At 34.6% G+C, this 115,343-nt stretch carries 108 protein-coding genes and 1 other RNA gene (1 of these 109 cut by a window edge); 53 read left to right on the top strand and 56 right to left on the bottom strand.

Features of this window, described 5'->3' with window-relative positions; genetic code table 11:
- Positions 1–40 precede the first annotated feature (40 nt).
- Both RBH94_RS15115 and RBH94_RS15110 read right to left on the bottom strand, forming a co-directional pair.
- Positions 41–253 carry a hypothetical protein gene (locus RBH94_RS15115; RefSeq protein WP_307881647.1) on the bottom strand — a complete coding sequence of 71 codons (213 nt, stop codon included), beginning with the start codon at positions 251–253 and terminating at the stop codon, positions 41–43.
- A gap of 78 nt (positions 254–331) precedes the next feature.
- Complete coding sequence (locus tag RBH94_RS15110; protein WP_307881646.1) at positions 332–1,105, bottom strand: hypothetical protein; 774 nt, start codon at positions 1,103–1,105, stop codon at positions 332–334.
- Positions 1,106–1,983: 878 nt separating this feature from the next.
- Here RBH94_RS15110 and RBH94_RS15105 point away from each other — a divergent pair.
- The 7 genes from RBH94_RS15105 to RBH94_RS15075 all read left to right on the top strand — a co-directional run bounded on the left by RBH94_RS15105 (position 1,984) and on the right by RBH94_RS15075 (position 6,104).
- The gene (locus RBH94_RS15105) at positions 1,984–2,193 is read left to right on the top strand and encodes a hypothetical protein (protein ID WP_307881645.1); all 210 of its coding nucleotides are present in this window, start codon (positions 1,984–1,986) and stop codon (positions 2,191–2,193) included.
- Entirely contained in the window at positions 2,193–2,540 is a 348-nt protein-coding gene (locus tag RBH94_RS15100) for a sigma factor (RefSeq protein ID WP_307881644.1), read from the top strand. Before RBH94_RS15105 ends, RBH94_RS15100 begins: the two co-directional genes overlap by 1 nt.
- Positions 2,541–2,645: 105 nt before the next feature.
- The gene (locus tag RBH94_RS15095) at positions 2,646–3,608 is read left to right on the top strand and encodes a hypothetical protein (protein ID WP_307881643.1); all 963 of its coding nucleotides are present in this window, start codon (positions 2,646–2,648) and stop codon (positions 3,606–3,608) included.
- Between the two features lie 175 nt (positions 3,609–3,783).
- Positions 3,784–4,062 carry a hypothetical protein gene (locus RBH94_RS15090; protein WP_307881642.1) on the top strand — a complete coding sequence of 93 codons (279 nt, stop codon included), beginning with the start codon at positions 3,784–3,786 and terminating at the stop codon, positions 4,060–4,062.
- Positions 4,063–4,794: an SOS response-associated peptidase gene (locus RBH94_RS15085; RefSeq protein WP_307881641.1), complete on the top strand. Its 732-nt coding sequence runs from the start codon at positions 4,063–4,065 to the stop codon at positions 4,792–4,794.
- A gap of 17 nt (positions 4,795–4,811) precedes the next feature.
- Positions 4,812–5,327, top strand: coding sequence for a hypothetical protein (locus RBH94_RS15080; RefSeq protein ID WP_307881640.1), 516 nt, complete (start codon positions 4,812–4,814; stop codon positions 5,325–5,327).
- Positions 5,328–5,360: 33 nt separating this feature from the next.
- A complete protein-coding gene (locus tag RBH94_RS15075; protein WP_307883174.1) occupies positions 5,361–6,104 on the top strand; it encodes a YifB family Mg chelatase-like AAA ATPase in 744 nt (247 codons plus the stop codon).
- Between the two features lie 41 nt (positions 6,105–6,145).
- Here the strand turns inward: RBH94_RS15075 and RBH94_RS15070 are convergent, their stop codons facing one another.
- On the bottom strand, positions 6,146–6,670 hold the full coding sequence (locus tag RBH94_RS15070; RefSeq protein WP_307881639.1) for a DUF5004 domain-containing protein: 525 nt from the start codon (positions 6,668–6,670) through the stop codon (positions 6,146–6,148).
- A gap of 257 nt (positions 6,671–6,927) precedes the next feature.
- Here RBH94_RS15070 and pxpA point away from each other — a divergent pair, with 257 nt between their 5' ends.
- The 3 genes from pxpA to RBH94_RS15055 are packed head-to-tail and all read left to right on the top strand — an operon-like array spanning position 6,928 to position 9,248.
- Entirely contained in the window at positions 6,928–7,668 is a 741-nt protein-coding gene (gene pxpA, locus RBH94_RS15065; RefSeq protein WP_307881638.1) for a 5-oxoprolinase subunit PxpA, read from the top strand.
- A gap of 4 nt (positions 7,669–7,672) precedes the next feature.
- Positions 7,673–8,404 carry a 5-oxoprolinase subunit PxpB gene (pxpB, locus tag RBH94_RS15060; protein ID WP_307881637.1) on the top strand — a complete coding sequence of 244 codons (732 nt, stop codon included), beginning with the start codon at positions 7,673–7,675 and terminating at the stop codon, positions 8,402–8,404.
- Complete coding sequence (locus RBH94_RS15055) at positions 8,397–9,248, top strand: biotin-dependent carboxyltransferase family protein (protein ID WP_307881636.1); 852 nt, start codon at positions 8,397–8,399, stop codon at positions 9,246–9,248. The genes pxpB and RBH94_RS15055 overlap by 8 nt, the downstream gene beginning before the upstream one ends.
- A gap of 1 nt (position 9,249) precedes the next feature.
- Here RBH94_RS15055 and deoC (RBH94_RS15050) read toward each other — a convergent pair whose 3' ends face one another.
- The 3 genes from deoC (RBH94_RS15050) to clpB all read right to left on the bottom strand — a co-directional run bounded on the left by deoC (RBH94_RS15050) (position 9,250) and on the right by clpB (position 13,656).
- A complete protein-coding gene (gene deoC / locus RBH94_RS15050; RefSeq protein WP_307881635.1) occupies positions 9,250–9,897 on the bottom strand; it encodes a deoxyribose-phosphate aldolase in 648 nt (215 codons plus the stop codon).
- A 139-nt stretch (positions 9,898–10,036) separates the two neighbouring features.
- Entirely contained in the window at positions 10,037–10,696 is a 660-nt protein-coding gene (gene deoC, locus RBH94_RS15045) for a deoxyribose-phosphate aldolase (protein WP_307881634.1), read from the bottom strand.
- Positions 10,697–11,049: 353 nt separating this feature from the next.
- Positions 11,050–13,656 (bottom strand): ATP-dependent chaperone ClpB, encoded by a 2,607-nt coding sequence (gene clpB / locus RBH94_RS15040; protein WP_307881633.1) that lies wholly within the window; start codon positions 13,654–13,656, stop codon positions 11,050–11,052.
- A 193-nt stretch (positions 13,657–13,849) separates the two neighbouring features.
- On the opposite strand from clpB, the gene ytxJ reads away from it, so the two are divergent.
- The 3 genes from ytxJ to RBH94_RS15025 all read left to right on the top strand — a co-directional run bounded on the left by ytxJ (position 13,850) and on the right by RBH94_RS15025 (position 16,559).
- Positions 13,850–14,239 (top strand): bacillithiol system redox-active protein YtxJ, encoded by a 390-nt coding sequence (gene ytxJ, locus RBH94_RS15035; RefSeq protein ID WP_307881632.1) that lies wholly within the window; start codon positions 13,850–13,852, stop codon positions 14,237–14,239.
- Positions 14,240–14,379: 140 nt separating this feature from the next.
- On the top strand, positions 14,380–14,787 hold the full coding sequence (locus RBH94_RS15030; RefSeq protein ID WP_307881631.1) for a gamma-glutamylcyclotransferase: 408 nt from the start codon (positions 14,380–14,382) through the stop codon (positions 14,785–14,787).
- A gap of 86 nt (positions 14,788–14,873) precedes the next feature.
- Entirely contained in the window at positions 14,874–16,559 is a 1,686-nt protein-coding gene (locus RBH94_RS15025) for an RluA family pseudouridine synthase (protein WP_307881630.1), read from the top strand.
- Positions 16,560–16,561: 2 nt separating this feature from the next.
- On the opposite strand, the gene RBH94_RS15020 is transcribed toward RBH94_RS15025, so the two are convergent.
- From RBH94_RS15020 to fahA, 4 genes are all read right to left on the bottom strand, one after another.
- Positions 16,562–17,512, bottom strand: coding sequence for an NmrA/HSCARG family protein (locus tag RBH94_RS15020; RefSeq protein WP_307881629.1), 951 nt, complete (start codon positions 17,510–17,512; stop codon positions 16,562–16,564).
- Positions 17,513–17,632: 120 nt separating this feature from the next.
- Complete coding sequence (locus RBH94_RS15015) at positions 17,633–18,922, bottom strand: serine hydrolase (RefSeq protein WP_307881628.1); 1,290 nt, start codon at positions 18,920–18,922, stop codon at positions 17,633–17,635.
- Between the two features lie 222 nt (positions 18,923–19,144).
- Positions 19,145–20,323: a hypothetical protein gene (locus tag RBH94_RS15010; RefSeq protein ID WP_307881627.1), complete on the bottom strand. Its 1,179-nt coding sequence runs from the start codon at positions 20,321–20,323 to the stop codon at positions 19,145–19,147.
- 110 nt (positions 20,324–20,433) lie between these two features.
- On the bottom strand, positions 20,434–21,720 hold the full coding sequence (fahA, locus tag RBH94_RS15005) for a fumarylacetoacetase (protein WP_307881626.1): 1,287 nt from the start codon (positions 21,718–21,720) through the stop codon (positions 20,434–20,436).
- 202 nt (positions 21,721–21,922) lie between these two features.
- Between fahA and glyA the strand changes: the two genes are divergently transcribed.
- Both glyA and RBH94_RS14995 read left to right on the top strand, forming a co-directional pair.
- Complete coding sequence (gene glyA, locus RBH94_RS15000) at positions 21,923–23,197, top strand: serine hydroxymethyltransferase (RefSeq protein WP_307881625.1); 1,275 nt, start codon at positions 21,923–21,925, stop codon at positions 23,195–23,197.
- A 324-nt stretch (positions 23,198–23,521) separates the two neighbouring features.
- A complete protein-coding gene (locus tag RBH94_RS14995) occupies positions 23,522–24,691 on the top strand; it encodes a MalY/PatB family protein (protein WP_307881624.1) in 1,170 nt (389 codons plus the stop codon).
- 67 nt (positions 24,692–24,758) lie between these two features.
- Here RBH94_RS14995 and RBH94_RS14990 read toward each other — a convergent pair whose 3' ends face one another.
- The 10 genes from RBH94_RS14990 to RBH94_RS14945 all read right to left on the bottom strand — a co-directional run bounded on the left by RBH94_RS14990 (position 24,759) and on the right by RBH94_RS14945 (position 38,813).
- Positions 24,759–25,961 (bottom strand): tRNA modification GTPase, encoded by a 1,203-nt coding sequence (locus tag RBH94_RS14990; RefSeq protein ID WP_307881623.1) that lies wholly within the window; start codon positions 25,959–25,961, stop codon positions 24,759–24,761.
- Between the two features lie 81 nt (positions 25,962–26,042).
- Positions 26,043–27,605 (bottom strand): hypothetical protein, encoded by a 1,563-nt coding sequence (locus RBH94_RS14985; RefSeq protein ID WP_307881622.1) that lies wholly within the window; start codon positions 27,603–27,605, stop codon positions 26,043–26,045.
- A 126-nt stretch (positions 27,606–27,731) separates the two neighbouring features.
- Complete coding sequence (locus RBH94_RS14980; protein ID WP_307881621.1) at positions 27,732–28,751, bottom strand: UDP-glucose--hexose-1-phosphate uridylyltransferase; 1,020 nt, start codon at positions 28,749–28,751, stop codon at positions 27,732–27,734.
- Between the two features lie 10 nt (positions 28,752–28,761).
- Positions 28,762–29,913, bottom strand: a complete 1,152-nt coding sequence (galK, locus tag RBH94_RS14975) for a galactokinase (RefSeq protein WP_307881620.1) — start codon at positions 29,911–29,913, stop codon at positions 28,762–28,764.
- A 6-nt stretch (positions 29,914–29,919) separates the two neighbouring features.
- Positions 29,920–30,816, bottom strand: coding sequence for an aldose 1-epimerase (locus RBH94_RS14970; protein WP_307881619.1), 897 nt, complete (start codon positions 30,814–30,816; stop codon positions 29,920–29,922).
- A 190-nt stretch (positions 30,817–31,006) separates the two neighbouring features.
- The gene (locus RBH94_RS14965) at positions 31,007–32,416 is read right to left on the bottom strand and encodes a cytosine permease (RefSeq protein ID WP_307881618.1); all 1,410 of its coding nucleotides are present in this window, start codon (positions 32,414–32,416) and stop codon (positions 31,007–31,009) included.
- Positions 32,417–32,440: 24 nt separating this feature from the next.
- Complete coding sequence (locus RBH94_RS14960; RefSeq protein WP_307881617.1) at positions 32,441–33,730, bottom strand: class II aldolase/adducin family protein; 1,290 nt, start codon at positions 33,728–33,730, stop codon at positions 32,441–32,443.
- Positions 33,731–33,786: 56 nt separating this feature from the next.
- Complete coding sequence (locus RBH94_RS14955) at positions 33,787–35,157, bottom strand: FGGY-family carbohydrate kinase (protein WP_307881616.1); 1,371 nt, start codon at positions 35,155–35,157, stop codon at positions 33,787–33,789.
- Positions 35,158–35,160: 3 nt separating this feature from the next.
- On the bottom strand, positions 35,161–36,441 hold the full coding sequence (locus RBH94_RS14950; RefSeq protein ID WP_307881615.1) for a sugar isomerase: 1,281 nt from the start codon (positions 36,439–36,441) through the stop codon (positions 35,161–35,163).
- Positions 36,442–36,707: 266 nt separating this feature from the next.
- Positions 36,708–38,813, bottom strand: a complete 2,106-nt coding sequence (locus RBH94_RS14945) for a bifunctional aldolase/short-chain dehydrogenase (protein ID WP_307881614.1) — start codon at positions 38,811–38,813, stop codon at positions 36,708–36,710.
- A 321-nt stretch (positions 38,814–39,134) separates the two neighbouring features.
- On the opposite strand from RBH94_RS14945, the gene RBH94_RS14940 reads away from it, so the two are divergent.
- The 9 genes from RBH94_RS14940 to RBH94_RS14900 all read left to right on the top strand — a co-directional run bounded on the left by RBH94_RS14940 (position 39,135) and on the right by RBH94_RS14900 (position 51,988).
- Complete coding sequence (locus tag RBH94_RS14940; RefSeq protein ID WP_307881613.1) at positions 39,135–39,947, top strand: SDR family oxidoreductase; 813 nt, start codon at positions 39,135–39,137, stop codon at positions 39,945–39,947.
- 22 nt (positions 39,948–39,969) lie between these two features.
- The gene (gene uxuA / locus RBH94_RS14935; protein WP_307881612.1) at positions 39,970–41,130 is read left to right on the top strand and encodes a mannonate dehydratase; all 1,161 of its coding nucleotides are present in this window, start codon (positions 39,970–39,972) and stop codon (positions 41,128–41,130) included.
- A 22-nt stretch (positions 41,131–41,152) separates the two neighbouring features.
- Positions 41,153–41,890, top strand: a complete 738-nt coding sequence (locus RBH94_RS14930; protein WP_307881611.1) for a (Fe-S)-binding protein — start codon at positions 41,153–41,155, stop codon at positions 41,888–41,890.
- Positions 41,891–41,892: 2 nt separating this feature from the next.
- Positions 41,893–43,260 (top strand): lactate utilization protein B, encoded by a 1,368-nt coding sequence (locus tag RBH94_RS14925; RefSeq protein WP_307881610.1) that lies wholly within the window; start codon positions 41,893–41,895, stop codon positions 43,258–43,260.
- On the top strand, positions 43,253–43,834 hold the full coding sequence (locus RBH94_RS14920) for an LUD domain-containing protein (RefSeq protein WP_307881609.1): 582 nt from the start codon (positions 43,253–43,255) through the stop codon (positions 43,832–43,834). Before RBH94_RS14925 ends, RBH94_RS14920 begins: the two co-directional genes overlap by 8 nt.
- Before the next feature lie 90 nt (positions 43,835–43,924).
- A complete protein-coding gene (gene kduI, locus RBH94_RS14915; RefSeq protein ID WP_307881608.1) occupies positions 43,925–44,767 on the top strand; it encodes a 5-dehydro-4-deoxy-D-glucuronate isomerase in 843 nt (280 codons plus the stop codon).
- A 245-nt stretch (positions 44,768–45,012) separates the two neighbouring features.
- A complete protein-coding gene (locus tag RBH94_RS14910; protein WP_307881607.1) occupies positions 45,013–46,110 on the top strand; it encodes a hypothetical protein in 1,098 nt (365 codons plus the stop codon).
- A gap of 103 nt (positions 46,111–46,213) precedes the next feature.
- Positions 46,214–48,472: a tetratricopeptide repeat protein gene (locus tag RBH94_RS14905; RefSeq protein ID WP_307881606.1), complete on the top strand. Its 2,259-nt coding sequence runs from the start codon at positions 46,214–46,216 to the stop codon at positions 48,470–48,472.
- 162 nt (positions 48,473–48,634) lie between these two features.
- Positions 48,635–51,988, top strand: coding sequence for a glycoside hydrolase family 2 TIM barrel-domain containing protein (locus RBH94_RS14900; RefSeq protein ID WP_307881605.1), 3,354 nt, complete (start codon positions 48,635–48,637; stop codon positions 51,986–51,988).
- Positions 51,989–52,066: 78 nt separating this feature from the next.
- On the opposite strand, the gene RBH94_RS14895 is transcribed toward RBH94_RS14900, so the two are convergent.
- The gene (locus tag RBH94_RS14895; RefSeq protein WP_258226960.1) at positions 52,067–53,263 is read right to left on the bottom strand and encodes an IS256 family transposase; all 1,197 of its coding nucleotides are present in this window, start codon (positions 53,261–53,263) and stop codon (positions 52,067–52,069) included.
- 194 nt (positions 53,264–53,457) lie between these two features.
- On the opposite strand from RBH94_RS14895, the gene RBH94_RS14890 reads away from it, so the two are divergent.
- The 5 genes from RBH94_RS14890 to RBH94_RS14870 all read left to right on the top strand — a co-directional run bounded on the left by RBH94_RS14890 (position 53,458) and on the right by RBH94_RS14870 (position 60,835).
- Positions 53,458–53,796, top strand: a complete 339-nt coding sequence (locus RBH94_RS14890) for a DUF4870 domain-containing protein (protein ID WP_307881604.1) — start codon at positions 53,458–53,460, stop codon at positions 53,794–53,796.
- 226 nt (positions 53,797–54,022) lie between these two features.
- A complete protein-coding gene (locus RBH94_RS14885; protein ID WP_307881603.1) occupies positions 54,023–56,833 on the top strand; it encodes a histidine kinase in 2,811 nt (936 codons plus the stop codon).
- Positions 56,834–56,838: 5 nt separating this feature from the next.
- Positions 56,839–57,591 (top strand): LytTR family DNA-binding domain-containing protein, encoded by a 753-nt coding sequence (locus RBH94_RS14880; RefSeq protein WP_307881602.1) that lies wholly within the window; start codon positions 56,839–56,841, stop codon positions 57,589–57,591.
- Positions 57,592–57,694: 103 nt separating this feature from the next.
- Entirely contained in the window at positions 57,695–60,232 is a 2,538-nt protein-coding gene (locus RBH94_RS14875) for a T9SS type A sorting domain-containing protein (protein WP_307881601.1), read from the top strand.
- 57 nt (positions 60,233–60,289) lie between these two features.
- The gene (locus RBH94_RS14870; RefSeq protein WP_307881600.1) at positions 60,290–60,835 is read left to right on the top strand and encodes a hypothetical protein; all 546 of its coding nucleotides are present in this window, start codon (positions 60,290–60,292) and stop codon (positions 60,833–60,835) included.
- Between the two features lie 109 nt (positions 60,836–60,944).
- On the opposite strand, the gene dnaN is transcribed toward RBH94_RS14870, so the two are convergent.
- The 5 genes from dnaN to RBH94_RS14845 form a co-directional block, all read right to left on the bottom strand.
- A complete protein-coding gene (gene dnaN, locus RBH94_RS14865; RefSeq protein WP_188222241.1) occupies positions 60,945–62,063 on the bottom strand; it encodes a DNA polymerase III subunit beta in 1,119 nt (372 codons plus the stop codon).
- 180 nt (positions 62,064–62,243) lie between these two features.
- Positions 62,244–63,911 carry a gliding motility-associated ABC transporter substrate-binding protein GldG gene (gene gldG / locus RBH94_RS14860; RefSeq protein WP_307881599.1) on the bottom strand — a complete coding sequence of 556 codons (1,668 nt, stop codon included), beginning with the start codon at positions 63,909–63,911 and terminating at the stop codon, positions 62,244–62,246.
- Positions 63,904–64,389, bottom strand: coding sequence for a hypothetical protein (locus tag RBH94_RS14855; RefSeq protein ID WP_307881598.1), 486 nt, complete (start codon positions 64,387–64,389; stop codon positions 63,904–63,906). Before RBH94_RS14855 ends, gldG begins: the two co-directional genes overlap by 8 nt.
- Positions 64,386–65,105 (bottom strand): gliding motility-associated ABC transporter permease subunit GldF, encoded by a 720-nt coding sequence (gene gldF, locus RBH94_RS14850; protein ID WP_307881597.1) that lies wholly within the window; start codon positions 65,103–65,105, stop codon positions 64,386–64,388. The genes RBH94_RS14855 and gldF overlap by 4 nt, the downstream gene beginning before the upstream one ends.
- A 107-nt stretch (positions 65,106–65,212) precedes the next feature.
- Positions 65,213–66,070, bottom strand: a complete 858-nt coding sequence (locus RBH94_RS14845; protein ID WP_307881596.1) for an S-adenosyl-l-methionine hydroxide adenosyltransferase family protein — start codon at positions 66,068–66,070, stop codon at positions 65,213–65,215.
- A gap of 154 nt (positions 66,071–66,224) precedes the next feature.
- Between RBH94_RS14845 and RBH94_RS14840 the strand changes: the two genes are divergently transcribed.
- On the top strand, positions 66,225–67,178 hold the full coding sequence (locus RBH94_RS14840) for a PhoH family protein (RefSeq protein WP_188222236.1): 954 nt from the start codon (positions 66,225–66,227) through the stop codon (positions 67,176–67,178).
- 185 nt (positions 67,179–67,363) lie between these two features.
- Positions 67,364–68,320, top strand: a complete 957-nt coding sequence (locus RBH94_RS14835; RefSeq protein WP_307881595.1) for a phosphoribosylaminoimidazolesuccinocarboxamide synthase — start codon at positions 67,364–67,366, stop codon at positions 68,318–68,320.
- A 55-nt stretch (positions 68,321–68,375) separates the two neighbouring features.
- Here RBH94_RS14835 and RBH94_RS14830 read toward each other — a convergent pair whose 3' ends face one another.
- Both RBH94_RS14830 and RBH94_RS14825 read right to left on the bottom strand, forming a co-directional pair.
- A complete protein-coding gene (locus RBH94_RS14830) occupies positions 68,376–68,951 on the bottom strand; it encodes a Crp/Fnr family transcriptional regulator (RefSeq protein WP_307881594.1) in 576 nt (191 codons plus the stop codon).
- A 123-nt stretch (positions 68,952–69,074) separates the two neighbouring features.
- Positions 69,075–70,166, bottom strand: coding sequence for a heparan-alpha-glucosaminide N-acetyltransferase domain-containing protein (locus RBH94_RS14825; protein ID WP_307881593.1), 1,092 nt, complete (start codon positions 70,164–70,166; stop codon positions 69,075–69,077).
- A 342-nt stretch (positions 70,167–70,508) separates the two neighbouring features.
- On the opposite strand from RBH94_RS14825, the gene RBH94_RS14820 reads away from it, so the two are divergent.
- The 3 genes from RBH94_RS14820 to acs all read left to right on the top strand — a co-directional run bounded on the left by RBH94_RS14820 (position 70,509) and on the right by acs (position 74,522).
- Positions 70,509–70,766, top strand: a complete 258-nt coding sequence (locus RBH94_RS14820) for a DUF4212 domain-containing protein (protein ID WP_307881592.1) — start codon at positions 70,509–70,511, stop codon at positions 70,764–70,766.
- A 19-nt stretch (positions 70,767–70,785) separates the two neighbouring features.
- Positions 70,786–72,480, top strand: coding sequence for a sodium:solute symporter family protein (locus RBH94_RS14815; protein ID WP_307883173.1), 1,695 nt, complete (start codon positions 70,786–70,788; stop codon positions 72,478–72,480).
- 134 nt (positions 72,481–72,614) lie between these two features.
- Positions 72,615–74,522, top strand: coding sequence for an acetate--CoA ligase (acs, locus tag RBH94_RS14810; RefSeq protein WP_307881591.1), 1,908 nt, complete (start codon positions 72,615–72,617; stop codon positions 74,520–74,522).
- A gap of 76 nt (positions 74,523–74,598) precedes the next feature.
- Here acs and RBH94_RS14805 read toward each other — a convergent pair whose 3' ends face one another.
- From RBH94_RS14805 to RBH94_RS14795, 3 genes are read right to left on the bottom strand one after another with little or no spacing between them, the layout of a single operon-like run.
- Entirely contained in the window at positions 74,599–75,261 is a 663-nt protein-coding gene (locus RBH94_RS14805) for a 3'-5' exonuclease (protein ID WP_307881590.1), read from the bottom strand.
- Positions 75,261–77,180, bottom strand: coding sequence for a DUF294 nucleotidyltransferase-like domain-containing protein (locus RBH94_RS14800; RefSeq protein WP_307881589.1), 1,920 nt, complete (start codon positions 77,178–77,180; stop codon positions 75,261–75,263). Before RBH94_RS14800 ends, RBH94_RS14805 begins: the two co-directional genes overlap by 1 nt.
- 45 nt (positions 77,181–77,225) lie before the next feature.
- Positions 77,226–77,840: a fumarylacetoacetate hydrolase family protein gene (locus RBH94_RS14795; protein ID WP_307881588.1), complete on the bottom strand. Its 615-nt coding sequence runs from the start codon at positions 77,838–77,840 to the stop codon at positions 77,226–77,228.
- 191 nt (positions 77,841–78,031) lie between these two features.
- On the opposite strand from RBH94_RS14795, the gene RBH94_RS14790 reads away from it, so the two are divergent.
- Positions 78,032–78,553 carry a DinB family protein gene (locus RBH94_RS14790; RefSeq protein ID WP_307881587.1) on the top strand — a complete coding sequence of 174 codons (522 nt, stop codon included), beginning with the start codon at positions 78,032–78,034 and terminating at the stop codon, positions 78,551–78,553.
- Here RBH94_RS14790 and RBH94_RS14785 read toward each other — a convergent pair whose 3' ends face one another.
- Positions 78,554–79,759, bottom strand: a complete 1,206-nt coding sequence (locus RBH94_RS14785; protein WP_307881586.1) for a multidrug effflux MFS transporter — start codon at positions 79,757–79,759, stop codon at positions 78,554–78,556.
- 100 nt (positions 79,760–79,859) lie between these two features.
- Here RBH94_RS14785 and RBH94_RS14780 point away from each other — a divergent pair, with 100 nt between their 5' ends.
- The 4 genes from RBH94_RS14780 (at position 79,860) to RBH94_RS14765 (ending at position 82,302) form a co-directional block, all read left to right on the top strand.
- Positions 79,860–80,444, top strand: coding sequence for a Crp/Fnr family transcriptional regulator (locus tag RBH94_RS14780; protein WP_307881585.1), 585 nt, complete (start codon positions 79,860–79,862; stop codon positions 80,442–80,444).
- A 133-nt stretch (positions 80,445–80,577) separates the two neighbouring features.
- A complete protein-coding gene (locus RBH94_RS14775; protein WP_188222224.1) occupies positions 80,578–80,937 on the top strand; it encodes a nuclear transport factor 2 family protein in 360 nt (119 codons plus the stop codon).
- A gap of 28 nt (positions 80,938–80,965) precedes the next feature.
- Positions 80,966–81,544, top strand: coding sequence for a YceI family protein (locus RBH94_RS14770; RefSeq protein WP_307881584.1), 579 nt, complete (start codon positions 80,966–80,968; stop codon positions 81,542–81,544).
- Between the two features lie 143 nt (positions 81,545–81,687).
- A complete protein-coding gene (locus RBH94_RS14765; RefSeq protein ID WP_307881583.1) occupies positions 81,688–82,302 on the top strand; it encodes a DEAD/DEAH box helicase in 615 nt (204 codons plus the stop codon).
- 167 nt (positions 82,303–82,469) lie between these two features.
- Here RBH94_RS14765 and RBH94_RS14760 read toward each other — a convergent pair whose 3' ends face one another.
- The 4 genes from RBH94_RS14760 to RBH94_RS14745 all read right to left on the bottom strand — a co-directional run bounded on the left by RBH94_RS14760 (position 82,470) and on the right by RBH94_RS14745 (position 85,769).
- Positions 82,470–83,270 carry a hypothetical protein gene (locus RBH94_RS14760; RefSeq protein WP_307881582.1) on the bottom strand — a complete coding sequence of 267 codons (801 nt, stop codon included), beginning with the start codon at positions 83,268–83,270 and terminating at the stop codon, positions 82,470–82,472.
- Between the two features lie 121 nt (positions 83,271–83,391).
- Positions 83,392–84,066: a PrsW family intramembrane metalloprotease gene (locus tag RBH94_RS14755; RefSeq protein WP_307881581.1), complete on the bottom strand. Its 675-nt coding sequence runs from the start codon at positions 84,064–84,066 to the stop codon at positions 83,392–83,394.
- A 23-nt stretch (positions 84,067–84,089) separates the two neighbouring features.
- Positions 84,090–84,641, bottom strand: coding sequence for an NUDIX domain-containing protein (locus RBH94_RS14750; RefSeq protein WP_307881580.1), 552 nt, complete (start codon positions 84,639–84,641; stop codon positions 84,090–84,092).
- 39 nt (positions 84,642–84,680) lie between these two features.
- Positions 84,681–85,769: a M42 family metallopeptidase gene (locus RBH94_RS14745; RefSeq protein WP_188222218.1), complete on the bottom strand. Its 1,089-nt coding sequence runs from the start codon at positions 85,767–85,769 to the stop codon at positions 84,681–84,683.
- A gap of 192 nt (positions 85,770–85,961) precedes the next feature.
- Between RBH94_RS14745 and RBH94_RS14740 the strand changes: the two genes are divergently transcribed.
- From RBH94_RS14740 to RBH94_RS14730, 3 genes are read left to right on the top strand one after another with little or no spacing between them, the layout of a single operon-like run.
- Positions 85,962–86,642 carry a DUF4294 domain-containing protein gene (locus RBH94_RS14740; RefSeq protein WP_307881579.1) on the top strand — a complete coding sequence of 227 codons (681 nt, stop codon included), beginning with the start codon at positions 85,962–85,964 and terminating at the stop codon, positions 86,640–86,642.
- A 1-nt stretch (position 86,643) separates the two neighbouring features.
- Positions 86,644–87,270: a hemolysin III family protein gene (locus tag RBH94_RS14735; protein WP_307881578.1), complete on the top strand. Its 627-nt coding sequence runs from the start codon at positions 86,644–86,646 to the stop codon at positions 87,268–87,270.
- A 1-nt stretch (position 87,271) separates the two neighbouring features.
- Positions 87,272–87,766 (top strand): GNAT family N-acetyltransferase, encoded by a 495-nt coding sequence (locus RBH94_RS14730; RefSeq protein ID WP_307881577.1) that lies wholly within the window; start codon positions 87,272–87,274, stop codon positions 87,764–87,766.
- Here RBH94_RS14730 and RBH94_RS14725 read toward each other — a convergent pair.
- Genes RBH94_RS14725 through RBH94_RS14715 form a run of 3 tightly spaced genes read right to left on the bottom strand, consistent with a single transcriptional unit; the run spans position 87,763 to position 89,642 of the window.
- Complete coding sequence (locus tag RBH94_RS14725) at positions 87,763–88,191, bottom strand: DUF4268 domain-containing protein (RefSeq protein WP_307881576.1); 429 nt, start codon at positions 88,189–88,191, stop codon at positions 87,763–87,765. The genes RBH94_RS14730 and RBH94_RS14725 overlap by 4 nt on opposite strands.
- A gap of 19 nt (positions 88,192–88,210) precedes the next feature.
- Positions 88,211–88,885: a ZIP family metal transporter gene (locus tag RBH94_RS14720; protein WP_307881575.1), complete on the bottom strand. Its 675-nt coding sequence runs from the start codon at positions 88,883–88,885 to the stop codon at positions 88,211–88,213.
- A gap of 25 nt (positions 88,886–88,910) precedes the next feature.
- Entirely contained in the window at positions 88,911–89,642 is a 732-nt protein-coding gene (locus tag RBH94_RS14715; protein ID WP_307881574.1) for a class I SAM-dependent methyltransferase, read from the bottom strand.
- A gap of 199 nt (positions 89,643–89,841) precedes the next feature.
- On the opposite strand from RBH94_RS14715, the gene RBH94_RS14710 reads away from it, so the two are divergent.
- Positions 89,842–90,999, top strand: a complete 1,158-nt coding sequence (locus RBH94_RS14710) for a class I SAM-dependent RNA methyltransferase (protein ID WP_307881573.1) — start codon at positions 89,842–89,844, stop codon at positions 90,997–90,999.
- Between the two features lie 8 nt (positions 91,000–91,007).
- Here RBH94_RS14710 and RBH94_RS14705 read toward each other — a convergent pair whose 3' ends face one another.
- From RBH94_RS14705 to rlmD, 9 genes are all read right to left on the bottom strand, one after another.
- Positions 91,008–91,202, bottom strand: a complete 195-nt coding sequence (locus RBH94_RS14705; RefSeq protein WP_307881572.1) for a hypothetical protein — start codon at positions 91,200–91,202, stop codon at positions 91,008–91,010.
- 53 nt (positions 91,203–91,255) lie between these two features.
- Positions 91,256–91,552, bottom strand: a complete 297-nt coding sequence (locus RBH94_RS14700) for a Bor family protein (protein WP_307881571.1) — start codon at positions 91,550–91,552, stop codon at positions 91,256–91,258.
- 183 nt (positions 91,553–91,735) lie between these two features.
- Positions 91,736–93,046, bottom strand: a complete 1,311-nt coding sequence (locus tag RBH94_RS14695; protein ID WP_307881570.1) for a type II toxin-antitoxin system HipA family toxin — start codon at positions 93,044–93,046, stop codon at positions 91,736–91,738.
- A complete protein-coding gene (locus RBH94_RS14690; protein WP_307881569.1) occupies positions 93,040–93,384 on the bottom strand; it encodes a helix-turn-helix domain-containing protein in 345 nt (114 codons plus the stop codon). The genes RBH94_RS14695 and RBH94_RS14690 overlap by 7 nt, the downstream gene beginning before the upstream one ends.
- Before the next feature lie 181 nt (positions 93,385–93,565).
- A complete protein-coding gene (locus RBH94_RS14685) occupies positions 93,566–94,606 on the bottom strand; it encodes an agmatine/peptidylarginine deiminase (protein ID WP_307881568.1) in 1,041 nt (346 codons plus the stop codon).
- Complete coding sequence (locus tag RBH94_RS14680) at positions 94,606–95,493, bottom strand: carbon-nitrogen hydrolase (RefSeq protein ID WP_307881567.1); 888 nt, start codon at positions 95,491–95,493, stop codon at positions 94,606–94,608. Before RBH94_RS14680 ends, RBH94_RS14685 begins: the two co-directional genes overlap by 1 nt.
- Positions 95,494–95,685: 192 nt before the next feature.
- Positions 95,686–96,414 carry a DUF6048 family protein gene (locus tag RBH94_RS14675; protein ID WP_307881566.1) on the bottom strand — a complete coding sequence of 243 codons (729 nt, stop codon included), beginning with the start codon at positions 96,412–96,414 and terminating at the stop codon, positions 95,686–95,688.
- On the bottom strand, positions 96,380–96,934 hold the full coding sequence (locus RBH94_RS14670; RefSeq protein WP_307881565.1) for a DUF6452 family protein: 555 nt from the start codon (positions 96,932–96,934) through the stop codon (positions 96,380–96,382). The genes RBH94_RS14675 and RBH94_RS14670 overlap by 35 nt, the downstream gene beginning before the upstream one ends.
- 63 nt (positions 96,935–96,997) lie before the next feature.
- Positions 96,998–98,407, bottom strand: a complete 1,410-nt coding sequence (gene rlmD, locus RBH94_RS14665; RefSeq protein ID WP_307881564.1) for a 23S rRNA (uracil(1939)-C(5))-methyltransferase RlmD — start codon at positions 98,405–98,407, stop codon at positions 96,998–97,000.
- A 237-nt stretch (positions 98,408–98,644) separates the two neighbouring features.
- Here rlmD and rocD point away from each other — a divergent pair, with 237 nt between their 5' ends.
- Positions 98,645–99,889, top strand: coding sequence for an ornithine--oxo-acid transaminase (gene rocD, locus RBH94_RS14660; RefSeq protein ID WP_307881563.1), 1,245 nt, complete (start codon positions 98,645–98,647; stop codon positions 99,887–99,889).
- Positions 99,890–99,948: 59 nt separating this feature from the next.
- Here the strand turns inward: rocD and RBH94_RS14655 are convergent, their stop codons facing one another.
- The 3 genes from RBH94_RS14655 to RBH94_RS14645 are packed head-to-tail and all read right to left on the bottom strand — an operon-like array spanning position 99,949 to position 102,400.
- A complete protein-coding gene (locus RBH94_RS14655) occupies positions 99,949–100,281 on the bottom strand; it encodes a CCC motif membrane protein (protein ID WP_307881562.1) in 333 nt (110 codons plus the stop codon).
- Between the two features lie 11 nt (positions 100,282–100,292).
- Complete coding sequence (locus RBH94_RS14650; protein ID WP_307881561.1) at positions 100,293–100,580, bottom strand: DUF2752 domain-containing protein; 288 nt, start codon at positions 100,578–100,580, stop codon at positions 100,293–100,295.
- Positions 100,581–100,630: 50 nt separating this feature from the next.
- Entirely contained in the window at positions 100,631–102,400 is a 1,770-nt protein-coding gene (locus tag RBH94_RS14645) for a T9SS type A sorting domain-containing protein (protein ID WP_307881560.1), read from the bottom strand.
- 219 nt (positions 102,401–102,619) lie between these two features.
- On the opposite strand from RBH94_RS14645, the gene RBH94_RS14640 reads away from it, so the two are divergent.
- Both RBH94_RS14640 and RBH94_RS14635 read left to right on the top strand, forming a co-directional pair.
- A complete protein-coding gene (locus RBH94_RS14640; protein ID WP_188222200.1) occupies positions 102,620–102,811 on the top strand; it encodes a hypothetical protein in 192 nt (63 codons plus the stop codon).
- A 5-nt stretch (positions 102,812–102,816) separates the two neighbouring features.
- Positions 102,817–103,380, top strand: coding sequence for a Smr/MutS family protein (locus RBH94_RS14635; protein ID WP_307881559.1), 564 nt, complete (start codon positions 102,817–102,819; stop codon positions 103,378–103,380).
- Here the strand turns inward: RBH94_RS14635 and RBH94_RS14630 are convergent.
- Positions 103,377–104,309 carry a hypothetical protein gene (locus tag RBH94_RS14630; RefSeq protein WP_307881558.1) on the bottom strand — a complete coding sequence of 311 codons (933 nt, stop codon included), beginning with the start codon at positions 104,307–104,309 and terminating at the stop codon, positions 103,377–103,379. The genes RBH94_RS14635 and RBH94_RS14630 overlap by 4 nt on opposite strands.
- A 101-nt stretch (positions 104,310–104,410) precedes the next feature.
- Between RBH94_RS14630 and RBH94_RS14625 the strand changes: the two genes are divergently transcribed.
- Together RBH94_RS14625 and RBH94_RS14620 are read left to right on the top strand one after the other, a co-directional pair.
- Positions 104,411–105,547, top strand: coding sequence for a cysteine desulfurase family protein (locus RBH94_RS14625; RefSeq protein WP_307881557.1), 1,137 nt, complete (start codon positions 104,411–104,413; stop codon positions 105,545–105,547).
- A gap of 114 nt (positions 105,548–105,661) precedes the next feature.
- Complete coding sequence (locus RBH94_RS14620; protein ID WP_307881556.1) at positions 105,662–106,405, top strand: hypothetical protein; 744 nt, start codon at positions 105,662–105,664, stop codon at positions 106,403–106,405.
- A 21-nt stretch (positions 106,406–106,426) separates the two neighbouring features.
- Here the strand turns inward: RBH94_RS14620 and RBH94_RS14615 are convergent, their stop codons facing one another.
- Positions 106,427–108,886, bottom strand: coding sequence for a carboxypeptidase-like regulatory domain-containing protein (locus RBH94_RS14615; protein WP_307881555.1), 2,460 nt, complete (start codon positions 108,884–108,886; stop codon positions 106,427–106,429).
- A gap of 7 nt (positions 108,887–108,893) precedes the next feature.
- A complete protein-coding gene (locus RBH94_RS14610; RefSeq protein ID WP_307881554.1) occupies positions 108,894–110,579 on the bottom strand; it encodes a M23 family metallopeptidase in 1,686 nt (561 codons plus the stop codon).
- Positions 110,580–110,754: 175 nt separating this feature from the next.
- Here RBH94_RS14610 and RBH94_RS14605 point away from each other — a divergent pair, with 175 nt between their 5' ends.
- From RBH94_RS14605 to rny, 4 genes are all read left to right on the top strand, one after another.
- Positions 110,755–111,045: a hypothetical protein gene (locus RBH94_RS14605; protein WP_188222196.1), complete on the top strand. Its 291-nt coding sequence runs from the start codon at positions 110,755–110,757 to the stop codon at positions 111,043–111,045.
- A gap of 15 nt (positions 111,046–111,060) precedes the next feature.
- Complete coding sequence (locus RBH94_RS14600; RefSeq protein ID WP_188222195.1) at positions 111,061–111,354, top strand: cell division protein ZapA; 294 nt, start codon at positions 111,061–111,063, stop codon at positions 111,352–111,354.
- Positions 111,355–111,409: 55 nt separating this feature from the next.
- A non-coding RNA gene (gene ssrS, locus RBH94_RS14595) (6S RNA) lies at positions 111,410–111,516 on the top strand.
- A gap of 59 nt (positions 111,517–111,575) precedes the next feature.
- Entirely contained in the window at positions 111,576–113,150 is a 1,575-nt protein-coding gene (rny, locus tag RBH94_RS14590; RefSeq protein WP_188222194.1) for a ribonuclease Y, read from the top strand.
- A gap of 48 nt (positions 113,151–113,198) precedes the next feature.
- On the opposite strand, the gene xerD is transcribed toward rny, so the two are convergent.
- Together xerD and RBH94_RS14580 are read right to left on the bottom strand one after the other, a co-directional pair.
- Positions 113,199–114,095, bottom strand: a complete 897-nt coding sequence (gene xerD / locus RBH94_RS14585) for a site-specific tyrosine recombinase XerD (RefSeq protein ID WP_307881553.1) — start codon at positions 114,093–114,095, stop codon at positions 113,199–113,201.
- A gap of 188 nt (positions 114,096–114,283) precedes the next feature.
- Complete coding sequence (locus tag RBH94_RS14580; RefSeq protein ID WP_188222192.1) at positions 114,284–114,604, bottom strand: TM2 domain-containing protein; 321 nt, start codon at positions 114,602–114,604, stop codon at positions 114,284–114,286.
- A 49-nt stretch (positions 114,605–114,653) separates the two neighbouring features.
- Between RBH94_RS14580 and RBH94_RS14575 the strand changes: the two genes are divergently transcribed.
- Positions 114,654–115,343, top strand: partial view of a hypothetical protein gene (locus tag RBH94_RS14575; RefSeq protein ID WP_307881552.1) — the 5' portion only. It continues 189 nt past the right edge of the window; the window shows 690 of its 879 coding nt (coding positions 1–690); the start codon lies at positions 114,654–114,656; the stop codon falls past the right edge of the window.

Raw genomic sequence — 115,343 nt, 5'->3', positions numbered from 1 at the left:
TGGTACAGGATGATTCAACCTTGGTTTTATTCTAATTCCATTATACCGTTTTATTCCATATTGCCAATTCAAATTGACCTTGTGTTATTCCGTTTATTATTTCCATCGATACAGCGTTACTATATTCGACATTCGGTATTGAATGTTCTTCATAATACCCAATTAGCCAACCTATTTTAAAAGCATTTTCAAATCTTACAGGTTCCTTTAATGTTCCATCTTCATTGAAGAAATCTTTTGTTTCAATATTCATTTAATTTTCTTTTTTAGTTCATCATTATTACTTCTGTTCCTATATCTATAACTATCTGAAAATTTTGAAAAGTTCAAATTATTTTGTTAACGAATAGTTAAACTTTTCATTGATGTAATCATTGGCTGTATTCAGCATAATGTTTATCATCGTATCATTCATTGCACCATCGGTTATTTGTGGGTAATAGCTTTTATATTTAACCAATAGTTTTAATATCATATTACTTGGTAATTCTATTTCATTTGGGTTATTGGCTTGGTTAAATGTTTGAAACTGGTTATTGTGTTTTAAGCTTTTAATAAACCATTTATGAATTGCATCAGCATATTCACCACCACCCAATGAAAAGGTTAATACATCCTTCAAGTTGAAGGTTTCATCACTTGTTTTAGATGCACCAGATTCGATTGAAATTACTTTTGGTTCCTTAGTCACTTTTGGTTTAATATAGGATGGTAAATCAGCTTTAATTGGTTCTTGTTTGCTTGGTATATCTTCAACAGGTATGGAATCCAATTCACCATTGATTACTTTATATACATTTTCATTGATGGTGATGATTCGTGTTTTGCCACCATAACCTTTTGATTGGTTGCTAGTTGTTTTACGTTTTATATAACCTTTTTCAGTACATTTTTTAATAATGTTTTGGATAGTTCTTACGTTAAACAATCCATTGGTAAAGTTTGAAAGTTCTTTATCACTTATGAATATATGTTTATCATTCAAAGCGAATGACAACAGGATATTCATTATCACCAATTCGTTTGCGGTAATTCCAGTTAGGTTGAAGATTCCATTAAATTGTTTGGAATAGTTACCAGCTACTTTGTTATTTAAGTTTTCCATAATTTTTAATTTTTAACAATAGTTATTTATTGCAGAGGGTATTATTAACCGACTACATAAATAAATATGTGAGTTTTCGTAAATGTTTGTTTATACCTAAAAAAGTTTAGGTAATCACACAGCGGAAGTGATTTGAATAATTGAATTTGATATTGCAAATATACTTCACAATTCAAGTTTTGACAAGGTTAAAACACTGGTATTCGTTGAATTACAAAGGATTTTCGTTAAAGCTGCAAATATAAAATAGGATTTGCAAAATGTAGGATAATAAACACAAAATCAATTAAAAATATTTTATAGGTAACCGATAGATTTTACGTATAGGTTGAAAATATTTAATATGGTTGAAGTAATTTATTTTTACCTACAGGAAGAATTTATCGTATAGGTACAAGTAAAAACTATCGTATAGGTACACGTAAATTTTATCGTATAGGTATACGTAAAATCTATCGGTTGTATATAATATAATACTTATAATATAATTATAATAATATAAATATTAATAAGATAATTATATAAATAAAGTATATATAAATAATTAATAATAAGTGATTTATAATTAGTTATAATATTTATTTAGAATAACATTTTTAGGTAAAATTGAAAGAATAATTACTTCAACTTCAACTTCAACTAATGCGCAAAGCGCATACAATAACCTTCAATTAATCATTTTAAGGGATATTTCTTCAATTATTTTATTTGAATAAGGTATTTGGGTTAATTCAAAAAGAAAGTTCTTTAAATCATTTTATTTTAATTAAATTGCTTACACGTTAAGTTGAAATTACCTTCAATTTAACTTTAACATTATTTAACATAGTTCAAGTGAATTTTAAAAATTTTTCAAATACTTATTAATAAAGAAAAGAATGAAAAATTTAAAAGAATACTTCAACGAAATTAATAATTACATCACCAAAAGGTTAAGTTGTGAATTATCCAATGCTGATAGATTCAGCATTGCACAATTCAAGGTAAAACACCAATTATTTCAATTTGGTAAAACTGATAAAAAATCAATTGAAGATTTAGTTCAATTATCAGAATTAATAACGAAAAAAACTAATTCAAATGATTAATGAACTACCAACAGTATTACCCATTAATACATTCAATAATTAATAAATACCCTTCAAAGTATAGAGAAGATTTATTCAACGAATGTATTATTCAATTAGCATCTATTTTTAATCGATTTGATAAAGAAAAAGGAACCATTCAAGGGTTTGCATACAAACGGTTGAATGGGCACTGTAAAGACTTTATATCAACTCAAAATGAATACCAATTAACACTGGATAACTTCACCATTGATGATGGTGAAGAATCCAGATTCAGTGATTTAATTCAAGATGAAAATGATGTTGAAGAAATCAATTCAGTTGCACATCGAGTACAAGTAAACGAACAACAAAGTGTTTTTTAAAATGCTTATTTTAAAGGTTTTAAATATTGTTTTGTAAGTTAATGTTTTAGAATTTTGTTATATTTAGTTACAAATAAATAATTTAATCCTAAAACATTTATAAATATGAAGAAGTTATCACTAACTATTACGGTTTTATTTTCTGGTTTATGCTTTTCACAAGGTCATTATATTATGTCACAATATTATTACGGGGATTTTCCTGGTGAAAATGTAAATATATTATTGAACAAGACAGTAACACCCTTGGAAACAAGGCGTAACTCTGATGGAGAATTACAGGGATATTTTAATTTTTATAAAAGATTTGATAGTAAAACTAAGAAAATCGATTCGTATGAAAATGATATTCGTTATTCAAATCCATATGAATTATTTGGAAAAAAATTTAAAGTTGTAAAAATATATAACGATATAACAATAAATCCCTTTTCACATAATTATTTTGTTTTGGAACTTGAAAATCCTGAATTAGGAACCGTTTTTTATGGTTATAATAAGGAACGCTTTGCGTTTTATGAATTAGAAGTTGTTGGAGGTTTGAAAAAACCAGTTACACCTGATGTTGATGAAGGTTTAAAAGAATCAGTTGCCTCTGATGTTGATGAAAGTTTGAAAAAAACAGTTACCCTTGAGGTTGATGAAAATTTAAAGGAATTAAAAAAATTTAATTGTGAGGATATTGAAACAAGCTTTTGGGATGATGGTTTGGAGTATAAACACTCTAATGAGGAAGATGGTATAATGTTTTTTAAAAAATCTGATGATAATTTTTCAAAACTTTATTTAAAGATTATTATGGAGGGTTTAACAAGGCTTGATGGAAAAAAAGAGGTGACTTTAAATTTAAGCAATAATAATTTTATAGAAAAAAATAATGCAGAAATTCAGTCATTAAGAGATAAAAAAAAGCATCGTTATATTTATACTATCATTTTAGAATTGAAAGAAAAGGATGTTGATTTAATAATTAATAATCCTATTAAAGGTACAACTGTTGATATGTTTTGGCGTGAAAATAATAAAGGAAAAAGATTAAATGAATATTTAAAATGTTTATCTCAATAAATTAAACACAAATCATTAACCAATAATGTGGATGGGTTTTTATACCTTGTGTTTATGTTTGATGATTATAAGAAAAACGACCCCAGATTTTGGTGGTTGTATACCAAATACACCAAACCAATATTAATAGTATTTTTTATTATACTTGCAATCGTAATTATATATGAAAAGATAAATGGCAGTATTGGTTAATATAACTACTAAAGCTGCTGATGTTCTTGAATGGGGTGAAGAATATTCGCCAGAACAAGAAGAATACATTCAACATATCATTGGTACATTTGAAAATAAACTTGAAGATTATTTAAAATATAAAGTATCTGGATATTATCAAATTAATGCAGAATTCGAGTATAACCCAATAACCAATAAGTTTAAATTATTGGAATGTGATTCACTAATGGTACATCATATTCATAACGCATTAAGAACTGAATTAAAACAATTTACATAAATGTGTTTTCATACTGCATTAACCAAACCAATTAAAGAAATCAAAAAGCGTTTTGATGTGGGTACAGATTCAGCAATGGATGTGTACCAACCATATTACCATCACAATGGGTTTAGTGATGAATACATCTATATCATCAAAGGAGAAGAACCATATACAATGGTACCATCGTATTGGGGGATAATGCCAGAAGATTATAATATCTATTCCAGAACAGGGTTCTTAAAGAAAACCAATACACTGAATGCCAGAAGTGAAAACCTGTTCACATCACCATTGTTCAGTAAACATATTAGAACACAACGTTGTATGATACTTTGTGATGGATTTTATGAACCCCATCACAGAAACAATGTTTCATATCCACATTTGATACAGATGAAGGATAAACAGTTATTTGTATTCGCTGGTATATATTCTGAATTGGATGATGGATTATACACAGCATCAATCATTACCACATTGGCAAATGACCAGATGAAAGAAATACACAACAAGCCATCAAAACAGGGTGATTTTAGAATGCCATTAATATTGGATGAAAAGAATGAATTCGATTGGCTGGATTTAAACTTGAATGATAATCAGATTAAAGAACTACTGTTTACATTCACTTCACAAGACTTAATATCTCACCCTGTATCACGTGATTTATTTAATGCAAGGGTAAACACCAATGCGCCAGAGATAATGCAACCAGTGTATTATGATGCTCTTAATACATTATTTTAAAATTTAAATTTGATGAAATGAAAAAAGTATTAAAAATTTTGTTGTCAACATTGTTATTATTTTCGATTAATTGCGTTGCTCAAATTGATTCAAAAGATTTGTTGTTAGTTTATTCTAAAGAATATAATTATATGGAATTAGTAGATGGTTTTATATTTAAAATTCAAGATATAAATAAAGCTTCTAATAAATTAGAAGTTAGTTATTTGGTTTTGGTTCGAGAAAAAACTAAAAATGAATATTATTTAACCTCACTTCAATGGCAGGAAAAATTAGAAGCTTTTAAAGGGGTATTGGAAAGTAAATTTAAAGTTTTAGATTTTAGTGTTAATACTTTTTCAGCTAATAAACTAAAATGTACCTTCAATAAGAAACTTCCAATAGACCCACCAATTATGTACTTTAATTTTAGTAATGATAAAGTTGTAGTTGAAGCAGATGGTAAAAAACAAGAAATAAAGGGTAAATTAAAATCTTTAAATGATGTAAAGTTTGAGAAGGCTAAATACGGTGTGAGTTTATTAGATAATTAGCCAATACTTTAACATTTCGTGTAAACCCTTGTAATTACTGATAAAAATAACACCCACACAAAAAAGATATTCACAAATGTTGCTTTAGTTGGTGGAGGGAGCTATCCTCAGCCTGGTGAAATATCCTTGTCTCATAACGGTGTATTGTTTCTGGATGAATTACCTGAATTTAAAAGAGAAGTATTAGAGGTAATGAGGCAGCCATTGGAAGATCGGGAAGTTACGATTTCAAGAGCGAAGTTCACGGTAACGTACCCGTCGTCGTTTATGTTGGTAGCGAGTATGAACCCGAGCCCCGGTGGTTATTTTAACGATCCGGATGCGCCCGTAACGTCGAGTCCGGCAGAGATGCAACGGTATTTAAGTAAGATTTCCGGGCCGCTGTTGGATCGTATTGATATTCATATAGAAGTCACTCCGGTACCTTTTGAAAAGCTTTCTGAAGATAGAAAGAGTGAATCTTCGGTAGAGATTAGAAAACGAGTAACCGAGGCTAGAGTTATTCAAACAAAACGATTTTCAGAATCTGATTCAGTTCATTATAACGCACAAATGAATACCAAGCAAATACGGAAATATTGTGTGTTGGATGACGCATCAAAAACATTGTTAAAAACAGCTATGGAGCGATTAAATTTATCAGCTAGAGCTTACGATAGAATTTTGAAAGTATCCAGAACCATTGCGGATTTGGAAGGTTCGGAAGATGTAAACGGATCGCATATTAGTGAAGCAATTCAGTATCGGAGTTTAGATAGAGAAGGGTGGTTGGGGTAAAAAAGAGTAAAGCCTAAACTTTACTCTTTAATCAATTGTTTTTAATTTGTTTCCTTCTCGTAAGTCGATGTTGTTACCGAAGTTACGCTTATGTCATTAACATCAACAAAATTGTATGTCGTTTCGATAGTAAACTCGGTATTGGTTTCGTTTACTTCTATAATGCTTGATTGTTTAGCGCAGCTTACTACAAGAGATAGAACAGAAGCTTCATTTAATTCCCAGGTTCCAGAAATGGTTTGTTTGTTTTCGCAATCTGTTGCAATTGTACCGGCTAAATAACTATAGCTGCGATCGTTATTGAAGTTGTAAGCAACATCCTGTTGGCATTCTGTAAACTGACTAAATAAATCGGTTGTAGGGTTATCGATGTCATCATCTGTTAAGTCAATTTCTTCCTCGGTAACAATACTTTTTAGTTTCCAAAGCCCTGTAAAGTTAGTTTCGGTTTCTGTTAATTCGCCTGTAAAAGCTTCCGGGCATTTATAGTCGTTGTCATCGTTACAACTTACAGCTAAAATTCCAGTTAACATCAAGCTTTTTACAAGTAAAATGGTCTTTTTCATAGTTTATTAAATGTTTTAATTTAACTAGTAGATGAGAAGAATTAAAAAACGTTGCGTTGACTTAAAAGGATTTTTTTAATAAAAATGTAATGGCTTGTTTATGAGTTGTATAGTGTTTTGGATTAAGTTAAGGCTAAGGTTTTGTTGGTTTGGCGTTTGCCTAAATCCTACTTGTTTTGTTTTTGAATTGAGATATAGCTACCTTCGTTTACCTTAAAATTTTTGTTTAATAGATTAGCTGTGTAAATTTAAAGAATATGGAATTGTTTCATGTAGATATTAATGCAGATGTGGGTGAGGGTATAGATAATGAGGAGCAATTAATGCCGTTTTTGTCTTCATGTAATATTGCATGTGGCGGACATGCTGGTGATGAAGGTACGATGCGGAAGGTTGTGAAATTAGCCAAAGTGCATCAGGTAAAAGTTGGAGCACACCCGTCGTTTCCTGATAAAGAAAATTTTGGACGCCAGGCTATGGAAATGCCTTATGCTGCTTTGTTTGAATCTTTAAAACATCAGGTAGATGGTTTATTGAAGATTTTAAGAGAAGAGCAGGTAAGTTTGCATCATATAAAACCCCATGGCGCTTTATATAATATGGCTGCGGCCGATAAAAAACTCGCCGGAGTTGTTATTGAGGTTTTAAAAACATATGCTACGCCTGTTCAGTTGTATGTGCCTTATGGGTCGGTAATAGCCGATTTGGCGGTTCAGCATAATATCCCGATTGTTTATGAAGTGTTTGCTGATAGAAATTATAATGACGACTTGTCTTTAGTTTCAAGACTAAAAAAGGACGCTTTAATTCATGATGTTGATGATATGTTTGAACATGTGTACAGAATGATTTCAATGCGGGAAGTTAAAAGTATTGACGGTACAAATGTGCCTATTCGAGTTGATACGGTTTGTGTACATGGCGACAATTCAGAGGCTATTAAATTGGTTGAAAATTTATGGAAAAGGCTTGAGGAAAAAGGGGTGAAAATTTATTAGGTCTATGACATATAATTTAGCATATAAACCCTATGGAGAACGGGCTATTTTAATTGAATGGCCGCAGGAAATTAATGAAAATATCTTAAGAGATGTTCTTGAATTTAAATTTAAAATAGAAAAATATGGTATTAAACAAATACTTGAAATAAGACAATCATATTCCTCATTGTTAGTTATTTATGGTTTTGTTTTAGAAAATTATTCTTTAGAAATATCAACTATAAGGAAAATCTATAATACAGAAATAGAGGCGATAGACCAGAGTTTCCGACAATGGGTAATTCCTGTTTGTTATGATGATGCTTTTGGAATAGATTTAAACGAGTTGTCTTTAGAAAAAAACATGTCAAAATCTGAAATTATCGATTTGCATTCTTCAGTTGTTTATACTACTTACTTCATTGGTTTTTTACCAGGCTTTTTATATCTCGGAGGTCTGGATGGTAAACTTCATACACCTCGAAAATCGACACCACGTTTACGGATTGAAAAAGGTGCTGTGGCTATTGGAGGTAATCAAACAGGAATTTACCCAATGGCTAGTCCCGGTGGTTGGAATATTATTGGAAATACACCTGTTTCTTTATTTGATGTGAATAAAAAATCACCATGTTTTGTTGCGCCAGGAGACAGGGTAAAATTTAAATCAGTATCAATCGATGTGTATCATGATATAAAAGTCTTAATTGATGCAGGGGTATATCAGATGGAAAGCGAGGTGATTAGTGATTAAAGTTTTAAAACAGGGGTTTTACACCAGTATTCAGGATTTTGGGCGATTCAATTGTCAGCAATATGGTGTGCCATATTCTGGTGTTATGGATCGCTATTCGGCAGGATTAGCTAATGCAATTTTAGGTAATGCTCCAGATTTAGCTGTTATTGAAATGACGGTTTTAGGTCCTGCTTTACAATTTGAGTGTAATACGTTTATTTGTGTTACAGGAGCTGATATTTCTCCGAAAATTAATAACGAAAACATTCAGAAAAATAAGCCTGTTGAAATAAATAAAGGAGATGTGCTTTCGTTTGGAAGATTAAAAAAAGGAGTTAGAGGTTATCTGGCTGTGTTAGGAGGGATTCTTTCTGAAGAGGTCTTGGGGAGTAGAAGCATGTATAAAGGTGTTACGGAACAAGGTGTTTTGTTGAAAAATGATTATATTGAAATAGGCGTAAATAACTTATTTAAAGCAAATAAGAACTCGTCAGTTAAAGTTAAGGTTGATGATTTTAAAGGCGGTGTATTGGAAGTGTTTAAAGGTCCTGAATTTGATTTGTTGACCCCTGAGCAGCAGTCTATTTTAACGTCTTCTAAATTCACTATATCTAAAAACAATAGCCGTATGGCTTATCAGTTTGAGGAGAGCTTTGAGAACAATTTAGAGCCAATTATAACCTCTCCGGTGCTTCCGGGCACAGTGCAATTAACGCCTTCTGGTCAGTTAATTGTTTTAATGAGAGATTGTCAAACTACGGGAGGGTACCCAAGAGTATTACAGCTTAAAGAATCTTCAATTAATTGTTTGTCTCAAAAATTTACAGGAGATAAGATGCAGTTTAAAATGTTGGAGTATTAGTTTACTTTCCTGTAACGATTGTGATGCCGGCAGATGTGCCTATGCGATCTACGCCTATTTTAATGTATTCAATGGCTGTTTTAAAATCCTTTATGCCTCCTGAGGCTTTAATTTTTGCACGACCATTAGCGGTAGTCTTCATTAATTTCACATGCTCAAGGGTTGCACCGTGTGGTCCAAAACCTGTAGAGGTTTTTATGAAGTCTGCACCAGCCTGAATGCTGAGCTCGCAGGCTTTTATAATTTCGCCATCCGTTAAATAGCAGGTTTCAATGATAACTTTTAACACATTGTTAGGTAGTCTGTTTTTTACTGATGCAATATCTCTAACAACGCCGGTATAATCTTCAGCTTTCAGTAAACCTAAATTTATAACCATATCTATTTCATCGGTGCCATCCTTCATAGCTTGTATGGTTTCATAAATTTTAGCTTCGGTACTCATGGCGCCTAAAGGAAAGCCGACCACCGTGCAAACTTTTACGTTGCTGTTTTTTGTATGCTCTTTGGCCAGTGCCGTAAAATAACTGTTGGTACACACTGAAAAAAAACGGAATTTCTTAGCTTCTTCACATAGTTTTATAACCTCAGCTTCTGTAGCTGTAGGTTTTAAAAGGGTGTGATCGATATAACTGCTAAGGTGTGTCATAATATGTTGCGGTTATACTAAAATGAAGTGTATATAAATAGTTCAGTAAATATAATACAAATTACGTGTAAAAAAAATAACGCAAGAAGGTATTGTGTTTACTGAACTATAGTAAGGTGTTTTTAAAAGCGTTGCCTTATTAAGAGATATGTCTAGCTTTTTTTGTTTTCTTATTTAAAAGGGCATTGAAGCCAATACGATGCACGCCAACTTCTAGATATTTCATGCTGGTTTCAAGGTCTTCAATATCACCTGAAGCTGTTATTTTAGCAGCGTCTTTTATGGTTTTTTTTATGATTTTTGTAGCGGTTAGCGTAGCACCTCCCTTTGAGAAACCACTTGAGGTTTTAATGAAATCGACATTAGCATCTAAGCAAATTTCACAAGCTTTTATTATTTCGTTTTTATTTAATTCTGAAATTTCTAAAATAACTTTTAAAGTGGTGTTTCCGATTGCCATTTTAACATCGCTAATATCTTTTAAAACAGACACGTAATTTTTGCTTTTAAGGAATCCTAGGTTTATTACCATTTCAATTTCTTCAGCACCATCTTCGATAGCCTTTTTGGCTTCAAATACTTTAGCATCGGTAGACATTGCTCCAAATGGAAATCCAACAACTGAACAGACTTTCGTAGGGGAGTTTTCCAGAAGCTGATGAGCTAAAGCTACATACGAGCTGTTTATGCAGACACCGTAGTAATCGTTTTGAATAGCTTCGTAACAAAGGTCGATAATTTCACGCTCTGTTGTTGTAGGTTTTAACAGAGTATATTCTATATGCTTAGATATATTCATAGGGATGAGTAGGTTTAATGCTATTAATATTCTCGTTTTATATACGAGCCTGATAGTTTTGGGGACTACTTAAGGGGCAAATTTAACTAATTTTAACGTACTTTTTTTTAATGTTATAGGTTCATTTTATTAACAATTTAATTTTTAATTTATTGTAAACACTTGTTTGTTAAGATACAATAATCATTTTTAATTTGAAAGAAAAAACAACTTATTAATCGGGTTTTAATCGGTTTTTGTATGTTAAATTATTGGTAGTCTTTTGTTTATGACGGGCTGTTGAGGTTGGTTGGTTATAAAATAAATAAAGGTTACCTGCAGGTAACCTTTATTTTAATTAATTAACTATGAAATTAAACTTCCTTTGAAACCAGATCATTTTGGTTTCTAAATACAAGCTTGTCATCAAAGGCATCAAGAAGTATGATGCTATCTGTAGTGACTGTTCCGGCAAGTATTTCTTTACTTAATGCGTTTAATACTTCTTTTTGAATAACGCGTTTTACCGGTCTAGCTCCGTATTCAGGGTTGTATCCTTTTTCGGCTAAATAGGTTATAGCTTCTTCAGTAGCATCAAAAGTGATGCCCTGTTTGTTAATCATTTTAGTGATGTTTTTAAGTTGTAAACCAACAATATCTCTGATGTTTTCTTTTGATAAAGGAGTGAACATTATAGTATCGTCGATACGGTTTAAAAATTCAGGTCGCACACTTTGTTTTAATAAAGCCAGTACATCAATCTTAGCGGATTCAATAGCAGAATTCAAATCTTTGGTAGCTTCAAAGCGTTCCTGTATAATCTGACTACCAATATTGGAAGTCATGATAATGATGGTGTTTTTAAAGTCTGCCACACGTCCTTTATTGTCCGTTAAATGACCTTCGTCTAATACTTGCAATAAAATATTGAAGGTGTCCGGGTGTGCTTTTTCAATTTCATCTAATAACACCACCGAATACGGTTTACGTCTTACAGCTTCAGTTAACTGACCACCTTCATCGTAACCCACGTATCCCGGAGGAGCACCAACTAAACGACTCACGGCATGGCGTTCTTGATATTCACTCATGTCGATACGGGTCATGGCGTTTTCATCGTCAAACAGGTATTCAGCCAAAGCTTTAGCTAGCTCAGTTTTACCAACTCCCGTTGTTCCTAAGAACAAGAATGTACCGATTGGCTTTTGTGGGTTTTGTAAACCTGCACGACTTCTTCGCACAGCATCACTAACAGCTTCAATAGCTTCTTCCTGTCCAACGACACGCTTGTGTAATTCATCTTCAAGCTTCAATAGCTTTTCGCGCTCACTTTGAAGCATTTTTGTAACAGGGATGCCGGTCCATTTTGCAACCACTTCAGCAATATCATCATAAGTAACTTCCTCTTTTATCAGAGAGTTTTCAGATTGCTCTTGTAATTGTTTTTGGTAGCTTTCAAGTTGTTCCTGAGCTTCTTTTATTTTACCATATCGTAACTCGGCTACTTTACCATAGTCGCCGTCGCGTTCGGCGCGTTCAGCTTCAAGCTTGTAGTTTTCAATATCTTGTTTTGTGTTTTGAATATTATCTACTACTTCTTTCTCGCTTTTCCACTTGGCATTAATTTCGTTGCGCTGTTCTTTAATGTTTGCTAAATCTGCTTTTAATGCTTTTAACTTAGCTTCATCTTTTTCGCGCTTAATGGCTTCAATCTCAATTTCCAACTGCATGATCTTTCTGTCTAGAACATCAAGTTCTTCGGGTTTTGAGTTGATTTCCATACGTAATTTCGAAGCAGCCTCATCCATTAAGTCAATCGCCTTATCTGGTAAGAAACGATTGGTGATATAGCGTTGCGATAACTCTACAGCGCCAATAATGGCTTCGTCTTTAATGCGTACTTTATGGTGTGTTTCGTACTTTTCTTTAATACCTCGCAAAATAGATATAGCACTTTCTGTATCTGGCTCATCGACCATGACTTTTTGGAAACGACGCTCTAAGGCTTTGTCCTTTTCAAAGTATTTTTGGTACTCATCTAAAGTCGTTGCTCCAATAGCGCGCAGTTCGCCACGTGCTAAAGCTGGTTTCAAGATGTTTGCTGCATCCATAGCGCCTTGTCCGCCACCAGCACCAACAAGAGTGTGAATCTCATCGATGAATAATACGATATCACCTTCACTGGTTGTTACTTCTTTAACAACAGCTTTTAAACGTTCTTCAAATTCGCCTTTGTATTTGGCACCTGCAATTAATGCGCCCATATCTAAAGCAAAAATTTGCTTGTCTTTTAAGTTTTCAGGAATATCGCCATCAACGATTCTGTGCGCTAAACCTTCGGCAATAGCAGTTTTACCAGTACCGGGTTCACCAACGAGTATAGGGTTGTTTTTAGTACGACGTGATAGAATCTGCAATATTCTTCGAATTTCTTCATCACGACCAATTACAGGATCTAATTTCCCGTCCTTTACTAATTGGTTTAAGTTTTTAGCGTATTTGTTTAAAGCATTATAAGTTTCTTCTTGACTTTGAGACGTTACATTTTCGCCTTTACGTAATTCTTGGATGCTAGCAGTTAATGATTTTTCTGTTACGCCTTGGTCTTTAAGCATCTGTGCTATTTTGCTATTCGATTTAAAAATGGCGATGATTAAATGTTCGATTGAAACATATTCATCTTTCATTTTTTTAGCAATAATAGAAGCTTCATTAAGTGTTTTTCCTGCTTCTCGGGAAAGCATGAGCTCACTACCGGTAACTTTAGAAAAGCTTTCAATCTGTTTGTCTAATGCTTGTTCTAAAATACCAATATTAACATTCAGTTTTTTTAAAATGAATGGGAGTACATTTTCATCAACTTCAAGAATACCTTTAAAAAGGTGTTCGTTTTCAATTTGTTGATGACCGAAGCCTTGCGCTATTTGTTGCGCTTGCTGTATGGCTTCTTGTGATTTAATGGTATAATTATTTAAGTTCATAAGTGTTCTTTTATTAGTGTTTCGCCGAAGCGATTCGTTTAATTTTAGTTTCTTTACACCATGAATAAGTCAATAACCTTACCATCACAATAAGCGAGACAAAATGTCTTGTTTGTTTGATTTTTAAATGACGATTAGTCAGTTGTAAGGAATTGCAAGAGTTACGACTTATGCTAATGAATAGAATACATTTATGGGAATATTTAATAAATTTTTAAAACATTCAACGGATAAGAAAGAGGAGAAAACCTTACCGTGGATTGACTTAGAGAGTATAGAGCAACTTCAAGGTATTGCGGAAAAATCTTCAGAAAAACCTCAGATTATTTTTAAACACTCTACGCGTTGTGGAATTAGTCGTATGGTAAAAAATCAGTTTGAGTCTGATTATCAGATTTCAGAAGATCAAGCCGATTTGTATTATCTGGATTTGCTAAACTACAGAGAGATATCAAATGAAATCGCTCAAAAGTTTGGTGTTTATCATGAATCTCCACAGTTGTTAGTTATAAAAAATGGAGTAGTTTCAGTGCATGATAGCCACGGAGGTATAAATGATTTAGAATTAGAGAAATACCTTTAAACACGCGGTTGTTGACCTGAAATTACTATTTTTTTATTTTTCGTTTTTCAATTTTTAAGTATATTTAAAAAGAAGGGAACTCGCTGTTTTTAGTGAATTCTTGACTATTTGAAGGCTATTTTTGAAAAAGAAAATTATTGATGAAACAATTGAAATCTAAGTATTTATTTGTCTATGGTACGTTATTGCAGGATTGTAATAACGAAATGTCTCAGTTTTTAGAACAGCATGCAGAATTTGTTGGAAAAGGCTTTTTTTGTGGAAGGCTGTATGATGTTAATGAATTTCCTGGTGCTGTTTCCAGCAGCGATATGTCGAAAAAAGTATATGGTAGTATTTATAAAATTACCAATCAGGAATTGGTGTTTAAGGTTTTGGATGAATATGAAGGTATAGCAGCAGAACAAACCGATTTAGATCTATTTAAACGTATTATTGTTGAAGCTTACATGGAGGCTGGATATACAGTAAAGACCTGGGTGTATGAATATAATTTACCAACAATAAACTTAAGGTTAATTCCGTCAGGACGGTATTTAGAATCTTAAAATGTAGTCAAACCTACAGAAGAAACACACTATTAGTTGTTTTCGAGTAAAATTTCATTTCTTTGCAGCGCTTTTTAAATCCCGATATGACTCATTTTTGCGATTCTCGATTTCATCCTTTACAACATAGTGAAAAGGTAGCGTTACCTGAAAAGTTTACCTTTCCGTTTTACTATGAACCTCATGAGCTATGTGTAGAGGCAGCAAAAGATTTGCAAACGTATTTGAAATCTCAAACAGATTTTATTCATAATTTCGGACTTGATCAAACCATGGAAGGTTTGATTATTGGAAAGATGTTTGGTGTGATGGTGGTGAAAAATGATGAAGGGAGAATAGGATATCTTGCTGCATTTTCAGGGAAATTATCAGATAATAATTATCTCGAAGGTTTTGTGCCGCCTATTTATAATACGTTGAATGTTGATGGTTTTTATAAAAAAGGTGAAGCAGAATTAAATGTATTAAACCGGCAAATTGAAAATTTAGAATCTGCGACCGAACTTCAAAAAGCAAAAGATGCTTTAAAAAAATCAAAAGCTCTTGCGGAAACTGAAATCAAAGCGTTAAAAGCTTTGATGAAAGCTGAAAAAAAGAAACGCAATAAAAAGCGCGATGAGGCTAAACCGGTATTAAGCGATGAAGCATTTCAGAAACTTTTTAATGAGTTGAAGGAGCAGAGTATAGGTTATCAATTACGATTAAAGTATTTGAAATACGAGTGGGAGCAAAAAATTAAGCAAGCCGAAATTGAATTAAATAACTATTTGCAGCCTATAGCAGATTTAAAAGATAAACGTGCTAAGCAATCGTCAGGGTTACAAAAACGTATTCATCAGCAATATCAATTTTTAAATGCGGAAGGAGAGGTTAAAGACCTTTTAGGCATTTTTAAAGACACCAAATCGCCAATTCCTCCGGCTGGCTCCGGGGAGTGTGCTGCGCCAAAGTTATTTCAATATGCTTACGAAAATGGATTTAAGCCAATCGCTATGGCCGAATTCTGGTGGGGGGCTTCACCAAAGTCTGAAGTGCGTAAACACAAGCAGTTTTATCCGTCTTGCAGGAGTAAGTGTGAGCCTATTTTAGGACATATGATGCAAGGGCTTCAGGTAGATGCAAATCCCATTGAGCAAGTTATAAGTTATGAGGCTGATTTAGAAATCGTTTACGAAGATGAGTATTTGTTATTAGTAAATAAACCTCATGAGTTTTTATCGGTACCGGGGAAAACCTATAGTGAATCTGTATTAACAAAAATGAGAGCTTACTTGCCTAAAGCAAAAGGCCCTTTGTTGGTGCATCGGTTAGATATGTCTACCTCTGGATTGTTATTGGTGTCTAAAAGTGAACGTATTCATAAGCATTTGCAAAAACAATTTATAGAACGTACAGTTAAAAAGCGTTATGTTGCGTTATTAGATGGTGAACTTAAAACAAAAACAGGGCAGGTAGATTTGCCTTTGCGGGTCGATTTAGATAACCGCCCCCAACAATTGGTGTGTTATGAACATGGTAAACCTGCTGTAACTAATTTTGAGGTTCAAGCTATAGAAAACGGTAAAACCAGAATTCATTTTTATCCGGTTACAGGACGTACGCATCAGCTACGTGTACATGCCGCACACAGTAAAGGATTGCAAATCCCTATAATTGGCGATGATTTGTATGGTGTAAAAGCAAACCGATTGCATTTACATGCTGAACAGCTGACTTTTGTTCATCCAATAAAAAAAGAAGTGTTAACGATTGTTTGTGAAGCACCCTTTTAATTTTAATCAATAGGAATTCGAGAACCGTTAAGTGACAACCATTTGTCGAAGTTTTGCATTTCAGGATTGAGTTCTAATGAGAAGGCTTCGTTGCGAACTTTGTTGAAGTCTTCGTTAAAATCTCTTTTAAACTGAAACATGTTTCCTAAATCATCGGCTCCAGGAAAACCAAAGCTTCGATAGGTGTCAGGACTTACATTGTTGTAAATGACATTAATATTTAAGGCTTTAGAAAGCTTGTCTGCCATGTCTGTTCCGCTTAACTTTTCACCTACCACACCAACGGTTTTATTAAGTAAAGACTGGCCTTTTTTGAAAATGCCATAAGCACATTTTCCAATATCTTCGGCTGCCATACCTGCTAAGGGTTTATCGTTCATAGGAAATGCGATGTAATAATTACCATCTTCTCCTTTTTGTGGTCCCATGCCGAAATAGATGAAATTATCCCAATAGAATGATGTTCTTAAAAAGGTTACCGGCAAGCCTGCTTCAGTAAAAAGTTTATCAGCCGCACCTTTGCCATCAAAGTGAGGTACTTTGTATTTCCTTTGTAGCGTAGGTAAGCGGTCATCATCTAATGGTACCCAGTTTCTTGTGTCTTCTAAGGTAGACCAAATAATGTGCTTTAAATTGCTGGCTTTTGCCGCATTAATAAAATTCTCAACTTCTTGATATTCTTTTTCAGCAGAAAAATGTTCCCAGAAAAACGTAACAAAATAAGCACCATAAGCACCATCAATAGCTTTTTTTATGCTTTCTGTATCATCAATGTCGGCTTCAATAATTTCGGCGCCTAAATCTGCTAAGGCTTTTGCTTTTTCTGAATTGGCATTTCTAGTTACAGCTCGTGCTGTGAATTCAGAACTAGGATCTGCGAGTATAGCTCTTACGAGCCCGCCTCCCTGAGCTCCTGTGGCTCCAAATACAGTTATAATCTTTTTGGTTTCCATGATTTACTGATTTAATAATTAAAATTTAAAAAAGTAGATGAATGGAAAATGGTTCTTTAGAGCAAGTACTCTAAAGATAAGAAAAATGAGCGTAACAAAATTAGTTCTGAGAAAGGAAGCTTATAAACTTGCTAAATCTTTAGAATGATCGGTTTGGTGCTCGTTGTAAACCTGTTTTACAATTTCTTTAAGTTCAGGAATAACGTTGGAGGCGATTCTGGAGTGACTGTTTAGAAGTACACAAATTCCTAAGTCGTCTTCTGGGAACAGAGCAATTTCATTTCTAAAATCATTCACGCTACCACCATGATGAAGAATGGTTTTTTCTTCTTGTGAGTCCTCTTCAGCATATTTGTGAATGCGCCATCCAAATCCATAATACGATTTTAAATGTCCGGGCCACCTTTGGTAGTATTTGCTATGTCCTCCGATTTCTATAAATGGTTTAAAGGCATCAAACAAAGCCGATTTATCCATGATTTCAGGATTGTGCCCCAAAAGGAAACGCATCCATTTAGCCATATCTAATGCGCTGGCATTAATGCCACCCGCAGCAATGGCGTTATAATACTTGTTAGTAAGTTTTATAGGTTTCCAGCCGTGCGTTCTCTTAATATGAGGGGAAGCTACATTTTCGGCATGCGTTAAGGTTTCGTGGTCCATACAGGTAGAATGCATATCTAACGGCTTGAAAAAACGATTAATTAATGCTGAAGATAAATCTTGTCCGGTTTCTTTGCGAATAACTTCTCCACATAGTGCAAACATCGCATTTTGGTAACTGTACATAGAACCCGGTGTGCTAACCGGGGCAACCTCTTTAAAGCGTTCGGCAATATCTGCTAAAGGTAATCCTGCTTCAACTAGATTAGTGAAACTATGATATGGTGTTCCTGAAGTGTGTGATAGGAGGTTCGCTAATGTAATTTTATCGGTATTGGTTTGATCTCCCAATTGAAACCCAGGAATAAAATCACTTACCTTGTCTTCCCAGTTAAGTAAACCTTCATTTTCAAAACTTGCCGCTAATATTCCTGCGAAGCCTTTAGAAATAGATCCTAAACGAAATATAGTTTCATTATTAACGTGATCTTTTAGTTTAGCATTACGTTTACCAAAGCCTTCAGAAACGACAATAGAATCACCTTTTACAATACTTACTCCAGCGCCTATAATATATCCTTTATTAATGGCGTTTTCGAAATAGGTTTCCACTGCCGCTTTTAAGTTAGCTTGCTGGTCTTTATAACGTTTTAAAACCTGAGGGTCTATGGTTGGTTTTTTAGGTAATTCCGGTGTAGCAACTACCTTTTCTTCAGGTGTTGAAGAGTATTTAAAAACACTAATAGTTAAGGCTGAAATAGCCAGAATAATAAACACAGACTTGACTAAGACTTTTGATCTTTGCATCGGGTTAAGTTATGGGTTACTAACTGTTGGTTTTCGCAAATATAGGATAAAATGTATTGATAATCCGACTAAAAGCACAAAATTATTGATTTTTTAACTATTTAAGGTGTTGGTTTTTAGTTTGTTGAATCTTTGTTTTTTGAAGTTTTACACATGAAAACGTGAATTGTATTAGACTGACCCTAATAAAAAAACGCCCAACTTAGTCGGGCGTTTTTTTCTTTATCTAATAGAATAGGAATTTATAATCTGTTTGAGTTGTGCTTTGAGATCTTCACCGGTATCGTAAATCATTTGCGATTCACTAGGGAAGGGCACACGCTGATTATTTAAATATTGCAATAAGTCCGTTTCCAAAGCACGACGATCTCCTCTTGAAGTAGCAAAAATATGTTGAAACACAAATTCACTGGTAATAGGGAATGCGTCTTCTAATTGTTTTGTGTTTAGATTTACATATTCTACATTTCCTGTAACCTGAACAGATTTAAATTGTGTCGATTCGTAGTACTCGCAACGTACTGTCTTTAAATTGTCAATTTTTATAACGTTACCCAGACTGTCTTTTACTTGATAGCCATTGTCGTCTAATAAATCTTTTTTACCGTCAATAATTTGTTTTTCCTTTATAATTTGACGCTCTTTAATTTGTTCAGGCGAAATATTAATGCCTCTTAAATTTACGCGCATGTTGTAGTCGTAATTTACTTCATTAACCGGAGTATTGTGGTACACCGTCCATAAATTGTTTAATCCGTAGGTGCTGAAATTAAGTAAATCGTCTTCTAAACGTTGCGGGATTACTTTTTCAGTATCGTTAACCATGTCCACTAAAACAAAATCGGTGCCTTTGCTATGGGCTACATCCATAAGCTGACGCACATCTTTAAAATTTGGATTGATTGTTTCAATTTCTTTGAAGTCATTATAAGCCTGACGAAAATCTAATTTATTTTTTGAATCTAACAGGTTTAATGCTGTTTTATACATTTGTTGTGAAGCATCATTTTTAAATGAAATGATATGGCTTGAGTAGTCGTTAAAATCAAATTTTACTTCTCTACCATTCACATAAAGTGGTAAAACTGGTTTTATACGTTCCTGACGATTATCTAAATTCACATAAGTATCGTAAATGCGAATATAGTTTTCTGGGTTGTTATCCTGCTTTAAAAAATCAACAGTACCTAAATCGCGTTCAGTAGCTTTATTGTAGGCTTCATGCAGCATTACAATATATTCGGCTTTTCCTTTTTTATCTTTATTGGTACGTAATTTGTTTAACGCATCATAAATCGCCTGATCATAATTACCGGTACTTAAAGATTTTTCTATTTGCTTGCTACTGCTGCAAGCGCAAAGTATAAATAAAGATAGAATTGAGAGTAGTTGTTTTTTCATACTTTAAATTTTAGAGTTTTGATTAGGGGTAAACAATAGTAATGCCATTTTATAATAAATAACCCTCAAATGTAATATTTGAGGGCTAATATTATAGAGTATAAATAAATTTATTTCTTTTTAAATACAGGTAGTAATTTAGTAGAAACTTCGCCAAAACCGATGCGGGTGCCATCTTTTTCGCAATGGCCACGCATAATAACAGTGTCGTTATCATTAATGAATTTACGCTCGGTGCCGTCTTTTAATTTGATAGGTTTTTCACCTTTCCAGGTTAATTCCAGCATCGATCCGTAAGATTCAGGCGTAGGTCCTGAAATAGTTCCGCTACCCATTAAATCACCAGAATTCACAGGACATCCATTAATAGTATGGTGTGCCAGTTGTTGTGCAACATTCCAGTACATGTATTTAAAGTTAGACTTCGATACAATGTTTTCTTTAGCACCTTCAGGCTGAATAGACACTTCTAGTTGAATATCGAAACTTTTCTTTTTACCAGAATATTTAAGGTAGTCTAACTGTGGTTTTACAGGTTTCGGACTCTCAACACGATAAGGTTCTAAAGCATCTAAGGTTACAATCCACGGTGAAATAGATGTTGCAAAGTTTTTTGCTAAGAACGGTCCTAACGGCACATATTCCCATTTTTGAATATCACGTGCGCTCCAGTCGTTTAATAAGACTAATCCAAAAATATATTCTTCGGCTTCATCAACCGGAATAGGTTCTCCTAAGTCGTTAGCATCGGTGGTAATAAACGCCATTTCTAATTCGAAATCAACCAGTTTACTCGGTCCGAAAACAGGCTCGGTAGCGCCTTCCGGTAAGGTTTGACCTTGTGGTCTATGTACCGGGATACCGGATGGAATAACCGAAGAACTTCTTCCGTGGTAACCCACCGGAATATGCAGCCAATTCGGTAATAAGGCATTATCTGGATCTCTAAACATGGTGCCTACGTTCGTAGCGTGTTCCATGCTAGAGTAAAAATCGGTGTAATCGCCAACTTCCACAGGCAGTTGCATTTCAATTTCGTCTAAACGAAATAGAACAATTTCTTTATGGCTTTTATTGTTTTTTAACGTGGGGTTTTTGCTGTCGAAAACTTCAGCAATACGGTCTCTAACTGCACGCCATGTTTTTCTTCCATCAGCAATAAAATCATTTAACGAATCCTGAAGAAAAATATCGTCGGTTAAAGGAATACCATCAAAATATCCTAATTGATGTAAAGCCCCTAAATCTATAGCGGTATCACCAATACGGGTTCCGATAGTAATAATGTCATCACGCGTTAAAAAAACACCAAATGGAATGTTCTGAATTGGGAAATCTGAATTTTTATCGACGTGTAACCACGATGTTCTATCTGGATTGTTAGCTGCTAATCGCATAACTTTTACTTTTATTTAATAGTTGATAATATTCAAACCTACATAAAATTTTCATTTTTCGGGAAAAAAATAAATAAAAATTGGGTTTAAATACAGGGTTAATAAAAAGGTGAAAAACTTATTAGTAAATATATGTTTTTTGATGTTTTTAACTAATCTATTTGTTACTTTTGCACAATATTTAACTAGAATTTAATTTTATATGCAACGCGACGAACAAATTTTTGAATTAATTCAAGCTGAAAAAGAGCGCCAATTACATGGTTTAGAGCTTATTGCGTCTGAAAACTTTGTAAGCAATCAAGTTATGGAGGCTGCCGGATCAGTACTAACAAATAAATACGCTGAAGGATATCCAGGAAAACGTTATTACGGTGGGTGTGAAGTAGTTGATGAAGTAGAGCAAATAGCTATTGATAGAGCGAAAGCTTTGTTTGGAGCCGAGTATGTAAACGTACAACCGCATTCAGGAAGTCAGGCAAATACAGCTGTTTACCACGCGTGTTTAACACCTGGTGATAAAATTTTAGGATTCGATTTATCGCACGGAGGTCACTTAACACACGGATCGCCAGTAAACTTTTCAGGTAAATTATATAACCCTGTATTTTACGGTGTAGAAGAAGAAACAGGTGTATTAAATTACGATAAAATTCAAGAGATAGCGACTAAAGAGCAACCAAAATTAATCATTGCTGGAGCATCTGCTTACTCTCGCGATATTGATTTCGAACGTTTCAGAGTGATTGCTGATAGCGTTGGTGCTATTTTAATGGCAGATATCTCTCACCCGGCAGGTATGATTGCAAAGGGTATCTTAAACGATCCAATGCCGCACTGTCACATTGTAACAACAACAACTCACAAAACGTTAAGAGGTCCAAGAGGAGGTCTTATTATGATGGGTAAAGATTTCGAGAATCCATTCGGAATCAAATTAAAAGATGGTAGTTTACGTAAAATGTCTTCTTTATTAGATTCTGCAGTATTCCCAGGAAACCAGGGAGGACCATTAGAACACATCATCGCAGCTAAAGCAATTGCTTTTGGAGAAGCGTTAACTGATGAGTTTTTACACTACCAATTGCAAGTAAAAGCTAATGCTGCTGCTTTAGCTAAAGCGTTAGTAGCAAAAGGATATAACATTATTTCAGGAGGAACAGATAACCATTGTATGTTAATCGATTTACGTAACAAAGATATTTCTGGTAAAGATGCTGAGCAGGCTTTAGTAAAGGCAGATATCACGGTTAACAAAAACATGGTGCCGTTCGATACACGTTCTCCTTTTGTAACTTCAGGTATCCGTATTGGAGCTGCAGCCGTTACAACCAGAGGTTTAAAAGAAGCTGAAATGGAGCAAATCGTTGAGCTAATTGATGAAGTAATCATGAATTACCAAGATGAAGCTGTTTTAGAAGCTGTAGGAGAAAAAGTAAATGCGTTAATGGCAAACAGACCATTATTCGTAGCTTAATTACTTGCTGTTATATTGAACTTGTTTCAATATCTATTCAGTATCCATAATATTTATAAAGAATCCCGCTTAACTAGTGGGATTTTTTGTGTTTTGGCGTCACACTTCTTTGTTACTTCGGGGCGGGCTTTATTCGTGCTTGGTCTATTTAAAATTAGGGAACTCATAAATATAAATTTTTTAGTAGTTGCTCTTTTCAAGGAGCTCCAACAATATTTCAATTCCTAACGCAAAAGATTCAGGAATCTTAAATTCAACATAAAATTTAGATAAACTAAATCAATATTGGTAGTTTTGAGTAACGACTATAAAATAAATCATAGCATGAGCATATTCGATCTAGAACATAACGTTGAAAATTATTTTGTAAAGAATAATCCTAAATACTTAAAAATGGTTTTAGGGGCAGACGATGTAATGCCCTTGTGGATTGCCGATATGGATTTTAAAGTAGCTCCACCAATAACCGAAGCTTTACAAGACATCGTAGCACGAGGAGTATATGCCTATGAAGATATTAGTCCGCAGGTTAAACAAGCGATAGCCGATTGGAATTTAGAGCGCCATGAATTAAATATGAACCCTACTAATTTTATACAAGTTAATGGGGTACTAACAGCTATAGCGGTTATATTAAGAGCGTTGACCGAAGACGGCGATGGTGTTATGGTTCAAACGCCAGTCTATCATCAATTTTTTCAGGTAATTAAAACTGCAAATCGAACCATAATAGAAAGTCCGTTAAAAATTGAAAATGGTCATTACGCCTTTGATTTTGACGATATGGAGCGTCAGTTAAAATCTGGAAAAACAAAGGTTATTTTACTCTGTAATCCACATAACCCTGTGGGGCGTGTCTGGAATCGTGAGGAATTACAAAAACTAATACATTTAGCAAATCAATATAATGTGATTATAGTTAGTGACGAAGTGCATTCTGAAATAGTTTTTTCAAAATCTAAATTTCACAGCATTTTATCTTTTGAGGATACTAATAATCATATCGCAATATTAGGGTCGCCGGCAAAAACTTTCGGAATGCAAAGTATTGCCAATGGCTATATTTATATTAATGATACAACCCAGTTTGAGCAGATTAATAGTTTAGCAACATCTATGTATTTGCACCAAGGAGGGGCATTATCGGCGTATGCGATTTTAGCAGCGTATACCAAAGGTCATACTTGGGTAGATGATTTAGTTGTTTATTTAGAGCAAACGGTAAATTGGATTGAAGAGTTTTTAAATACGGAATTGCCTCAGGTAAAAATGATTCGACCAGAAGGCACGTATCAAATCTGGTTAGATTTTTCAGCATTGAATATTTCCGAAAATGAATTAAAAGATTTAGTATTCCATAAAGCAAAAGTAGGTTTGGCTCTTGGTTCAACATTTGGATCCGATTACCAGTTATTTATGCGAATGAATATTGCATCTCCATTTGTGAAAATTCAACGTGCCTTTCGTCAATTAAAAGCAGCGATGGATTTATAAATCATGTTGATTTTGGTTTAGGAATAAACAAAATACTATCCTGTAACAAAATCCGGAAAAGTTTAGTTTATAATAAGGTATAACCTAACGAAAATGCTAACGATTGAAATTCAGAATTCCAAAACATATAATTACTTAAAATATCTCTTGGTGTTTGATATCTTAATTCACAGCTATACCTATCATTTAATTTAAACCCTAATCCAAAGGCAATATTATTTCTTGATTTGATTTTCAAATTAGGTGAAGAAGAAGTGTTGAAATCAATAGTAGATTTTAGGCTCGCATCAAAAACAAAGGAACCATTAATAAATATTTTTGATTTTTTATTTAGAAAAAAATAGTGTCTTATTCCAACGGGAACTTCAATGGATTTATAATCAACATCTATTATGTAAGAAGAAGATTTTGCTTGAGATTTAAAATATTGATATGTTGGTTCTATAGTTAGAGCCCATTTGTTTTTGAAGAACGGCATCAGGACTTCAGCTTCAACACCAAGTTTGAAAGTTACCTTTTCATTATATCTTATTTTACTATAGTATGAAGCACTGGTGTTTTCCATGAAGAGATTTGAATTGTTTAAGCCAAGTCTTAAATTCAAATTAAATAAGTCTCTTTTTTGTTTTTCTTCATAATTTATGAAAGCTCCGTTTTTACACGTGTTGTATTCAACAAAGAAATTAGTTAATTGCTTTTGGTAGTAACCCAATTTTTCAACGTTATTAATTTCAATATCAGCACATTTTAAATCATTCCATAATTGATTTCTAAATCTGTTGTTTTTTGCAATTCTGTTATTGTTAGTTTTGTAAGGTTTGTAAACTAATTGTTCAATTTTAGAGTTTTCAACATTATAGAAAAACCTAATTAAATTACCATCTTCATATTTATAAAGGTTTGCAGATCCTTCGATCAAAAATTTCAAGAAAATGGTTTCTTCAATGAAGTTTGGTGTTTTTTCTTGACTGATTTTATCAAATTGATTACTTGATCTGTCAATTTGAACTTTGGATCTTAGGTATTTTGAAGTGTTGTTAATCCCAAACTCTTTAATTGAATTAATACCAATTTCCTGTATTTTATGGTTTTCAGATAGTTTGTAGTAAAATACACTTGGGTTGTTTTTCCAGTCTTCATTTTTTATAAAACAATTAGTTCTTTTATTTTCATTATTTATAAAATAACCTTTTTCAAATAATATTTGTGAATAGCATTTAAATTGAAGTGGGAATAAAATTAATAAGATAAGTATAAGTTTAATTTTCATAAAAGGTATAATATGGGGATTTTTAATAAATAAGAATATAGATATAAATTTTAGTATAGTTAAAATCAAATTCAGAAATTCTTAATTCTCTTCTTCCGGAAATGTAATGTGCTGATAGGCGCCTAAATCCGGCGCTTCGGTTCGGTTTACGTTTAATAAATCGGTTGGAACTTGTGATGAAAAGGTTACCAGACCTTGATTTATAGCAGCCGATTCCTCCCCAATTACTAGCATGTTTTCTTCGGGTTTAAAGAAATCCGGGTTTTGATTAAATATATTACCTTGGTAATGTGCGGTGTCTTCAAAATCGTAATTAGGACCAGAAAAGAAATTGGTATTATCCTGAAAACGAATCAAACAATTGTTGAATTTAAAATTAAAACTTACAGTTTCCTCTTCAATTTCATCTAACAATAGCTCGGGGTTATCATTTCCATAAATGATACAGTTGTTAAAGTTAGCTTCGGTTAAATCTGTGACAATGGTATTTTCATCTGCGTCAATAATAAAATTATTTAATAGCAGGGCAGGGAACTGTCTGGCGTTACTCCAGTAATTGGCAATGGTGCAATGGGTAAAATTATATCGCCCACCAAAGGTGCCTGCAAAAGCAGATTGTCCGGCATTATTTATAACAACATTATCCCCAGAAATAGAGGTGTTTCGTCCCAAAATACCAAAACCAGTGTTGTTATAGATTTGTGAATTGGTGATTCTTAAAACATCTTCGGAAGCTTCAGCGCCACCGTCGCATAAAATTGCAATAGAGCCATTTTTAATGGTCGCGTAGTTGATAATGTTGTCCGTACTACCTTCAAACAACCAAATGCTTTCCCATTGCCCTGGGATGTTTTCAAAGTCGGGCTCTAAGCGATCGCCTTCAAAAATGACTTCGTTTTCCAGTACATCTTGATCGGTACTAAATGCGCCATTGACATGAAGTGAAGCACCTTCAGAAACCAGTAGCCCTGAGCTTTCGTGAAAATGAATACGCGCACCGGCATCGATGGTTAGGGTGTATCCATTAGGTACGGCTGCATAGCCGTAAATAACATAGGGTTTTTCATTTGTGAAATGGAGTTCGTTAGGTTGTAACGTGCGCCCTTGTATATCGGTTTCGTATTCCTCTCCACCAATATTTAAGTTTAAAGTTTCAATAACTTTAGTGTCATAATCACGATTCGGATAAATAAATACAGCATCCTGAACTAAAGTAACCAGCTCTACATTTTGTTGGTTGCTACCAGCATCGAATTGAATTTGATCGGTGTACAAAAAGGTGCCGTCGTTAGCAAAATCGTTAATATTGATAGTTGATTCTACAAAAATATAAATACTGTCTTTCGCCTGAATTTGTACATTACTAAATACTTTTCCTGCCATACCGTCTATATTCAAGCGGTAGTTTGAACTGTTACCTTCACCTAATTGCACCGATGGAACATTGATATCGGTATTACTGCGATTGTATACTTTTACTGTGTAAGTACTAGAACCAATATTTGTAAATGTGGTATCTAAATACACGGTATCTTTTGAGAATTCTAAATTTCCGGCGCTTGGCGAAAATTCGAAATCTTTACGGCAAGAACTCCAAAACATTAAAAATGAAAAAGTAAGTAAAAAGTATATGTAGCGTTTCATTAAAGGCATTTATTTCGTAGGCTAAAAATATAACTTTTGAAGTTATGATTTAGTGTATTGTTTTAAAAATTAAAAACCTGATGCATTGCATCAGGTTTTATTATGTGTTTTTTATGTTTTTAGCAATTACAATAAATTGCGAAGCATTTTTACAGCGCTTTCAGCGGTAATATCGCGCTGTGGAGAACCAAACATTTCATAACCCACCATAAATTTTTTAACCGTTGCGCTACGTAATAACGGAGGATAGAAACTCATATGCCAGTGCCAGTGACTATTGTCTTCTCCATTAGTTGGAGCCTGATGTATACCACTTGAATACGGGAACGAGGTGTTGAATAGTTTATCGTAAGCCTTGGTGATTACCGAAATAGCTTCAGCAAACAACAAGGTTTCGTTGTCTGTCATTTCTGAAATATTTGTCTGGTGTTTTTTAGGCACAATCATCGTTTCAAATGGCCATACTGCCCAGAATGGAATTAACACAACGAATGAATCGTTTTCAAAAATAATGCGTTCTTGTTTGTCTAATTCTTGTTCCAGATAAGTTCCTAGAATACTTTTTTTATTTTCGTTGAAATAATTGCGTTGTTGTGCATCTTTCTTTTCAACTTCGTTAGGCAACGTGGTTTGACTCCAGATTTGTCCGTGTGGGTGCGGATTACTACAACCCATAACAGCACCTTTATTTTCAAAAATCTGAACGTAGTTGATTAAATCGTTATCGCCAAGCTCTTTGTATTGCTTTTGCCATTCTAAAACCACCTGTTCAATTTCGTTAGGTGCCATATCGGCTAAACTTTTTGAGTGGTCGGGGCTAAAGCAAATCACTTTACATATTCCTTGTTCACTTTGTGCTTTCAATAAACCATCGTCAACTGAGAAAGTTTTAGAATCGGTTTGCAGTGCAGCAAAATCGTTAGTAAACACAAATACATTTTCGTATTTCGGGTTTACTTCGCCGTTAATTCGCGTGTTGCCAGCACACAGGTAGCAGCTTTCGTCGTAAGATGGTCTAACTTCATTTGAAACCGCTTCGTTTTGTCCTTGCCAAGGGCGTTTCGCTCGGTGCGGTGAAACTAAAACCCATTCACCAGTAAGTATATTGAATCGTTTGTGTGAGTAATCTTGTAAATCGGTATTCATTGTTTTTGCTTTAGTCAGTTACTAATCCGGTTCCATCAGCCAGTTCTACAGAGTAAATAGAACAGTCTTTACCAAATTTGTTTTTATAAAGTTCTGATATTTTTGTTTTAAAATCGTTAACAGCAGATTTAGAAATTAAGTTAATGGTGCAACCACCAAAACCACCACCCATCATACGGGCACCAAGAATCTGGTCGTTTTCTTTAGCTTGATCAACTAAATAATCAAGCTCTTCACAACTTACTTTGTATTGGTGTTGTAAGCCTTGGTGCGAACCGTAAATGAGTTCGCCTAAAGTTTTTAAATCACCATCGGTCATTGCTTTTGATGCTAATTCGGCACGTTTGTTTTCCTGAATAACGAACAACGCTTTCTGATAGTTTTCTTCAGTAACTTTATCTTTTACAGTTTCTAAATCGGTTTCAGTCGCGTCTCTTAAGGCTTTGATGTTAAGCATTTCTGAAATGGATTCACAAACCGAACGACGATCGTTATAAGCACTATCAGATAGGCTGTGCTTTACATTGGTGTTTATAAGCATTAATTCGTAACCTTCAAAATCAATATGAAACGGTTGTGCTTCAATCGATCTGCAATCTAACAATAAGGCGTGATCTTTAATACCGAACATGCTCGCATATTGGTCCATAATTCCGCAGTTAACACCTACATAGTTATGTTCTGCTTTTTGTGAGATGAAAATCATTTCTTCACGGGTTAAACCTAATTCGAATAGTTCATTCAATCCGAAAACCACAGAGTTTTCAAGTGCGGCAGAAGATGACATACCTGAGCCCGCCGGGATATTTCCACTAAACACCACATTGAAATTCCCAACGCTAAGTTCTTTTTTCTGAATTTCAGCAATAACCCCTAAAACATAATTTCCCCAGCTTTCTTTAGCTAAAGGTTGAATGTTGTGGACTGAAAATTCTAAAGTATCATCGACATCAATAGCGTAGGCTAAAGAGGTGTCGGAGTCATTTTTTTGAAAGGCCGCAACGATTCCTTTGTTTACGGCAGCCGGAAATACAAAACCATCATTGTAATCGGTATGCTCTCCAATGATATTGATGCGCCCTGGTGAAAATACCACGAGCGGTTGTGTGTTAAATTTATCTACAAAGGTTTCTTTTACCTTGTTCACTAATGCTTTATTCATAATTAACTATTGTAGTTTAATATTCCAGTTTAGTTGGTAGGTTTCGTTTGGTTTTAAGGTTTGTAAGCCCATGTTATTGTTAAAACTATTAGAAACACCTGTGGTTGGTTCAATGGCCACATGTGTCTTTTTTGGTGGCGTATAGATTTGTAAAAAGCTTTCTTTTGAAGAACTACTCATTAAAAAGCTATATTCCGGGGTATTGAATGTAATATCGTTATGGTTTAACAGAAAACAATCGTCAAGATATTTATCTTTAATTTCAAAATGATTAGTACCTGAAACTTCTTTTGTTCCTGTGGTAATGCAACGGTCATTTAAAACCAATTGTTTGTCACTACTAAAACTTAAAGTGCTACCGAAAAGGTTCGCTGATTCAAAATATGGATGCCATCCTAATGTAAAAGGAAACGTTTTGCTATCTGTATTTTTTATAGTCACATTCAAATCTAAAGACGTCGCCGTTAACACATATTCTAGTTGAATGGTGTATGTGTAAGGAAAACCTGCTGATTCATTTTTCTCAATGTATTCCAATGTTACTGAAGCTTGATTTTCATTAGTAAATTGATTAACCACTTTAAAAGTTTTATTGAATACTAAACCGTGCAACGCATTATTGTTTCCCTTTTCGTTTATTGGGAACTCGAAATTTTTGTCTTCAAAAGTATAGCTCCCGTTATCTATTCTGTTTGCAAAAGGAAATAAAATAGATGATGCGTAAGTATCAGAATAGGGCAGTGGGTCTAATGAGGTTATTAATGGTTTTCCATTTAGGGTTAATTCTTGTAAGCTCGCACCAAGGCTTGTGTAGATTTTTGCGGATGTTAGAAATGAAGCATTCTCAATTTCAATATATTCTAAACCCTTAGAATTATCCGTTTTAAGATTTATATTGTACAATTTTGATTAATTATCAGATTAAGAGTTACAAATATACTAACTAAAAATGTATTTTTATATAGAATTAAACGTATTTATTACGTTTAATTTTAATTTGATTTTTTAAACTATCCAGTATGCATTGAAAACTAGTAAAAAAAAGCCTGTAAATGAGTTTTACAGGCTTTTAGATTATAATAGAATTACTGTTTTATTGCTTTTGAAACATCTTGCTAAATACCAAGAATAATACACCACACATTAACCAGGTTGGTAAGGTTACAAACGATAAAAAGACATCGAATTGAATGGAAATAAAGTAGAATAGTCCGAAACTGATGGCCCATGCAAACAGTACCGATTTATTAAACTTAATTCCTGCATACTCGGCATAGTTTTTAATGATGCCGTATTTTTTAGCAAAGAAATGTTCGAATACAATAACAGCCCCAATAGGTGCTAAAATGAATCCGTAGAACGCAACGAAATCTAATAATTTCATGGCGAATGCAGGGAATAACCCAGCAAGAGTCGCTACAGTACCTGCAATAATGGTTACCCAGAATGTTGAAACTTTAGGGATGATAGCCTGAAACGCTAAACCAGCTCTGTAAATGGTTGGGTTAGCTGTTGTCCATCCCGCTAAAATCACAGCAATAATACCGAAAACACCAATAGCATTATATGCTAAAGGTCCTGGTGCTACCGATGGGGCTTGCCCAGTACTTAATAGGGCTTGTGCTTCTGGAGATTGTAAATACACTGCATATAATAAACAAGCTGCAATCCACGCCATATAGTGACCTACATACATACCAGCCGCAGTTGTCCATCCTGAACTTGCCTTTTTAGCAAAACGGAATACTGATAAATCGGACATACCAATATGCATTGCTGCATTTGCAAACCAAGACCAGATAACTACATGCCAGAATGTGTATTTTATTTGTCCTGGGAATGGGTCTGAACCTTCACCCCAGATGTCCCAGAATTCTGAAAAGCTACCAACACCTAACTGATTTAAAGCCACAATACCACAAGCCACAAAAGCCAAGACAATAATAGGAGACATATAGTTTGCTGCTTTCGAAACCGTGTCGTAACCACGCGCTGCAATAATAGAAATCACAGCTCCAATGGCTAATACAATTACAATCCATGTTACTCCATTAGGCATGGTATCGGTTAGTTTAGGCATAGGCATATCAAAAGGGATACCTACAGCAGTAGCAGAAACGGTTATCATGGAACCTGCCAGAAAACAGAACAAAATACCGTTAGCTAAATTGTAAATGGTAACCAGATTTTTACCGCTGATTTTTTCTAATTGAAAGTATAAAGTCAAACGGTTTTTAACCGCAACTTCGGCGGTAAGAAAACGCCAGCTTAAAACAGCTAACAGGTTTCCTAAAAGTAAGCCTATAATTAAATCGAAAGCACTAACTCCGGCAGTTAAAAATAAAGGTCCGATTACGAATTCGGTACCTGCGGCATGCTCACCGGCATACATACCTAAAAAGCTTTTCCAGCCCTTTAATTTAGATTGCGGGACAGGCGTTCTTTCAAACTCACCTCCAGCAATGTCCTCTATCATATCTTCTTCTTGATGATATTGTGTCATATATAATCTAGTTTAGTATTAGTTTTATGTTAAAAATTTCTGTCTTAATTCTTCTACCTGATCGTCGTTAATAGGCACCATATTACCCAATGAATTTCCTAAGACAATAGATTTTGCACTAAATTCGGCAACTTCAAGGTAGTCGAAGGTTTGTAATAATTTATCACCAGTAACAATAACAGAATCGTTTTCAATAATTAAAGCCGTAGTACAGTCGTCAATAATTTGAGAGTTGTTATTGGCTTTAAAATGTGTTCCGTATTCTACCATTGGAATATCTTGTAAAAAGATCCAGCTTTCCGGAATGGTACGCACGTTTAAATACGATTTTGTTACCGAGAACGCCATTAAGTATGGCGATTGCGTCATGATGATTGAATTGACCTTCGGATTACGTTTGTAAATCTCCTGATGAATCCAGGTGGCTCTACTAGGGTTTTTACCAGCTTCTCTTTGTCCGTCTTTAATTTGAACGATATCTTCAATCGCCATATCCCAACGATTAACGTGGGTAGGGGTAATCAAGAAATCGTCTCCTTTCCAACGCATAGAAACGGTTCCGTACGAGCTTATCATTAAACCTTGTTCGCAGGAACGCTTCACGATGTTACAAATCTCCAAACGTTTTTCAACTTCATCTGATGGATACTCGGTTGCAGCCATTTCAGGAAGTGTCGATTGGGTTTGTGATTCAAACTGTTCTATTTGATCATCGGTTAAATAATTAGGTGTTCCTATTTGAGAACCGTAAAGAATAGTGCGTGCACACAGCTCTAAAGCTTCAAAGCGCTCGAAAGCATCATTTAAATCACTACCACCTAATACGGTTCCATGGTTTTCCATGATAACCGCTTTAAACCCTTTTTTAAATTCTTCAGCAATAACATCTCCTAGTTTATGACTTCCAGGTAATTCGTAAGGCGCATAACCAATCGGCCCGCAAACGTGTTTGGCTTGTGAAATAATATTTGTATTTGGTATCTGACGAACAATACTGAAAGATACTAATGCTGGCGGATGTGCGTGTATTACCGATTTAATATCCGGCCTAATATCATATATGGCTTTATGAAAAGGAAACTCCGACGATGGTTTGTGTTTACCAATCACGGTACCATCCTTCCTGACGCAAATAATATCGGATGACTTCAACGATCCTTTATCGATTGCTGAAGGTGTTACCCAAATATCACCGTTGTCATCGATGATAGAAATATTACCACCCGAGGTGGTCGTCATGCCCCTTTTGTAGATTCGACTAATAATTTTTGTAATCTGATCTCTGGGGTGCTCCAAATTTAATTTTGAGGCCATATTGAATTAATTTAATGTTAGGCAAATATTAAAACATAACAAGCTATAAGTTTAGGTTAACTGATGATAAACGGTACGTGTTTTTTTAACGAATAGTTCTTTTTCAGGAATTTAGAATTCAGTTTGCTATCTGAAATTGAAATGGCAGCCCCTAAAGCCGATCCTAGAGAAGAATCGGTGGTTCTTAATTTCATATTTCTGAAGTTATGCGATAACAGTTTAATGAATAAATCGTTGTCGCTAAAACCACCGTCTACATATAAACGTTTGATATGCTCTTCGCCAATAACATCTTTTATGCTCTTAATTTGAAGTTCTACTAATTCCATCATCAGTTGATGGTATGCTTCTTCAAATTCGCTGTATGGAAGTTTTGTTTCGGAAGGCATATCGTTTGAAGACAGACTTTCCCATTTAAACATATGCTCAAAGTCATTCGCGATTTCTGTGTAGATCTCGTAATTGAATTTAATATGGCGATGGGTGTCTTCAGGAACGTTGTAATGCTTATGGAGTTTACTCACCTGAATTTTATATTCGTTACCTAAAAATAAACGCGTTGCTTTTACAGGTTTTCCGTTAATACGCATGTAATTGATAGAATCTTTATCATGTGTATCTTCAATAATTGGATGGTCTGCAAACGGATTTAAGGTAATGCTCCATGTACCTGTAGATACCAAAACAAATTTCTTTTTAATGCTTCGTACGTAAGGTAAAAGAGCTGATGAACTATCGTGAATACCAACGCCTATTTTAATGCGTCGGCCATTATAGTTCATATTAATGCTTGTTTCGGTAGAAACAATAGTTGGAAGAATATGGTGTAATTCTTCTTTATATACCCACTCGTGGTAATCTTTTTTTGTGTAATCCCAAAGCGCGGTATGACAACCAATACTGGTGTATTCGCTTAATGGAATTCCGGTAAACACATAGCTAAGGTATTGTGGAAGATGTAACGAGTATTTAATTTTTTTGAAAATTTCAGGTTTACTGTACTTTAACCAGTACAATTGTAAACCTGAATTTAATAAGCTTAAATCGAAACACCCGGTAGTTTTTAAAAACTCCTCTTTAGGGCCGTATTTGTCCAAAAATGAATCAACGATCTCTTGGTCTAAAGGTTTTGTGTAGTTGTAAAGCGGCGTTAGTACCTCGCCGTTTTCATCAATATGTACAAAACTTGCTCCATAAGTTGAAAAGTTAATCGCTTTAACATTAAACTCCTGAGCATCTAAAATATTTTGAAACACACTTTTTAGCCATGTTTGAAGCGCTTCTAAATTTTCGGTAGGATGACCATCTTCATCTTCAATTTCCTCGAAACTTGTATACTCTTTATAAACTTCTTTGTAGTCTTTATCGAATAGGAAGAATTTTTTATTGGTTTTTCCTATATCAAATACAGCAGTTACATCTATCATTTCTTATAATCCAGTTGCTACGGTGTGTTTTCCTCTTTCTTCAATTAATGTGTCTCTAACGCCTAATGTGCGGTATGCGTTAATCGGACTTAAAGCACCACCTGCTAAACGTCTAGCTTCAGCTAAAAGCGGACGAACATCGGTTCTGTAAGCGTCTTGTAAAATTTCCTGACACTTCACAACGTCATGATTTAATTGCGCTGCTTTTAATTCAGCCTGATCAACTAATAATGCCTTAGCGTAAGCTTCCTGGATAGCTTCTAAAGATTGAATTAAATCTTCTAAAGGATCTTTTACGTTGTGGCTTGCGTCAATCATCCAAGCTAAATCCGGATTTTGTGGATTATTTTGCATACCGTAAACTAATTCGTTGAAAATTAAGAATAAGGCATAAGGCTTGATGCTTCCAACAGTTAAATCGTCGTCACCGTATTTACTATCGTTAAAGTGGAATCCTCCTAATTTACCTTTTAACATTAATACAGAAACAATCTGCTCAATATTACTGTTTGGTAAATGGTGACCTAAATCGACTAACGAGTACGCTTTTTCTCCACAAGCATTGGCCAACATGAATGATGTTCCCCAATCCTGAATAACCGTACTGTAGAAGTTAGGTTCGTAAGGTTTGTATTCGATTAACATACTCCAGTCGTCAGGAAGACCTTTGTAGATATCTTTTAGACTGCTTTCTGTTTGCTGTAATGCTGTTTGAAAATTAGTTTGCCCAGGGAAACAAGAACCATCGGCTAACCAAACGGTTAAACTTTTTGATCCTAATTTGTTACCAATGTTAATCACATCTAAGTTATGCTGAATTGCTTGTTGTCTTGCTGCTTCACTGGTACTACTTAAAGAACCGTATTTGTACGTTTCTTTAGCATCTTTTTGATCTTGAAAGGTATTCGAGTTAACTGCATCAAACTTAATGTTTAATCCGTTTGCTAAATCTTTAACTGCAGCGTAATCTTGTGGGATGTCCCAAGGAATGTGTAATGACACCGCTCCAGCCGTTTGTGTTAAAGAGTGGATTAACCCGATATCCTGAATTTTTTGTTCTAAACTTGAAGGCTCTCCGTAGAAAGAAAAACGTCCGAAACGTGTTCCTCCAGCACCTAAAGCCCAGCTTGGTATTGCTACTTGAAAGTCTTTTAATTTACTTACAATAGCCTCTACATTAGCCCCTTTTTTAGAAAGGTTATTTGCTAAGAAATCGAAATTTTCTTTGTGTGATTGTAAACCAGATTTATTCGTATCCTGAATGTGGTTTTGTTCTATTTTCATCTGTTTTAAATTTTTTGTTTTCTGAATGTTCAAAAAATTTGAATACATTCAGGAACTTATATAAATTTTATCATTTCTGGTTGAAGAATTTACAAATAATAAAATTTATACTTGTTTCATGTCTTTAATTGTAATTGGTTACTACAAGATACAATCATTTTCTTAATTGTGTAGTTATAGAAAATGCGTATCTGAAATTAAAAAAAAACTCCCATAGATATTTAACTATGCTATGGAAGTTTTTACAAACTAAAACTAACTATCGTTTATCTTACAAATGCATTGGCCATACCACCATCTACATTTATAATGTTTCCTGTTGATTTATCTAAGATGCCCACGAAAGTAAAGACACCGTTAGCAATATCATCAGGAGTAATGATTTCGTTTAATAAATTTCTTTTTGCATAAAATGCAGGAAGTTCTTCAACGGTAATGCCGTTTGCTTTTGCACGACCTTCGGCCCAAGCACCTTCCCATATTTTACTTCCAACAATAACACCATCAGGGTTTACGGTGTTTACACGTACTTTATCTTTAGCTAACTCAGCGGCTAATAAACGTACCATATGTTGTTGCGCCGCTTTAGCAGTACCGTAAGCTACGTTATTAGGTCCTGCAACTAAACCATTTTTACTTGCGATAGCGATATAATCACCACCTAAGTTTTGTTGGCGTGCGATGGCTGCGAATTGTTTTGCTAAGTCAAACTGACCTTTTACTAAGATACTTTGTAAAATGTTCCAGTCTTTGTCTGTTGTGTCTTCTAAAGATTTAGAAATCGCTAAACCAGCACTATGTACCACGATATCAACCCCACCAAACTCTAAACAAGCTTTTTTGTAAGCCTTAGCGATAGAATCGGTATCGGTAACATCACAAACAGCATATGTAGACACATCACGTTTGTATGTTGCATGAGCTTCTTTTAAGCTTTCTTCGTTAATATCGGTTAATACTACGTTAGCACCTTCAGTAGCTAATTTATCAGCAATAGCTTTACCAATTCCACCACCTGCACCAGTAACAAACGCTACTTTACGAGATAATGGTTGTTCTTTTGGCATACGTTGTAATTTCGCTTCTTCTAATAACCAGTACTCGATATCGAATGCTTCTTGTCTTGGTAAAGAAGTATATTCAGTAATCGCTTCAGCACCACGCATTACGTTGATTGCATTGATGTAGAACTCACTTGCTACACGTGTGGTTTGCTTGTTTTTAGCAAAACTGAACATACCAACTCCAGGGTAAATAATAATTACCGGGTTCGGGTCACGCATTGCAGGACTATTATCTCTTTTACAAGTATTGTAATAATCTGCGTATTCCTGTCTGTATTGTTCGAAAGCAGGCTCTAATTTAGCAAGTACAGCTTCAGCATCTGATAAATCTTCTTTTGGATCTAACGTTAATACTAAAGGTTGAATTTTTGTACGTAAGAAGTGATCTGGACAAGAGGTTCCCATTGGCGCTAAACGCTCTAGGTCGTTACTATTAATATACTCCATTACCACATCGCTATCTGCGAAGTGACCAATCATTCTGTTTTCAGAAGAACACAAACCTCTTAATAACGGCATTAATTGCGCAGCTTTTTCTAAACGCTCTTCCTGTGGTAAGCTTTCTACTATTTGTCCGCCAAAAACAGAACCTTTTTCTTCAATCTTTTTAGTGATGTATTCAGAAGCCATTTCAATAACTTCTAAACTGTTCATATAACATTCGTAAGAGGTGTCTCCCCAAGTAAATAAACCGTGGCTACCTAAAACGATACCTCTAATGCCTGGGTTTTCAGCTAAACATTTTTCTAATTGTAAACCTAAATCGAAACCAGGACGTTGCCAAGGCACCCATCCCATAGTGTCTCCCCAAATTTCTTTGGTTACTTTTTCGCTGTCTTTTGCAGCAGCAACCGCGATAAGAGCATCTGGGTGTAAGTGGTCGATATGTTTAAAAGGTAATAAACCGTGAAGTGGCGTATCGATTGATGGCGCTTTACTATCTAAGTCATAAATACAGTGGTTAAATAACCCAACCATACGGTCTTCATCTTCTAAACCTCCATATACATTTTTTAAATCGCGTAATCTTTCGGTGTACAATCCAGCAATACCAGAACGTGTTAAGGTACCAATATCTCCTCCAGAACCTTTAACCCACATTACTTCAACTTCTTCATTAGTTAATGGGTCTTTTTCTATGGTTTTACAACTTGTGTTACCACCACCATAATTAGTGATTCTTAGGTCTGCACCTAATATATTTGAACGGTATAAAAATAAAGCTACTTGGTCGTCACCTAAGCTATCAGCTTTTTTATCATCCCAAAGATAATCTACGTATTTAAATTGTTTTTCAAGTGTATTCATGAGAATTTTTAAAATATTTGTTCTCAAAATTAAACGAAGTGATTTTTGTTTCTATCCTGTACTGTACTGTAAAATGAATAAAATATTGATAATTTGATATTTATTTATTGTTAAAACAACGATATTGATATTATTTTAAACATTTTTTTATAGCAAATTATCAGTTCTTTGTTTTTTGATTGTCAATTATTTAAAGAATTAATAAAAGTGATAGTTATTTTTAAAAAAGGAAATAAACAGTACAGTGCAGTATAGTAATTATTATGTATATCATTAAATTTGCTACAATCATCAAGATTTTTAAACTTTTCAAAATAATAAATGAATCTATTTAATTTAGACGATAAAGTAGTTCTCGTTACCGGAGGCGGTGGTGTATTAGGAGGCAGCATGGCCGAATATTTACTTTTACAAGGCGCTACGGTAATCATATTACATTATAAACAAGACACGGTTGATGCAACCGTAAAACACATGAAAACCATCAGTAATAAAGTTGATGGGTATTTGTGTAATGTTGTAGAGGAAGAAAGCTTACAAGAAGTGTCGGATGCCATTATCGCAAAATATGGAAAAATCGATGTGCTGATTAACGCGGCAGGCGGTAATATGCCTGGAGCGACTGTAGGACCAACACAATCGTTTTTCGATATCAATATGGATGACTTTAAAAAGGTTGTCGATTTAAATTTATTCGGAAGTATCATCCCTTCTGTCGTTTTTGGTAAAGAAATGGTAAAGAATAAATCGGGCGTTATCATTAATATTTCTTCTATGGCTGCCGACAGAGCTATTACACGCGTTGCGGGGTATTCAGCTTCAAAAGCGGCAATTGATAATTATACCAAATGGTTATCTGTTGAATTAGCCACGAAATACGGAGATGGCTTACGTGTTAATGCCATTGCTCCAGGATTTTTCATTGGGAATCAAAATCGTGCGTTGTTGTTAAATGAAGACGGAAGCTATACCGACAGAGGTAAAACCATTATAAACAACACACCAATGAAACGCTTTGGCGAAGCCGATGAGTTGCATGGCGCTTTACATTATTTGTGTTCTGATGCCTCAAAATTTGTAACGGGGATTGTTATTCCAGTTGATGGCGGATTTAGTGCGTTTAGTGGGGTTTAATTTTATTCAGATTTAAAAGAAAATGCAAGAAACATTTAGATGGTTTGGAGTTTCAGACTCTGTAAAATTATCAGATATAAAACAAGCAGGGGCAACAGGTGTTGTAACCGCTTTACACCATGTGTCTAATGGAGACGTTTGGGAAGTTGAGGAAATACAAAAAGTAAAAAATCTAATTGAAGCCGAAGGTTTAGTGTGGAGCTTTATCGAGAGTATTCCTATTCACGAAAACATAAAATTACGTCAAGGCGATTATTTACAACGTATTGAAAACTACAAGCAAAGTCTACGAAATGTAGCGGCTTGTGGTATTAAAAACGTATGCTATAATTTTATGCCGGTGTTAGACTGGACTCGTACGCAACTGTTCTGGAAATTAGAAGATGGCAGCACAGCGTTGCGTTTCGATAAGGTGGAGATGGCGGTTTTCGAAAAATATATCATGGAGCGTGAAGGGGTAGAGGAAGCCTATACTTCTGAAATTTTAGCTTTAGCTGAAAAGCGTTTTGCTAAAATGTCTGCTGAAGAAAAGCAAGCCCTTGAAGACAATGTGTTAAAAGGTTTACCTGGAACAGTTGACGATTTAACGATTCCGGTATTTAAAGACATGATTGCGCAGTACGATAACTTATCACATGCCGATTTAAAAGCGAATTTATCATTCTTTTTAAACGAAGTCATTCCGGTATGTGAAGAAAATGGCATTGTGATGGCTATTCACCCAGACGATCCGCCAATGGATATTATGGGCTTACCACGTATCATTAAATCGGAAGCAGATTTAACCGATTTAGTAAACTTTATCGATAGCCCGTCAAACGGCATCACATTTTGTACAGGGTCGTTAGGTGCCAATCCGGATAACGATTTACCAAGTATGATTAGAAAGTTTGCCGATCGCATTCACTTTTTACACCTAAGAAATGTAAAACGCGAAGATGATGGGAGTTTCTATGAAGACAATCATTTAGATGGTTCTTCAGATATGTACGAAGTAGTAAAAGCTGTTTTAGAAGTAGAAAAACAAAGAAATATACAATTACCAATGCGTCCGGATCACGGACATCAAATGTTAAGCGATTTAGAAAACAATAAAGCATATGCTGGGTATACGGCGATTGGTCGTTTACGTGGTTTAGCAGAATTACGTGGCTTAGCACTTGGTATTTCAAAAAGTATATAAATAGTAATTTAAAAGCATTAATATGAAAGTCGGTTTATTTATACCGTGTTATATAAATCAACTCTATCCGCAGGTCGGAATAGCATCATTAGAACTTCTGGAAAAATTAGGAGTCGATGTTGAATATCCGTTAGGACAAACCTGTTGCGGACAACCACTTGGGAATTCAGGGTACGAAGACGACTCTAAAGGCACCTGTCAGTTGTTCGTTGAAAATTTCAAAAACTACGATTATATCGTAGGGCCTTCGGGAAGTTGTGTGTATCATGTAAAGAAGCATTTTGATATCTTAGAACAAACTGAAGAAGTGAAACGCGTTCGTGAAAACACCTATGAGTTGTGTCAGTTTATATATCAGGTGCTTGGTAAAACCGATTTAGGAGCGTCCTTTCCGCATAAAGTAGGTATTCATAAAAGTTGTCACGGATTACGTGGATTACGATTAGGCTCATGTTCAGAGCGTATGGATCCTCATTTTTCAACTGAAGAAAATTTACTGAAAGAAGTAAAAGGTTTAGAGTTAAAAACTTTGAATCGTGCTGATGAATGTTGCGGATTTGGTGGAACATTCTCGGTGTTTGAAGAAGCTATTTCAGTAAAAATGGGAAAAGATAGAGTCCAGGATCATATTGATAGTGATGTAGAAGTGATTACTGGAGCCGACCATTCGTGTTTAATGCATTTGGAAGGTTTAATCAATAGAAACAAGCAGCCACTTAAGGTGATGCACATAGCAGAAATTTTAAACAGTACTATCTAATTATGGCACACGCAGAAGCAGCAGCAAAATTTAATGAAAACGAGGCTAAGGTAAATTGGCACGATAAAGCCTTATGGTTTGTAAGGCAGAAACGTGATAAACAGGCTCATAAAATACAAGGTTGGGAACAACTTCGTGACTATGCATCGGCACTAAAGGCTAATGTGTTATCGAATTTAGATAATTATTTGGTGCAATTTGAAGAAAACGCAAAAAAGAATGGTGTTACAGTACACTGGGCAGCTAATGCTGAAGAACATAATAAAATAGTTCACAGCATTCTTCAAAAACACAATGCTAAGAAGATAGTGAAGAGTAAATCGATGTTAACTGAAGAATGTCATTTAAATCCGTTTCTAGAAGCTAATGATATTGAAGTTATCGACACGGATTTAGGGGAGCGCATTGTTCAATTGGCAAAGGAGCCACCGAGTCATATTGTATTACCTGCTATTCATAAAACTAAAGAAGAAGTAGACGAGTTATTTCAGGAGCATTTAGGCACCAAGCCAAGTGGAGGAAATCCTGAATATCTTACTCGTGAGGCAAGAAAGCATTTAAGAAATAAGTTTTTGCAAGCCGATGCGACGATAACTGGTGTTAATTTTGCCGTTGCCGATACTGGTGGTTTTGTAGTATGTACCAATGAAGGTAACGCCGATATGGGAGCACACTTAGCTAAAGTACATATTGCCTGTATGGGTATGGAAAAGTTAATTCCACAAGAAAAACACTTAGGTATATTTTTACGTTTATTAGCAAGAAGTGCAACAGGTCAGCCTATAACGACCTATTCTTCGTATTTCAATAAGCCGGAAGAAGGTAAAGAAATGCATATCGTTATCGTTGATAATGGAAGAACGGAGCAGTTAAGTCGAGAGGATTTCAGACGATCGCTGCACTGTATTCGTTGTGGGGCATGTATGAACACTTGCCCGATTTACAGACGTAGTGGCGGACATAGTTACGATGCAACCATTCCAGGGCCTATCGGTTCTATTTTATCACCAGGAAAAGACTTAACTAAACACAGTTCGTTACCATTTGCATCTACACTTTGTGGGTCTTGTAGTGATGTGTGTCCGGTAAAAATTAATATTCATGAGCAGTTGTATAAATGGCGTCAAATTATCGTAAAAGACGTACCACAACCAACTGTAAAGAAAAGTATAATGAAAGCTGCCGGAAGTATTTTGGCAAAACCAAAGACGTATGATTTTGTAGGGAAGTCCACGCGTTTTATATTAAAACATACGCCAAAATCTTTAATAAATTCAAAAATTAACACCTGGGGTCATGCTAGAGATTTACCGGAAGTAAAAGGTGACAATTTCGAAGAGTGGTACAAAAAAAGACAAAAAAATGAGTAGAGAATCTATATTAAAAGCGGTGAGGGCAAATAAACCTGAAACCCTGCCATTACCGGATATCGATTTAAGTGTTTTTGATGAGGATATTAATTTAATAGAACGCTTTAAAGAAAATATTGAATTTGTTGGTGGACGTCTTCTTGAGTTAGATGGATTAGCTACCCTTGATGAAGAGATTAAGACGTTATATCCAGAAGCTAAAAAAATTGTGTCTTGCATGAAGGAATCCGCCTTAGGTACAGTTCCTGTTTCAAAAGAGACCGACCCACATACGCTTGAGGACATCGATTTAACCATTATAAAAGGTAATTTTGCAGTAGCCGAAAATGGTGCTGTTTGGGTTTCGGAAGACGATATGGTTGTACGTGCTTTACCATTTATTACCAACGATTTAATTTTGGTAGTCCCTAAAAATGCTGTTAATTTGCATATGCACCAGATTTTTGATGCTATTTCAGAGCGTGAAAGAACCTTTGGAACCTTCATTTCAGGACCATCAAAAACAGCAGATATAGAACAATGTCTGGTAGTTGGTGCCCACGGAGCCATTAGCTTAACCGTCGTTCTTTTTTAGAAAATGGTATTTGGATAAATTTTATTTTATCCGTGTAAATAGCTTAAACGTTTAAGCATTAAAAAAATTAAGAAACTAAAACTATAAATTATGTCAGTTAGTTATGAATCGCGTTACGCATCAAGCCCTCAAGGCGTAAAAGGGTACGATACAACGCAACTAAGAAACGAATTTTTAATTGAAAATCTTTTTGAAGCCGATAAATTGAACTTAGTGTATTCACACTACGATCGTTTTATTACAGGAGGTGTGTTACCGGTTTCTAAATCAGTGTCATTAGATGCAATTGACCCGCTTAAAGCAGAATTCTTTTTACAAAGAAGAGAGCTTGGTATTATTAATATCGGTCAAGCCGGAACAGTAACTGTAGACGGTACTGTATATGAGTTAAACCACAAAGAAGCTTTATATGTAGGGCAAGGTAATAAAGAAGTTGTATTTGCAAGTACATCTGCAGATAGCCCGGCAATGTTCTATTTAAATTCAACACCTGCTCATAAAGCGTATCCAACAAAGAAAATTGGAACTGATGATGTAGAAGTTATTGAATTAGGATCTCCTGAAACTGCCAATGCACGTACTTTAAGAAAGTATATTGTAAACAGCGTCGTTGATGTATGTCAGTTACAAATGGGAATGACATCTATTAAAGTAGGAAGTAGCTGGAATACAATGCCGGCTCACGTTCACGATCGTAGAATGGAAGTGTATTTCTACTTTGAAGTACCAGAAGGGCAATCGGTTTGTCACTTTATGGGAGAAACTAACGAAACAAGACACATCTGGATGCAAAATAACCAGGCAGTAATTTCTCCACCATGGTCTATTCACTCAGGTTCAGGTACAAGTAATTACTCGTTCATCTGGGGTATGGCTGGTGAGAATTTAGATTACGGCGATATGGATGTTTGTGCTATTCCGGAATTGAGATAGTATGTTATTACAGATTTTAAAAAAGGCGCTAAAAATTAGTTTTAGCGCCTTTTTGTATTTGTAGTATTTTATGTGGTTAAAAATGAGTAAATTAAGATGTTTAAATTTATTCGTATGAAATATGTTACTATCGCATTATTAGTACTCAACAGCTTAAGTGCGTTTGCACAAGATCCGTTTTTAACCATTACATCAAAGATTCCATAAATCATCAACCTCGTATTAAGTCTAGTTTAGGTGTTAATATGAAACTAAATGGCTATATGGATATTTTTGGAGGCTTGAATGATAATGAAACCTTTAATGTAGGGCTTATTAATGTATTTGGAACGGATGATGATAAAAGTCTTAAAGCAGATTTATATCAAACTCAATTGCGATTAACGACACATATGGTTCAGGAAAACGGAAAAGTAATTAAAGCTGTAGTTGAATCTGATTTTTGGGGAGGAAATGGAAGAATGCGTCTTAGAAAAGCATATGTAGAAACCGAACATTGGCAAATAGGGCAGATGTGGAATAATTTTGGAGACGAAGACATCTGGCCGGATATTATGGAGTTGGAAGGTCCGCCTTCAGGAGTGTGGATTCGCACGCCCCACGTGAAATATAAAAATACATTTTCCAACCCTAACTGGATTTATGAAGCCAGTATTGAAGCGCCTATAGCAACTAGTTTTACTTACGATGAATTCCAGCCATTAGTAGAGGAGGTCGATCAGTTTATGCCGGATTTCACTTTTGCGGTAAAATATAAAAAGGATTGGGGGCATTTAAGATTATCTTCCATATTGAGAAGTGTACGTTATAAATTGGATGATGAGATAGATAATTTTTTAGGTTATGGAGTAAGCTTTAGTGGAAATTATAAACCCAATTTAAACAACTTTCAATTTCAATTGGTTGGGGGTAAAGGTATTTCAGCATATTTAACTACGGTTTCTGGAGGAGGTTATGATGGATATCCTTCCGGAAATAATAATATCAGTGCAACTCCTGCTTTTGGAGGTTGGGCATCTTATGGGTACTTTATAACTACTAAATTGCATACCAATATAGTTTTTGGAGCGACACAATTTAAGTTAGATGACTCCGAAAGGCTTATTGTTTATGAATCATTAGATGATACAACGGTGTTTGTAGAGGGCGATTTTCTGCATAAGCATTATTATGGTATTTTTAACCTTATGTATGATGCTTATAAACGTATGACCGTTGGTCTCGAGCTCGACTACGGTATAAAATCAATAGATGTTAAAGGGGAAGTAAATGGTGTAGCTCAGGCTTTAGATAAAAGTCGTGATGCCATGAGAATTAGTTTCGGTTTTATGTATAATTTTTAAGCAGATATTTACAGATTTTACTTCTTATTTATAGCTGTTCTAAGTCAAAATTAAGTTACATTTATAGTACAATTTATTCTGTAATTTTTTAAAGATAAAGATTTTGGCTAACCCTACTATTACTCGTGCTTTATCAAGCTTAACCTGTTTATTTGTTTCAATTGTTTTATTGAATTCTTGTAAGAAAGAAAAGAAATATGAAGCGATAACTAAAGATGATATTTTTACATCAACCGCTTTAATTCCGGATAAGCATTTTTTAGGAGACGAAACCTGTAAAAGTTGCCATGAAGCAGAGTTTAAAGATTGGCAAGGTTCTCACCACGATAAGGCCATGCAAATAGCTGATAGCACATCAATTCTGGCTGATTTTAAAGGAGAAACATTCACTAATCAAGAGGTGACCTCTAGATTCTACCAAAAGGATGGTAATTATTACGTAAATACCGAAGGACCGGATGGCAGCTACCAAGATTACAAAATTGTTTATACTTACGGAATTACACCACTACAACAGTATATTGTGGAATTTCCAAATGGAGCTTACCAGTGTTTAAGTACAGCTTGGGATTCAGTTGAGAACAAGTGGTTCAATTTATTTCCTGATTTTAGGGTGGTCCATGAAGAGTGGCTGCACTGGACAAATAAAGGTTTGAACTGGAATACCATGTGTTCCGATTGCCACTCTATAAACGTTAGGAAAAACTACGATTTTAAAACAGATAGTTACGATACTAAGTTTGCTTTAATCAATGTTAGTTGTGAAGCTTGTCATGGACCAGGAAAACAACACGTTGAAGATGTTAAGCGATTAGGTGAAGAATATATGCCCACGGGAACTATGAAAATGACAAGCAGAATAGCCCCAAAACAATTGGTGGACGAATGTGCAAGATGCCACGCTAGACGCGAACAATTCACTGAAAATTACAATTATGAAGGCACGTTTTTAGATCATTATTTTCCGCATTTAATTGTAGAACCACAATACTATCCCGACGGACAAATTTTAGATGAAGACTATGTGTATACTTCGTTTATGCAGAGTAAAATGTATAAAAACGATGTGGCTTGTAATAGTTGCCACAATCCACATTCTTTAAAGTTAAAAATTGAAGGCAATGCATTGTGTACCCAATGTCATACTCCAACAAAGTATAATACACCAGATCATCATAAGCATGAGATGGGAACCGAAAGTGCTGCATGTATTAATTGCCATATGACAGGGAGATATTATATGGGTAACGATTTTAGGCGAGATCATAGTTTTAGAGTGCCACGACCGGATCAGAGTTTGAAATACGGTACACCAAATGCCTGCGTAGACTGCCATGATACTAAAGATAATAAATGGGCTTGGGAATCTTTTCAAGAATTATATGGTAAAGTAGATTCTTTACATTTTTCAGATAAGTTAGTACCAGGTGTAATTGGAGAAGCTCATGCCGATGTTGGATTGATTGATTTAATTCACGATACTTCAGAAAACGAATTAGTTAGGGCTTCGGCATTACGAGCCTTATCAAATTATGATATCCAGCAATATTTAGATGAATATATTACCCGATTAAATGATAAATCACCCATGGTGCGCGCAACAAGTGTGGATGTACTGAGTAATATTAATAACACCGATTATATTAATTATTTACTACCATTGCTAAAAGACCCTAAAAGAACAGTTCGTGTAAAAACATTCTATGCGTTGGCAGGTGTTAATGTACTTCAAATTCCAGAAAGTTATAAAGCGGTCTATGCTAAAGTAAAAAAGGAGTTTGAAACTTATTTAGATTTGAATACCGATTTTGCTGGTGGATTGGCAAGAAAAGGAAATTATTATATAAAACAAGGTGATCTACAGCAGGCTGTGTTTTACTATGAAAAGGCCTTGGAAGTTGATAATTTGGAGAATAATTTAAGATTAACCTTAGCTAATTTATACTATAATACGGGAGCTTATAAAAATGCAGAGGAAACCTTTAAAATTGTCATTGAACAGGAGCCAGATTATGGTGTAACCTATTATTCATTGGCCTTGTTATTAGCCGAATTAAATAGGGAAGACGAATCTATCTCTTATTTAGAGCAGACTATTGATAAAATGCCCGAAAATATTCGAGCATACTATAATTTAAGTTTACTCTATGATAAAAGGAATAAGCCAAATAAAGCCGAAGAGGCTTTGGTTAGCGGCTTGAAAGTAGATGGCAATAATGAGAGTTTATTGTATGCTTTAGCGTATCATTATGCTAAAAATAATGAGAGCATTAAGGCAAAAAATATAGCCAAACGTTTGGTGGATTTATACCCCAATAATCAACAGTATTATACGTTTTATCAGCAGCTATCAAATATCTAATTCTTTAGATTTTTCAATCTTTAATCTTTTACTAATAGATGTAAGTTTTACAGTTATCATAAAATTTGTTAAAATCTATAGTTTTACTAAAGAAACCCTAAATTATGGAAAAGACTATTGGTTAAATTTAATATGTTTGTGTTCGAACACATTAACATTAGTATGAAAAACAACTTAACAAGCTTAACACTACTCTGTTTTACAAATTTATTCTTTGCTCAAGAACTACCTCAGGATCTAAAACATTACATTCAAAATCCTCAGGTAATTTCTGAAAATAAAGAAGACACACATACCACCTTTTATTCATTTTCTTCAGAAAGTGAAGCTTTAAAAAATAACTGGAAAGCATCTGCAAATTACATCAGTTTAGATGGACAGTGGAAATTTAAATGGGTTCGTAAACCAGCAGATCGTCCTAAGGATTTTATGAAGCCTGAAATCGATGTTACTGATTGGGATAATATTAAAGTCCCTGCTAATTGGGAAGTAGAAGGCTATGGAGTCCCAATTTACGTAAACCATCAGTATGAGTTTGCCGATTATAAAGCACCGGTTTCAAACGAGATTACTTTCGAAGATAAAATATACCCGTCTAATCCGGGACAAGTACCATTTGACTATAATCCTGTAGGATCTTATAGACGTACTTTTACAGTAACCAAGGGCTGGGATGAAAAGGAAGTGTTTTTGCATATTGGAGCCATGAAATCTGGAGGTTTCGTTTGGATTAATGGTGAATATGTTGGGTATTCTCAAGGGAGTAAACTTCCGGCAGAATTTAATATTTCAAAATATTTAAAGGAAGGAGAAAACACCATTGCCCTTCAAATTTTTAGATGGACTGACGGTTCGTATTTAGAGTGTCAGGATTTCTGGAGAATTAGTGGAATTGAGCGTAGTGTTTATGTGTATGCTCAGCCAAAATCGCGTATTAAGGATTTCGAAGTTATGGCAACTCTTGATGGTGCCTATACTACAGGAAATTTAGACCTTACTGTGGCTGTTAATAATTCAGATTCAAAATCAAATACGGTTGATGTTTTTTACGAGGTTTTAGACCAAAAAGGTTCTGCTGTTGCAAAAGGAAGTGATTCGGTTAAAGTGCCATCAGACGGAACGATTAATGTGAATTTGAAAACTCAAATTTTTAATGTGTTGCCTTGGACGGCTGAAACACCAAACCTTTATCAGGTAGTGGTGACGACTAAAGACAAAGGAAAGATTTTAGAGTCGACATCTACAAAAGTAGGGTTTAGAACGGTTGAAATTAAAAATGGCTTGTTACGTGTAAACGGACAAGTGATTACTTTAAAAGGGGTAAATACACAAGAGCATAACCCAGAAACTGGCCATGTGGTTAGTGAAGCGCAGATTTTAAAAGATATTCAGCTTTGGAAAGAGAATAACATTAATGCCGTTAGGCTAAGTCATTACCCACAGCAAGAAAAATTTTATGAGTTGTGTGATATTTATGGAATTTACGTGGTAGACGAAACGAATATCGAATCGCATGGTATGTACTACGGAAGTCATTCGCTTGCGAAGGTTGAAAAATGGGAAAAAGCCCATGTCGATCGTATGATTCGTATGGTAGAACGCGATAAAAACCACCCTTCGGTAATCATCTGGTCTATGGGTAACGAGGCTGGAAACGGAATTAACTTTTTTGCGGGATATGATGCTATCAAAGCACATGATAAGCAAAAGCGTCCGGTACAATACGAGCGCGCTTATAAAGATGTAGATGGTAATTTATTCGATATGGAGGCGAACACAGATATCATCGTGCCTCAGTATCCATCACCAGCTGGTTTTGAAAATATAGGAAGATCGAAAACAGACCGTCCTTTTATTCCTTCGGAATATGCCCATGCTATGGGAAACAGCACAGGAAACTTTCAAGATTACTGGGATGTTATTGAACAGCATGACAACTTACAAGGTGGTTTCATTTGGGATTGGGTCGATCAATCTATTTGGAAAACTAACAAAAAAGGTGAAAAGTATTATGCTTACGGAGGGGACTATGGTGAAGGTATGCCTACCGATAACACCTTTTTAAATAATGGAATAATTTTTCCTGACCGCACACCTCATCCGGGGTTATATGAAGTGAAAAAAGCCCACGAGTTTATTAATTTTAAGCACAAAGGTATTAATAGAGATAATCAGGTAAGAGTTTTAGTTGAGAACCTTTATGATTTTACCAATCTGGATAAGTTCGATATAAAAGCAAAAATAAAAGCTAATGGAACTATTTTAGATACGTTTGACGCCGGAAGTATAGCCGTAGAGCCTCATACAGGAAAACTAGTAAGGGTACCATTGAATAATATAGAGTTTAAAGAAAATACCGAATATTTTTTAGAGATAGAAGCTGTGCTTAAAGAAGGTTGGGGGATATTGAAAGCTGGTTATGTAGTAGCACATGAGCAAATTTTATTAGGAAGAAAGATAAAATGGCAAGAAGAAAGTATTGCTACTAGCTCCTCTATTAAAGTAAAAGATAGCAAGGAAAGTTTAGAGCTTTCGGGAGAAGATTTTGAAGTTCTGTTCGATAAATCTGCGGGTAAAATGGTGTCTTATAAGTTTGCAAATGAAGAGTTGATTAAAGACCAAAACGGACCAAAACCAAACTTCTGGCGTGCACCAACAGATAATGATTTTGGTAATCGTATGCAGGAAAAAAATATTAAATGGAAGGAAGCAACGCTTAATCAAAAAGTAACATCTTTTATGGTAGACGATTCTCAAGAAGGCAAAGTAACAGCAACCATTACATATACTTTACCTGGTGTTGAGACCACGTTTGTTTCGGTTTATACCATTTTAGCAAATGGTATGATTAAAATAGATAATACGTTAAATACAACTACTTATCAAGCAGATATTCCTAGAGTGGGTATGCGCATGCAGTTACCAAAAGCATTTAGTAATATGACGTATTACGGACGTGGTCCATGGGAAAATTATACAGATAGAAAAGCCTCAGCTTTTGTAGATGTATACAATTCATCGGTTTCCGATCAGTATGTGCCGTATATTCGTCCTCAGGAAAATGGATATAAAACCGATGTACGTTGGGTTGCTTTTGCTAATACAAACAATAACGGTTTACTGGTAGTGTCTTCAGCAGGCAACCAAAAGGATTTAGGATTAAGTGCATTGCATATGCTTAATGAAGATTTTGATGCGACGGATGGTTTAAATTATGCATTAGAAAATAAAGTTGAAAAACACGCAACACAGGATGCGAATTATAGTGATGGTATGCCTGAAGTAAATAAAAGCAAACACACCATAGATATTGTAGAACGCGATTTAGTTCAATTAAATATAGATATGGATCAACGTGGTGTTGGTGGTGATAACAGCTGGGGCGCTAGACCACAAAAGGAGTATACTTTAAGTGGAGATCATGTGAATACCTATAGTTTTTATATGGTTCCATTTAAAAATGGAAATAAGGAAAAGTTTACCGAATTATTCAAATCGGTTTACACATGTAAATAATTTTCTAATATTATTAAATTTAAAAAGACACTATCCCGAAAAGTGTGTAAAGTATAAAATATCGAGGGTTTAGCTTTTTTAAATCTGGACCCTTTTTTCAAATATAGTTAAAAACTGGTTTAAAATAATGCCCCAGTTTCTAATCGGCATCGACCATTTTTTAGTAGCCTCTCTAAGAGCTAAAAAAGTGGACTTCATTACTGCTTCATCTGTTGGAAATGACAGCTTGTTTTTGGTGTACTTCCTGATTTTTCCATTAAGGTTTTCAATAAGGTTCGTGGTGTAAATGATTTTCCTAATTTCTAAAGGAAATTCATAGAAAGCGGTAAGCTCTTCCCAGTTGTCATTCCAGCTTTTAATAGCGTAAGAGTACTTGTGTTCCCATTTTTGAGCAAAGTCCTCTAGAGCGGCTTTTGCTGCGCTTTTGGTGGGTGCATCGTAGATATTTTTCATATCCTTTGTAAAGGCCTTCTTGTCTTTCCAAACCACATAGCGGCAAGCGTTACGAATTTGATGCACCACGCAGATTTGGGTTTTAGATTCAGGAAAAACGTTTTTAATGGTATCGGTAAAGCCGTTAAGATTATCTGTAGCTGTGATAAGCAAATCCTGAACGCCTCTAGCTTTAATATCAGTCAAGACACTCATCCAAAAGGCTGCCGATTCATTCTTACCCAGCCAAAGTCCCAAAACTTCCTTTTTACCATCCCTGCGTAATCCTACAGCAATGTACATGGTTTTGTTAATGACTTTGGAGTTCTCCCGAACTTTGAATACAATACCGTCCATCCAAGTAATTAAATATACAGGCTCTAGTGGTCTGTTTTGCCAGGCAACAATATCATTGGTCACTTTATCTGTGATGCGAGATATGGTAGATGTAGATACATCAAAATCGTAAACTTCTCGGATTTGTTCTTCGATATCAGAATTACTCATACCCTTTGCATAAAGGCTGATAATGACGTTTTCTATGCCATCGACCATATTGGTACGTTTAGGAACTAACATAGGGTTAAAAGAGGCTTCTCGGTCTCTGGGAACTTTAATATTGGTCTCTCCTAAAGCTGTTTTTATCTTTTTAGAAGCGTAACCGTTACGGGTATTGCTATTGTCGGATTGTTGATGTTTATCATAATCTAAATGCGCATCAAGTTCTCCTTCTAGCATCTTTTCAATACCTCGCTTTTGGATGGATTTTAGAAAGGAGGTCAGTTCGTCTCCTGTTTTAAACTGTTTTAAAAAATCGTCGTTTAGAAAATCTTCTTTCTTCATAAGTGTGTAAATTTTAAAATTAAACAAAAAAAATATCGAGAGCATTAACCCTCGATTTTTAATCTTTACACACTTTGTGAGATACTACCTTTAAAAATCCGTAGCTTTTTCAGCTACGGATTTTTTTATTTGTAGTTGTAACTTTTCTTAAATTCGTTAGTCTAATAAGTGTCAATCAAAACACATAATCAATCATGAGAAAAGATAATCAATTACTAGTCATAACCCATTTAAGTCAGTTAGTAACCTTAGTGTTAGGTTTTGGAAGCTTATTATTACCCTTAATTATTTGGTTAACACAAAAGGATAAGGTTTACCAAATGGATGAACACGGTAAGAATATTGTAAACTTTCAATTGAGTTTAATTGTATATTGCTTACTATGTATTCCATTAATGCTGCTGTGTGGTATAGGACTTGTTGGATTTATTATAATTGGAATAGTTTCACTCATCTTTCCAATAATTAATGCTATAAAAGCCAGTAATGGCGAAGTTGCAAAATATCCATTATCTCTTAATTTTATTAATTAGTTTATTTAATTAAGATATTAATAAGACGCTCACTATTGTGGAGCGTTTTTTGTTTATTTAGAAAAAAATAGACCAGGTTTAGAAAAAATCACTTTTAGTATATGGGATTAATAATAAGTTTGTTTTTTTGCTAATCTTGATGCTTAAATTAAAAACTAACATATTACTTCTTTTTTTGATTCTGTTGGTCAATTCAGGTTTTACTCAAAATCCGATAACAGTAAACATGTCTACAGTATCTAATTTACCAGATATTGAATTTTATGATATAGTTGAAGATAATAACAAAGCGATATGGTTAGCAGCCGATAAAGGTTTATATCGATATAACGGCAGAAGCTATATTAAAACAACGCATCAAGAGCAGCATGGAAATTCTGTATTTGGTCTTAAATTAGATAAGCATGGCCGACTTTGGTGTAATAATATTTACGGACAGCTATTTTATGTTGAAAATAACACAATGTATCTTTTTTTTGATGCAAATAAAATTACTAATGGTCAGCTAGTTCCTTTTGAGGTTTATGATTTAAAAATAAGGTTATTCACAGAGCAAGGGGTTTTTGAAGTTGATAAAAACACAAAAAAGGTATCTAAAGTAAATGACTGGCACATTATGAGTGTTAGTCAATATAATAATGAAGATTTTGTGTTTCTTCTTGATAATAATGCTAAAATTATTTCGTCGAATAGTGACGAGATGCAACAAATTCTTGAAATAGATCAGTATCATCAATTACAATCTGCTCAGGTATTCGCCTTATCTCATCATGTGTTTGTTAATTACAGATTTGAAGGTAAGAATACCATTTATATTATAGACAAAGCAACAAAACGAACACAGAAGTTAATTACTCCAGAATTATTGGTTAACCGCACAATTTACAGAATTCTTGAAATTGATAATACGTATTGGTTCTGTACAGATTCAGGGGTCTATTTGTATGATTACAGTTGGTTTAACCTAAAATTAAAATCACACTACTTCAAGGGAGAATCCATTTCTAAAGTTGTTAAAGATTTCAATGGCAATTATTGGTTTTCGACTTTGGATAATGGAATTTTTGTATCTCAAAATATTCAGATAAAAACATATAATCTGGACGATAAAAAAAACAAAATAACATCATTTTGTGCATTAAAAGATAATAGGTTTGTTTTTGGTACTAACAATGGTAAGATATTATTTTATAAAAAAGGAATTTTGGAGCATTCTATACATTTACCCAGAGCGAAACCCGTAGGTCAATTTTATTATGATGATAAAAAACAGGCTTTGTTGGTTAGTTTGAATGTAACAAAGTCCTATGTTATAGATTTAACGAATTACAAAGTAACAGATGCTGCCAATAAGTTTGCTGTGGCTAAAAGTTTTTCTGCTTTAGGAAACGAGAATTTGTTTTATGGAAATTATAAGGAAGGCATTATATATCATAACCCCTTAAATTCAGATTCGTTATCAGTTTTGCGAGACAAACGGGTAAAAACTTCATGGTTTTCAAAGGGAAAATCGTTATACATATCTTTTATTGATGGCTTGTACGAATTCAAAAACAACACTTTAAAAGAAATTATTTATGAAGGAGAAAGTGTTTTAATCAATGAAATAGCTGAAACAGATGGGAGCTTATGGTTTGCAACCCAGCACTATGGTTTAATTCGTTTTTATAATAGTGAACTTGAACCAATGGATTTGAAAGTTTTAAATGATAAATTAATAAACTCAATCGTAGGTGATGGCAAATTTTTATGGATTTTAACAGATAGCGAATTAATACAATATGACACTTTAACCCAACAAATCAAAATTTTAAGCACACAGGATGGGGTCGATGCATCCAGTAGTCAGTTATTGGTATTAAAGGACGATATTTTAATTATTAAACCTAATATCTTCTATAAAATTCCTAAACAGGACTCCGTATTTAAAACGCATTATACGGCTCCTTTAAATATTAAATCAGTTTTTGTTAATGATTCAACATTACCACTTCAAGAACATTACGTGCTCGATTATAATCAAAACAATATAGGTTTAGAGTTTAATTCAAACGGTTTCCTTTCCGATAAATATGTACAGTATGCTTACAGGATAAGTGAAACCGATAATGTTTGGCACAACGTTCCTTTAGGTGTAAATAAAGCTGTTTTTAATAATTTAAACAGTGGAAAGTATACGGTTGAGGTAAAAGCTTTAAATACAGGAGGAAAGGAGGGGGAAACCTTAACTCCAATTCGTTTTGAAATAAGTAAACCGTTTTGGGAAGCTTCATGGTTTTATTCATTAGTTAGTTTATGCCTGATTATCATTATTTGGATGATTTTTAATCAAAAATTAAAGAAAAAGGAGCAAGATCGTTTGGCGGAGATAGATAAAATATTAAGTGATAAAAAGATAACGAATTTACGTTTAGAAAACTTAAGATCGCAAATGAATCCGCATTTTATCTTTAATGCGCTCAATTCTATTCAGGATTATATCATTTCAAACGAAAGAGAGCTTGCCAGTTCATACCTCGTTAAATTTAGTAGGTTAATTCGTTTGTACCTAAATTACAGTCAGCAAAATGAAATTACACTAAGCCAGGAAATTGACGCCTTAAAGTTATACTTAGAATTAGAAAAAATAAGGTTTGCTGAAGAGCTTAATTACGAAATTTTAGTCGATTCAGGTTTAAATACGAATCAAATAAAAGTACCATCGTTATTTGTTCAGCCTTACATTGAAAATGCCTTAAAGCATGGTTTATTGCATAAGTCGGGTGAGAGAAAGTTGTCTGTAAGTTTTAACGAAATAAGACAAACAAATAGTCTAGAAATTATTGTAGAAGATAATGGGGTGGGTAGGCAAGCTTCAGAAGCCATAAACAAATCACTTCGCACTTATAAATCGTTTGCTACAAAAGCCAATCAAGAGCGCGTGTTTTTGTATAAGCATAAGCTTAAACGTGAAATAGATATCGATATAGAAGATTTGTATGATGATCAACATCAGCCTAAAGGAACGAGGGTCACAATTAAAATATTAATAAAATAGAAGTGATGAAAGCCATAATTATTGATGACGAAAAACGTGCAAGACATTTGTTGTCTAATCTAATAATAGAGCACTGCAGGTCAATTACAGACATTAAGGAGGCGGCAGATTTAAAAACTGGCGTAGATTTAATTAAGTCCGAAAAGCCAGATATCGTATTTTTAGATATAGAAATGCCAAATCAGTCGGGGTTAGAAATTCTGGAATATTTTTCGGGTCAAATCGATTTTAAAATCATTTTTGTTACTGCATACAATCAATATGCTATAGAAGCTTTTAAACTCTCAGCTATTGATTATTTACTAAAACCTGTTGATATTACAGAGCTTAAAGAAGCGGTGACAAAAGCAAAAGAAGCGATAGAGGCTAATAATTTAAGCCAACAATTAAGTAAGCTTCGCGATTCGTTAAAGCAATTATCTATAGATAAAATTGCTTTAGAAATTCCTAAAGGTATTTTGTTCGCTTCACATAACGATATAGTTTATTTTGAAGCAGATGGCATGTATACCAATGTGCAGTTAGCAGAAGGTAAGCAAAAAACTATTTGTAAACCGTTGAAGCATTTTGTGGAACAATTATCAAAAAACGCCATGTTTTTTAAATGCCACCGGTCGTATTTTATAAATTTAAAATATGTAGAAGAATTGGTTAAAGATGATGGCGATTATTTGCTAATGAGTAATCAAAAACGCATTCCTATATCAAAATCTAAACGCGATCAATTTTTAATAGTCGTTAAAGAAACATTTCTATAATTAATTCAGAAAGAAATTAAGGTACTTCAGAAAAATCTAAATTGGAAACTTAGACTCTAGCAGTTGTTTTGTAGTTGATTAATCATAAAAATTCTCAACTACAATGAAAAAAACTTTACTATTATTTACTACCTACTTATGCATAGGCGTATCTGCTGTTTTTGCTCAAAACGTAAATATTCCTGATGCAAACTTTAAAGCGTTTCTTGTTGGAAATGCATCAATTAATACAGACGGGAACACTGAAATTTCTCTTGCTGAAGCTCAGGCTTTCACAGGTGAATTATTAATTAATGGCTTGTCCATTTCAGATTTAACAGGAATTGAAGCCTTCGTAAACATTACACGCTTAGATTGCTATAGTAATAATTTAACGGCATTAGATGTAAGTAATAATCTGGCATTAACACGCTTGCACTGTGCAGATAATCAAATTGAAACATTAGATATTAGTGCAAACACATTAATTACAGATATTCAATGCCATAACAATGGTGTGTTATATCAATTAAATATTGCAAATGGTAATAATTTCAATATCAATTGGATGAAAGCCTATGGTAATAGCTTATCGTGTATTCAAATAGATGCTGGTATTACACCACCTGCAGAAGCTGGTATTTATAGTCAAGGATGGACCAAAGGAAATTCTGCATTTTATAGCTACGATTGTGCCGCGTTAAATCAAATTGTAACTATTCCAGATGCTAATTTTAAAAGTTTTTTAGTAAACGATAGTAGTATCAATTTAAATAACGATTCTGAAATTACTATGGCAGAGGCTCAAGTAACCACCGAATTAATAATGAATGGTTTGGGTATTTCAGATTTAACAGGAATTGAAGCTTTTACTAATTTAACACGTTTAGATGTTCCAAATAATAGCATAACAACAATTGATGTTAGTAACAATTTATCTCTTACACGTTTGCATGTTGCTGCTAATAATTTAACAAGTTTAGATATTCGTTTAAACACAAGTATTACTGAAATTTTCTGCTATGATAATAGTCAGTTAGAGACTTTGTTAATTTCTAACGGAAATAATAGCAATTTCAACTACATGAAGGCGTATTCAAATCCAAATTTGACGTGTATTCAGGTTGATAACGGGTTTTCGCCACCAGCTAATAGTGGTCAGTACTTGGTAGGATGGACTAAAGATAGTCATGCTAGTTATAGCGTTAATTGCATTCCTACGGTATATTATGTAGATGCTAATGCGACTGGAGCAAACGATGGAAGCTCTTGGAGTGATGCTTATACCAATATTATAGATGCTTTATCTGCAACAAGTCTTAATGATGACATTTGGGTAGCTAAAGGAACTTACACCTTAATAGATGTAAATACCCCTATCTCTGTGACTACCAATGAAATTAATATTGTTGGCGGATTTGCAGGGACTGAAACAACTTTAGCAGAGAGAGATGTTGCTTTAATTCACACAACTAATGCGACTGTTTTTACAGGTGATATGAACGGTGATGACATTGAAGGTGATTTTACATCTAATAAAACAGATAATGCAGAACGATTGTTTAGCGTAACAGCAAATGATGTTACTTTTGATGGCATCATCTTTGAAAATATTTACGATACATCGGCAGCTGGAGGTGTAAATGAAAATGGGGTTATTTATATTCCAAACAGTGCAGATATCTCAAATTTAAAAATTAAAAACTCTGTAATTAGATATAATTATTCAAACGGATATTTGTTGAAAATGAGAAAACTAAGTGGTGGACTATTTTTAGAAAACACCAAGCTTGTTTATAATACTTCGGTTAATTTTGGTTTAATTTATTTGCAGTCAGATAGTACAAACGGTTACGTTTTTACAAGATGGGCTAACGTTTTGGTTGCAGATAACGACACGAATATTGCAGCATTGGATATTCTAAGATCAGACTGGAGTAATGGTAATACTTTGGATGCAGTTATCACTAACAGTACTTTTGTTAACAATATCAATAATTCCACTTACGGTAATGTTATTACAGCTTCGGGAAATGCAAGTCTAAACCTTAATATATATAATTCTATTTTTTGGCAAAACACAATTAACGGAACAGCCGCAACAAGAGATATTTCCAATGGAGCAGAAGCTAATTTTGATGTTGTTATAAACAATACCATTGCAACTGTACCTAATAATGCAGGGACTTACGGAACTTTTTCAGCAACCAATATAACGACTTTAAATCCTGCTACTGACAACTTGAATTTAGACGCAGATTATAAGCCAACAGTAGCTTCATTATATATTATAGATCAAGGTGATAATGCGCATTTTAATGTCACTTTGTTTGGTTCATTAGATCTATCAGGAAATGATAGATTTGTAAATGCAACTCTAGATTTAGGAGCTTTCGAGTATACCTCTTCAACTCTAAGTATTGATGATTTTACTAAAGATTTATCAATTTCATTATATCCTAATCCTGTAGGCAACACTTTATATTTAAAATCGAAGCAAGACATACAAAATTTAGCTATTTACAATAGTAATGGTCAGTTAATAAAACAATCTGATTCTATAAATAAGGGAATGACTGTAGATGATTTGGTTTCAGGATTGTATCTGATACAAATAACAACCAATTCAGGGGTAAGTACTAAAAAGTTTATCAAACAATAAATTAGTTAAAATTAAAATTAAGAGGCATCCAATTTGGGTGCTTTAATTTGTGTATTTATGAGAATATTAAAAGTAGTAACCTTAGTTTTATCATCCTTTATATTACTGTCTTGTTCATCAGATGATAATAAGGAAAAGGCAAGAGGTATAATTGTAATAGGGGAAGATCAGTTTGAAGTCAAGTCAGCATTTTTAGGAGTTTCATTTGGTAACACCTTTATTGAATTAAGTAATAAATCGTCAGATGAGGTGATGTCTTCTTTAAGTTCTGGTGCTTCTTTACAAGGTGTAGATTTTATGCACTTTAGAATTAATCAAGCCTCTATTGGTGAAACAACTTATAATTTAAATGAATTAAATGATTTTGATTTCACTGTAAATGGTGAAATTTTCGAAGCCGAATTTGAAGGGGGTGTGACTGTTTTGTCTAAGAATGATATTAATAATAATCTGGAAGCTAATTCAGGCAGCATAACAATAACCTATTATTCTGTAGATAGGATAGAATTTACATTTGAATTTGAAAGGAAAGATGGCACTACTATTTATGGTAGTTATAATGGAGAGTATACTACCATAGATAATAATAACGATGGACAATAGTTCTGCTATGCTATTTTAAATAATTGAGGGATTGTTGAAGTAGTGTAATGAAAAACGCCCACCATTTGGTGAGCGTTTTTTTGTTTTAATATATTTTGTATCTAAAATTTTAGCTATTTAACATAACAGGCATAACAAGCATAGTAATTTGTTCGCCATCATCTAAACCATCAATAGGAGTTAAGATACCAGCACGATTTGGCATACTCATTTCTAATTGAACATCATCAGAGCCTAAGTTGTTTAACATCTCCATTAAAAAGCGAGAGTTGAAGCCAATTTGCATATCGTCTCCTTGGTAATCACAAGTTAAACGTTCTTCAGCTTTGTTACTGTAGTCGATATCTTCGGCAGAAATATTCAATTCAGCACCAGCAATTTTTAAACGAATCTGGTGTGTTGTTTTATTTGAGAAAATGCTAACACGACGCACAGAGTTCGAAAACTGTGTTCTGTCAATCACTAATTTGTTCGGGTTTTCTTTAGGAATTACCGCTTCGTAGTTAGGGTATTTACCATCGATTAAACGACAAATTAAGGTTGAGTTTTCAAAAATGAATTTCGCGTTAGAATCGTTGTATTCAATTGTAACGTCTTCCTCACTACCAGCTAAAATACCTTTCAATAGGTTTAAAGGTTTTTTAGGCATGATGAATTCTGCAACCTGACTGGCTTTAATATCTTCACGCGTGTATTTAACTAATTTATGAGCATCGGTAGCCACAAACGTTAAACCTTCAGTAGAGAATTGAAAAAATACACCGCTCATTACCGGACGTAAATCGTCGTTTCCGGCAGCAAAAATGGTTTTACTAATTGCGGTAGCTAAAACATCACCTAAAACCACTGTTTTACTCGGGTCTTCAAGAACAACCGCCTTAGGGAATTCTTTTCCGCTGGCATAAGCTAAAGCATATTTACCGTGATTAGAGCTAATTTCAACAGTGTTGTTATCTTCAATAACAAAAGTTAACGGTTGCTCTGGAAATGTTTTAAGCGTATCAAGTAATAATCGTGCAGGAATAGCAACGCTACCTTCACTATTGCTTTCAACTTCAAGTGTAGAAGACATCGTGGTCTCTAAATCACTTGCAGAGACGGTTAATTGAGACTGGTTTAATTCAAATAAAAAGTTATCTAAAATAGGTAATGTATTAGAGCTATTGATAACCCCTCCTAAAACTTGCAATTGTTTTAATAAATAAGTACTCGATACTATAAATTTCATGTTTTAACTTTATGGTTTTGGTTGATTACATGCTACCATTACAAACTAATAACTGTGTTTTGGTACACAGAAGTAACCTTATGATGTGTTACATGTAAAAGAACTTAGTTTAAGTCTTGAATTATACTACTTACAAATATATTCGATACCCCGAAATATAGGAAACAAACTTATTAACATTTAAGCGCCGTATTTTTTCTTTCTTACGTAATTATAAGTAAAACCAAAGATTGCAAGCAATACAAGTGGTAACGCAATGTTTATAAGTTGCCATTTGGTTTTTTCGGCAGCTATTTCTTGTTGATTTAAAAACGCAACATCTATGTGTTTAGATCTAATGTTAATGAGTCCTGAATCGTCTAAAAGATAGTTAACGGCATTTAATAAAAATTCTTTGTTACCGTATTGCTGTCCTGTCCAGCGATCGAAACCTAATTCCTGAGGTACACCTCTAACCACATCGTTTTTAATCACGTCACCATCTGCAACTACAATCATTTTTGTCGGTACACTTAAGTCTTTTTTCTGTTGTAACTTAAACGGTTTTATTCGATTGCTGTAAACCGAAGGAAATTCGCCTTCAAGCAACACGGCAAGCGTTTGATTGCCTTTGTTGAAAAGCGACGGGTCTTGCTCTTTGGTGACTAAATCTAAACTGATTTCTCTTGGCGTACCTTCCAGTTTGGTTAATGGCGCACTTTCTAACAGGATGGTTTTAGAAACATTATTTTTTAAAGTATCAATCTGATTAGCAAAATCGAAACGTACCAGGTTTAAATTATTGACAATAGGATGATTACTATTATTTGAAGCTAATGGTGAATACGGCCAACGTAAATTTTGAAATTGCGAATTACTACCTTCTCCCATAGCTAGGGTAATAGGAGCAGAGTATAATGTGCTTGTAATAACAGGATTAATACGTACACCGTATTTAAAGAAAAAATCGGTTAGGTTTAAGTCTCTGTTAACTGCGAAGTTTGTTCCGCGTGCGTTATACAAACTATCTTTTTCCATAATTACGGCATCAATCATCCAAAGGCTTTTTCCGCCATTCATAGTGTATTGGTCTAAAACCAGTTTTTCTTGCTCAGAGAAGGCTTCAGTTGGTTTTGCAGCGATAATTAAGTCGAAGTCGTTTAATTCTTTAAGTGATTTTTGCGGATTGTTAGAAACACTATCTAAAGTAAAAGGGGCAATAAAATAATACTCGCCAAGCTTTTTAATAAAATCGGCAATATATTTATCATCAAGTTCTTTGTTACCTTTTAAAACGGCGATTTTCTGATGCTTAGGTGTTACCAGTTTTTTAAAACCATCGGCGAAAGCGTATTCTAAATGTTGAACTGAATTGTTGACTAATTCTTGTTGTGAAGTCCCGATTTTATTTTTTATAAGTGGAATCACAACGGTTTGCTCATTATAGCTGGCTAAGGCCCAAGGAAAGATAACAGCCTGAGATGTTTTGCCACTTTCTTGAACGCTTAATTGCATGGGTGTTAAGCCTCTGGCGGTTAATTGCTGAATGTTTCGTTCTCTAGTCGCTTCGTCTTCTAACGGGTTGATGAAGTTGAAAACAATATTGCTGTTTTCGGCAGCGAATTCTTCTAATAACTGCTTGGTTTCATTTTGAAGCCTTCTAAATTCCGAAGGAAAATCGTCTCCCTTTAAAAAGACATCAACAATAATAGGCGATTCAACGTTATCTATAACATGAATTGCTGCGTCGCTTAAGGTGTATCGCTGATCTTCGGTTAAATCGAATCGTTTAAAAACTTTGCTGCTTAATACATTTAAAAGTACTAAGGCAATAATAAAACCTACGGTATATTTTACTTGTTTATTCAAACTTCGTTTCTAATTGATATTGGGTTGTACTTACCACTTTATTGTTTTCAAAAATGAGCTCTAAACACTCCTGGTCCATATTAAAAGCACCTGGTTTATAGCCTAAGTTATAGTTCCATTTTTCAGGAGAATTAGCTTTGATGCTATCGTCCCAACCAAACCATTCACTTTTCCCTAAAAGAGATTCTACTTCCTGTTTGGTTTTTCCTAAAAATATATTTTTTTCAACCATTTCATTACTCATTTCATATCGTAATGCCGGTTTTTTTATCCAGGCACTGGAATTAAAATGTTTTTCATGATGATAGCTTGAAAATATATTTATTAACGGGTAAAATACATAGAAGTAAATTACCGGAGTTAAAGCTATGGCTAATAGTAAACTTAGCCATTTACGCTTATCGATGGTATTGGTAAACAACCAAACCAAAATGAATACTAAAATAAAGAATATAACGAACAGGGGCGTTAAAATCATTGTTGTTCTTTGTTTATAGTTAATTTGGTTAACATTAAAAATAATGCTGTGATGCTTAAAAAATAAATGATATCTCGAGTATCTAATACACCTCGACTCATACTTTTGTAATGCGAACTCATACCTAGTTGGTCTATAAAATTACTTGAGGTAAAATCGGCTATGCCTTCAAATCCAATATAAAATACGAAGCATAAAAATACAGCAAGAATAAAAGCTACAATTTGATTACTGGATAGTGTAGATGTGAATATGCCAATTGCTGTATAGGCAGCGATTAAAAATAATAGACCGAAATAGGAACCTAGTGTGCTTCCAATGTCTAAATTTCCAACAGGGTTACCTAGTTGATACACGGTATAGACATATAATAGTGTTGGTATAATAGCTATTAGAATGAGAACAAATGCGCCAAAATACTTACCTAAAACAATATTGATATGAGAAATTGGTTTGGTTAGTAGAAGCTCCAGTGTACCTTGTTTTTTTTCATCTGATAAACTCCTCATGGTTACAGCAGGAATAAGGAAAATTAAAATCCAAGGAGCTAATAGAAAGAAGGCTGATAGATCAGCGAAGCCGTAATCCAGAATATTGAATTCGCCTTTAAAGAGCCATAAAAATAAGCTGTTTAATAATAAAAATATGGCAATAACCAAATAGCCAATAGGCGAGGCAAAAAATGAGTTTATTTCTTTCTTTAAAATGGCAAGCATTTATTACGGTTAAAAAATTAAACAAGAGTTTACAGAAGTAAAATTACTAAGAAAAGATTCAGGTTGTGATTTCCAAAATTCCATTTTTACAATTCTTATTAACAACTTTAATTGAGTTTAGGAAGAATGGATTCTGAGATAAAGTTAATACTTACAGTATCCATTAGCGACAGTCCCATAAGTGTAGAAGCACTGCCCACTGTAGCACTATTACTCTTATAAACGGCAATTTCTAAAAAGTTTCCGGAATTAAAAACTACCATTCCACGGCCTTCATCATGACGTTTCTCTTCGGGCACATCAAAATTAACGATGTCACTGTATTTTAAGTATATTTTTTTGAATTTATGATTACGCGCAGAAATCTCGAAAGCACGACCCTTTTGTATGGTTTCAAAAAAGCTGCGTTTAATATTTGTAACCACATTTCCGTAGTTATCAATATAAATAACGCTACCTATAATCTGGGTTTTATCGTCGTTTACATAAGGAATTACATTTCTAATAGGTTTAATATTAGAAATGGTTTTTCCAATAACCTCCAGTGTTCCACCCCGGGCAATATGGCAAGCCACTTTTACAAAAACATCAAGCACAGGAAAGCTCGATTGTATTTTATCGTGGATATTAATTTCAACAATTTTCTCAGGCGTAATTTCAGAGCAAATCATACTCATAATACCGTTGTTGGCGCAGATAAAATAATGATCGTCAAGCTTTAACGCTATGTGTTTGTTTTCTTTATTAATTTCAGAATCAATACCAATAATATGAATCGAGCCTTTAGGAAAACTAGCATAGGCGTTTTGTATAATATAGGCAGCTTCTAAAATGTTGAAAGGCGAAACGCCATGTGAGATATCAACAATTTTAGCATCGGGTAATTCTGTGTAAATCGCTCCTTTTGTCGCGCCAGCAAAGTAATCCTTCTCCCCAAAATCGGTTGTTAATGTAATAATCGCCATCGGCAAAATTGTTGATATGTTTTTAGTGTTACGTGACCCAAATTTATGTATTTTTGAGTAGAAACAGAGTTCCACAAAACTAATAAATCATTTGGTCTGATTAAATATTATTTTAATTTTATCTCTGTAGTAACCTAAAAATAAACCGACGCTTTTGAACGAAATTATTATCGAACTTGAAGAGATTTCTCCGAAAGAATTTTTTGGAGCACAGAACACCAACATCGAACTTCTAAAAAAGTATTTTCCAAAGCTTAAAATAGTAGCGCGAGGAAATAAAGTAAAAGCCTTTGGCGATGAAGAATTACTGGAAGAATTCGACCACAGAATCAATATGCTACTCAAGCATTTTGCTAAATACAACAAAATAGACGAAAACACCATCGAGCGTGTATTAACCAGTCAAAGTAGCGATGATTACAATACATCAGAGCAAAGTGGCGAAGTTATTGTGCACGGCGTAGGAGGTAAGCTTATTAGAGCCCAAACGGCAAACCAACGTAAACTGGTAGAGAATGTTCGTAAAAATGATATGGTTTTTGCAATCGGACCTGCAGGAACAGGAAAGACCTATACTGGCGTCGCTCTAGCAGTACAAGCTTTAAAAAACAAAGAGGTAAAACGAATTATTTTAACGCGTCCAGCAGTTGAAGCCGGTGAGAATCTTGGGTTTTTACCAGGAGATTTAAAGGAGAAATTAGACCCTTACATGCAACCGTTATATGATGCGTTACGAGATATGATTCCTGCCGAAAAACTGGCGCACTATATTGAAAACGGAACCATACAAATAGCACCATTGGCTTTTATGCGTGGTCGCACATTAGATAATGCTTTCGTAATATTGGATGAAGGACAAAATACCACGCATGCGCAAATGAAAATGTTCTTAACGCGTATGGGTAAGAATGCCAAGTTTTTATTAACTGGTGATCCTGGCCAGATTGATTTACCACGACGTACTATTTCAGGATTAAAAGAGGCTTTGTTAATCCTAAAAAATGTGGAAGGTGTTGGTATTATTTTCTTAGACGATAAGGATGTTATTCGCCACCGTTTAGTTAAGAAAGTTATAGAAGCTTATAAGAGTATAGAAAACAGAGAATAGACTTTGTATTAACCGTCTGCTGTTGTCGGTATGGTAATAAGTGTTAGTGATTAAAAGACTTCATGTATAGGGGAATTTAATTTGCTTATTAATTAAGAATTTTAAATATCGATTATCAGTAAAATGCCGAACAATTTGGTAAATTTGCAAGATCAAACAAACAGATAAAAAATAAAAACGAATTCGTGGCAAGTACAGACAACACCATAATCGACACAAACTTTAATTTTCCGGGTCAAAAAAATGTTTACAAAGGAAAAGTTAGAGAAGTATATAATATAAACGACGAGCAATTAGTTATGATTGCTACAGACAGACTTTCGGCATTCGATGTTGTAATGCCTAAGGGAATTCCTTACAAAGGACAAATATTAAATCAGATAGCCACAAAAATGATGGCTGCAACGGAAGATTTAGTCCCAAACTGGTTAACTGCAACGCCAGACCCTAATGTAGCTGTTGGTCATTTATGTGAGCCGTTTAAAGTAGAAATGGTAATTCGTGGGTATATGTCTGGTCATGCTGCTCGTGAGTATAAAGCTGGGAAACGTTTGCTTTGTGGTGTGCCAATGCCTGAAGGTATGAAGGAAAATGATGCCTTTCCGGAACCAATTATTACACCTGCAACAAAAGCTGAAATGGGAGATCATGATGAAGATATTTCTCGTGAGGATATTTTGAAAAGAGGTATTGTTAGTGAGGAGGATTATTTGGTTTTAGAAGATTACACCCGTAAATTATTTAAGCGTGGAACTGAAATTGCTGCCGAACGCGGATTAATTTTAGTAGATACTAAATATGAATTTGGAAAGACTAAAGACGGCAAAATTGTTTTAATTGACGAAATTCATACGCCGGATTCTTCACGATATTTTTATGCTGAAGGTTATCAGGAACGTCAGGATAAAGGTGAAGCTCAAAAGCAACTAAGTAAAGAGTTTGTGCGCCAATGGTTAATTAGTAATAATTTTCAAGGATTAGAAGGGCAGACCGTTCCAGAAATGAGTGATGAATACATTACTTCAGTTAGTGAGCGTTATATTGAATTGTATGAAAACATTACAGGAGAAACATTTGTAAAAGCTGATGTAAGTAATATTCAAGAGCGTATTGAAACTAATGTTTTAGAATATTTAAAATAACACATGTCAAATAACAATAAAAAAGCCCTTTATTTTAAAGGGCTTTTTTTATGTGCTAATTATCGTTTTTAAGTGCATTTTTTCTAATTCTACTTAAAGACTGTGTGGCAATACCGAGATAGCTAGCCAAGTATTTTTGAGGTATGCGATTAACCAAATCAGGGGTTTCTTTTTGCATGCGATAATATCTTACTTCAGCCGTTTCAGTCATGTTTTCTATAAGGCGTTGCTCGGTAAAATCTTGTACTTCGTTTAGCATTTTTCTGGTAAATAGACGCCATGAATCTAATTTCATTAGTTCATTATATTGTTCCAGATTTATTTGCCAGATTACCGACCGTTCCAGAGTTTGAACATTGTCTTTGGTCAGGGTTTGGTTTATAAAGCTCATTCTCGAAGTAATACAATACGGAGCAGGAACGAAAAACTTGGTTATTTCCTGATTGTTATGAGTGACAAAATTTCGAACTAATCCTTCTTCAATAAAGTAAAAATATTTACAAATTTCACCTTCTGTAATTAAAGTTTCATTTTTCTTATAAACCATGCATTCAAAGGCGGATTCAATAACGTTCCAATCCTCCGAAGGAAGGTCTACGTAGTTTTCAATCAAAGCTTTAATGTTATTCATGATGAAAAATGAGAGATCGAAATTCCTAATATTTTTTAAGAAATGAGTTAAGTGTTTGAAGTAAAGTTACTTTAATTAAGTCTATAAAAAAAATAAAAGTTTTTTGACTAATGCAATAGTATTTTAACTACGTTTGAATAGTCCGCTAATTTTACTGGCAACACTATAAACAAAGTGGTTTGTTTTAGCATAGTGGAATGAAATTACACAAACAATAACGATAAAGCATAAAGCACCGATTATAGCTTCAGTAGGTTCTAACGATTTACTAAACCAGCGTTTAAGTCCGTAACCCGTAAAACTTCCGTAAAGGATGATAAAATGAATTACGTACATAGATAGTGTTTTTTCTCCAATTCGCGCAATTATAGATTGTTTTAAAAAGCGTTCCAAACTGTAAAATATTCCGAAAAGAATTAATACGTTTCCTAATCTGGTAAACAGGTAATTGTAATCTGCACTTCGTTTAAATAGTTCGATATCTGTAATTGAATATAGTTTTAATAAGACCCATGAAGAATGGTACATTAATAGATATCCAATCAGGAAAAAACTAAGTATGGTGAAGATTTTAAAACGACTTCGATGCGCATGTCTGAAAAACACGGTTGATATAAAGGCGCCAAAGGCGGAGTAACCAAACCACGGTAAAATGGTAAATACAGAGCCATTTACTTTGGTCATATAATTGGCAATAACTAAGGGTAGGTTTTCAATAACCAGATTCCTGTAAAGTGGTTCTGAAACAAAGCAAAGACATCCAATAATAGCCAGAATTACAGAAAATAAATAACTGTATTGTTTAAATAATACATGCAGACAGACTAATATAATAAGTGATAATCCAATACATTGTAATACATCGATAACTAAAAAATAAGTATTAAAATATCCGCTTAGCCAACTAATTAAGTTAATTCTGAGACTATAGCCAATACCTAAAAGTAATAGACCTCGAAAAAGCCCTTTTCGTATTCTGGGTTTGTCGTTGCCTTTTTCGTTTGCCCTTAATAATAAATAAGTAAAAACTAAACCAGAAATCGTAAAGAAAGTAGGTGCTGTTATCCCTCTAAAATAAGACCATATTTTATAAGCTGTATTGGTGCTGTCTCTGTAAACAGGGTCTAAAAGCGTATCGATAAAATGACCCTGAAGCATCATTAAAATAGCAAAAGCCCTTACGGCATCTATAAAATAAAGACGATTAGCTTGCAATGGTATTTTAGATTTGGTTTTGATAAAGATACTTTTTAATAATTAAATAGAAATAGCTGGCAAATGTATACTAAAATATAATTAATTGTTTGCTTTAAGGTGGTATAATTAGAATATCGTGTTTGAGTTTAATTTTAAATAAAGAATTATGGATGAAATAATAATTGCAGTTTTCATTGTAAGTATTATATTAGCGGAAGTATGATTTTTTTAAGGAGTATTTAAATTAAAATACAAATAGCTGCGGAATAACCAACCATAGTCTTAAAATATCATACAAATAGTTATTAAAGATTCATTTAAATTAAATCACATAATTCCAATTAAACTAAATAAAACAACATGTCAAAAAGCAACGCAAAAGCTTATTGGAGAGAGAATATAAAATATCTCTTTATTCTATTAGCTATTTGGTTTTTAGTATCCTATGGCGCAGGAATTCTTTTTAAGGACGCTCTTAATGAAATACGATTAGGGGGCTTTAAATTAGGATTTTGGTTTGCACAACAAGGTTCCATTTATGTATTTGTAATTTTAATTTTCGTTTATGTTCGTCTCATGAACAAACTTGATAAAAAGTATGGTTATGATGGCGAATAGTATTTTATTTTTAGCGTCTATGGATGTGCAAACCTGGACCTATGTGATTGTCGGACTTACGTTTACTATTTATATCGGAATTGCTATTTGGACAAGGGCAGCTTCAACTAAAGATTTTTATGTAGCCGGAGGTGGTGTATCGCCTTTAGCCAATGGCATGGCTACAGCTGCCGATTGGATGAGCGCAGCTTCATTTATTTCTATGGCAGGAATCATTTCCTTTGCTGGGTATGACGGTGCTGTGTATTTAATGGGGTGGACCGGAGGTTACGTACTTTTAGCTTTATTATTGGCGCCTTATTTGCGTAAGTTCGGAAAGTTTACCGTGCCTGATTTTATAGGCGATCGTTACTATTCAAATACAGCCCGTTTTGTTGGGGTTATTTGTGCTCTTTTAGTTTCGTTTACTTATGTGGCAGGGCAAATGCGAGGTGTAGGATTGGTGTTTTCCCGGTTCTTGGAAGTCGATATCAATACCGGGGTAATGATTGGAATGTTTATCGTCTTGTTTTATGCTGTTTTAGGAGGTATGAAAGGGATCACCTATACGCAGGTAGCGCAGTATTGCGTACTTATTTTTGCATTTATGGTTCCGGCCATTTTTATTTCCATTCAAATGACGGGGAACCCTATTCCGCAATTAGGGTTTGGAGATACTTTATCCGATGGTTCAGGAACTTATTTATTAGATAAGTTAGATGGATTAAGTGCTGAATTAGGTTTTGCAGAATATACCGAAGGTTCCAAATCAATGACCGATGTTTTTGCTATTACCCTGGCATTAATGGTGGGTACAGCCGGATTGCCTCATGTTATTGTTCGTTTCTTTACTGTTAAACGCGTAAAAGACGCAAGAAAATCGGCAGGATTAGCTTTGTTGTTAATCGCCATATTATATACCACTGCACCGGCTGTATCGGTATTTGCCAGAACAAATTTAATTGAAACCGTTTCAAACAAACCATACGATAGTATGCCAGAGTGGTTTAAAAAATGGGAATTGACCGGGTTAATTACGTTTACAGATAAAAATGAAGATGGAAATATTCAGTATTTGGCAGATAAGGATAAAAACGAGTTGGTAGTCGACAACGATATTATGGTATTGGCGAATCCTGAAATTGCCAGATTACCAAACTGGGTAATTGCTTTGGTAGCAGCTGGGTCGTTGGCGGCAGCATTGTCTACAGCAGCCGGTTTATTATTAGTGATTTCGGCATCTGTATCACATGATTTAATTAAGAAAATGGTGAATCCAAATATATCGGAACAGGGCGAATTAATAGCTGCTCGTTTATCGGCGGTAGTAGCCGTTGGGGTGGCTGCTTACTTTGGTATTCATCCACCAGGGTTTGTAGCAGCGACGGTAGCTTTGGCTTTTGGTCTCGCGGCGGCATCCTTTTTCCCTGCAATTATTCTGGGAATTTTCTATAAGCGCATGAATAAAGAAGGGGCGATTGCCGGTATGATTGTTGGAATATCATCAATGATTTTTTACATGCTGAAGTTTAAGTTCGGCTGGTTTGGCGGTGGAGGAAAAGACGATTGGTGGTTTGGAATTTCACCGGAAGGCTTTGGAACAGTGGCGATGGTATTAAATTTCATAGTCTCTATTGCTATCATGAAATTTACACCAGCACCTCCGGAAGAGGTTCAGGATATTGTAGAAAATATCAGGATTCCAAGTGGAGCAGGAGAGGCTACGCATCATTAACAGAAAATCAGTTATTGTCTGTCTATAGATAAGTGTATTCTGTAGAAAAAAATGGGTCAGAAAAAGAAAAATTTATAATTTAGAAAACACCTAAATAGTTTAGGTATCAATCAAAATATTGCAACAAATAAAACATGAGTAATTATCACATAAAACATTTAGAAGAGTATTATCAGGTTTACAGAAAATCCATAAGAGAACCAGAAAATTTCTGGGAAGAAGTTGCCGAAGAACACTTTATGTGGCGCAAAAAATGGGATAAAGTTTTAAGCTGGGATTTTTCTAAACCCGAAGTAAAATGGTTTGAAGGAGCTGAGCTTAATATTACCGAAAATTGTATTGATAGACATTTAACTACCAGAGGTAATAAGACCGCTATTCTTTTTGAACCCAATAGTCCTGACGAACCGGCTGAGCATATCACTTATAACGATTTATATAAGCGTGTTAACAAGTTTGCCAACGTTTTAAAAGCCCAAGGGATAAAGAAGGGAGATCGCGTATGCATCTATTTACCTATGATTCCTGAATTGGCCATTTCTGTATTAGCCTGTGCCAGAATTGGAGCGATTCACTCGGTGGTATTTGCAGGGTTTTCATCATCAGCGCTAGCAACACGAATTAATGATAGTGATTGTAAAATGGTGATTACCAGTGACGGGTCGTATCGTGGTGCCAAGTCCATAGATTTAAAGGGTATTGTTGATGATGCCTTAGAAGATTGCCCGGGTGTGAATTCGGTTTTAGTCGCAAAACGCATCCATTCTGATATCGCGATGAAAGAAGGTCGTGATTTTTGGTTGCAACCCCTTTTAGATGAAGCTTCAGGAGAATGTCAGGCGGAAATTATGAAAGCTGAAGATCCGTTATTTATTTTATACACTTCGGGGTCTACGGGAAAACCTAAAGGTATGGTGCATACCACGGCAGGTTATATGGTGTATACGGCTTATACATTTAAAAATGTATTCCAATACCGTGAAGAGGATATTTATTGGTGTACAGCCGATGTAGGTTGGATTACAGGACATAGTTATATTGTTTACGGACCGTTAGCTAACGGAGCAACTTCAGTCATGTTTGAAGGGGTGCCAAGTTATCCTGATTTTGGACGTTTCTGGGAAATTGTAGAAAAGCATAAAGTCACTCAGTTCTATACAGCACCAACTGCCATTCGTGCCTTAGCTAAAGAGGGCGTAGGCTACTTAGATAAATTTGATTTATCGTCTGTTAAGGTTTTAGGAACGGTTGGAGAGCCCATTAATGAGGAAGCATGGCACTGGTATGATGATAACGTAGGAAAGAAAAAAGCCCCTATTGTAGATACCTGGTGGCAAACTGAAACCGGAGGTATTATGATAACACCGATTCCGTTTGTAACACCGACAAAACCAACGTATGCAACCTTACCATTTATTGGAATTCAGCCGGCGTTAATGGACGAAAACGGACAGGAAATAAAAGGAAATCAGGTAGATGGTCGCTTGTGTATTAAATTCCCTTGGCCAAGTATGGCGCGTACCATTTGGGGGAATCACCAACGCTATAAAGACACGTATTTTTCAGCGTATGATAATAAATATTTTACAGGTGATGGTGCTTTACGAGATGAAGTAGGATATTACAGAATTACGGGGCGTGTGGATGATGTGATTATTGTTTCAGGGCATAACTTAGGAACGGCTCCAATAGAGGATGCGATTAATGAGCACCCAGCGGTATCGGAAAGTGCTATTGTTGGATTCCCACATGATATTAAAGGAAACGCATTATATGGTTATGTAACCTTGAAAGAATTCGGAGAAACCAGAGATCATAATAATTTACGTAAGGAGATTAATCAATTAATAACCGAGCAAATAGGACCAATTGCTAAACTGGATAAAATTCAGTTTACTGCTGGATTACCAAAAACGCGTTCAGGAAAAATTATGCGTCGTATATTACGTAAAATAGCGAGTAAAGATATTTCTAATTTAGGAGATACCAGTACATTATTAAATCCGGAAGTTGTTCAGGATATTATAGATCATGCCAAGTAGTTTGTAATAAATGATAAAAAAAAAGCGGATTCAATTAATTGAATCCGCTTTTTTTATTCTATGAAATCAGGCTTAGTTATCTGTTTAATAAATAGCCCCAGTTAAGGTGTTTTTTCTTGTCAAGACGCCCTAAAATCTTTAAAAATACCAATGCGGTTATAAGAGCATCACCTGTGGCGGTATGCCTGTCCACCATGGGAACATTAAGCTCTTTACATAAATAGTCTAAACTGTAAGGTTTCGTATTGTCTTGATAAATGACATGTAAGGATCGTTTATACAAAACCCCCGTGTCAATAAATCGGTTTTTAAGTTTACCCAATCCATGTCTATGAAGCATTTCGTTAATCATACCCTTATCAAAACCTGCGTGGTGAGCTATTAAAATATCCCCCTTTATATACTCTAAGAAAGCTTTAATCGCTGCTAACTCTGAAATTTTATCGACATTATCAGAGCGCATTAAGCCATGTATTTCTACAGTTTCGGGTTTAAAAACGTCTTGTTTTAAATAGAGTTCTAAGGTGTTATTGACATCTATTTTTTTTCCAATAAAGGATACCGCTCCTATGGACAGAATCCGATCTTCTTGCATGTCGAAACCTGTTGTTTCCGTATCGAAAGCAATAAATCTGGTTTCCGGGACAGCAGCGTCTTTTTTATTCTTAAAATGGCTAAGGTAATCGACCCAAAATTCAGGATAGTCTTTTTTCTTTTTGAATATATCGAATAAGCCCATTACACAAAGTTTTTTAAGTCAAACCTTAAGGTTAAGGTTTCCTGAATTTCATTAATAGGTTTAAAACAGCGTCTTAATTTTAATTGTTCTTCTTTAGTTAAAGTGCCTATTTCAATAAATTTTCCGGAGTTATTATGGAGTAACCCTTGTTTGGTTTTGAATTTGGATAAGGCTTTAAACGCATAAGAGCAAGATTCGTAAAGCTCTTTGTTGTTAGGTTCTAATTCAGCAAGTTTTTCATATCGCTCATACGTGCTGTTTACTCCTTTTATTTTGTTGCTTAACGTTAATAGTCTTGCGGCATCAATTAAAGGCATAAGTGCACGACTTTTTATATTGAATAGGTCTTTTTGGTCTCCGTTTTTCTCCACTAAAAATTGTTTAAAGAAACCTAGCGGAGATGGGTTTTTTAAGGCGTCTCGCCCTAAGAATTTAAAGAATAACTGTGTTTTATCTAAAGTAGCATAGATGGAATCGGACAAACGACTGGTGAGTGTTTCATCACCATAAACAGGACTAAAATCAAAGAAAATAGAGGATAATAAAATCGCTTTTTCGTCAGGATTTAAAATCCAATTATCAAACTGATCTTTCCATTCTGTTAGCGACTTACACCATTCAGGATTGCGGGCCATCATATCGGCTTCACAATATTCAAAACCAATTTTATTCAGTGATTTATTAACGAGTTTTGCTAAATCTAAAAAGTAATTTTTAGTCTCTTCATACTGGTCTTCCGGAACATCTTCAAATATTATGGCATTATCCTGATCGGTGAATAAAAGTTGTTCTTTACGTCCTTGACTTCCTAAGGCCATCCACGCAAATTTTACTGGTGGTTTTGAAGGCATTTTTTTCAAAGCGATATGAACAGCTCGATGACTAACTGCATCATTAACTTGGGCCATTAGTTTAATAATATGTGATAACGGAATGTTTTGCTCCAGATAGCTCTTAATTAAGGTTTCAGCCTTTAGCCGTGCAGTACGTAAAGTTTTGGTACGTTTAGCTCGTTTAATCTCTTTTAAAATTACCGAAGGGTTATTTCCTAAAGTTACCAAGACGTCGTGGTGCGTTAAAACTCCAATTAGTTTTGAGTTTACCGTTCCGTCTTTTGTAATACATAAATGTCCGATGCTATGCTTGATCATTTGAAGCTGTCCATCGGCTACGGTAATATCTTTTTTGCTTGTTATTACCGGGGAATTCATAATGTTTGTTACCTGTGTTTCAATAGGGAAACGCCCAGTTGCAATCTTGTTTTTAATATCACTATTGGTAATGATACCTACCGGATGGTTTTCTTCATTTACTACAATAATACACCCAATACGGTGTTTGCTCATGCTTATTGCGGCGTCTTTAAGACTGGAATTAAGGCTGCATGTAATTGGGTTTTTAGAAAAATTTGCCGTTTGAAAATTTACGATATCCTGTGACGTGTTGGGTAAATAATCTACAAATATTTTTCCGGTTTCTTCGGCGGTATAGGGGTCGTAAGTATTGGTGGCGAAGGCGGTAATCAAAAACTTTTGAACCTGAGCATTGTCCTGCGTTACCGACTGAAAAACATCAATCGGTATCGCATAAACAATAGATTCTTCATTTGCAGTAGCCGTTAGTTTATAATTTTCTTTAGCAATAAGCGGCCTTAAACCAAATACATCTCCACCATCGCTAATATTTATAATTTCCTGAGTATTATTGTTGGAGGTATGAAATAAGGTAATAGCGCCGTTTCTGGTCATGTAAAAATGATCATGAAACGAGTCTCCTTTTTTAAAAAGGGAGTCTCCTTTATCTAAATAAATTATAGAAACTTGTCCTGATATTTTTAATAGATTATCTGGTTTAATACTATTAAATGGCGGATAGTTTTTTATGAAATCGTTAACGCGTTCTGCAATGGAATTTTTCAAAAGAAAAGAAATTTAGTAAAGTTAGGGTTTATGTTTTTAAGAGAATTAAATCATTTTAAAATCTAACAACAATTCACCTTCAATAGAGGCTTGTAAATGATCTCCTTTTTTTATCTCACCAGTTCCTGAAGCAGGTGTTCCTGTAAAGATTAAATCGCCAGGTTCTAAAGTCATAAATTTAGAGGTAAAAGCGATTATATCCCTAAAATTGTAGATCATTAAACCAGTGTTTCCAATTTGTTTTTCTTCACCATTAATTTTTAAATCAAAATTAATATCATCAAGTTTTGGGAAATTTGCTATTGGTTTAAAGTTTGAAATAGGCGCTGCACCATCAAATCCTTTTCCTAAATCCCAAGGTCCTTTGGTTTCTCTGCAAGCGTTAAAGATATCTTTTGCCGTATAGTCTATGCCGATACCAATTTCAGAAATATATGAAGCAGCATCTTCTAATGAGATGTCTTTTCCTTTTTTACCAATTTTAATGACTAATTCAACTTCGTAGTTTAACTGATTTGTAAAACTCGGATAAGTAACATCCTTATTATCCTTTACAAGACTCGATTCTGGCTTAGAAAAAATAATCTGATTTCCTGTTTTAACAGCTGCAATTTCGTCCGGTGAATTCACGTAGTTTTTACCAATGGCAAGTATTTTCATTTTTAGTTTATTGTATTATAAGTTATGGTGTAAATTTAAGAAAATAAGTGTTGAAAAGCCCTTATTAATCCGCTAATAATTCGTGGTGATACGAGGGGGATTTTTAATAATTAAAAGGAAATTGCGATTGTATTTTTAAATGCATAAAAGATTCGGTAAATTTATATAACCGCTTAATAAATTAGGAAATAATGAAAATTACCGACCTTCACGACATTGAATACAATCCGTTTTACAAAACGTATATAGGGATGATTCCTAAAGACAGAACCTTATTAGAAGGCTTTGAAAAAGGAGCAGAGGAGGTTGTTGCGTTTTTTAAAGATATTCCTGAGGAAAAGTTGAATTATGCTTACGCGGAAGATAAATGGAGTGTGAAAGATGTATTTCAGCATATTATTGATACTGAGCGTGTGTTCCAGTATCGTTGTTTTTGTATAGCTCGACACGATAAAACGCTGTTACCAGGCTATGATGAAAATGCATATGCTTTACCAGCACAGGCAAGCGCGAAAAGTATAGACGCTTTATTGGAGGAGTTTTCCGCAGTACGACAAAGCTTTATTGTGTTATTGAAATCCCTCAGTGTAGCCGATTTGCAACAAGAAGGAAATGCGAATAACTCTCCCATAACGGCACGAGCTGCTGCTTTTATAGTTTTAGGGCATGCCCTTTGGCATATGGATGTGATTAAAAACCGATATCTACAATAATTAATTTCTAGATAAAGAATTTCTACGTCTAATAGATAGAAAGACAAAAACCGATAAAACCCCAAATACCGAAAACCCGATAAAAAGAGGTAATACAGAGGTGTCTATATAATTACCAATATAATTTGCAATAGGAACAGCGAGAACTGTTGATATAAACCCATTGATGGCGGCTCCGATACCCGCAATATGCCCAAGAGGTTGCATGGCTAAAGCTCTTAAGTTGCCAAATAAGAAACCAACGGCGAAAAACTGCATAGCAAAAAAGGCTACCAAGACATAAATACTAGGGTTTTTACCAGACCAAAACAGTGCTACATACAATAGAGATACAGCAGCATAGGCTATAGCAGACGTGAATCCAATACGAAACATACCAAACCTAACCACCAACCGACTGTTAAAAAATGTGGCTAAACCAATGGAGATAGCCAGGCTAGCAAAAATGTACGGAAACATTTCTGCCATATTATATTGGGTTTCAAAAATTTGTTGCGAGGTGCTTAAGTACACCATAAATGAGCCTGTAATAAATCCGGAAACTAAAGTAAAAGCCACTGCATCTTTATGTTTAAAAAACTCAACAGTTCCGTTTACGAAAAGATTTAATTTTAGCTTTATGCGTTTTTCTTTAGGTAAGGTTTCTGGCTGACGTTTATATAGCCAAGCCATGATGCAAACTCCAAAAATAAGATTAAAATAAAAGATAGATTCCCAGTTAAAAAAGTAGGTTAGAAGCGATCCTAAAGTAGGAGCAACCACAGGAACCAGTATAAAAAACATCACCACAATAGACATGATTTTAGCCATGTAATTTCCACTGAAAGAATCGCGAATCATGGATAATGAAATACTTCTTGGAGCCGATAAGCCTACACCTTGTAATACACGTCCAAGAATCATCATTTCAAAATTTTTGGTTGTTACACAAATTATACTTGCAACTATGAATAAAGTAAAACCCACATAAATAATGGGTTTGCGACCAAAGCTGTCTGATAATGGCCCGAAAATGAGCTGCCCAAAACCAATGCCTAAAAAAATCATGGTTATTAGTAACTGGTTTTTATGCGGGTCTGTAACATTTAAAGATTGACCTATTTCGGGTAATGCTGGTAATAAGGCATCTATAGTTAGGGCTACGATAGACATTAGCGAAGCCATCAGGGCAACAAATTCAAATTTGAAAGTCTCATTGTTTTGCATTAAACAAAGGTAGTTCTATAAAATAAGTTAAAAATTAATTTAGGTTAACAAACCTCATTTATATTGTTAAATTTGTACTTAAACCTACATTAAGATATTAATGAATATAGCACCTCTACTAGATAGTATTAGTAAATACATTAGTTTAAGCGATAAGGAAATTGAATATTTAGAGTCTAAAGTATTCGTTAGAAAGTACTTAAAAGGACAATATATTGTTCAGCAAGGCGATGTGTGTAAGTACGAGTGTTATGTGTTATCTGGGTGTACCAAAACGTTTTACGTAGATCAGGAAGGGCAGGAGCATATAATTATGTTTTCTATTGAAGACTGGTGGACTTCCGATATGGGGAGTTTTATTAGTCAGACGCCGGCCGATTTTAATGTACAGTGTTTAGAAAATTCAGAACTCATTATGATTTCTCATGATGTGGTTGATGATTTATATCGTGAAATTCCAAAACTGGAACGCTTTTTTAGAAAGATAGTCGAGCGTGCTTTTGTGGCTTCACAAAAACGCATTGTTAGAAACTTCAGTCTAACAGCAAAAGAGCAATATTTGTATTTTAGAGAGCAATACCCTTTAATCGAGCAACGTATTCCACAGTATATGATTGCGTCTTACCTTGGTATTACAAAAGAATTTTTAAGTAAAATTAAAAGTCAGCTTATCCTTGAGCAGTAATGTTTTAAGTAAAACTTCAATGTTTATAGGGTGTAAGCGATGATGTTAATCTAGTTTAATATCATTTAATAATCTACTTCATTTTTATTTTTTGAGATGTTCCTGAACTTTGTCATGTTCAAAAAAAGGAAATATGCTTAGTTGCAAATTAATTGAAAAGATAAGTTCGGTAAACGATTTAATTCTACAAGGCAAAGCTCTCGAAGCCTTTGATGAATTTTATCATGACGATGTTGTTATGCAGGAAAATAACAACCCCGAATGTGTTGGGAAAGAATTGAATAGAAAAAGAGAAGAAGAATTTTTTAACGCCATTACAGAATTTAGGTCTGCTAAACCTTTAAAAGTAACGGTTGGAGAAAACATTACCATGGTAGAATGGCATTTTGATTATACTCATAAAGATTGGGGGATTAAAAACTATAATCAAATTGCTGTTCAAGAGTGGAAAGACGGAAAAATTATTAAAGAACGATTTTATTACGAATCATAAACAAATCAAACATTAAATAAAAACAAAAATGAAAAAGACAATTAAAAATTTAGCAGTAGTAGCTTTAGTAGCATTTACATCATTTGCTTTTGCAAATAACGATGTTGAGAAAAAGGAAGTAAAAGTAGAGTCTAGCTCGGTAGTATGGAAAGGTTATAAAGTAACAGGATCTCACGAAGGAACCATTGCTTTACAATCAGGAACATTATCTTTCGATGGTGATAAATTAGTAGGTGGAGAGTTTGTAATCGATATGTCAACCATCAACACTACAGATTTAGATGGTGAAATGAAAGGAAACTTAGATGGTCACTTAAAATCAGACGATTTCTTTGGTACTGAAAAATATCCAACGGCAAAGTTAGTGTTCACTAAAGTAAAGGCTAGCGGTAAAAACTCTTATGCTGTAACAGCAGATTTAACCATTAAAGGGAAAACCCATCCAGTAAACTTCGATATTTCTATCTACGGAAGCAAAGCAACAGCGTCTTTAAAAGTAGACAGAACTAAATACGATGTACGTTACGGATCAACTAGCTTCTTCGACGATTTAAAAGATAAGGCTATCTACGACGAGTTCGACTTAGTAACAGATTTACAGTTTTAATTAAAAGAAATTCCTTGGTGCCTTTGCATTGAGGAATTTTTTTATCAGCTATACAGAGTGACTAATAGCAGAGGATGGGGTGTTCAGAGATGAACACCTTTTCTTTTTTATGAAAAGTCTATATTTGCACAAAACAACACAACATGTCTTTTAAAAAATTACTGGAACCTCTTAAAGAAAATTTAAATCAGAACGGTATTGTTGAGCCCAACAAATTACAGTCTAAAATAATTTCAAGAATTAAAGGCGGTTCGAGTATGATTGTGGTTGCACCCAATGAAGCTGGAAAAACTACAAGTTTGGTAATTAGTGTAATTAATAAACTAAAGACCGCTTTTGAAGATGCGCCTCGTGCTTTAATTTTTGTGAAGGATAAACAATCTGCACTGGATTTAGAAGCCACATTTCAAACGTATGCAAAAGGCACCGATTTACGATTTTATTGCGCTTACGACGAGTACGATATTGAAGCACAGCGTGAGGATATTTATGTAGGTGTTGATGTGATTATTGGTACCCCAAAACGGATTAATAAACTGTTTTACTTAAATAGTATCAACCTTAATAAACTTCAACTATTTATTGTTGAAGATGCCGATTTCGTGTTTAAAGCCAACTTAACTTCCGAAATAAATAGAACACCAGAAAGTATAGGAAGATGCCAGTATTTGGTGTTTACAGATCGCTACGATGATCGTTTTGAACGCTGGGAGGAAACCTTCATGTATAATGCCGAAACAGTGGTTTTGAAGAAGTAGGTGGGTTTTCTTGTTGAAATATTTTTTTGCTTTGTTTGTTTTTCTGCATATCCAAAAATTTAGTAATAGTTTCGTTTGGAGGAATACAGCCAAATAAAGTTGGAAAGGATCTTTGGAACTAAGCTAAAAACTAGGGATAAAGATGGGGTGTTGTAATCTGACTTAATTTAATATCCTTTTAAAAATTTGTATTCAATTTTTTTAAAATTATATTTGTTTCTATCATATTTAATAACCTCAATCTCCTTAAATTCTTTTTTCTTATTAAATCCCTCTATATTTTTTGAAGAATCTTTCTCTAAATTGTCTTCAAAAGTGAAGTTTTTTACAACTTTCAAATTATTGAAATTATATGACTTTTCTTTTTCTATAAAGATTAAAGACTCTATGATTTCAATTTTATAATTTCCCCAACCATTTGAATCTCCTTGTGTTTTTCTGATTGGATAGTTTTCTAGTACCACTTTTATTGAATTATTATCAAACGTGATTATACTGAATAATTCTTCTGAGTAAAGAGTAATTCTACTAGGGGAAGAAAATTCTGTTATTATTCCAATTCCATTAATAGTTTCATTTATTGGAATGTTATTTGTTAAAATTTTAGTTGGGTAAGGTTGTCCTGCTTCAACGTTGGAATAGCTCAAATCATTATTTTTTAATTCTCCTAAAATTTCTCCACTGTTGTTTACGAATAAAAATGTTGTTGTGTAGTAATTTTCTAGTTCAAATTTTTTGGTAATATACCTTATAGAAAAAAACGTAATGCTTTCATTGTATTTTTTTGAAAATGATTTATCCAAATAAATGTTTTCAAATAGGAATTCAGAATTCTTAGAAACTAATTTTAATAATTCAATATCTAAAGTTTCAACAGTTTCTCTTTCTCCATAATCTTTAAAAATTTTTTGAGAATATAAGAGGTTAATATTCAAAACTATAATAGTGATTAGAAGTTTCTTTTTCATTCGTAGTTTGTTTACAATAAATGTATAAATACAATCATGTTAATTCTTACTAAATTAAGTATCTAAATATAGGTTGTTATTCTTATGAAATATACTTTAAGTTAAAAAAGTTTACTAAGCTCTAAATTTTAAAATGCGAATTCTTTTGGTGTGTTTTTATGGCATTTCTTGATAGAATGATACCAATAAAAAGTGATATAAAAGCCCCCACCCAAATACCGGGCACAAAGTCTATAAACAGGAAAAAGTCGTAGGCCCCGTGAAACAAGATAGCGAGTAGTAAACCAGCGATATTTAATACCAATCGGTTTTTCGAGAATTTTGCTTTTCCCATGTAATAGCCCATCAAGATACCAAAAGTAGCATGTGCTGGAACCGCAGTAAAAGCACGAAGAAGAGCGGTTTGTATGCCGCCATCTAAAACGTAAACAATGTTTTCTGTTGCCGCAAACCCCATCGATACCATTACGGCATATACAATACCGTCAAAAGGTTCGTTAAAATCGGCTTTGGTCTGTGCATAGTATTTTACAATAATGTATTTACTGAATTCTTCGGTAAAGCCAACAACAAAAAAGGCTTTTATAAATTGCTGAAGAATACTGGTTTTATTTGGCAAGGGTAGTACAATATCGAAACCATAATACATCACCGAAGTAATAAATATGCTCACTACCGCACCCAAGACAAATGAGAGAAATAATAGTTTTGGAGGTTCCTTTTCGTATTTATCTTTTGAATAAATATAGAGGATGATGATGCAAATGGGGGCAATAGCCAGCAGGATTAAATTCATTTAATAAATGTAATTAAAAGGAATTAAATCAATACTTTTTTTATGCTCCCCAAAACCACCTCATAATAGGTTTTGTTGGATGGTACAAAGTGGTTATCGATGCCTATATGATCTATGAGATATTGAAATTCCTCTAACGAAACCAGTTTTAAAGCTTCAACTTCTTCTTCCTGGGGGATTAAATTTTCTAATGGTTGTTTTAATTCACAAATGTAGGTGTGGTGAAATTCGTTATCGGTAATGCTAGAATCATAACTTTGAAAGCATTTGAACATACCAATTTTTTGTAAATCAGATTCAGTAATGTCTAAGGCAATTTCTTCTTTAGTTTCACGCAAAGCAGCTTGCTCAATAGATTCTCCGGCATCAATATGACCAGCAACAGACACATCCCACATGAGTGGGCAGATACTTTTTTTTGCCGAACGCTGTGAAAGCAGTATCTCACCATTTTTAGTATAAAACCAGATGTGTACCGTATTGTGAAAATAGCCTTTCTGGTGTATCACCGATTTTAATTCAGAAACGCCGGTAGGAATGCCGTTAGCATCAACAATGTCTATATATTCGTCCATAATAGAGAAAAGAAAAGCCTCAATGAAGAGGCTTTGATTTTATTTAAAGTAGCTGAAGGTTTCGCCGTCTTTAATATTTAATAAACTTTCGTAAATTAATTTAATCACGTTTTCAACATCGTCTCTGTGAACCATTTCTACAGTAGTATGCATATAACGTAATGGTAACGAAATTAAAGCAGAAGCCACCCCGCCATTACTGTAAGCAAAAGCATCGGTATCGGTTCCTGTAGCACGAGATAACGCACTACGTTGGAATGGAATGTCTTTAGCTTCGGCAGTATCGGTAATTAAATCACGAAGTTTTTGTTGTACCGCCGGAGCATATGCTACTACAGGCCCTTTTCCAATTTCTAAATCACCCTGAACTTTCTTTTCAATCATAGGTGTGGTCGTATCGTGGGTTACATCAGTAACAATGGCAGCATTTGGTTTAATACTATCTGCAATCATTTCGGCACCACGTAAGCCTATTTCCTCTTGAACAGCATTCACAATGTATAATCCGAAAGGTAGAGTTTTGTTGTTTTCTTTAAGTAAACGCGCTACTTCAGCAATCATAAAACCTCCCATGCGGTTATCTAAAGCACGACAAACAAATTTATCGTCGTTTAAAATATGGAATTCATCAGGATAAGTAATTACACAGCCTACATGAACTCCTAATTTTTCAACTTCTTCCTTAGTTTTACAACCACAGTCAATAAAGATATTATCTGGTTTAGGAGCTTCTTCATTTCCTGATTTTCTGGTATGAATAGCTGGCCATCCAAACACGCCTTTTACAATACCGTTTTTGGTATGGATATTTACGACTTTACTTGGTGCAATTTGATGATCACTACCACCATTTCGAATCACGTAAATCATCCCGTTATCTGAAATGTAATTTACATACCACGAAATTTCATCGGCATGACCCTCAATCACTACTTTATATTTAGCTTCCGGATTTATAACGCCAACAGCAGTTCCGTAGGTGTCAGTAATAAACTCATCAACATAGGGTTTCAGGTAATCCATCCATAATTTTTGACCCGTCCATTCGTAACCCGTAGGCGCTGCATTATTTAAATATTTTTCTAAAAAGTCGATAGACTTTTCATTTAGAATACTCTTTTTTGTCATGTTTAAAAAGTTTTGCACTAAAATAAGAATATTAATAGAATTCAAAGGGTATACAAAGGGAATATATTAACAGTTTTGGGATTATTTTAGGCTTTAAAGTTGAAGAATGGTTTTGGTAAAGAAACCTACTAAAAAAAATGTTTTCAAAATGTAAATTAGTAATTTTGAAAAGATAATTGCTCCAGTATTTTTATGAAGAATGTTTTAACATACTTAATTTGTTTGCTGCCTGTTTTATTATGGGGACAGATCAATGAATTTGAACAGGATTCTACCAATGTTACCTACTTAATAATTGATGGTGATTCTATACCCAAAAAGTCCATTAATTTAGATGAGGTTTATATTTTAAATAAGCTGAAATTTGATAATCGTGAAGATCGAATCAGGTATTTAATTTTGAGACGTAAAACCTTAAAAGTATACCCTTACGCGAAGATGGCCGCAGAACGGTTAGACTCCATGAACAAACGATTAGCATCCATTAAACGAAATAGACAAAAGAAAAAATATACCAAGCAGGTTCAAAAATATATTGAAGGCGAGTTTTCTGAAAAGTTGAAAAAATTCTCTCGAACCGAAGGTCAGATTTTGGTTAAATTAATTCATAGGCAAACCGGGGAAACAGCTTTCGATTTGGTTAAAGAACTACGAAGTGGGTGGCGCGCCTTCTGGTATAACACCACGGCGAGTATGTTCGATATTTCATTAAAACGGGAATTCGACCCCATGAATGTAAAAGAGGATTATTTAATTGAAGATATTCTGCTAAGAAGTTTTCAAAGCGGATTGTTAGAACAACAGGATTCGGCGGTGAAATATAATTTTTACGATTTAACCGAAAAATGGATGAATAATAAAACGCAGGAATAAGATGCGTATTCAAACACCAATAGAAGAAAAACTAAATGCAACCTCACATGCTATAGGTGCTATTTTTGGTGTTGTCGCTCTGGTGTTGCTTATAGTATTTAATACTAATAAAACGTCCTACAGTCTGTTCAGTGTTGTGGTTTATGGGCTATCTATAATTGTACTGTTTTCAGCATCAACTTTGTATCATGCCGTAACACATGAAAAAAACAAACATTATTTCAGAATCGTAGACCATATTGGAATTTACCTTTTAATAGCCGGAACATACACCCCGGTATTATTAATTTCATTGATAAAAAGCTTAGGCTGGCCTTTGTTCTGGATTGTATGGGGAATTGCTACTTTTGGTGTGGTGCTTAAAATCTTTTTTACAGGACGATTTAGTGTGTTTTCAACGGTACTGTATTTAGTTATGGGGTGGTTGATTGTGTTCGATTTTACAAACCTGAATGCGGTAATGGATAGCAATGGTATTTTATTGTTGTTTGCTGGCGGATTAGCATACACGGTAGGCATTGTGTTTTATGCCATTGAAAAAATTCCCTATAATCATGTCATCTGGCACTTATTTGTTTTGGCTGGTGCTGTTAGCCATTTTTTTATGATATTCTTTTATGTGATTTAATATGATTAATATTCAATTAGCGTCAACCAATCAGGAGTTTAAGGTTATTGAATCTTTAGCCGATGTTATTTGGCGAGAGCATTATATTCCAATGGTTGGGAAACCACAAATCGATTATATGTTAAAGAAGTTTCAGTCAGCTGAAGCAATGGAACAGCAGGTTGTGGATGGGATGCAATATTTTACAGTGTTTGATAATGAAATTCCTGTAGGGTATATTGGCATTAAAACGGAACCAGACACTTTGTTTTTAAGTAAGATTTATGTCCTGAAATCATATAGAGGTAAAGGAATTGCCAAAAAGGCAATGCAGTTTATTGAAGAGAAAGCAAAAAGTTATAGTCTAAAAACCATTCGATTAACGGTAAACATTAATAACGAAATAGCGATTAAAGCCTATGAAAAATTAGGCTTTATAAATGCAGGGCCAATTGTAGCCGATATAGGTAACGGATTTATTATGGACGATTACCTGATGAAAAAGCAGATAGATTAGCCTTCAATAACGTCTTTATATTCTTCAAAAAACGCTTCGAATAAGGTCATTTTTTCATTAAAAAACTCCATTACATCGCGCCAGGTGTTTTTGTTATGAATAGATACATTTTTCTCTAAGGGTACATAGATTCTGGAGATTTCCTTTTCGTTATCTAGAAAATAGGTTTCGTCGTAAATGGCATCGGGTAAATAATCATCAAGCAAAATCGATTTTAAAGCCTCTAATTTCTCCCAGTATTTAATGCGGTATTCCAAATCGTCTTCAACATCCAGAGCGACTAAAGCTTTTTTATTATCGAAGTAGAATTTAAAGCTAAAACCTTTTAATTTGGTATGGTATAAAATCCATTTTCTTGGAAACGATTTTCCGAAGCTCGTCCAAAACTCTTGTTTTAATTTTCTCGATTCTTCTTTACTAAACACGTTTAATTACTGTTTTTTATTAGATTAAATACGCTATACCAACACCTAAAATAATAGAGATAAATTTAGATAAGTTGAATTTATGCCCATCAGAACTTTCAAATAAAATGGTTGTTGAAATATGGAAAAACACCCCAATAACAATGGCATTAAACACTTGAGAGTAATGCGCAACAGCTTCAGAAGTTGTTGAAATTAAAGTTCCTAGTGGGGTCATTAAAGCGAATACGGTTAAGAATCCTGCAATTTGTATTTTTTTGTACTCCGATTGCAATAAAAACATGGTTATAATTGCAGCTACCGGGATTTTATGGATTAAAATGCCGTAAACCATATCGTTATGGTCGTGTATGGCAAAACCTTCTAAAAAGCTGTGTAAGCACAAACTAATAAACAGCGACCACGGGAATGTGGTATCTTCTTTATGAACGTGTACATGCCCGTGCTCGGCTCCTTTAGAGAATAACTCTAAAACTAATTGCAGTAAAATACCAGAAACGATATAAACACCGGCCAGTTTAGAATCTAAATGATGATAGACTTCTGGTAATAATTCAAATAGGGTAAGCGCCAGTAAAAATGCGCCGCTAAAAGACAATAATAGTTTGGTATTAACCGATTTTTGTTTGCTGGTTATTTGAGCAAGAACAAAACCGATAACAACGGCTAAAAAAGGAAATATAAATTTATTCATTAAATGTATAACTCAGTAAAGCGATTTATTTAAAGATCATGACTAAACGTTCAGACGTTTTAGGGCTAAATTTACGCAATTTATAATCACCAAACACGTCAAGTAAAAAGACTCCGGCTTCATCAAAAAAGGCTTCAAAATCATTAAGGCTAAACGCTTTTACGCGTTCCTGAAAATTATAATCTTCACCATCAGCCGAAAAACTTATATCTTTTACAATATAACCATCTTCCACGTAACGTTTCAGGTTAAATGTAATACCTTCAACCGTTTTAGTTTCTTCTGGCACCAGATTATCAATAATAAATTCACTATTCATAAAGTCAATAACCCCAAATCCAAAGTCGTTTAAATCTTCTTTAATGGCTTTTATGGTGTTCAGATTGTCTTCATCTTTATCAAAATATCCAAAACTGGTAAATAGGTTAAAAACCGCATCAAACTTTTTGCTAAATGGTTTACACATATCGTGAACGGCAAAATGTAAACTGTCGTTTTCAAATTGTTTGGCAAAAGCAATACTGTTTTCGCTTAAATCGGCACCCGTAACATTGTAACCTAAGGAGTTTAAATACACTGCATGACGTCCGCGTCCGCAAGGTAGGTCTAGAATGGTACCGTCTTCCGGAAGGTTTAAATATTCAGTAAGCGTATCCATAAAATGCTGTGCTTCACTATCGTCACGGTCTTTGTATAAAATATGGTAAAATGGTGTGTCAAACCATGAAGAAAACCATTGCGTTGTGTCTTTGCTCATATATGTGTTGTGGGTTCCCCGAAAAAGTTTCGGGTCAGGCTTTTCGTTATATCTTTTTAATAAGTTCACTTACGGCCACTTATAAAAAAGGATGTCACTTCAATCCTTAACCTAAATTCAGATTATCATTAAATTCACGCAAAATTACGCTATTTTTGCATTCTATTAAAGAAGAATACACAGTAAGTCTGATAAAAAAATGGGAGAAAATTTCGAAATGGTAGCCAAAACCTTGTTTGGTTTTGAAGATTTGTTAGAAAAGGAATTAACACAACTTGGTGCGCAACACATTAAAAAGGGTGTGCGAAGTGTGTCGTTTGTTGGCGATAAAGGCTTTATGTATAAGGCAAATCTCGGACTACGTACGGCTATCAAAATTTTAAAACCCATTAAAAGTTTTACGGTAAACAGCGAACAGGAGTTGTATAATAAAATATACGCTATGAACTGGAGTGAATACCTGAAACCAACCGGAACTTTAGCTATTGATGCGACCATTCACTCTGATTTATTTAAACATTCCTTGTTTATAGCTCAAAAAGCAAAAGATGCTATTGTCGATAAATTTAGAGATACCACAGGACAGCGTCCGAACGTAGATTTAAAATTTCCGGATTTAAAAGTGAATGTGCGTATCGATAGAAACCAGTGTACCATTTCGCTAGATTCTTCAGGAGATTCATTACATAAGCGTGGTTATAAGTTAGCGACTAACATTGCGCCAATTAACGAGGTGCTTGCTGCCGGACTAATTATGTTATCGGGTTGGGACGGACAATCAGACTTTATGGATCCGATGTGTGGTAGTGGTACCATGCTTATCGAAGCGGCGATGATTGCCTGTAATATTCCACCAAACTTAATGCGCAAGGAATTTGCTTTCGAACGCTGGGAAGACTGGGATGTAGATTTATTTGAAAAGATTGAGGAATCCTTGTTAAATAAAACACGCGATTTTCATTATACCATTACTGGGTACGATAAAGCCCCGAGTGCTGTAAAGAAAGCTCAGGAAAATATTAAAAATGCCGAGCTTGATGATTTTATAACCGTGAAGCATGAAGATTTCTTTAAAACTCAAAAAGGAGGCGAAAGAAAATTGCATATGGTATTTAATCCGCCCTATGGTGAGCGTTTAAATATCGATTTGCAAGAGTTTTATAAAAACATTGGGGATACCTTAAAACAAAACTACCCGAATACAGATGCCTGGTTTATAACAAGTAATTTGGAAGCCCTTAAATTTGTAGGCTTACGTCCATCTCGTAAAATTCAGTTGTTCAATGCTAAATTAGAGTCTCGTTTAGTAAAATATGAGATATACGCCGGAAGTAAGAAAGGAAAGTATATGAGGTAAAGTTGTTTTTAGTAGCTTTCTTTTTTGCTGCTCTTGGTTTTAAAGGCAATAAAAACAGAAAGTACTAAAAGAATGTTTTTTCCAACTAAGGCACCATAGCCAAAATCTGATAATCGACTTACTCCTAAAGATAGTATTTGAATAATGTTGATTAGTGAAATAATAGCTACGATAATAGAGATGTAGTGAAATAATTTTTTCATAATTTATATGTAAAAGGTGAGATTTATTATCTCACCTTTTTATTTCAATTTTTTTAGTAACGAACAGTTGTTGTTGTTGGAGTGTAAAGACCAAAAGTTAAAGAAGATACTAAACCATTAACAAAAGTTTGTACAGTAGTTACTTCGTAATTCTCAGCGCCATTAGCCATTGCTTTACTGTCAGAAACTCCAACGGGAGCTAAACCATAGATAACATAGTGATTCCACTTAGTTACTTTTTTGTTTCCAACAGCACCTTCACCAACTACACTTGTGTAAGAATAACATGAAGATAATAGAACTGAAGCTGCACAGGCAACAGTCATCATTTTAATAGTTTTTTTAATCATTTTTTAGATTTAATAATTGATAAATTGTTTTATAGTTTATGAAAAACTGTAGCGAATTTATGTTATTTATTGTAAGAAAAAAATTTAATTAAAGTAGGATTTGGTATTAGAATATGACGAAACTATATAACTATTTAAAAATTAGTGACGTAGGATGAAGGTTTTTTTATTAAAATTAATTATTTACATCAACTCTAAATTATTAGCGATGTTGTCTCTTAGTTCAGGTTTAGCATTTACGGCTTCAGCATAGGTATTCCAATTAGCTATGACATTGTTTATTTGACTAATTATAACATCCGCTTTTTTAATATTCATGCTTTTTGCTACCGTTAGTAAATCTTGTCTGTTAATGTCTTTGCGTTTTCCATTTATACTTAAAGCATGCTGACTAACCCAAACACTTCCAGGACGGTAAGCAAAACAAATATCGTAGGCGGGAGCCAGCTCCCAAACACCGCCTTGTTTTAGTCTAAAGGCGAAGTTTTTGGTGTGGTCGTCACAGTTTTTACCAATAACATTAAAAACCATACGTCTGAACATTTGTTCGGCTTGAGGGTATGGGAGTCTTAGAATACGCATGGTCTGGAATAGCTGTTCATAGCTGAAGCTATGCATCTTGTTAAAATCGTAATGCTGCATAGCGCACCAGGTTTGAATATGGTGTTTGGTATCGTTGCCTTCGCGATCAAAACGCTTGGTCATAAAATGGGCGCGGTTATTTTCTTCTAAAAGTATAGATTCCATCATATCAATACCGCAATCTATTGCCATATTGTAGTATGCCATTTCAATTCGGCCGTAGCCCTGACTTTCTCCAAACTGGGCGTCGCTAACACCATCCAGTTTAATCAGCCAGTGTTCAAAGCCTTTAGGCGCATTGGTTTGTCCTGAGCGAACCTGCCCCGTTTTTTTATTGTAAGCAATAATAGCTTTTGGTCTGGCACCACCAGCAGAGGTTCCTATTTTTAGGATGTCGAGCATTGCCTGGCGTTCATCCTTATTGATATTGGTTTCAAAGTCTTCACGTTTATGAAGCATGCGTTGTGCAATATCTACTAGGCTATCAATTTCTACTTCAAACGTGTTTTTGTTCGGTTTAAGTTGTGTGGGTTCAAATTCAAGAGCCCCCATGCCTCGTGTACCAATAAAGCACAATTGCTCCACAGGATTCATGCTGTTTTCTGGTCGTCCTTGTTGTGCAAGCCAACTATTGATAAGCTGATTTCCGTATTTGTCGGGTAGCACATCGGCTAGTAATCCGGGAAGCCCTTTAAAGGTATCGTAGTCGCCATGTCTTGAAACGCGAAGTTCAGGGAACGAAAATATTCGTGTGCCGGATTGTGTCGGCATTTTAACGGGAGATAGTTCTATGCCTGAAGCTTTAAATTCGGGTGTATATTCAAAGCTGGCTAGACCGGTGTCATCGTTCCAAGAAACGGCGCCAACCACCTGATTCCATATTTTCACAAAGGCTGTTTTTGTGCTTACCATTCGCTGTCGGTTTGGGGATTGGTGTTTTTATTTCTCGCGCGTTGGCGTTTTTGTTTTTCGAGGTTGGCTAATTCCAACGGACTGATTTGCTGTTCAATTTTGAAGTTACTAAACACATGAAGCGTATCTAAAGCCCGTAATATTTGAATAAGAGAAGTTAAGGAAATAGCTTCGCCTTTCTCTATCTGACTGATCGTCCAGCGGTTTACACCAGCGGCTTCAGCAATTTGAGCTTGTGTTTTATTCTGGTTTAAACGCTGATGTTTTACATAACCTCCTATAGCTTCAACGATAGCTTGGTCGCTCAAGGAAGTCCAATTAGTGTTAGTATTTACCATAATTATTAATTTAAATGCTAATTAATGTTGGTATTTTCTAACTCAAAAGTAGTAATTTTAAATGAAATATGAAATAATAATTATGTATGTGTTGGTAAAAACTATCTTTAAAACTAAAAAATCCAGTTAATGTTAGTAAAAACCAACAACACTGGATTTATAATTTTAAGTAAAATTGAAACTATTCAGGAATTTGCTGACTTAAACAGTGCAGTGTGCCAAATCCCCAGATAAAATCGGTTGCCGAAATACCTATAATTTCTCTGTCAGGGAAACAATCGGCTATTGTATTTAACGCTATACGGTCTTTTGAATCATTAAAGGTTGGGACTAAAACAGCCTTGTTGATGATTAAAAAGTTAGCATAACTCGCCGGCAAACGAATACCATCGAAATCTAAACGGTTCGGCATTGGTAAGGTTACAATATTTGGAGTTTTACCATTTTCTAATTTAGATGCTTGTAAACGCTTTAAATTATCCTGAAGTGGCTTAAAATTAGCGTCTTCAGGATTATCTTCAACTACCGTGATAATGGTATCTTCATTTACAAAACGCGCTAAATCATCAACATGACCGTGGGTGTCGTCTCCTTCAACGCCATCACCTAACCAAATTACGTTGGTAACCCCAAGATATTCTTTAAAAACAGCTTCGTAATCTTCCTTTGTAAATCCTGAATTTCTAACCTGAATAGTAGGGTGGAGCAGACATTCTTCAGTCGTTAAAAGTGAGCCTTTTCCATTCACATCTATAGCGCCACCTTCAACAATAACAGGTTTGCCTTTATAAGTTACTTGTTTGAGCGGTATATTTAAAAAGTCAGCTACTTTTTTAGGAACGTGCTTGTCTAACTTAAAATTAGAATATTTTGCCCATCCGTTAAAGTTGAAATTTAGAGCTCGACGTTCAGCTCCTTTTTTAACAATAATAGGTCCAGAGTCGCGCATCCAGCTACGATTGGTTTTGTGTATAATGAACGACACATGTTCTATATTTACATGCGCCATCTTCAGCATACTACTAACTTTGTCTTTTAGTTTACCGGAGGCCACAACAACAATAACACCTTCAACAGACGCTACTTTTTTTATGAACTCGACAAACGCCCATTGAATGGCTTCGTATTTTCCAGGCCAGTCGTTTCCGTTATGAGGAAAACATAATAAAACAGCTTGTTGTTGTTCCCATTCAGCAGGGAAAATCCATTGCTCAGTATTCATTAATCGATCGCTCTTTTAGTGATATCTCCGTATTTGTCGATACGACGGTCTCTTAAAAAAGGCCAGTTTTGACGTACATTTTCCTGTAAACTTAAGTCTACTTCAGCCATTAGAATTTCTTCCTGATCTACCGATGCCTGAGCTAAAATTTCACCTTGAGGTCCGGCAATAAAAGACGATCCCCAGAATTCAATACCATTGGTATCGGGTAAATATTTTTCTAAGCCAATGCGGTTAGCAGCTGCCACATAAATACCGTTGGCTACAGCGTGACCACGCATCACATTCATCCAGGCACCTTGTTGGTTTTCTCCAAACTCGGCTTTTTCTTGAGGATGCCATCCAATAGCTGTTGGGTAAAATAATACTTCAGCTCCTTGTAAAGCTGTTAAACGTGCTGCTTCAGGATACCATTGATCCCAACAGATGAGTGTTCCAATATTTCCTTTTTTAGTCGGGAAGGACTTGAACCCGATATCGCCAGGTGTGAAGTAGAATTTTTCGTAGAAATGCGGATCGTCCGGGATGTGCATTTTACGGTAAAGTCCGGCTTCAGAACCATCGGTATCAATAATATAAGCACTGTTGTGATAAACACCTGCCATTCTTTTTTCGAAAAACGGCACAATAATAACCACACCAAGTTCTTTTGCTAAAGCGCTAAACGCGTTAAAAGATGTACTGTAAAGTGGTTCCGCGAAAGCGAAATTATCGACATCTTCACTTTGACAAAAATAGTGGCTACTATAAAGTTCGGGTAAGGAGATAACTTCAGCACCTTGCTTAGCAGCATCTTTTACCCACTGAATACATTTTTTTAAATTGTTTTCAGGTGTGTTATTCAAGTTTAACTGAATAACCGCAATCTTGTACGTGTTTTTAGGCATTTTAAACTATTAATTTAAAACAAAGATATATAATTTTTAAATGAAGAAGTTTAAATATTTTTTATGAAATTTTATTTGAAAAATACTAGTGAAAGTGTTGATTTAAAGCTGTTAAATAAGTGTTTTAAAAAAGAAAACCCTTATGCTTATAAATAAAACATAAGGGTTTGATGTGTTTTTATGCGGTTTAAGTTATTTCTCTTTTTTGTAAAGCGGAATTCTGTAAGACACCGTATAACCATAGCCAACACCTATACCACTGCTGTCGTAAGTTTTATGAAATCCGGGGATATAAATATTTTCAAAATTTCCAGGATCTGATTCCGCAACCAAGAATTTAAGCTGAGCATTCAATCCTAAATATAGGTTAGTTAAAACTTCAACTTTTATTCCTAAAATTATTTCACTCCAAAAGGCTGTTAAACCATCGTAGGCTCTTGCTTCTGTAGATGAAAACTGATTCCAGTATTGCGTCGTGTTGTAAACGGTATAATTATTTAAGTCGTGACTAAAACTACTTCCACCAATACGAAACCCAAAGTAAATCATATTGTCCATATCCAGCCAGTTCTGGTACATGTTGTAGTCAATACCGCCTTTAATATAACCTCCTTTGGTGCTTACATCAAGATAATCGTTAACTGTGTTTTTTTCTTCGTAACCTAATTCTCCAGCGATATATAATTTCTGTTTGATTCGATAATCGGCTGAAATTTCAAATCCGCTGTAATCATCATCGATGGTAGAACGAATCAATTTTCCCAAGTCACCACCAACACGTAAGCCATATTTAAGTTTCACTTTTACCGAATCGTTAGCAACACTTGGAATACTATCGTTTTGAGCATTTGCAGAGGAACAAAACAACAGTAAGCACGCGATACTACTAATGATATAAATTGAAATGCGTTGTTGTTTCATCTTCTACAGATTGGTTATCGGTTAATGGTTGTCTGGCTTGAATCCAGTTGTCGGTATCGTCTTCAATGTTAAGTGTTACGTTTTTAAAAATGGTTTTGTAACCACAGGCACGTGATACGTAAACTTCTTCTCGGCTGTAATTAATAGTGATTAAATCGGAGTTGCCTTCAATAAAATCATCGGAGGTGTTATCTGGTGTACCATTATTGTTTACAGCGTAATCTTTATGAAGTACAAATTGTGTTGAATTCGTGTAGGTTTTTAACGGAAGAGATAAGGTGTTTGTTGAACTACCAACCGCAATAGCCGGAAGGACAGGGTTACCTTCATCATCAATGCCATACAATACTAAATTGAAAACATTTTTCTTGCTTTCCTGATTGTTTACATCGTAAAAATCGATAATTAAATTTGGTGTTGTAGGTGTGCCATCGGGACAAATATCGTCACGTTCGCAACTGATGTTTATGCCTATTAAAAGCGCTATAACAACTAAAGAAATAAATTTTAAGTATTTCATTCTTAATTTTAAATAGGTTTCTGAAAATGTCTTCAGATTGGCAATTTAGGGATTTAAAAATAATTAACGTTTTTCTAGTAACACAACATTTTCTACGTGAAATGTTTGTGGGAACATGTCAACCGCTTGTGTTTTAATTACTTTATACATGTCGTTCATTAAGGCCAAATCTCTGGCTTGGGTTGCACTATTACAGCTAACATAAACCACACGCTTTGGTGCAATATTTAATATTTGTTGCACCACATCTTTATGCATACCATCGCGTGGAGGATCGGTAATAATAATATCTGGAACACCATGTGTATCGATAAATTCCTGATTGAACACATTTTTCATGTCTCCTACAAAAAACTCGCAATTGGTAATATTATTGCGTTCGGCATTTTCTTTAGCCGCTAAAATAGCATCTGGTACAGCTTCAACACCAACCACTTTTTTAGCTTTTCTAGAAACGAATTGAGCGATGGTTCCGGTTCCGGTATATAAATCGTAAACTAGTTCGTCGCCTGATAGGTCAGCAAAATCTCTGGTAATTTTATAAAGTTCGAAGGCTTGCTCTGAATTAGTTTGGTAGAAGGACTTCGCGTTAATTTTAAACTTTAAGCCTTCCATTTCTTCAAAAATATGATCGTCGCCTTTGTAGCAAATAACTTCTTGATCGTAAATGGTATCGTTCGCTTTTCCGTTAATAACGTATAATAAAGAGGTGACTTCAGGGAATTTGTCAGCAATAAAATCTAACAGTAATTCACGTTGTTTTTTGTCTTCTTTAAAGAATTGAATTAACACCATAATGTCTCCGGTGGTGGAAGTGCGAATCATCATGGTTCTTAATAATCCGGTTTGGTTACGGGTATTGAAGAACTCCAAGCCGTTTTCAATCGCGAAGTTCTTAACGGAATTTCTAATCGCGTTTGAAGGGTCTTGCTGTAAATGACATGTCTTTACATCAAGAATTTTATCCCACATTCCCGGAATGTGAAACCCTAAAGCATTTCTATCGCCTACATCTTCTCCAGATTGAACTTCTTCAAGGGTTAACCAACGACTATCGCTGAATGAGAATTCCATTTTATTACGGTAGAAATATTGGTTAGCCGACCCCAATATAGGGGTTACTTCTGGGAGCTCAATATGTCCTAAACGTGTTAGGTTATTGGTAACCTCCTTTTGTTTGTAATATAATTGATGTTCGTAAGCCATATCTTGCCACTTACAACCACCACAAACACCAAAATGCTCGCAGGCAGGTTCGGTACGTTTATCAGATAATTTATGGAATACTGTCGCTTTACCTTCGTAATAGGCTTTACGCGCTTTAAATGTTTGCACATCAACTACATCGCCAGGTACGGCATTAGGTAAAAAAATAACCTTCCCATCTGGTGCTTTGGCAACGGTTTTACCCTTAGCTCCAGCATCTACAACTTCTACGTTTGTAAATATTTGTTTTCTCTTTTTTCTAGACATGCTGCAAAAATAATAATAGCCGGAAATAAAAATTGGTTTATTTGCATTTAGTTTAATAGAAATTTTGGTTTAGAACGGAACTAACAGGATAATGAACGTTAAATTTTCTGAAGCAAGTTATATTTATTAATTTGCGAGCCCTAGGGATGATTTCTCTCCCACGCTGAATTTTCGAACACTTCGGAAGGATAAAGGTACAGTAGGAATGGTTATTTTATCAATTTAAATTATATTAAAATGGCTGTTTTAAAAGAATTAACATCGCAGCAAGCAATCGATTTAGAAAACAAGTATGGCGCTCATAACTATCACCCGTTACCCGTGGTGTTAAGTAAAGGTGAAGGTGTTCATGTTTGGGACGTAGAAGGAAAACAGTATTACGATTTTTTATCGGCGTACTCGGCAGTGAATCAAGGGCATTGTCACCCGAAAATTATCAATGCCATGACAGAACAAGCTAAAGTGTTAACGTTGACATCCAGAGCATTTTACAACGATATGCTCGGTAAATATGAAAAGTTTGCCTGTGATTATTTTGGTTTTGATAAGTTGTTACCAATGAATACCGGAGCTGAAGCGGTTGAGACGGCTTTAAAAATTTGTAGAAAATGGGCGTATGAGGTTAAAGGTATCGATGAAAACGAGGCTGAAATTATTGTATGTGAAAATAACTTTCACGGAAGAACAACAACAATCATTTCATTCTCTAACGACCCTGTAGCTCGTGAGAATTTCGGCCCGTACACCAAAGGATTTATTAAAATTGAATACGACAATTTAGTAGCTTTAGAGAGCGCATTACAAAATAATAAAAACGTAGCAGGGTTTTTAGTAGAGCCTATTCAAGGTGAGGCTGGTGTTTATGTGCCTAGTGAAGGTTACCTAGCCAAAGCAAAAGCCTTGTGTGAGCAATATAATGTCTTGTTTATAGCAGATGAAGTACAAACCGGTATTGCCCGTACCGGGAAATTATTGGCAGTAAATCATGAAAATGTCACACCAGACCTTTTAATTTTAGGTAAGGCTTTAAGTGGAGGTGCTTATCCGGTAAGTGCTGTGTTAGCTAATGATAATGTGATGAACGTGATTAAGCCTGGGAACCACGGAAGTACATTTGGGGGGAACCCTGTAGCGGCAGCTGTAGCCATCGCAGCATTAGAAGTGGTTCAAGAAGAAAGTTTGGCTGAAAGAGCAGAAGAACTAGGGCAGTTATTTAGAAGTGAGTTGAATACATATATTGAAACAAGCTCTATTGCTAATCTAGTAAGAGGTAAAGGCTTGTTAAATGCTATTGTGATTAATGATAGTGAAGATAGTGATACCGCCTGGAATATCTGTTTGGCATTACGTGATAATGGTTTGTTAGCCAAACCTACACACGGAAATATTATTCGTTTTGCACCACCTTTAGTAATGAGTGAAGAGCAGTTGTTAGATTGTGTAAATATCATTACTAAAACGCTAAAGCAGTTTGAAAAGTAAATATAAGAAATAAAAAAAGCGACCTCTTGGTCGCTTTTTTTATTTGTATAGAACCTTTTTTATTGTCCCATAAATTCTTGCATTCGCTCTTGAAGTAATTCCTGATCTTGCATAGCATCCCAGCCAAGCGTCATAATTACCCACACCATCATTAACAAATAAATAGCGCTTAATACGATACCTACTATAGCTAATATTTTACCGGTTTTTACATTAGAATAACCAGTGTAAAGTTCTGTGTTTTCTAAATAAAGTTTAGTGGCTTTACTAGCCAAAATTAAAGCTATAATACCAACAACGAGACCTACGAGGCCATAGCAGCAACATGTAAGTATTGAGATGATTCCTAGGACTAAAATAAGTGTTGAATTGGGTAGTTTTTGTTGTTCCATTTGATATGATGTTAAATTGAAAATGTTTTTATAAAAAAGCTCGTGATAATAATTACAGCATTAATAATAGCTAAAATTAAAATGATTCTGTTAGCAGACTTAAAGCTCTTAAACAAATTAAAAGCAATTACCGAAAACATAAGAACTAGGGTGTAAATCGCCGGGTACATGTTAAATGCAGCACCAAATTCGCCTTGAAGTAATAGTGAAAGTGAACGTTGCATGCCGCAACCCATACACTCCATACCGAATAATTTCTTATTCAAACAGGGTAACATGTATTCTTCTAAACCTTGCATTTTTTATTTGATTGTATTCAAATTTATAAAAAAATAAAGGTTTGAAAGTATTATTTTCGATTGTTTATCAGAATTTTTTTGCTGATGCTTTGATTGTTTTCTAAAGTGATTTTAGCAATGTATACACCACCTGCTAATGCCTTGGTAGAGTAGGTGTAGTTTGAATTCACCTTGTTAATTACAGAGCTTATAACTTGTTTTCCTGAAACATCAAAGACCTTAAAAGTCTTAAAGACCAAATGGTTTAAGTTATTGATTTTTAATTGCGCAATGGTATTATTTTGAACAATTGAAATAGCATTTAATATCTCTTTGTCAATGCTTAATGTGTTTTTTGTAAATGTAATTTCAAATCGATCTGTATAGTGTCCTTTATTAAGGTTTATATCGAATGCTTGCTGTTTTAAATCTATATACATATCGGTTTCTTTATCATGAAGGTATATTGGGGTTGATTCATCGATATTTTGAATGTCAACCGCTCGAATCTTAACAGGCATATTATTGGCGACTTTTATGCCTAAAGGAATTTTAAAAGTTTCATCATAAACCAAGGCCTGAGCCAAAAACGCCAAATCGTTAGTTTTCCAGTAAGAGTCAGATTTTAAACCTCCGCCTACATTGGTTGTGGTTTCCAACCCGTAATCAAATCCTTCTGTAGCCGATTGGTGAAAAGTTTCAACTAATTGTCTGGTATATTTACCATTAAAATCAATGTTCAATCTAAAACGTTTGTAATCATTAGGAATTTTAGAAAATTCTGAAATTGTTTCCGTTTTCTGTTTGATACTTGTTATTTTAAAGAATTTGGTAGAATCTGCAGCGGTATTTTCTTTTTTAAATGCTCGGTGACTGTTTTTTGCTTTAACATATCCAGAAGCGGTACCTTTAACCATAAAGCCTTGTCCAATGGGTATATACCTTACATGAGCAAGTGATTTTGTGGATACATAATTACTAGAACTATTTAGTGTCCCATCTCCGTTAAATGTATTAAATGTAGCCGGCGTATAAGTTATGAGTTTACCATCTGAACTTATAGTGTAATGTGCATAACCTCCTTGGTATTCTTTTAAGTAATGCGTATCTATATTAGGGTTTTGCTCCCAGAACCTTAATGTCCCGTCAATAGTATTTTTGTTTTCTGAATCGTGTATATAAGCAACGGCGTCAAGTGCGGAAGGGTATGGATTTCCTACCAAAGTGAATTTGTCGGGTTTAACTTTAACACTAATGGTCCCTGTGTTTGGCTTTCCCCTAAAATCGTACTGCTGTGCACTACTAGAGCCAGCTGTACCTTTCATAGTAAAGCCTTCTCCTGGGTTAATAACTGTAGTTCCCTGAACATGCGACCAACCGTAATAATCATCTTTAGCAATATAACGCCATATCCAGTAAGGTTCTATATTTAAAGGATTAGAGGTTCCGTTATAGTTTGACTTGTGTACATATGTCGCAGGTACAGACTCGGTTAAACTAACAACGTCATTTAGTAATGAAATTCCGAATTTGTTGTTGTCACTGCTATTGGTTGTTTCTCCTATGGGAGAACACCAATAATTATATTCATAAGCATCAACATTACCTTCTTGATATACACTTAATTCGCCTTCACCCCAATTACGTTCATTTTCATCGCCCTGAATAATTTGCGCTTCATCTCTTAAGTAGATTTTACTTTCACTTTCATTGAGATTTATATCCTTAGAAACAAAAAGTATTTCATCTTTCGCAAAAACATAATAGTTGTTTCTCACGGAAAGTTGGGCGTAAGCGATATTACAAACAATGATTAAAAGGTAAACACATTTTTTTATCATGATAATGAGGGGCTTAGCATTATTTTATAGCAAATATATTACTTTTTATGAATTTTTTAACACTTAATCGATAAAATTGACTTTTTAACTTGTTTTTAATTGGGTTTTAAATTTTAAAATTTTCAGATAGCTCTAAAATTTTAATGTAATTTTGCAGAAAATAATAAGTTTATTGAACTCTTTAAAAAATTAGAACTTAACTAAAAGTTATTTTAAGTAATGAAATACATAAATTATATACTGATTGTTTTAGGAGCCATTGTGGCAATCTATTCGAAGGCAGGAGAAGAACAAAATCAGTATGTTTTAATAGCAGGAATTATCATTTTAATGACCGGTGTTTACAGGATATCTAAAACTATTCCAAGTAAAAACAGTGAGGAAGAGTATACAGAAGATAACGAAAACTAAAAAGCATGTCGTTTAAATTAGGGGATACAGTTTTGGTTTTAGATGAGGACATGTCTGGTGTGGTTAAGCAGGTGCAGGGCGATACCATTTCAATTGAAACAGACGATGGGTTTTTGTTACGTTTTCAAGCTGACGAATTGGTCAAGACAACATCCAGCAAGTCGATAAAGGAAACATTATCGTCTTCTGTCGGTATTGGTCAGGCAATTCAGGAAAAGGAAGCTTCGAAAAAACGAACTCAACAACCTAAGAAACGTGCAAAAGATCGTTATGAGCCAACTATGGAAGTCGATTTGCATATCCATCAGTTAGTGAAATCTTCAAGAGGTATGAGTAATTACGATATGTTAACCTTGCAATTAGATACGGCCCGACGACAACTGGAATTCGCGATTAATAAGCGTATTCAGAAAATCGTATTCATTCACGGTGTTGGAGAAGGTGTTTTAAGAACCGAATTAGAATACTTGTTTGGTCGCTATAACAATGTGAGATTCTATGATGCCAATTATCAAAAATACGGTTTAGGTGCTACCGAGGTTTATATTTACCAAAATACGCCTGATTAATTAAAAACAGGCGATAAGGTTTCTGTTTTTAAACTGCTGCTAATTTCAGAATCATCTAAAGTTCCAAACTCTAAAACATCAAAAGAAATGACTCTTAAATCTATATCGTAAACGGTTAAGGTTACTTCGTATGCTTTGGTTATGTTATGGGCTCTGTATGAGGTAGCAGATACAGTTGTATTTACTTCAGAATTAAGGTAATCTGGTCCTGCGTCAGGGTTAGTAATATCGTTAGCAGGGTTATTGTCTTGAGATTCGTTCTCCTCATCACGTGTTAAAACGCCATCGCCATCATCATCATTATCTAAATAGTCCGGAATACCATCTCCATCGGTGTCTTGTGCATCATCTAAGTTGTTATCCCCATTAGGGTCAGGGTTTTCATCTATGGTTAAAATATTATCGCCATCATCATCGGCATCTAAATAATTAGGAATGCCATCATTATCGGTGTCATCATCTGTTAAATCGCCGTTACCATTCCTATCTTCAAGAATAGCAGGGATTCCGTCGTTATCATCTTCTGTTAATTCAGTTCTGATAATAACATAACCGCTGGTCGCTTCATAGTCCTCTACAATTCTTACTTCAGAATTTGGAATGTCGTTACAAAACAAATCACTTGGCAAAGAAGTGTTACTGTATGTTCTGTAGTTAAAAGTATTTGTAGAAGATAAACTTAAGGTGTCTGCGAAAATGTTATCGTCTCCAACAGCTAAAATTTCACTAAGGCTGTTTATTTCAGAAATTCTAACTGATAAAGACTCAGAAGGATCGTTTTTTGTTTTGTAGAATACTAAGCCATTTGTTCCTGTACATACCGAAAATTCATCATCAAAGTCGAATTCGACATCAAGTACGTCACCATCATCACAAGCCGAATAGGTTAATAAACTTAGGGTAGTTAAAGCAAAAAATATTTTACGCATTCTATTTGGGTTTTAAGGCAAAAATAAACGAATTGTATTTTATAACGTAGCATATTGTCAATAATTTTATTCTAAGTAATTTTGTGATGTAAAATACAATTATGCAACAGGTTTATTTTGATAATGCAGCAACAACGCCAATTAGGAGCGAAGTTGTAGATGTGATTTCTGAAGTAATGAAAACAAATTACGGAAACGCATCATCTTCACATAGTTTTGGTCGCTCAGCTAAAGTACTTTTAGAGAAGTCCAGAAAGACCATTGCCGGGTATTTAAACTGTTCGGCAGGAGAGATTGTATTTACTTCCGGGGGCACCGAGGCCGATAATTTAATTTTAAGATCGGCGGTTCGCGATTTAAAAGTAACCCATATTATTACTTCAAAAATAGAACATCATGCTGTTTTACATACTGTTGAAGCACTAAAAAAAGAGTATGAGATACAGGTGAGTTATGTAAACCTTGATGAAAACGGAGATGTTGATTACCTGCATTTAGAAACTTTGTTGGATGTTGAAAGTAAAACACTGGTGAGTTTGATGCATATAAATAATGAGATTGGTAATATTTTAGATATGAAGCAAGTTTCAGATTTATGTATCAAATACGACGCTTTATTTCATAGTGATGCCGTGCAGTCTGTAGGTCATTATCAATTAAATTTAGAAGAAGTTAAAGTTGATTTTTTAGCAGCTTCGGCACATAAATTTCATGGACCAAAAGGGATTGGGTTTGTATATGTGCGAAAGGATTCTGGTTTACATCCATTAATTTTTGGAGGCGAGCAGGAGCGAGGTTTACGTGCAGGCACCGAAAGTGTTCATAATATTGTAGGTATGGAGAAGGCTTTAAAATTGGCTTGTGATAATTTAGAAACGGAGCAAAGTTACTTACGGGATTTAAAAGCTTACTTTAGAGAAGAACTATTAAAAGGTATCTCTGATATTAAGTTTAATGGGCAATCTGGCGATTTAGAACAAAGCACCAATACCATGTTAAATTTACGTTTACCAAGTTCGAAGGTTGATGCGTCTATGATTTTATTTCAACTGGATTTAAAAGGTATAGCTTGTTCCAGAGGGAGTGCCTGCCAAAGTGGAAGTAGTCAAAAATCGCATGTACTTTCTGAAATTTTAAATGCTGAAGATTTACAAAAGCCATCACTTCGTTTTTCTTTTAGTATTTTTAACACTAAAGAAGAAGTAGAGTATACAATTGAAACTTTGAAGACACTATAAATTGATAAAAAGAAGGAATAAACTTTCTTTTGTGGTCTTTTTGACTATTTTTTTTGCATTTTATCGGATTAATATTATTTTTGATTTCCCTAAGTTTAATTAATTTGTTTAAAAATGTTAAAGATTGTCCCTTTGGCGCTGTTTGCGTTATGTCTCTCATTTAGCTTAAATGCACAAATAGGTATTGGTACTACCGATCCCGATTCATCCTCAATTTTAGATATTACCTCAGAAACTCAGGGGATGTTAACCCCAAGAATGACATCTACACAGAGATTGGTTATTTCTCAGCCCGCAACAGGTTTGTTGGTATTTGATACGAATGAAAATGCTTTTTATAATTTTGATGGTTCTAGTTGGGTTAAACTTATTTCAGAAACAAGTATCAGTGATTACACGGGTTGGGCTGACTACTCTGACGGAACATATACAGAGGCAAGTCCCTTAAGCTTAGTGGCAAACACTAAAATAACATTACCTAACCATGCCACCACGATTAGAGATAGTCAAAAACCAATTGATATTACAGAATTTTATAACTCAACAAATTCAACTATTACCGGTAGAAATGGAGATGGAATAAATGTGGTAATAGAGTTTAAGATTAAACCAACAGTTAATCAAACAACAAAAATTACTGTAGCCATAGATATAGGAGGCGGTATTGGAGAGTTATATAAAAGAGATTTTATTACTTCAAAAGGTGTTGGGGTACAACATTATTATCTAAGCTCATTTAATGCTTATACTTTGGATACTTGGGAAGCAAATGGAGGAACTGTTAAAATAGTATCTGATTATGCCGCAGAAATTTACGACATAAGATATATTATAACAAGAACTCATAAGGCTAGATAGTTAAAATAACTTCGAGTTAAATTAAAACTTCATAGTGGTTCTTACGTTGAATACTCTCGGCGTTAAATAATTCGGAATGCCGTATTGTCTTTTGGTATATACATCGCGTACCCAGGTGTTGGTGATGGAGTTTTGTACATCGAATATGTTATAAATTTCGAAACCAAAAGATAAAGCCTTAAATGGTTTTTTCCAGCCACTGTTAAATTGTTTGTTGGCATCTACTAACACAAATTGTAACCCTAAGTCGGCACGCTTATAGTCCGGTAATCGGGTTTGGTATTCATAAACATCAGCATAGCTTGGAGAGCCTCCCGGTAATCCAGTATTATATACTAAATTCAAATACACTTTTAAATTAGGAACATTAGGTACGTAGTCTTGAAATAAGGCAGCGAATTTTAAGCGTTGATCGGTTGGTCTGGCAATATAGCCGCGACCATCAATGTTTTCTTCGGTTTTTAGATACCCGAAACTAAACCACGATTCAGTGCCTGGTACAAACTCTCCATTTAAACGCATATCCAGTCCGTAAGCGTATGCTTTGGCATTGTTAGATGCCCGGTAGCGAATACGAACGTTTTCAATGGTGTATGGGTTTACATCATTAAGGTGTTTATAATAAGCTTCGGAAGTCAGCTTAAAAGGTCTGTCCCACATTTTAAAACTGTAATCATTTCCTAGAACAATATGATAGGATTGTTGTGCTTTAACATTAGGCTGAACTACCCCGTTGGCATCACGAAGTTCTCTGTAAAAAGGCGGCTGATAATAGAGGCCAGTTGCTACCCTAAATAACATGTCTTTATTCCAGTCAGGTTTAATTGCAAACTGAGCTCTTGGGCTAAAAACCGTTTGATTTGATTTTTCAATACCCATACCGTTAACCGACCAGTTGTGTGCTCGAACTCCGGCATTATACCAGACATCACTCGACCCAATAGTACTGCGTTTACTCCATTGTAAATACGCCTGTATACGGTCTATTTGGGTTTTGTTTATACTTCGTACATTCTGAAAAGCTTCTAACGGACCAGAATAAGCGACATAAGGTTGTTCGTTTGGAGAAACTTTTGGCGGACGAATAGAAAATCCTGCGGAATCGATAACTTCCCATTCGATTAATCGGTCGCGAATATCTTCATGGGTATATTTTACAGACCATTCAAAACGGTTGTCATCAATCTTATAATCACCTTTGTGTTCAAAGTTACTTATTAAAGCATCTAAATCATTTCGACCGTGGTTTAACTGACTTCCAATGCCTCGACTGTATTCAACATCACCTAAATTTTCGCCACCAATATCGGTGTTAACTTCTCCTAATCTGTATTGTGCCAGAATATCAAAATACTCTTCCTCGGTAGTATGGTAAGTAGAGGCTAGCAATTTTAAATTCAGGTTGTCGTTTGCAAAATACGTTCCTTTAAAAGCGCCGAAAAACGTACGATACTGATCTTTTTCCTGACCTTCATAAAATACTAAAAGCGCTATGGGGTCGCTAAAGGTTCCGAAGTTGGTTTGTCGCGTTTCCGGTTGGTAATTGTATTTGTTTATAGAAGCGTTTCCTAAAAAGCTCAAATGAAATTTATTTGAAAACTTATACGTTAAATACGTTTGAATATCGGCAAAAGAGGGCTGGTAATTTGTTTCAGTCTCCTTAGCATCTACCAGTAAGCTGTTATCGCGATATCGCACACCGGCAATACCTGTAAATTTAGAATCTTTACTTATGCCTTCGACAGATACACTTCCGCCAAGCAAACTTAAATCGCCATTAACTTCAAATTGGTATGGTGTTTTATACGTGATGTCAAGAACGGATGATAATTTATCTCCATATTTAGCTTGAAAACCTCCGGCAGAGAAATCGACGTTTTGTGTCAAATCAGTATTAACAAAACTCAATCCTTCCTGTTGGCCAGAGCGAATTAAAAATGGCCTGTAGACTTCAATACCGTTTACGTAGACCAGGTTTTCATCGTAGTTTCCACCTCGTACAGAGTATTGGGTGCTCAGTTCATTGTTGTTACTAACTCCTGGAAGTGTTAAAAGTAAATTTTCTACACCAGCATTGGCTCCAGGGATTTTTCTAATAGTTTCTGGTTTTAACGTGATAATGCCCTCAACTTCTCTTTGGCTTGTATTATTAATAACTACCGTTGCGATCTGCTGTGTAGCCATATTCATAACAGGATTAAACTCTAGAACCTCTCCGTTTTTAAGATTGAAAACACTTGCTACTTTTTTATAAGATAGGTGGGTGAATTCTACCGAAATATCTTGATTAGCCGGAATATTAAAACTATAGAATCCATTATTGTTTGTTGTAGTTCCGCTAGTTTTCCATTTAATATTTACGTTTGGAACAGGGGAGTTGTTATCGTTTAGAATAATGCCTTTTATAGTTGCTGTTTGAGATATACCGGTTAAGGATATTGCAAAAAATAATAAGGTTAAAACGTGAAATCTGCTTTTCAAAGGTTATTTATTTTTTTCTATAGAATACAGATTCAAATGTAGAACTATTTCCCACATTATCGGTAACTATAAGTTTGAAATTATTTTTTGTTTCGGTAGAAATATGATCGTTAAAATCGAAAGTAAGTGTTTTTGTCTTATAATCATACTCCATTAAAATCCATTTGCCATTAATTGTCGCTCTGTAGTTTGAAATCCCTGATCCGGAATCATCAATTTTTACCTTTAAAAATCGGTAATTGCTTATCCACTGTTCATCTCTAAAGTTTTTTGGGGTAATACTCGGTTTTACCGTATCTGCTGTTAAGGTATAAGAACCTAAATACTTGGTACTGGCAATTAAAGTATCGCCTTCGCGTCTCGTACTCGTATAAAGCGGGTAATTTTTGTTTCGCCCCACTAATCTTGAAACAAACAATTTGTCTTTATCTTCATCATTAAAATGACTCACATTAAAATTGATGTTGAAATTATTCTTTGTAGGCATGATATCATCATGAAGCGTTAACGTATCATTTTGCACATTAAAATCCATATAGAAATCTTCGTAAAATGTGTTAGGATAAAAATGAACAGCTACGTTTCCGGATTTTAAATTGGTGCTTTGGTTTGCGTATATATAATATGGTGTTTTTTCTTCTGTTTTTTTAGTAGAAGTTTTATTTCCTTTAATGTTAATCGTCACCCAGGCATCATTATTTTCAAAATCGACCACTCGAATTTTATAAATGGAGTTGGTACTGTCTTTTACCACCAGGTTTCCGTTATAGAACTCAGGATTGTATAAACTCAATATATTATTATGATTAAATAGTTTCTGAATACGATGCTTTGTAGTAGTATAGTGTTCGTAATCTATAAGCTGATTAATGTTTCGGGTTTCATTAAAGGAGAAAGATTGAAAATTAATTTCAAAATTTTGATTACCGTTTAAAAATGATTGGATTTGATAAACCCCGTTAGAGTTAGCGGCTAAGTTTTGTCTGTCGTTAGTTTCCACTCCAATGCCAATCACGCCATAAGCTTCAATGTTTTCAGTGTTGTAATCTCCCGAAGCTAGAGGAATCAATCTTATTTTTTGTTTTTCAGTTGAATTATTAACGGAGGAGGAATCGTTTAGTGCGTAGGCATAAATAGATTTTATGGTTGGCTTCGTTGTATCTGCTACATTAATACCGAAAAGCATAGGGTTTAAAGGGTGTTCTTCTTTATTTCTTATTTCGAAATGTAAGTGTGGACCGCCTGACCCCCCTGTGTTTCCGCTATAGGCAACATGCTCGCCTTTATTTAGTTTTAATTCATTAGCAGATGGAAACAGTTCAATCTCATAAGATTCGGCTTCGTACTGTCGCTTTTTAATGTAGGCTTCAATTTCTGGAGCGAATTTTTGTAAATGCGCATAAACTGTAGTGTATCCGTTAGGATGGGTTATATACAGTGCTTTTCCGTAGCCGTAATGAGAAATTTTAATGCGACTTACAAACCCTTCAGCAGAAGCAAGAACTCTTAATCCTTCTCGTTGTTGCGTTTTAATATCTAATCCTGAATGAAAATGATTGGAGCGCAGCTCGGCAAAGGTTCCGGAAAGTATTAAAGGCACTTCAAGAGGATCTCCAAAATAATCTTGAGGGTATATATTTTGAGCCTGAGAAATTAAAGAAAAAGTTGTAAGTAGAAATAGGACTAATCGCATAAAAAAGTAGGTGTTGCTAAATTGTTAATTTGATGTTATACTGCAAAAATAAAAGAAAAATCGACCCATTTTGTTGATTTAGAGTAATAACGAGAATTTTCAAATTTTATTAAAAAACAATTGTTATTTATACTAAGGTATGTTAACTTTGTGTAATAAGTATTGAAATTTGCAAATGGGTAATATTGAAGATATTGTAGATTCTTTAGAAAGCAAAATTAGCAAAGTATTACATAGATTAGAGCGTTTAAAGCTTGAAAACTCGAAGCTGAAAGAAGAATTGATAGCTTCAAGACAAGAAATTTCGGCCCAAAAAGAACATATCACAAATTGGGAAGAAAAATACGAAGCGCTTAGAATGGCAAATACAATACTTGGCAGTGACGAAAGTAAAAGAGAAACTAAGCTTAAAATAAATGCTTTAATTCGAGATATAGATCATTGTATTGCGCAACTCTCAGATTAAAGATAAAACAAATCAATGTCAGACAAGCTTAAAATAAAGCTATCTATAGCAAACAGGGTATATCCTTTAAATATTGACCCGAGTCAAGAAGAAGGATTGCGTAAAGCAGCTAAAAACATCGAGACAATGATTAAGCAATTTGAGCAAAGTTATTCTGTTAGAGACAAGCAAGATGTATTAGCGATGTGTGCTTTACAGTTTGCGGCTCAGGTCGAACAGAAGTCTATCGATAAGGAACATGTAAACGAACATGTGGAAGATAAATTAAATGCATTAAACGATTTACTTCAATCTTATTTAGTCTCTTAAACGTTCTTTAAAATAAGTTAAAAATACTGCCTGCATTAGTGATTTTTTTTGATAAACTCAACGTTAATTCTTTAAAAAGGGTGAGTTTAAGTTGTTAAAGCATGCTGCCTTGAGCAGACCCTTGATCAGCTTGTTAGCCCTAAACTTGTTTTTAAGGAGTTTATACAAAACTTTATACTGGTGTGGGCTTTTTTATATGTTTAAATCAACTAAAATCAATAATGGATAACTCAATTATATTAATTGCAGGAGGGGGAGTATTAGGGATAGCAATAGGTTTTGTTATTGCTAAGGTATTAGAAAAAAATAATGCATCTAAACTGGTTAAGGAAGCTAAGAAAAGTGCCAGTTTAATAATCAAAGAAGCCAAAAGTGAAGGCGAATCGATTAAAAAGGATAAAATACTTCAGGCTAAAGAAAAATTCATAGAACTTAAATCGGAACACGAAAAGGTTATTTTAGCACGTGACAAGAAAATGGCAGAAGCCGAAAAACGTACACGTGATAAAGAATCTCAGGTGTCTAGTGAATTAGCTAAAAATAAAAAGTTAAACGATAGCTTTGAGAGTAAATTAAAGGATTACAATCACAGGCTAGATGTTTTAGATAAGAAGCAAGAGGAAATAGATCGTTTACATAAAAGCCAGGTAGAACAACTTGAAGTTATTTCTAGTTTATCTGCAGAAGAGGCAAAAGCACAGTTAGTAGAATCTTTAAAAGGTGAAGCTAGAAACGATGCAATGGCTTATATTCAAAGCTCTCTTGAAGAGGCTAAATTAACAGCTGAACAGGAAGCTAAGAAAGTTATTATAAATACCATCCAGCGTATCGGAACAGAAGAAGCTGTAGACAACTGTGTGTCTGTATTCAATATCGAATCAGACGATGTTAAAGGGCGAATTATTGGACGTGAAGGACGTAACATTAGAGCTATTGAGGCGGCTACTGGTGTTGAAATTATTGTAGATGACACACCTGAGGCTATCATTTTATCTTGTTTTGATTCTGTACGTCGTGAGGTAGCACGTTTGTCGTTACACAAGCTAGTAACCGATGGACGTATTCACCCGGCTCGTATTGAAGAGGTGGTTCAAAAAACACAAAAGCAAATCGAGCAGGAGATCATTGAAGTTGGTAAACGTACTGTTATCGACTTAGGAATTCACAACTTACACCCAGAATTAATTAAGATGGTGGGTAGAATGAAATACCGTTCGTCTTATGGTCAGAATTTATTACAACACTCGCGAGAAGTAGCTAAGCTTTGTGGTGTAATGGCAGCAGAATTAGGTTTAAACCCTAAGTTAGCGAAGCGTGCCGGACTTTTACACGATATAGGTAAGGTGCCGGATGCTGAAGCAGATATGGAAACACCTCACGCTATTTTAGGTATGCAGTGGGCTGAAAAGTTTGGAGAGAAAGAAGATGTATGCAATGCTATTGGAGCACACCACGACGAGATAGAAATGAAGTCTTTATTAGCGCCAATCATTCAGGTTTGTGATGCTATTTCAGGAGCAAGACCAGGAGCAAGACGTCAAGTGTTAGATAGTTATATTCAACGTTTAAAAGACCTTGAAGATATAGCCTTCGGATTTAACGGTGTGAAAAAAGCTTACGCGATTCAGGCGGGTAGAGAATTACGTGTTATTGTTGAAAGTGAAAAAGTAGATGATCAAAAAGCTGCGGATTTATCATTCAACATATCTCAAAAAGTTCAAACCGATATGACGTATCCGGGACAAGTTAAAGTAACGGTTATTAGAGAAACCAGAGCGGTAAATATTGCGAAGTAACAATCGTTTTAAATAAATAAAAAAGCCTCAACGTGTGTTGAGGCTTTTTTATTTTCGGGGATGATATTGTTCGACTACTTTAGTTAAATGACTTTTATCTAAGTGAACATAAATTTCGGTGGTGGTAATGCTTTCATGACCGAGCATCAATTGAATGGAACGTAAATCGGCATTGTTTTGCAAAAGGTGTGTGGCAAACGAATGTCTGAATGTATGTGGCGAGATACTTTTTTTAAGGCCTGTTTTTTCAGCTAACTGTTTGATGATGGTAAAAATCATGGCGCGTGTTAACTGTTTCCCTCGTCTATTTAAAAACAAGGTGTCTTCATGTCCGGATTGAATAGGAAGATGATTTCTAATTTCGCTACGGTAAATATTAATATATTTCTGTGTGACTTCTATAATAGGTACAAAACGTTGTTTGTCACCTTTTCCAGTGACTTTAATAAAACCTTCATCGAAGAATAAGTCCGAAAGCTTTAAATTGATTAACTCGCTTACACGTAAACCACAACCATAAAGCGTTTCTAAAATAGCACGATTGCGCTCACCTTCAGGTTTGCTTAAATCTATAGCACCAATAAGTTTGTCGATTTCTTCTTCGGATAGTGTGTCCGGGAGCTTACGACCTATTTTAGGTGATTCAATAAGATCTAAAGGGTTTGTTTCTCGATAATCTTCAAAAACCAGATAATTAAAGAAGCTACGTAAACCAGATATGATTCTGGATTGTGACCTGGCATTTACATTCTTAGCGGTTTCATAAACAAACTGCTGAATGCTTTCGGTTTTTATGTCAGTGGGAGAAATGGCATCGTTATGAGCTTCTAAATATTTTATAAGCTTTCTAATGTCTAAAGAATAATTATCGATAGAGTTTTGAGACAGGCCACGCTCTATCTTTAAATACATCTGATAATCTTTTAAGGCATTTTCCCATTTCATACAAGTAAAACTGAAATTGTTAGAGTTTTAATAATTTATACAAAGGAACTAATTGTTGATTGAAATAAAAAAGCCGAAAGATATCTTTCGACTTTTTTATTTAGTAAAGTAAAATTAGCATTTATTTACTTAATGGTTATTAATTTAATTTTTGGTTGATTGCAGGTAAAATAATTATGAAATTAATTTTAGAATCTACCAGTAATCATATTAATTAAATCGATAATCCACCAAACACCTAATCCCATAGCTGTAACAATGAATACGATGTTCCAAAGGATTGGTTTTCCGTAGTACCATCTGTGTCCTGCGGCCCATCCTAAGAAGAACCAAAGTAAAATACCAATGACTAAATTATCACCTACAGCAGAGGCTATTGGTGTTAATACTTCAGTGGTAGTTGAATTGCCAGCAAGCTCTGTAACTGTTCTTTTTACAGGGAAAGATGCGTAACTAGTAGCGTACGAAACTAAAGTCACTAATAATGTAAGTAAAAATTTAATTTTCATAATTAATTATTTTATGTTTGTTGATACAATTTATAAAAAAATCCTGTATATGTCTAAGAAACACTTAGTTATTTTTCTGTCATTGGTTTTTCCGTTATTCTTACGTGCTCAAGAAAATTATGAATATATAGGTTTTATAAGGGTTAACGATACGGTTAACATATCTTACAAAGTTGCTTTAACAGAGCAATCAGGTGTGGTGAAAGGCTATTCGTTAACAGGAATGGGAGGAGAGCATGAGACGCGATCAACCATTCGTGGCGAATATTATGAAGATAAAAAGGAATTGAACTTCAGAGAAACAGGAATTGTTTACACAAAATCGCCGGTAACTCAGGATGATTTTTGTTTTATTAACACGACTATAGAGAATTTTACGTTTAAAAAATCTAATAAAATAAAAGCTGATTTTATTGGGCTGTTTCCCGATAATACGAAATGCATTAATGGAGAAATATTGTTAAGTCCGTTAGAGAAAATGGAAGCTAAGTTCGATAAGGTAATGACTAAAATTAATAAGTCGAAGCGTGTATCAGATAGTATTAAAGAGAAGTTAAGTTCTATGAAGATGATGGATTCTCTTAATCTGAATATCCTTAGAAAAGATCAAACGATGAGTGTGTTTTCAAAATCTGAAAATGTGTCTTTAATTATTTATGACGGAGGGAAGGAAGATGGAGATAAAGTTACCATCTCTGTAAATAATAAAACTTTACTTTCTAATTTTGAAGCGACCAAT

The sequence above is a fragment of the Aestuariibaculum sp. YM273 genome (assembly GCF_030908365.1).
Lineage (GTDB): Bacteria > Bacteroidota > Bacteroidia > Flavobacteriales > Flavobacteriaceae > Aestuariibaculum > Aestuariibaculum marinum.
This window is presented reverse-complemented; position numbering and strand designations above follow the sequence as displayed.

Bases quoted from the DNA above. Each gene is read 5' to 3' on its own strand.
- RBH94_RS14675 (WP_307881566.1), bottom strand. From the start codon at position 96,414: ATGAAACAACAACGCATTTCAATTTATATCATTAGTAGTATCGCGTGC.
- RBH94_RS15080 (WP_307881640.1), top strand. From the start codon at position 4,812: ATGAAAAAAGTATTAAAAATTTTGTTGTCAACATTGTTATTATTTTCG.
- RBH94_RS14920 (WP_307881609.1), top strand. From the start codon at position 43,253: ATGAGTAGAGAATCTATATTAAAAGCGGTGAGGGCAAATAAACCTGAA.
- uxuA (WP_307881612.1), top strand. From the start codon at position 39,970: ATGCAAGAAACATTTAGATGGTTTGGAGTTTCAGACTCTGTAAAATTA.
- RBH94_RS14925 (WP_307881610.1), top strand. From the start codon at position 41,893: ATGGCACACGCAGAAGCAGCAGCAAAATTTAATGAAAACGAGGCTAAG.
- RBH94_RS14890 (WP_307881604.1), top strand. From the start codon at position 53,458: ATGAGAAAAGATAATCAATTACTAGTCATAACCCATTTAAGTCAGTTA.
- RBH94_RS14700 (WP_307881571.1), bottom strand. From the start codon at position 91,552: ATGATTAAAAAAACTATTAAAATGATGACTGTTGCCTGTGCAGCTTCA.
- RBH94_RS14730 (WP_307881577.1), top strand. From the start codon at position 87,272: ATGATTAATATTCAATTAGCGTCAACCAATCAGGAGTTTAAGGTTATT.
- RBH94_RS14685 (WP_307881568.1), bottom strand. From the start codon at position 94,606: ATGAATACTGAGCAATGGATTTTCCCTGCTGAATGGGAACAACAACAA.
- RBH94_RS14870 (WP_307881600.1), top strand. From the start codon at position 60,290: ATGAGAATATTAAAAGTAGTAACCTTAGTTTTATCATCCTTTATATTA.
- RBH94_RS14820 (WP_307881592.1), top strand. From the start codon at position 70,509: ATGTCAAAAAGCAACGCAAAAGCTTATTGGAGAGAGAATATAAAATAT.
- clpB (WP_307881633.1), bottom strand. From the start codon at position 13,656: ATGAACTTAAATAATTATACCATTAAATCACAAGAAGCCATACAGCAA.
- deoC (WP_307881634.1), bottom strand. From the start codon at position 10,696: ATGAATATATCTAAGCATATAGAATATACTCTGTTAAAACCTACAACA.
- RBH94_RS14630 (WP_307881558.1), bottom strand. From the start codon at position 104,309: ATGCGTAAAATATTTTTTGCTTTAACTACCCTAAGTTTATTAACCTAT.
- gldF (WP_307881597.1), bottom strand. From the start codon at position 65,105: ATGCTTGCCATTTTAAAGAAAGAAATAAACTCATTTTTTGCCTCGCCT.
- kduI (WP_307881608.1), top strand. From the start codon at position 43,925: ATGTCAGTTAGTTATGAATCGCGTTACGCATCAAGCCCTCAAGGCGTA.
- RBH94_RS14875 (WP_307881601.1), top strand. From the start codon at position 57,695: ATGAAAAAAACTTTACTATTATTTACTACCTACTTATGCATAGGCGTA.
- fahA (WP_307881626.1), bottom strand. From the start codon at position 21,720: ATGCGATTAGCAGCTAACAATCCAGATAGAACATCGTGGTTACACGTC.
- RBH94_RS15105 (WP_307881645.1), top strand. From the start codon at position 1,984: ATGAAAAATTTAAAAGAATACTTCAACGAAATTAATAATTACATCACC.
- RBH94_RS14680 (WP_307881567.1), bottom strand. From the start codon at position 95,493: ATGCCTAAAAACACGTACAAGATTGCGGTTATTCAGTTAAACTTGAAT.
- RBH94_RS15085 (WP_307881641.1), top strand. From the start codon at position 4,063: ATGTGTTTTCATACTGCATTAACCAAACCAATTAAAGAAATCAAAAAG.
- RBH94_RS14710 (WP_307881573.1), top strand. From the start codon at position 89,842: ATGGGAGAAAATTTCGAAATGGTAGCCAAAACCTTGTTTGGTTTTGAA.
- RBH94_RS14705 (WP_307881572.1), bottom strand. From the start codon at position 91,202: ATGAAAAAATTATTTCACTACATCTCTATTATCGTAGCTATTATTTCA.
- RBH94_RS14965 (WP_307881618.1), bottom strand. From the start codon at position 32,416: ATGACACAATATCATCAAGAAGAAGATATGATAGAGGACATTGCTGGA.
- RBH94_RS14670 (WP_307881565.1), bottom strand. From the start codon at position 96,934: ATGAAATACTTAAAATTTATTTCTTTAGTTGTTATAGCGCTTTTAATA.
- RBH94_RS14740 (WP_307881579.1), top strand. From the start codon at position 85,962: ATGAAGAATGTTTTAACATACTTAATTTGTTTGCTGCCTGTTTTATTA.
- RBH94_RS14855 (WP_307881598.1), bottom strand. From the start codon at position 64,389: ATGATTTTAACGCCCCTGTTCGTTATATTCTTTATTTTAGTATTCATT.
- RBH94_RS14765 (WP_307881583.1), top strand. From the start codon at position 81,688: ATGTCTTTTAAAAAATTACTGGAACCTCTTAAAGAAAATTTAAATCAG.
- RBH94_RS14605 (WP_188222196.1), top strand. From the start codon at position 110,755: ATGGGTAATATTGAAGATATTGTAGATTCTTTAGAAAGCAAAATTAGC.
- RBH94_RS14745 (WP_188222218.1), bottom strand. From the start codon at position 85,769: ATGACAAAAAAGAGTATTCTAAATGAAAAGTCTATCGACTTTTTAGAA.
- RBH94_RS14930 (WP_307881611.1), top strand. From the start codon at position 41,153: ATGAAAGTCGGTTTATTTATACCGTGTTATATAAATCAACTCTATCCG.
- RBH94_RS14720 (WP_307881575.1), bottom strand. From the start codon at position 88,885: ATGAATAAATTTATATTTCCTTTTTTAGCCGTTGTTATCGGTTTTGTT.
- acs (WP_307881591.1), top strand. From the start codon at position 72,615: ATGAGTAATTATCACATAAAACATTTAGAAGAGTATTATCAGGTTTAC.
- RBH94_RS15070 (WP_307881639.1), bottom strand. From the start codon at position 6,670: ATGAAAAAGACCATTTTACTTGTAAAAAGCTTGATGTTAACTGGAATT.
- RBH94_RS14885 (WP_307881603.1), top strand. From the start codon at position 54,023: ATGTCTACAGTATCTAATTTACCAGATATTGAATTTTATGATATAGTT.
- RBH94_RS14940 (WP_307881613.1), top strand. From the start codon at position 39,135: ATGAATCTATTTAATTTAGACGATAAAGTAGTTCTCGTTACCGGAGGC.
- RBH94_RS14600 (WP_188222195.1), top strand. From the start codon at position 111,061: ATGTCAGACAAGCTTAAAATAAAGCTATCTATAGCAAACAGGGTATAT.
- RBH94_RS15020 (WP_307881629.1), bottom strand. From the start codon at position 17,512: ATGGAAACCAAAAAGATTATAACTGTATTTGGAGCCACAGGAGCTCAG.
- xerD (WP_307881553.1), bottom strand. From the start codon at position 114,095: ATGAAATGGGAAAATGCCTTAAAAGATTATCAGATGTATTTAAAGATA.
- RBH94_RS14830 (WP_307881594.1), bottom strand. From the start codon at position 68,951: ATGAATAACATTAAAGCTTTGATTGAAAACTACGTAGACCTTCCTTCG.
- RBH94_RS14900 (WP_307881605.1), top strand. From the start codon at position 48,635: ATGAAAAACAACTTAACAAGCTTAACACTACTCTGTTTTACAAATTTA.
- RBH94_RS14960 (WP_307881617.1), bottom strand. From the start codon at position 33,730: ATGGCCTCAAAATTAAATTTGGAGCACCCCAGAGATCAGATTACAAAA.
- pxpB (WP_307881637.1), top strand. From the start codon at position 7,673: ATGACATATAATTTAGCATATAAACCCTATGGAGAACGGGCTATTTTA.
- RBH94_RS15015 (WP_307881628.1), bottom strand. From the start codon at position 18,922: ATGCAAAGATCAAAAGTCTTAGTCAAGTCTGTGTTTATTATTCTGGCT.
- RBH94_RS15095 (WP_307881643.1), top strand. From the start codon at position 2,646: ATGAAGAAGTTATCACTAACTATTACGGTTTTATTTTCTGGTTTATGC.
- rny (WP_188222194.1), top strand. From the start codon at position 111,576: ATGGATAACTCAATTATATTAATTGCAGGAGGGGGAGTATTAGGGATA.
- RBH94_RS14950 (WP_307881615.1), bottom strand. From the start codon at position 36,441: ATGAAAATAGAACAAAACCACATTCAGGATACGAATAAATCTGGTTTA.
- RBH94_RS14985 (WP_307881622.1), bottom strand. From the start codon at position 27,605: ATGAAACGCTACATATACTTTTTACTTACTTTTTCATTTTTAATGTTT.
- RBH94_RS14805 (WP_307881590.1), bottom strand. From the start codon at position 75,261: ATGGGCTTATTCGATATATTCAAAAAGAAAAAAGACTATCCTGAATTT.
- RBH94_RS14650 (WP_307881561.1), bottom strand. From the start codon at position 100,580: ATGCAAGGTTTAGAAGAATACATGTTACCCTGTTTGAATAAGAAATTA.
- rocD (WP_307881563.1), top strand. From the start codon at position 98,645: ATGGCTGTTTTAAAAGAATTAACATCGCAGCAAGCAATCGATTTAGAA.
- RBH94_RS14640 (WP_188222200.1), top strand. From the start codon at position 102,620: ATGAAATACATAAATTATATACTGATTGTTTTAGGAGCCATTGTGGCA.
- RBH94_RS14845 (WP_307881596.1), bottom strand. From the start codon at position 66,070: ATGGCGATTATTACATTAACAACCGATTTTGGGGAGAAGGATTACTTT.
- pxpA (WP_307881638.1), top strand. From the start codon at position 6,928: ATGGAATTGTTTCATGTAGATATTAATGCAGATGTGGGTGAGGGTATA.
- RBH94_RS14780 (WP_307881585.1), top strand. From the start codon at position 79,860: ATGAATATAGCACCTCTACTAGATAGTATTAGTAAATACATTAGTTTA.
- RBH94_RS14695 (WP_307881570.1), bottom strand. From the start codon at position 93,046: ATGGTAAGCACAAAAACAGCCTTTGTGAAAATATGGAATCAGGTGGTT.
- RBH94_RS15110 (WP_307881646.1), bottom strand. From the start codon at position 1,105: ATGGAAAACTTAAATAACAAAGTAGCTGGTAACTATTCCAAACAATTT.
- RBH94_RS14610 (WP_307881554.1), bottom strand. From the start codon at position 110,579: ATGCGATTAGTCCTATTTCTACTTACAACTTTTTCTTTAATTTCTCAG.
- RBH94_RS14880 (WP_307881602.1), top strand. From the start codon at position 56,839: ATGAAAGCCATAATTATTGATGACGAAAAACGTGCAAGACATTTGTTG.
- RBH94_RS14795 (WP_307881588.1), bottom strand. From the start codon at position 77,840: ATGAAAATACTTGCCATTGGTAAAAACTACGTGAATTCACCGGACGAA.
- dnaN (WP_188222241.1), bottom strand. From the start codon at position 62,063: ATGAAATTTATAGTATCGAGTACTTATTTATTAAAACAATTGCAAGTT.
- RBH94_RS15025 (WP_307881630.1), top strand. From the start codon at position 14,874: ATGACTCATTTTTGCGATTCTCGATTTCATCCTTTACAACATAGTGAA.
- RBH94_RS14895 (WP_258226960.1), bottom strand. From the start codon at position 53,263: ATGAAGAAAGAAGATTTTCTAAACGACGATTTTTTAAAACAGTTTAAA.
- RBH94_RS14995 (WP_307881624.1), top strand. From the start codon at position 23,522: ATGAGCATATTCGATCTAGAACATAACGTTGAAAATTATTTTGTAAAG.
- RBH94_RS14785 (WP_307881586.1), bottom strand. From the start codon at position 79,759: ATGCAAAACAATGAGACTTTCAAATTTGAATTTGTTGCCCTGATGGCT.
- rlmD (WP_307881564.1), bottom strand. From the start codon at position 98,407: ATGTCTAGAAAAAAGAGAAAACAAATATTTACAAACGTAGAAGTTGTA.
- RBH94_RS14980 (WP_307881621.1), bottom strand. From the start codon at position 28,751: ATGAATACCGATTTACAAGATTACTCACACAAACGATTCAATATACTT.
- RBH94_RS14635 (WP_307881559.1), top strand. From the start codon at position 102,817: ATGTCGTTTAAATTAGGGGATACAGTTTTGGTTTTAGATGAGGACATG.
- RBH94_RS15090 (WP_307881642.1), top strand. From the start codon at position 3,784: ATGGCAGTATTGGTTAATATAACTACTAAAGCTGCTGATGTTCTTGAA.
- RBH94_RS14655 (WP_307881562.1), bottom strand. From the start codon at position 100,281: ATGGAACAACAAAAACTACCCAATTCAACACTTATTTTAGTCCTAGGA.
- galK (WP_307881620.1), bottom strand. From the start codon at position 29,913: ATGAATAAAGCATTAGTGAACAAGGTAAAAGAAACCTTTGTAGATAAA.
- deoC (WP_307881635.1), bottom strand. From the start codon at position 9,897: ATGACACACCTTAGCAGTTATATCGATCACACCCTTTTAAAACCTACA.
- RBH94_RS14815 (WP_307883173.1), top strand. From the start codon at position 70,786: ATGGATGTGCAAACCTGGACCTATGTGATTGTCGGACTTACGTTTACT.
- RBH94_RS14620 (WP_307881556.1), top strand. From the start codon at position 105,662: ATGTTAAAGATTGTCCCTTTGGCGCTGTTTGCGTTATGTCTCTCATTT.
- RBH94_RS14645 (WP_307881560.1), bottom strand. From the start codon at position 102,400: ATGATAAAAAAATGTGTTTACCTTTTAATCATTGTTTGTAATATCGCT.
- RBH94_RS14990 (WP_307881623.1), bottom strand. From the start codon at position 25,961: ATGAAAATTAAACTTATACTTATCTTATTAATTTTATTCCCACTTCAA.
- RBH94_RS14735 (WP_307881578.1), top strand. From the start codon at position 86,644: ATGCGTATTCAAACACCAATAGAAGAAAAACTAAATGCAACCTCACAT.
- ytxJ (WP_307881632.1), top strand. From the start codon at position 13,850: ATGGGAATATTTAATAAATTTTTAAAACATTCAACGGATAAGAAAGAG.
- RBH94_RS14760 (WP_307881582.1), bottom strand. From the start codon at position 83,270: ATGAAAAAGAAACTTCTAATCACTATTATAGTTTTGAATATTAACCTC.
- RBH94_RS15100 (WP_307881644.1), top strand. From the start codon at position 2,193: ATGAACTACCAACAGTATTACCCATTAATACATTCAATAATTAATAAA.
- RBH94_RS15115 (WP_307881647.1), bottom strand. From the start codon at position 253: ATGAATATTGAAACAAAAGATTTCTTCAATGAAGATGGAACATTAAAG.
- RBH94_RS14775 (WP_188222224.1), top strand. From the start codon at position 80,578: ATGCTTAGTTGCAAATTAATTGAAAAGATAAGTTCGGTAAACGATTTA.
- RBH94_RS14750 (WP_307881580.1), bottom strand. From the start codon at position 84,641: ATGGACGAATATATAGACATTGTTGATGCTAACGGCATTCCTACCGGC.
- RBH94_RS15030 (WP_307881631.1), top strand. From the start codon at position 14,380: ATGAAACAATTGAAATCTAAGTATTTATTTGTCTATGGTACGTTATTG.
- RBH94_RS14625 (WP_307881557.1), top strand. From the start codon at position 104,411: ATGCAACAGGTTTATTTTGATAATGCAGCAACAACGCCAATTAGGAGC.
- RBH94_RS14715 (WP_307881574.1), bottom strand. From the start codon at position 89,642: ATGAGCAAAGACACAACGCAATGGTTTTCTTCATGGTTTGACACACCA.
- RBH94_RS15010 (WP_307881627.1), bottom strand. From the start codon at position 20,323: ATGAAAAAACAACTACTCTCAATTCTATCTTTATTTATACTTTGCGCT.
- RBH94_RS14790 (WP_307881587.1), top strand. From the start codon at position 78,032: ATGAAAATTACCGACCTTCACGACATTGAATACAATCCGTTTTACAAA.
- glyA (WP_307881625.1), top strand. From the start codon at position 21,923: ATGCAACGCGACGAACAAATTTTTGAATTAATTCAAGCTGAAAAAGAG.
- RBH94_RS14580 (WP_188222192.1), bottom strand. From the start codon at position 114,604: ATGAAAATTAAATTTTTACTTACATTATTAGTGACTTTAGTTTCGTAC.
- RBH94_RS14955 (WP_307881616.1), bottom strand. From the start codon at position 35,157: ATGATAGATGTAACTGCTGTATTTGATATAGGAAAAACCAATAAAAAA.
- RBH94_RS14755 (WP_307881581.1), bottom strand. From the start codon at position 84,066: ATGAATTTAATCCTGCTGGCTATTGCCCCCATTTGCATCATCATCCTC.
- RBH94_RS14945 (WP_307881614.1), bottom strand. From the start codon at position 38,813: ATGAATACACTTGAAAAACAATTTAAATACGTAGATTATCTTTGGGAT.
- RBH94_RS14910 (WP_307881607.1), top strand. From the start codon at position 45,013: ATGAAACTAAATGGCTATATGGATATTTTTGGAGGCTTGAATGATAAT.
- RBH94_RS14770 (WP_307881584.1), top strand. From the start codon at position 80,966: ATGAAAAAGACAATTAAAAATTTAGCAGTAGTAGCTTTAGTAGCATTT.
- RBH94_RS14690 (WP_307881569.1), bottom strand. From the start codon at position 93,384: ATGGTAAATACTAACACTAATTGGACTTCCTTGAGCGACCAAGCTATC.